Origin of the sequence: Antrihabitans stalagmiti (assembly GCF_016482825.1) — a bacterium.
GTDB classification, from domain to species: domain Bacteria; phylum Actinomycetota; class Actinomycetes; order Mycobacteriales; family Mycobacteriaceae; genus Antrihabitans; species Antrihabitans stalagmiti.
Map to the genome: position 1 here is coordinate 56445 of NZ_JAEMNV010000003.1, position 114001 is coordinate 170445.

Annotated in this window: 110 protein-coding genes (2 of these 110 only partly in view); 60 read left to right on the plus strand and 50 right to left on the minus strand. The window is 62.3% G+C overall.

The features are described from left to right. Positions 1-526, minus strand: partial view of a lipase family alpha/beta hydrolase gene (locus tag JGU71_RS08805; protein ID WP_199703706.1) — the 5' end (the start) only. 701 nt of this gene lie to the left of the window's left edge; 526 of the gene's 1227 nt are visible here — the first part of the coding sequence; its start codon is at positions 524-526; the stop codon falls past the left edge of the window. A 188-nt stretch (positions 527-714) separates the two neighbouring features. Between JGU71_RS08805 and JGU71_RS08810 the strand changes: the two genes are divergently transcribed. Next, on the plus strand, positions 715-1953 hold the full coding sequence (locus JGU71_RS08810; RefSeq protein ID WP_199703707.1) for an ABC transporter substrate-binding protein: 1239 nt from the start codon (positions 715-717) through the stop codon (positions 1951-1953). 62 nt (positions 1954-2015) lie between these two features. On the opposite strand, the gene JGU71_RS08815 is transcribed toward JGU71_RS08810, so the two are convergent. Together JGU71_RS08815 and JGU71_RS08820 are read right to left on the minus strand one after the other, a co-directional pair. Further along, the gene (locus JGU71_RS08815; RefSeq protein ID WP_199703708.1) at positions 2016-3203 is read right to left on the minus strand and encodes a DUF8462 domain-containing protein; all 1188 of its coding nucleotides are present in this window, start codon (positions 3201-3203) and stop codon (positions 2016-2018) included. 160 nt (positions 3204-3363) lie between these two features. After that, positions 3364-4833: a glycoside hydrolase family 183 protein gene (locus tag JGU71_RS08820; RefSeq protein ID WP_199703709.1), complete on the minus strand. Its 1470-nt coding sequence runs from the start codon at positions 4831-4833 to the stop codon at positions 3364-3366. An 87-nt stretch (positions 4834-4920) separates the two neighbouring features. Here JGU71_RS08820 and JGU71_RS08825 point away from each other — a divergent pair, with 87 nt between their 5' ends. Both JGU71_RS08825 and JGU71_RS08830 read left to right on the plus strand, forming a co-directional pair. Then, complete coding sequence (locus JGU71_RS08825) at positions 4921-5397, plus strand: carboxymuconolactone decarboxylase family protein (protein ID WP_199703710.1); 477 nt, start codon at positions 4921-4923, stop codon at positions 5395-5397. Positions 5398-5467: 70 nt separating this feature from the next. Next, positions 5468-5953, plus strand: a complete 486-nt coding sequence (locus JGU71_RS08830) for a MarR family winged helix-turn-helix transcriptional regulator (RefSeq protein ID WP_199703711.1) — start codon at positions 5468-5470, stop codon at positions 5951-5953. Positions 5954-5957: 4 nt separating this feature from the next. On the opposite strand, the gene JGU71_RS08835 is transcribed toward JGU71_RS08830, so the two are convergent. Beyond that, positions 5958-6407 carry a tautomerase family protein gene (locus JGU71_RS08835; protein WP_199703712.1) on the minus strand — a complete coding sequence of 150 codons (450 nt, stop codon included), beginning with the start codon at positions 6405-6407 and terminating at the stop codon, positions 5958-5960. Positions 6408-6593: 186 nt separating this feature from the next. On the opposite strand from JGU71_RS08835, the gene aztD reads away from it, so the two are divergent. Continuing rightward, positions 6594-7838 (plus strand): zinc metallochaperone AztD, encoded by a 1245-nt coding sequence (gene aztD / locus JGU71_RS08840; protein ID WP_199703713.1) that lies wholly within the window; start codon positions 6594-6596, stop codon positions 7836-7838. 69 nt (positions 7839-7907) lie between these two features. Here the strand turns inward: aztD and mftD are convergent, their stop codons facing one another. Genes mftD through mftA form a run of 4 tightly spaced genes read right to left on the minus strand, consistent with a single transcriptional unit; the run spans position 7908 to position 10739 of the window. Further along, on the minus strand, positions 7908-9071 hold the full coding sequence (gene mftD / locus JGU71_RS08845) for a pre-mycofactocin synthase MftD (RefSeq protein ID WP_199703714.1): 1164 nt from the start codon (positions 9069-9071) through the stop codon (positions 7908-7910). Positions 9072-9080: 9 nt separating this feature from the next. After that, complete coding sequence (gene mftC, locus JGU71_RS08850; protein ID WP_199703715.1) at positions 9081-10289, minus strand: mycofactocin radical SAM maturase; 1209 nt, start codon at positions 10287-10289, stop codon at positions 9081-9083. Positions 10290-10300: 11 nt separating this feature from the next. Next, on the minus strand, positions 10301-10621 hold the full coding sequence (gene mftB, locus JGU71_RS08855; RefSeq protein ID WP_199703716.1) for a mycofactocin biosynthesis chaperone MftB: 321 nt from the start codon (positions 10619-10621) through the stop codon (positions 10301-10303). Between the two features lies 1 nt (position 10622). Continuing rightward, positions 10623-10739 (minus strand): mycofactocin precursor MftA, encoded by a 117-nt coding sequence (gene mftA / locus JGU71_RS08860; protein WP_199703717.1) that lies wholly within the window; start codon positions 10737-10739, stop codon positions 10623-10625. Positions 10740-10958: 219 nt separating this feature from the next. On the opposite strand from mftA, the gene mftM reads away from it, so the two are divergent. After that, complete coding sequence (gene mftM / locus JGU71_RS08865) at positions 10959-11867, plus strand: mycofactocin oligosaccharide methyltransferase MftM (protein ID WP_199703718.1); 909 nt, start codon at positions 10959-10961, stop codon at positions 11865-11867. Here mftM and JGU71_RS08870 read toward each other — a convergent pair. The 6 genes from JGU71_RS08870 to mdo all read right to left on the minus strand — a co-directional run bounded on the left by JGU71_RS08870 (position 11864) and on the right by mdo (position 19386). Continuing rightward, on the minus strand, positions 11864-12559 hold the full coding sequence (locus tag JGU71_RS08870) for a MadR family response regulator transcription factor (protein WP_199703719.1): 696 nt from the start codon (positions 12557-12559) through the stop codon (positions 11864-11866). The genes mftM and JGU71_RS08870 overlap by 4 nt on opposite strands. After that, positions 12556-13959, minus strand: coding sequence for a MadS family sensor histidine kinase (locus JGU71_RS08875; protein WP_199703720.1), 1404 nt, complete (start codon positions 13957-13959; stop codon positions 12556-12558). The genes JGU71_RS08870 and JGU71_RS08875 overlap by 4 nt, the downstream gene beginning before the upstream one ends. Continuing rightward, on the minus strand, positions 13956-15194 hold the full coding sequence (locus tag JGU71_RS08880) for an iron-containing alcohol dehydrogenase (RefSeq protein WP_199704521.1): 1239 nt from the start codon (positions 15192-15194) through the stop codon (positions 13956-13958). Before JGU71_RS08880 ends, JGU71_RS08875 begins: the two co-directional genes overlap by 4 nt. Positions 15195-15408: 214 nt before the next feature. Further along, positions 15409-16938: a MadC family VWA domain-containing protein gene (gene madC, locus JGU71_RS08885; protein ID WP_199703721.1), complete on the minus strand. Its 1530-nt coding sequence runs from the start codon at positions 16936-16938 to the stop codon at positions 15409-15411. Next, positions 16935-18020, minus strand: a complete 1086-nt coding sequence (locus tag JGU71_RS08890; protein ID WP_199703722.1) for a MadB family AAA-type ATPase — start codon at positions 18018-18020, stop codon at positions 16935-16937. The genes madC and JGU71_RS08890 overlap by 4 nt, the downstream gene beginning before the upstream one ends. Positions 18021-18114: 94 nt before the next feature. After that, a complete protein-coding gene (gene mdo, locus JGU71_RS08895; protein ID WP_199703723.1) occupies positions 18115-19386 on the minus strand; it encodes an NDMA-dependent methanol dehydrogenase in 1272 nt (423 codons plus the stop codon). Between the two features lie 276 nt (positions 19387-19662). Between mdo and JGU71_RS08900 the strand changes: the two genes are divergently transcribed. Further along, entirely contained in the window at positions 19663-19818 is a 156-nt protein-coding gene (locus tag JGU71_RS08900; RefSeq protein ID WP_199703724.1) for a DUF6131 family protein, read from the plus strand. A 260-nt stretch (positions 19819-20078) separates the two neighbouring features. Here the strand turns inward: JGU71_RS08900 and JGU71_RS08905 are convergent, their stop codons facing one another. Beyond that, complete coding sequence (locus JGU71_RS08905) at positions 20079-21248, minus strand: winged helix DNA-binding domain-containing protein (protein WP_199703725.1); 1170 nt, start codon at positions 21246-21248, stop codon at positions 20079-20081. 203 nt (positions 21249-21451) lie between these two features. Between JGU71_RS08905 and JGU71_RS08910 the strand changes: the two genes are divergently transcribed. Continuing rightward, on the plus strand, positions 21452-23629 hold the full coding sequence (locus tag JGU71_RS08910) for a glutamine synthetase III family protein (protein WP_199703726.1): 2178 nt from the start codon (positions 21452-21454) through the stop codon (positions 23627-23629). A 37-nt stretch (positions 23630-23666) separates the two neighbouring features. Here the strand turns inward: JGU71_RS08910 and JGU71_RS08915 are convergent, their stop codons facing one another. Together JGU71_RS08915 and JGU71_RS08920 are read right to left on the minus strand one after the other, a co-directional pair. Continuing rightward, the gene (locus tag JGU71_RS08915; protein WP_199703727.1) at positions 23667-24470 is read right to left on the minus strand and encodes a hypothetical protein; all 804 of its coding nucleotides are present in this window, start codon (positions 24468-24470) and stop codon (positions 23667-23669) included. Between the two features lie 100 nt (positions 24471-24570). Further along, the gene (locus JGU71_RS08920; RefSeq protein ID WP_199703728.1) at positions 24571-25095 is read right to left on the minus strand and encodes a lipoprotein LpqH; all 525 of its coding nucleotides are present in this window, start codon (positions 25093-25095) and stop codon (positions 24571-24573) included. Between the two features lie 159 nt (positions 25096-25254). On the opposite strand from JGU71_RS08920, the gene JGU71_RS08925 reads away from it, so the two are divergent. The 6 genes from JGU71_RS08925 (at position 25255) to JGU71_RS08950 (ending at position 33123) form a co-directional block, all read left to right on the plus strand. Next, on the plus strand, positions 25255-26613 hold the full coding sequence (locus tag JGU71_RS08925) for a hypothetical protein (RefSeq protein ID WP_199703729.1): 1359 nt from the start codon (positions 25255-25257) through the stop codon (positions 26611-26613). Further along, the gene (locus tag JGU71_RS08930; protein WP_233528994.1) at positions 26613-27638 is read left to right on the plus strand and encodes a hypothetical protein; all 1026 of its coding nucleotides are present in this window, start codon (positions 26613-26615) and stop codon (positions 27636-27638) included. The genes JGU71_RS08925 and JGU71_RS08930 overlap by 1 nt, the downstream gene beginning before the upstream one ends. Position 27639: 1 nt before the next feature. After that, the gene (locus tag JGU71_RS08935; protein ID WP_199703730.1) at positions 27640-29157 is read left to right on the plus strand and encodes a tetratricopeptide repeat protein; all 1518 of its coding nucleotides are present in this window, start codon (positions 27640-27642) and stop codon (positions 29155-29157) included. Beyond that, on the plus strand, positions 29151-30413 hold the full coding sequence (locus tag JGU71_RS08940; RefSeq protein ID WP_199703731.1) for a CHAT domain-containing protein: 1263 nt from the start codon (positions 29151-29153) through the stop codon (positions 30411-30413). The genes JGU71_RS08935 and JGU71_RS08940 overlap by 7 nt, the downstream gene beginning before the upstream one ends. Positions 30414-30457: 44 nt before the next feature. Beyond that, positions 30458-32071, plus strand: a complete 1614-nt coding sequence (locus JGU71_RS08945; protein WP_199703732.1) for an FAD-binding oxidoreductase — start codon at positions 30458-30460, stop codon at positions 32069-32071. Positions 32072-32136: 65 nt separating this feature from the next. Continuing rightward, positions 32137-33123 carry a DUF3558 family protein gene (locus tag JGU71_RS08950; RefSeq protein WP_199703733.1) on the plus strand — a complete coding sequence of 329 codons (987 nt, stop codon included), beginning with the start codon at positions 32137-32139 and terminating at the stop codon, positions 33121-33123. Here the strand turns inward: JGU71_RS08950 and JGU71_RS08955 are convergent, their stop codons facing one another. Beyond that, the gene (locus tag JGU71_RS08955) at positions 33124-34095 is read right to left on the minus strand and encodes a hypothetical protein (RefSeq protein WP_199703734.1); all 972 of its coding nucleotides are present in this window, start codon (positions 34093-34095) and stop codon (positions 33124-33126) included. A gap of 164 nt (positions 34096-34259) precedes the next feature. Between JGU71_RS08955 and JGU71_RS08960 the strand changes: the two genes are divergently transcribed. Continuing rightward, positions 34260-34922 (plus strand): SRPBCC family protein, encoded by a 663-nt coding sequence (locus tag JGU71_RS08960; protein WP_199703735.1) that lies wholly within the window; start codon positions 34260-34262, stop codon positions 34920-34922. Here the strand turns inward: JGU71_RS08960 and JGU71_RS08965 are convergent. From JGU71_RS08965 to JGU71_RS08980, 4 genes are all read right to left on the minus strand, one after another. Then, a complete protein-coding gene (locus JGU71_RS08965; protein WP_199703736.1) occupies positions 34880-36142 on the minus strand; it encodes a hypothetical protein in 1263 nt (420 codons plus the stop codon). The two genes, JGU71_RS08960 and JGU71_RS08965, sit on opposite strands and share 43 nt — an antisense overlap. Next, on the minus strand, positions 36139-36354 hold the full coding sequence (locus JGU71_RS08970; RefSeq protein ID WP_199703737.1) for a hypothetical protein: 216 nt from the start codon (positions 36352-36354) through the stop codon (positions 36139-36141). The genes JGU71_RS08965 and JGU71_RS08970 overlap by 4 nt, the downstream gene beginning before the upstream one ends. A 125-nt stretch (positions 36355-36479) precedes the next feature. Continuing rightward, positions 36480-36662 carry a hypothetical protein gene (locus JGU71_RS08975; protein ID WP_199703738.1) on the minus strand — a complete coding sequence of 61 codons (183 nt, stop codon included), beginning with the start codon at positions 36660-36662 and terminating at the stop codon, positions 36480-36482. An 86-nt stretch (positions 36663-36748) separates the two neighbouring features. Continuing rightward, positions 36749-37324, minus strand: coding sequence for a TetR/AcrR family transcriptional regulator (locus tag JGU71_RS08980; protein ID WP_307829569.1), 576 nt, complete (start codon positions 37322-37324; stop codon positions 36749-36751). Positions 37325-37439: 115 nt separating this feature from the next. Here JGU71_RS08980 and JGU71_RS08985 point away from each other — a divergent pair, with 115 nt between their 5' ends. Further along, entirely contained in the window at positions 37440-39914 is a 2475-nt protein-coding gene (locus JGU71_RS08985; RefSeq protein ID WP_233528995.1) for a molybdopterin-dependent oxidoreductase, read from the plus strand. A 7-nt stretch (positions 39915-39921) separates the two neighbouring features. On the opposite strand, the gene JGU71_RS08990 is transcribed toward JGU71_RS08985, so the two are convergent. From JGU71_RS08990 to JGU71_RS09010, 5 genes are all read right to left on the minus strand, one after another. Continuing rightward, positions 39922-41292 carry an MFS transporter gene (locus JGU71_RS08990; protein WP_199703740.1) on the minus strand — a complete coding sequence of 457 codons (1371 nt, stop codon included), beginning with the start codon at positions 41290-41292 and terminating at the stop codon, positions 39922-39924. A 205-nt stretch (positions 41293-41497) separates the two neighbouring features. Beyond that, positions 41498-42499: an ABC transporter substrate-binding protein gene (locus JGU71_RS08995; protein ID WP_199703741.1), complete on the minus strand. Its 1002-nt coding sequence runs from the start codon at positions 42497-42499 to the stop codon at positions 41498-41500. A gap of 44 nt (positions 42500-42543) precedes the next feature. Further along, the gene (locus JGU71_RS09000) at positions 42544-43209 is read right to left on the minus strand and encodes an ABC transporter ATP-binding protein (protein WP_199704524.1); all 666 of its coding nucleotides are present in this window, start codon (positions 43207-43209) and stop codon (positions 42544-42546) included. Between the two features lie 74 nt (positions 43210-43283). Continuing rightward, the gene (locus tag JGU71_RS09005; RefSeq protein ID WP_199703742.1) at positions 43284-44120 is read right to left on the minus strand and encodes an ABC transporter permease; all 837 of its coding nucleotides are present in this window, start codon (positions 44118-44120) and stop codon (positions 43284-43286) included. Positions 44121-44505: 385 nt separating this feature from the next. After that, the gene (locus JGU71_RS09010; protein ID WP_199703743.1) at positions 44506-45441 is read right to left on the minus strand and encodes a GGDEF domain-containing protein; all 936 of its coding nucleotides are present in this window, start codon (positions 45439-45441) and stop codon (positions 44506-44508) included. A gap of 170 nt (positions 45442-45611) precedes the next feature. Between JGU71_RS09010 and uraD the strand changes: the two genes are divergently transcribed. Beyond that, positions 45612-46124 carry a 2-oxo-4-hydroxy-4-carboxy-5-ureidoimidazoline decarboxylase gene (uraD, locus tag JGU71_RS09015; protein WP_199703744.1) on the plus strand — a complete coding sequence of 171 codons (513 nt, stop codon included), beginning with the start codon at positions 45612-45614 and terminating at the stop codon, positions 46122-46124. Here the strand turns inward: uraD and JGU71_RS09020 are convergent. Both JGU71_RS09020 and JGU71_RS09025 read right to left on the minus strand, forming a co-directional pair. After that, on the minus strand, positions 46106-47590 hold the full coding sequence (locus tag JGU71_RS09020) for a flavin-containing monooxygenase (protein ID WP_199703745.1): 1485 nt from the start codon (positions 47588-47590) through the stop codon (positions 46106-46108). The genes uraD and JGU71_RS09020 overlap by 19 nt on opposite strands. Positions 47591-47670: 80 nt before the next feature. After that, positions 47671-48015: a VOC family protein gene (locus JGU71_RS09025; RefSeq protein WP_199703746.1), complete on the minus strand. Its 345-nt coding sequence runs from the start codon at positions 48013-48015 to the stop codon at positions 47671-47673. Positions 48016-48111: 96 nt separating this feature from the next. Between JGU71_RS09025 and JGU71_RS09030 the strand changes: the two genes are divergently transcribed. Then, positions 48112-49179: a maleylacetate reductase gene (locus tag JGU71_RS09030; protein WP_199703747.1), complete on the plus strand. Its 1068-nt coding sequence runs from the start codon at positions 48112-48114 to the stop codon at positions 49177-49179. 60 nt (positions 49180-49239) lie between these two features. Here JGU71_RS09030 and JGU71_RS09035 read toward each other — a convergent pair whose 3' ends face one another. Together JGU71_RS09035 and JGU71_RS29755 are read right to left on the minus strand one after the other, a co-directional pair. Next, complete coding sequence (locus JGU71_RS09035; RefSeq protein ID WP_199703748.1) at positions 49240-50499, minus strand: reverse transcriptase family protein; 1260 nt, start codon at positions 50497-50499, stop codon at positions 49240-49242. Positions 50500-50770: 271 nt separating this feature from the next. Continuing rightward, positions 50771-51100: a hypothetical protein gene (locus JGU71_RS29755; protein ID WP_233529198.1), complete on the minus strand. Its 330-nt coding sequence runs from the start codon at positions 51098-51100 to the stop codon at positions 50771-50773. Between the two features lie 100 nt (positions 51101-51200). Here JGU71_RS29755 and JGU71_RS29760 point away from each other — a divergent pair, with 100 nt between their 5' ends. Next, positions 51201-51323, plus strand: a complete 123-nt coding sequence (locus JGU71_RS29760) for an excalibur calcium-binding domain-containing protein (RefSeq protein WP_307829623.1) — start codon at positions 51201-51203, stop codon at positions 51321-51323. Positions 51324-51618: 295 nt separating this feature from the next. Continuing rightward, positions 51619-52692, plus strand: coding sequence for an IS110 family RNA-guided transposase (locus tag JGU71_RS09045; protein WP_199703750.1), 1074 nt, complete (start codon positions 51619-51621; stop codon positions 52690-52692). Between the two features lie 5 nt (positions 52693-52697). Here the strand turns inward: JGU71_RS09045 and dapA are convergent, their stop codons facing one another. Then, the gene (gene dapA, locus JGU71_RS09050; protein ID WP_199703751.1) at positions 52698-53564 is read right to left on the minus strand and encodes a 4-hydroxy-tetrahydrodipicolinate synthase; all 867 of its coding nucleotides are present in this window, start codon (positions 53562-53564) and stop codon (positions 52698-52700) included. Between the two features lie 71 nt (positions 53565-53635). Between dapA and JGU71_RS09055 the strand changes: the two genes are divergently transcribed. Further along, complete coding sequence (locus JGU71_RS09055; protein WP_199703752.1) at positions 53636-54520, plus strand: LysR family transcriptional regulator; 885 nt, start codon at positions 53636-53638, stop codon at positions 54518-54520. Here the strand turns inward: JGU71_RS09055 and JGU71_RS09060 are convergent. Then, complete coding sequence (locus JGU71_RS09060; protein WP_199703753.1) at positions 54511-54999, minus strand: FBP domain-containing protein; 489 nt, start codon at positions 54997-54999, stop codon at positions 54511-54513. The two genes, JGU71_RS09055 and JGU71_RS09060, sit on opposite strands and share 10 nt — an antisense overlap. Positions 55000-55095: 96 nt before the next feature. Then, positions 55096-56019, minus strand: coding sequence for a LysR family transcriptional regulator (locus JGU71_RS09065; protein WP_199703754.1), 924 nt, complete (start codon positions 56017-56019; stop codon positions 55096-55098). 81 nt (positions 56020-56100) lie between these two features. On the opposite strand from JGU71_RS09065, the gene JGU71_RS09070 reads away from it, so the two are divergent. Continuing rightward, positions 56101-57030: a DMT family transporter gene (locus JGU71_RS09070; protein WP_199703755.1), complete on the plus strand. Its 930-nt coding sequence runs from the start codon at positions 56101-56103 to the stop codon at positions 57028-57030. Between the two features lie 51 nt (positions 57031-57081). Here JGU71_RS09070 and JGU71_RS09075 read toward each other — a convergent pair whose 3' ends face one another. Genes JGU71_RS09075 through JGU71_RS09090 form a run of 4 tightly spaced genes read right to left on the minus strand, consistent with a single transcriptional unit; the run spans position 57082 to position 62132 of the window. Beyond that, positions 57082-58539, minus strand: a complete 1458-nt coding sequence (locus JGU71_RS09075) for a GntP family permease (protein ID WP_199703756.1) — start codon at positions 58537-58539, stop codon at positions 57082-57084. Between the two features lie 24 nt (positions 58540-58563). Next, complete coding sequence (locus tag JGU71_RS09080) at positions 58564-59196, minus strand: bifunctional 4-hydroxy-2-oxoglutarate aldolase/2-dehydro-3-deoxy-phosphogluconate aldolase (protein WP_372433135.1); 633 nt, start codon at positions 59194-59196, stop codon at positions 58564-58566. Continuing rightward, a complete protein-coding gene (locus JGU71_RS09085) occupies positions 59193-60806 on the minus strand; it encodes an N-acyl-D-amino-acid deacylase family protein (protein ID WP_199703757.1) in 1614 nt (537 codons plus the stop codon). Before JGU71_RS09085 ends, JGU71_RS09080 begins: the two co-directional genes overlap by 4 nt. A 15-nt stretch (positions 60807-60821) precedes the next feature. Then, positions 60822-62132: a type III PLP-dependent enzyme domain-containing protein gene (locus JGU71_RS09090; protein ID WP_307829570.1), complete on the minus strand. Its 1311-nt coding sequence runs from the start codon at positions 62130-62132 to the stop codon at positions 60822-60824. A 125-nt stretch (positions 62133-62257) separates the two neighbouring features. Here JGU71_RS09090 and JGU71_RS09095 point away from each other — a divergent pair, with 125 nt between their 5' ends. The 6 genes from JGU71_RS09095 (at position 62258) to JGU71_RS09120 (ending at position 67472) form a co-directional block, all read left to right on the plus strand. Next, entirely contained in the window at positions 62258-63307 is a 1050-nt protein-coding gene (locus JGU71_RS09095; protein ID WP_307829571.1) for a sugar kinase, read from the plus strand. Next, on the plus strand, positions 63304-64080 hold the full coding sequence (locus tag JGU71_RS09100; protein WP_199703758.1) for an IclR family transcriptional regulator: 777 nt from the start codon (positions 63304-63306) through the stop codon (positions 64078-64080). Before JGU71_RS09095 ends, JGU71_RS09100 begins: the two co-directional genes overlap by 4 nt. Next, positions 64077-64484 (plus strand): RidA family protein, encoded by a 408-nt coding sequence (locus tag JGU71_RS09105; protein ID WP_199703759.1) that lies wholly within the window; start codon positions 64077-64079, stop codon positions 64482-64484. The genes JGU71_RS09100 and JGU71_RS09105 overlap by 4 nt, the downstream gene beginning before the upstream one ends. Positions 64485-64555: 71 nt before the next feature. Beyond that, complete coding sequence (locus JGU71_RS09110) at positions 64556-66175, plus strand: BCCT family transporter (protein ID WP_199703760.1); 1620 nt, start codon at positions 64556-64558, stop codon at positions 66173-66175. Between the two features lie 326 nt (positions 66176-66501). Beyond that, positions 66502-66987: a pyridoxamine 5'-phosphate oxidase family protein gene (locus tag JGU71_RS09115; RefSeq protein WP_199703761.1), complete on the plus strand. Its 486-nt coding sequence runs from the start codon at positions 66502-66504 to the stop codon at positions 66985-66987. Beyond that, positions 66984-67472 (plus strand): MarR family winged helix-turn-helix transcriptional regulator, encoded by a 489-nt coding sequence (locus JGU71_RS09120; protein ID WP_199703762.1) that lies wholly within the window; start codon positions 66984-66986, stop codon positions 67470-67472. Before JGU71_RS09115 ends, JGU71_RS09120 begins: the two co-directional genes overlap by 4 nt. 1 nt (position 67473) lies before the next feature. On the opposite strand, the gene JGU71_RS09125 is transcribed toward JGU71_RS09120, so the two are convergent. The 3 genes from JGU71_RS09125 to JGU71_RS09135 are packed head-to-tail and all read right to left on the minus strand — an operon-like array spanning position 67474 to position 70516. After that, positions 67474-69042: an AMP-binding protein gene (locus JGU71_RS09125; RefSeq protein ID WP_199703763.1), complete on the minus strand. Its 1569-nt coding sequence runs from the start codon at positions 69040-69042 to the stop codon at positions 67474-67476. Further along, positions 69039-69917 carry an SDR family NAD(P)-dependent oxidoreductase gene (locus JGU71_RS09130; RefSeq protein WP_199703764.1) on the minus strand — a complete coding sequence of 293 codons (879 nt, stop codon included), beginning with the start codon at positions 69915-69917 and terminating at the stop codon, positions 69039-69041. The genes JGU71_RS09125 and JGU71_RS09130 overlap by 4 nt, the downstream gene beginning before the upstream one ends. Next, positions 69914-70516 carry a TetR/AcrR family transcriptional regulator gene (locus tag JGU71_RS09135; RefSeq protein WP_199703765.1) on the minus strand — a complete coding sequence of 201 codons (603 nt, stop codon included), beginning with the start codon at positions 70514-70516 and terminating at the stop codon, positions 69914-69916. Before JGU71_RS09135 ends, JGU71_RS09130 begins: the two co-directional genes overlap by 4 nt. Positions 70517-70708: 192 nt before the next feature. Here JGU71_RS09135 and JGU71_RS09140 point away from each other — a divergent pair, with 192 nt between their 5' ends. Both JGU71_RS09140 and JGU71_RS09145 read left to right on the plus strand, forming a co-directional pair. Continuing rightward, complete coding sequence (locus tag JGU71_RS09140) at positions 70709-71806, plus strand: lipase family protein (RefSeq protein ID WP_199703766.1); 1098 nt, start codon at positions 70709-70711, stop codon at positions 71804-71806. Between the two features lie 69 nt (positions 71807-71875). Further along, positions 71876-72880 (plus strand): NAD-dependent epimerase/dehydratase family protein, encoded by a 1005-nt coding sequence (locus JGU71_RS09145; RefSeq protein WP_199703767.1) that lies wholly within the window; start codon positions 71876-71878, stop codon positions 72878-72880. Here JGU71_RS09145 and JGU71_RS09150 read toward each other — a convergent pair. The 5 genes from JGU71_RS09150 to JGU71_RS09170 all read right to left on the minus strand — a co-directional run bounded on the left by JGU71_RS09150 (position 72867) and on the right by JGU71_RS09170 (position 77191). Further along, complete coding sequence (locus JGU71_RS09150) at positions 72867-74408, minus strand: hypothetical protein (RefSeq protein WP_199703768.1); 1542 nt, start codon at positions 74406-74408, stop codon at positions 72867-72869. The genes JGU71_RS09145 and JGU71_RS09150 overlap by 14 nt on opposite strands. Before the next feature lie 111 nt (positions 74409-74519). Then, positions 74520-75203, minus strand: coding sequence for a hypothetical protein (locus JGU71_RS09155; protein ID WP_199703769.1), 684 nt, complete (start codon positions 75201-75203; stop codon positions 74520-74522). A gap of 49 nt (positions 75204-75252) precedes the next feature. Beyond that, positions 75253-75588: a hypothetical protein gene (locus JGU71_RS09160; protein ID WP_199703770.1), complete on the minus strand. Its 336-nt coding sequence runs from the start codon at positions 75586-75588 to the stop codon at positions 75253-75255. Position 75589: 1 nt separating this feature from the next. Beyond that, a complete protein-coding gene (locus tag JGU71_RS09165; protein WP_199703771.1) occupies positions 75590-76834 on the minus strand; it encodes an RNA polymerase sigma factor in 1245 nt (414 codons plus the stop codon). Between the two features lie 6 nt (positions 76835-76840). Continuing rightward, positions 76841-77191, minus strand: coding sequence for a YciI family protein (locus JGU71_RS09170; protein ID WP_199703772.1), 351 nt, complete (start codon positions 77189-77191; stop codon positions 76841-76843). Between the two features lie 230 nt (positions 77192-77421). Between JGU71_RS09170 and JGU71_RS09175 the strand changes: the two genes are divergently transcribed. Then, complete coding sequence (locus tag JGU71_RS09175) at positions 77422-77589, plus strand: hypothetical protein (RefSeq protein WP_199703773.1); 168 nt, start codon at positions 77422-77424, stop codon at positions 77587-77589. Positions 77590-77614: 25 nt separating this feature from the next. On the opposite strand, the gene JGU71_RS09180 is transcribed toward JGU71_RS09175, so the two are convergent. Continuing rightward, positions 77615-78250, minus strand: a complete 636-nt coding sequence (locus JGU71_RS09180; RefSeq protein ID WP_199703774.1) for a TetR/AcrR family transcriptional regulator — start codon at positions 78248-78250, stop codon at positions 77615-77617. A gap of 213 nt (positions 78251-78463) precedes the next feature. On the opposite strand from JGU71_RS09180, the gene JGU71_RS09185 reads away from it, so the two are divergent. Genes JGU71_RS09185 through JGU71_RS09215 form a run of 7 tightly spaced genes read left to right on the plus strand, consistent with a single transcriptional unit; the run spans position 78464 to position 85335 of the window. After that, positions 78464-79429, plus strand: coding sequence for an alpha/beta hydrolase (locus JGU71_RS09185; protein WP_199703775.1), 966 nt, complete (start codon positions 78464-78466; stop codon positions 79427-79429). After that, positions 79426-81033 (plus strand): flavin-containing monooxygenase, encoded by a 1608-nt coding sequence (locus JGU71_RS09190; RefSeq protein WP_199703776.1) that lies wholly within the window; start codon positions 79426-79428, stop codon positions 81031-81033. The genes JGU71_RS09185 and JGU71_RS09190 overlap by 4 nt, the downstream gene beginning before the upstream one ends. Beyond that, a complete protein-coding gene (locus JGU71_RS09195; RefSeq protein WP_199703777.1) occupies positions 81033-82589 on the plus strand; it encodes a flavin-containing monooxygenase in 1557 nt (518 codons plus the stop codon). The genes JGU71_RS09190 and JGU71_RS09195 overlap by 1 nt, the downstream gene beginning before the upstream one ends. 1 nt (position 82590) lies before the next feature. Continuing rightward, positions 82591-82815: a hypothetical protein gene (locus JGU71_RS09200; protein ID WP_199703778.1), complete on the plus strand. Its 225-nt coding sequence runs from the start codon at positions 82591-82593 to the stop codon at positions 82813-82815. An 11-nt stretch (positions 82816-82826) separates the two neighbouring features. Continuing rightward, the gene (locus JGU71_RS09205) at positions 82827-83567 is read left to right on the plus strand and encodes a hypothetical protein (RefSeq protein WP_199703779.1); all 741 of its coding nucleotides are present in this window, start codon (positions 82827-82829) and stop codon (positions 83565-83567) included. After that, the gene (locus tag JGU71_RS09210; RefSeq protein ID WP_199703780.1) at positions 83564-84472 is read left to right on the plus strand and encodes an SDR family NAD(P)-dependent oxidoreductase; all 909 of its coding nucleotides are present in this window, start codon (positions 83564-83566) and stop codon (positions 84470-84472) included. Before JGU71_RS09205 ends, JGU71_RS09210 begins: the two co-directional genes overlap by 4 nt. Next, complete coding sequence (locus JGU71_RS09215; protein ID WP_199703781.1) at positions 84469-85335, plus strand: SDR family NAD(P)-dependent oxidoreductase; 867 nt, start codon at positions 84469-84471, stop codon at positions 85333-85335. Before JGU71_RS09210 ends, JGU71_RS09215 begins: the two co-directional genes overlap by 4 nt. Here the strand turns inward: JGU71_RS09215 and JGU71_RS09220 are convergent, their stop codons facing one another. Continuing rightward, a complete protein-coding gene (locus JGU71_RS09220) occupies positions 85336-86562 on the minus strand; it encodes a PucR family transcriptional regulator (protein ID WP_199703782.1) in 1227 nt (408 codons plus the stop codon). Between the two features lie 298 nt (positions 86563-86860). Between JGU71_RS09220 and JGU71_RS09225 the strand changes: the two genes are divergently transcribed. The 20 genes from JGU71_RS09225 (at position 86861) to JGU71_RS09320 (ending at position 107992) form a co-directional block, all read left to right on the plus strand. Beyond that, positions 86861-87715: an MlaE family ABC transporter permease gene (locus JGU71_RS09225; protein ID WP_199703783.1), complete on the plus strand. Its 855-nt coding sequence runs from the start codon at positions 86861-86863 to the stop codon at positions 87713-87715. Further along, the gene (locus JGU71_RS09230; protein WP_199703784.1) at positions 87715-88581 is read left to right on the plus strand and encodes an MlaE family ABC transporter permease; all 867 of its coding nucleotides are present in this window, start codon (positions 87715-87717) and stop codon (positions 88579-88581) included. Before JGU71_RS09225 ends, JGU71_RS09230 begins: the two co-directional genes overlap by 1 nt. A gap of 4 nt (positions 88582-88585) precedes the next feature. After that, the gene (locus tag JGU71_RS09235; RefSeq protein ID WP_199703785.1) at positions 88586-89641 is read left to right on the plus strand and encodes an MlaD family protein; all 1056 of its coding nucleotides are present in this window, start codon (positions 88586-88588) and stop codon (positions 89639-89641) included. Beyond that, a complete protein-coding gene (locus JGU71_RS09240) occupies positions 89638-90642 on the plus strand; it encodes an MlaD family protein (protein ID WP_199703786.1) in 1005 nt (334 codons plus the stop codon). Before JGU71_RS09235 ends, JGU71_RS09240 begins: the two co-directional genes overlap by 4 nt. Then, positions 90633-91661, plus strand: a complete 1029-nt coding sequence (locus tag JGU71_RS09245) for an MlaD family protein (protein ID WP_233528996.1) — start codon at positions 90633-90635, stop codon at positions 91659-91661. The genes JGU71_RS09240 and JGU71_RS09245 overlap by 10 nt, the downstream gene beginning before the upstream one ends. After that, positions 91661-92761: an MlaD family protein gene (locus JGU71_RS09250; protein ID WP_199703787.1), complete on the plus strand. Its 1101-nt coding sequence runs from the start codon at positions 91661-91663 to the stop codon at positions 92759-92761. Before JGU71_RS09245 ends, JGU71_RS09250 begins: the two co-directional genes overlap by 1 nt. 8 nt (positions 92762-92769) lie before the next feature. Next, positions 92770-93837: an MlaD family protein gene (locus JGU71_RS09255; protein ID WP_233528997.1), complete on the plus strand. Its 1068-nt coding sequence runs from the start codon at positions 92770-92772 to the stop codon at positions 93835-93837. Then, entirely contained in the window at positions 93834-94793 is a 960-nt protein-coding gene (locus tag JGU71_RS09260; RefSeq protein ID WP_199703789.1) for an MlaD family protein, read from the plus strand. Before JGU71_RS09255 ends, JGU71_RS09260 begins: the two co-directional genes overlap by 4 nt. A gap of 20 nt (positions 94794-94813) precedes the next feature. After that, on the plus strand, positions 94814-95416 hold the full coding sequence (locus tag JGU71_RS09265) for a hypothetical protein (protein ID WP_199703790.1): 603 nt from the start codon (positions 94814-94816) through the stop codon (positions 95414-95416). Positions 95417-95463: 47 nt separating this feature from the next. Next, positions 95464-96171: an ABC transporter substrate-binding protein gene (locus tag JGU71_RS09270; RefSeq protein ID WP_199703791.1), complete on the plus strand. Its 708-nt coding sequence runs from the start codon at positions 95464-95466 to the stop codon at positions 96169-96171. Positions 96172-96358: 187 nt separating this feature from the next. Further along, positions 96359-98956, plus strand: coding sequence for a putative bifunctional diguanylate cyclase/phosphodiesterase (locus JGU71_RS09275; protein WP_199703792.1), 2598 nt, complete (start codon positions 96359-96361; stop codon positions 98954-98956). Between the two features lie 37 nt (positions 98957-98993). After that, positions 98994-99647 (plus strand): TetR/AcrR family transcriptional regulator, encoded by a 654-nt coding sequence (locus JGU71_RS09280; protein WP_199703793.1) that lies wholly within the window; start codon positions 98994-98996, stop codon positions 99645-99647. A gap of 118 nt (positions 99648-99765) precedes the next feature. Beyond that, positions 99766-100737, plus strand: coding sequence for an esterase/lipase family protein (locus tag JGU71_RS09285; protein WP_199703794.1), 972 nt, complete (start codon positions 99766-99768; stop codon positions 100735-100737). Between the two features lie 62 nt (positions 100738-100799). After that, positions 100800-101510: a TetR/AcrR family transcriptional regulator gene (locus JGU71_RS09290; protein ID WP_199703795.1), complete on the plus strand. Its 711-nt coding sequence runs from the start codon at positions 100800-100802 to the stop codon at positions 101508-101510. A gap of 180 nt (positions 101511-101690) precedes the next feature. After that, a complete protein-coding gene (locus tag JGU71_RS09295; protein ID WP_199703796.1) occupies positions 101691-102554 on the plus strand; it encodes a metal-dependent hydrolase in 864 nt (287 codons plus the stop codon). A 28-nt stretch (positions 102555-102582) separates the two neighbouring features. After that, the gene (locus tag JGU71_RS09300) at positions 102583-103479 is read left to right on the plus strand and encodes a metal-dependent hydrolase (protein ID WP_199703797.1); all 897 of its coding nucleotides are present in this window, start codon (positions 102583-102585) and stop codon (positions 103477-103479) included. 22 nt (positions 103480-103501) lie between these two features. Next, on the plus strand, positions 103502-105079 hold the full coding sequence (locus JGU71_RS09305) for a flavin-containing monooxygenase (protein WP_199703798.1): 1578 nt from the start codon (positions 103502-103504) through the stop codon (positions 105077-105079). Then, the gene (locus JGU71_RS09310; protein WP_199703799.1) at positions 105076-106020 is read left to right on the plus strand and encodes an SDR family NAD(P)-dependent oxidoreductase; all 945 of its coding nucleotides are present in this window, start codon (positions 105076-105078) and stop codon (positions 106018-106020) included. Before JGU71_RS09305 ends, JGU71_RS09310 begins: the two co-directional genes overlap by 4 nt. Further along, complete coding sequence (locus tag JGU71_RS09315) at positions 106017-106931, plus strand: alpha/beta fold hydrolase (protein WP_199703800.1); 915 nt, start codon at positions 106017-106019, stop codon at positions 106929-106931. Before JGU71_RS09310 ends, JGU71_RS09315 begins: the two co-directional genes overlap by 4 nt. Then, positions 106928-107992: a ferredoxin--NADP reductase gene (locus JGU71_RS09320; RefSeq protein WP_199703801.1), complete on the plus strand. Its 1065-nt coding sequence runs from the start codon at positions 106928-106930 to the stop codon at positions 107990-107992. The genes JGU71_RS09315 and JGU71_RS09320 overlap by 4 nt, the downstream gene beginning before the upstream one ends. Positions 107993-108055: 63 nt before the next feature. Here the strand turns inward: JGU71_RS09320 and JGU71_RS09325 are convergent, their stop codons facing one another. Both JGU71_RS09325 and JGU71_RS09330 read right to left on the minus strand, forming a co-directional pair. After that, positions 108056-109867, minus strand: a complete 1812-nt coding sequence (locus tag JGU71_RS09325; protein WP_199703802.1) for an SDR family oxidoreductase — start codon at positions 109865-109867, stop codon at positions 108056-108058. Positions 109868-109971: 104 nt separating this feature from the next. Continuing rightward, positions 109972-111321 carry a cytochrome P450 gene (locus JGU71_RS09330; RefSeq protein WP_199703803.1) on the minus strand — a complete coding sequence of 450 codons (1350 nt, stop codon included), beginning with the start codon at positions 111319-111321 and terminating at the stop codon, positions 109972-109974. 190 nt (positions 111322-111511) lie between these two features. On the opposite strand from JGU71_RS09330, the gene JGU71_RS09335 reads away from it, so the two are divergent. The 3 genes from JGU71_RS09335 to JGU71_RS09345 all read left to right on the plus strand — a co-directional run. Beyond that, a complete protein-coding gene (locus JGU71_RS09335; protein WP_372433161.1) occupies positions 111512-112153 on the plus strand; it encodes a TetR/AcrR family transcriptional regulator in 642 nt (213 codons plus the stop codon). Positions 112154-112265: 112 nt separating this feature from the next. Then, positions 112266-113618, plus strand: a complete 1353-nt coding sequence (locus JGU71_RS09340; protein ID WP_199703805.1) for a DUF445 domain-containing protein — start codon at positions 112266-112268, stop codon at positions 113616-113618. 1 nt (position 113619) lies between these two features. Then, positions 113620-114001, plus strand: partial view of an Abi-alpha family protein gene (locus tag JGU71_RS09345; RefSeq protein WP_199703806.1) — the start only. Its footprint extends 524 nt past the window's final position; only the first 382 of its 906 coding nucleotides appear in the window; the start codon lies at positions 113620-113622; the stop codon falls past the right edge of the window.

The following is a 114001-nucleotide window of genomic DNA, read 5'->3' on the forward strand; positions in this document are numbered from 1 at the left end:
AGGTCGGGCGGCCACCGAGCTTCCAGGCGTACTCGCTCTCGACGAGGCCGTGGAGGAATACGACGAGGTGGGGCGTCGCGGCCGGGAAAGTTGTTGCGAGCGAATCTTTGTCGAGACTCACCTCGACTCCGGCAACGCGAACCGACATCGCGCTCGTCGCGAGTTCGTGGCCTTCGGCTTCGAGGGTATCGCCGACGAGGCCCTGTACCGCGGCGATGAGTCCGGCACCACGGGAGGTGTGCGAAAGCGGTGCCGAATTGGGGAGGTCGACGGTCTGTTCGGCCACTTTGCCTGCGAGCGAGGCACTTTCGGCTACCGCGGTGTAGACGACGTCGGTGATGGCGTCGTGGATCGCTTTGACAGGAGTGTGCGCAGATCCGACGCCGAGGCCGACTGTGGCGAAAATTCGGTCCGACACCGACCGGTGAATACTGCTGATCCCGCCGACCGCACCCGCGATCTCGTCGAAGGCGGTCCTGGCAAGTGCGCGGACTTCGGTCCGTCGTTGAGTGGCCAACTCGCTCATGGATAACGAGTGTACAACTGTTCACTGAAGCCTGCCACATGCCGTTCGGCGCTGCTGTCGGTAATCTTCGTTCGCCGGTGAACGTGCAGATGGAGACCTGTTTGTTTGCAAATACCCCGCGCGGGGTGACACCGGCGTGCTGCAGTATCCCAGGGCGGGCAGTGAGAACGGGAGGCGTCGTGTTTCGCATGAAGTCCTGGCTCGCTGTGCTCGCGGTCGCCATGACAGTCGTGGGGTGTGGCGGGGCGCCCGACACCGATGTCGAGGTCTTCACCTGGTGGGCCAACGGTTCCGAGAGGGCCGGGCTGGATGCGCTCGTGACGGTATTCGAGGAGCAGCATCCTGGTCTCACCTTCGTCAACGGCGCCGTCGCTGGTGGCGCTGGCTCAACGGCGAGGGATGTCCTGAACTATCGAATGGGTGCAGGCGATCCACCCGACACCTTCCAGGCGCACGCAGGCAAGGAACTGACCGACTACATCCTCGGCAATCGGGTGCAGGACCTCAAGGGGCTCTACGACGAAAACGGTTGGAGTTCGGTCTTTCCCGAGCAGCTGCTGCAACTGCTGACCGTCGACGGCAAGATCTACTCGGTTCCCTCGAACGTGCACAGGGCCAATGTGGTGTGGGGCAACGCGGACGTTCTGACGCGGGCCGGATTGGACATGGAGTCGAGGCCGGAGAACCTCGACGACTGGTTCGTTCAGCTGGACCGGATCAAGGCTGCAGGCATCGTTCCCCTTGCGATCGGCAAGGATTGGACGCAGGTACATCTGCTCGAGGTGGTGTTGCTCGCTCGACTCGGCGCCAACGACTACACGGGCTTGTTCGACGGTAGGACGGACTGGCGCTCCCCCGCCGTCGCGGGCGCGGTCGCAGACTTCGCGCGGTTGATGTCCTACACCAACAGCGACTTCCAATTTTTGGATTGGGAAGCGGCGACCCAGCTTGTGATCGATGGCAAAGCTGCCTACAACGTCATGGGTGACTGGGCCGAAGTTGTCTTCCGCGAACAGGATTGGCGGTACGACGTCGATTACATCGCGTTCCCTGTCCCCGGCACGGCCGACGAGTTCGACTTCCTTGCCGACTCGTTCACGCTGCCGGTCGGCGCGCGAGACGAGGGTGGCGCAAGAGCGTGGCTGGAGACTGTTGGCAGTGTGGAAGGGCAGAAGGCCTTCAATATTGCGAAGGGTTCGATACCAGCCCGAACCGACATCGGTACGGATGGTTTCGGGCCCTATCAAACGACGGCGATCGCGTCCTACATGTCGGACGACATCGTGCCGTCACTCGCGCACGGTGCGGCGACGCCGGTGCGCTGGTTGGCCGACATCACTGCGGCGGTAAGGCAATTCGGTACCAAGCAGGATGTCGCAGCGTTGACGGCGGCGCTGATCGCGGCAGCGGAGCAGAATCGCAGCTGACGTCGACAGGTCAGTATTCAGCTATCTAGCAAATATCGAACATTGCTGTAGAGATGCGATATTCAGTCCGACTGGCTACGCAGATACCGCCCGAAGTGCGGCACGGTGAAGCCGATCGTTCCGCGTTCGGCGGAGTAGATCAGGCCCTTCTTGATGAGTCCGTCGCGAGCGGGCGACAGCGACGCAGGTTTGCGACCGAGTTCTGCGGCGATCTTCGCCGTCGCAACGGGTCCGTCGTCGCCAGAAAGGTCGGCCATCGCCCGCATATATTCGCGTTCGGCAGGCGTCGCGCGCTCGTAGCGAGAGCCGAAGAAGCCGACAGCAAGTTCCTCCTCGGCGGACGGTGCCGCAACGCGAACATCCTCGCCGGTTATCGGCGTTCCGGCGGCCAAGTCCCACGTCGCCTTGCCGTATGCCTGGACGAAGAACGGGTAGCCGTCTGCCTTTGCGTACAGCGCATCGAGTGCGTCGATCGTGTATTCGACACCTTCTCGCTCTGCCGGGGCGATCAGGGCGAGGTCGGCTGCGTCGCGATCGAGCCGGTCGATGCGGTGGTAGCTGAACAGGCGTTCGGAGTAGCTCTTCGAGGCCGACAACACCGCGGGCAGGTGTGGCAGACCAGCGCCGACGACGATCAAAGGCGCTGCGTCCTGGCTCAATTCGTGGCAAGCGCCGCAGATGGCAGAGATGTCCGCCGCGCCGAGGTCCTGCATCTCGTCGATGAAGATCGCGATCCCGACGCCGATGTCGCGAGCGAGAGACGAAGCGTCGAGCAATAGTTCGACGAGGTCGATCTCGATGTCACCGGAGTCGGCTCGGCCGGTCATCGCCGGTACGTCGATACCTGGCTGCCACCGTTCCCGCATGCCCTTGTCGGCGGTCGCTCGGAGCGCGAAGGCTTTGAGCACGCCGAGGAAGTCGTCGACGCGGTCGGGATCGCGATGGGCCGTGCCGATTGCGCGAATAGCCATGTGCAATGCCGACGACAACGGTCTGCGGAGGTCTTGGTCGGGGCGGGCCTCGATCTTGCCGGTCCCCCACCCTCGCGAGATGGCGGCGGAGCGAAGTTGATTGAGCAGCACAGTTTTTCCGACGCCACGCAAACCTGTCAGAACAACGCTGCGTTCGGGCCGACTCCGAGCTATCCGCTCGAGTACGACGTCGAACGCGTCCAATTGCTTGTCACGCCCAGCAAGTTCCGGTGGGCGCTGGCCGGCACCGGGAGCGTACGGGTTGCGCACGGGATCCATGAGGTTGGAAGGTAACAACCTTCGTAGTCGATTCTCGTCACATCTAGCGCGTGTCCTAGATGTGGCTATGGATTGTTATCGACAAAACTCGTCCTGCAATTATTCGGCTATCTAGCGAAATTGCTAGTTTTCGATAGATTGACCTACGTTCGACGCAGCCTCACCCGATCTTCGCGCCCATCATGTAGACGTTGTAGTCGTTCCAGGTGCTGATGTTGAGGTAGAGATCCTCACCCGTCGACCACGGATGGATGAAGCCTCCGTACAGCTGGGGATACTGGGTCACGCTGACCAGCTGCGCCGGTTCGGACCACAGGCCCTGCGGCGAATCGGATTCGCGCAGCACGATTCCCAGACGAGAGGTGTCGAGATAGCTCATCTGCCAGACGTTTCGGGAGCTGTCGTACCGAACCGACAGCTCACCGACGGGCCCGGTGACAACCGGGGATGCAGCCTCGAATCCGCCGACCGGAGTCCACGAGTCGTTGCTCCAATACTGGTAGGCGGACGTATTGAGCACCTGGTCCTTCGGCACCCGCGCCAGGCCGACATCGCCGAGTCGGGTCGGGGGTGTGCCGAACATGTACACGTAGTCGCCCTGCGGAACCATGGCCGAAACCTGGAACTTCGAGAGTCCGAAGATGTTGTCCCACTTTGCGAACGGATCCTTAGTCCACGTCTGGCCATGGTCGTCGGAGTACGCGATGCCGCCGTGGTTGGTGAAGAACGTCCCTGGCAGACTCGACCATGTCCGCATCGACATGTAGCTCATGTACTGCCGGTCGCCGATAGCGAAGCCCGACGTCGGGATCGTCGTGATCTCGACGTTGTCGATCTTGCGGCTGCTCAGCAGTTCTGCTGCGTGACAACGACTGTCGGTGACCATCGAGTCGTAGCTGACGCCGTCGGAAAGTTCCCGATCCGTGCTGAACGCGAGCACGTTGCTCCGCCAGTCGCCGCCCATGCCGCCCGGCGGATGAAAACCGCGTCCAACGGTGTCACCGAACGCCGTCGCGATTTCTCCCGGCTTGGACTCCCACATGATGCCGAGATCGGTGCCGTACACCTGCCAACGCTTGTCGGTCCGGTTGATCGAGTGCGCGCCGGTCTGCTTCGAGATCTCGACGACCTCGCGAACGCGAGGAGTCGCTCGTGCAGGCGATCGGGGCGCAGGGTCGACTGCGGGCGTCACCTGCGCCGGCGGGGACGGCAGCGGGTCCGGCTGCTGACCGGGGACCGGAATGCCGAACACGAACGGCTGCGGCTTGAGAATGAGTTCGGGTAGTCCAAGCAGGCCGGCGAGGCTTTGCGGCGCCGGGCCTTCGTCGGTCAGATCGGGACACGGGTCCGTGCATGGGTCGGCGGGCAGGTCGGTCTGGATGCGGACAGGCGCTGTCGTCGGCGCTGGATATGGGACCGGTGAAATCACGGGGTACTGAATCGGCATTTCGAGGGTCTTCGGTATCGGTCCGACGTGGACCGGTTTCGGATCCGTCGAGCAGGGACCACTTCCGGTGACTCCGGTCGGTGCGCCGGTCGGTTCGGCGTGTGCATCGCCGTCGTTCGAGCTGACGATGACGCCAGTACCGAGCGCGACGGACAGCAGCGCCGCAAGAATTCTCTTCTGCATTCGATTCCTCCCGATTCGACCCGCCGAGTCGACCCGCTCAGCAACATAGCACCGGGAAGATAGGCAGGTCGCCGCTAGACTTCCGGCATGGTGGCGGCGCCGAAACGGGTGTTCATAGACAAGCAGAATCCGGCGGCGTACAAGGCCCTCACCTCGCTCGCGTTCGAGATCCGTGCAGCGGCGGCGGCCGTCGGTTTGCCGAGGACGCTGATGGAGTTGGTGAACGTCAGGGTGTCGCAGATCAACCGTTGCGTCTTCTGTCTGGATCTACACACCCGACTGGCGCTGGAAGCCGGCGAGAGCACGCAGCGTTTGGCGGTTCTGCCTGCGTGGAACGAGACGGATCTCTTCGACGACAGCGAGCGCGCGGCCTTGACGTTGGCGGAGGCGGTCACTCGCGTGGCCGGGCAGCACCTCGACGACGCCGAATACGCCGCGTTGCACGAGCAGTTCGACGACGCTCAGATTGCCGTGGTGATCTGGGCAGCCGTTGCGATCAATGCATTCAATCGGGTGTCGATCATGAGCAGACATCCGATCAGATCGGTAGTAGCCGAGCGGTAGCCGCTATCTGTAATCGGTCGGCTTTTCCGCAACGCCGATACTTGATGTAACAACTCGATACAGTTATCCGGTGGCTATTCCGGACTGGTTGGACGAAACCGAGTCGCGTGCGTGGAAGGGCTATGTGCTCACCCGCGACCGGCTTGCAGCCGCCATCGGACGAGATCTGGCGCGCGAATCCGATCTGACCTTCGTCGAGTATCACGTGTTGGCGTCGTTGCATTCGACGCCGCAGCACCGAATGGGGCTCAGCGAGTTGGCTGACACGCTGCAGTGGTCGCAGAGCAGGCTGTCGCATCAGATCACGCGTATGGAACGGCGGAAGTTGGTCGCTCGCGAATCGGCCGTAAGGGATGCGCGCTGCTCGGACGCTGTGCTGACAGAGACCGGGTTGGAGACCTTGTGCAACGCGGCACCCGGCCATATCGCGAGCGTGCGCAAGCACTTCATCGACAATCTCGATGATGTGCAGTTGGCAACGCTCGCAGACACTTTCGACACTTTGCTGAAGTATCTCACCGGTGGCGAGCCGGGGCCGAGTCCGCAGAACACCTAGCTCATCAGGCGTTTATGGCGTCACGCTCTGTTGCGGCGACGCTCGCCAGGTTCTCGAACTTGACGGCCTGGCCTGCAGCGCCCCAGTTGCCCTCGGGTACCTCACGAATCAGTGTCCAGACATGCAACGCCTGCTCGCTTTGTGGATTCAGTCCCGCCGCGCTGACCACTGCCTCGTGGACCTCGCCGATCAGGATGTCTTTGCGACGCTGCGATAGCGCGCCGGCCGGTACGGTGATGTCGACGCGGAACCGCGGAGCACCGCCGGGTCGGCCGCCGACCGCGAGGTGGTGCTGCGGCAGTTCGTGCAGGTAGGTCCAGGTGATGCCGCGGAAGAACTCGGTATCGGGAGCCTTCTCCGCGCGCAGCAGAATCGTGACCAGGTCGTCGAGCAGTTGTGCCGACTTGTCCGGTGAAATCGCGCCTTCGGGAATTGTCAGATCGATCAACGGCATTGTCAGTCATCGCCCTTCGGTGTCGGAGTCACGGACTTCTCGCCCGTATTATGTAGTATGGCATAGCACTGACTTGCTGTACCAGTGTGATCGAGCGGCTCGTCGACAGGACTCGGATCGCAACCCGGCCACAGATGCGCATATCCGACTTTGACAATCGTTTGCAATAGCGGCTACTTCTTGCGTATGGCAACCACACTTCTTCACCGATCAGGCGGCGCCGCCGTGGCGATATCCCTCGCGGCAGCACTTGCGGTCGGGTGCTCGTCGAACGAGCCCGACGGCACCGCGTCCGCTACCTCGACTACTCCACAAGAGTCCGAACCGATCGAATCCGAAACGGCACAGCCCCGACTGACCGTCACCTACGACGGCGGGATCATGGTGCTGGACGCTGACACGCTGGGGCTGATCCAGACAACCGAACTGGACGGATTCAACCGCGTGAATCCCGCGGGCGACAGCAGGCATGTGCTGGTCTCGCACGGCAATTCGTTCCGCGTCCTCGATGTCGGAACCTGGAGCGACAGTCATGGCGATCATTCCCACCACTACACGGCGCCGCCGCAACTGACCGACGTCGAGTTCGAGTCCTCCGAACCCGGCCACGTCGTTCGCCACGATGGCAAGACGGTGTTGTTCTTCGACGGATCGGGTCTGGTCGAGATTTTCGATCCGAACACACTCGACGGTAAGCCGGAGACCCGTACCTACACCGCCCCGGATCCCCATCACGGTGTTGCTGTCGAGCTCGCCGACGGACGCCTGGTCACGAGTCTGGGTACCGACGAAAAGCGTACGGGCATAGTCGTTCTCGATGCGGCGCGGACCGAAACCGCACGCAGCGAGGACTGCCCCGGCGTGCACGGCGAGGCTGTTGCAGCAAACGAGGCCGTGACCTTCGGCTGCGAGAACGGTGTGATCGTGTTCAAGGACGGAGCCATCCGCAAGATCGCCAGCCCCGACTCCTACGGCCGAATCGGAAACCTGTCGGCCAAGGAAGACTCGCCGATCGTGCTCGGTGACTACAAGGTCGACCCGAATGCCGAGTTGGAACGCCCGACGCGGGTGTCGCTGGTGAACACCGAAACCGGCGAATTGAAGCTCGTCGAACTGGGTACGTCATACACGTTTCGGTCGCTCGGTCGGGGACCAGCTGGTGAGGGACTGGTCCTCGGCACCGACGGAACACTGCAGGTCATCGACCCTGTCAGCGGGGCTGTAACCAGTCGCTTCCCGGTCATCGCGCCGTGGTCCGAGCCGCAGGAGTGGCAGTCACCGAGGCCCGCGCTGTACGTGCAGGGCAACGAGGCCTTCGTGACCGAGCCTGCGACCGACTCGATCCACACGGTCGACCTCGCGTCCGGCAGCGTGACCAAGTCCGAGAAGGTTCCGCACACCCCAAACGAAATCACCGGTGTGACGGGGTAAGGGCCTGCGGCGTCGTGCGCGGTTGACGGGTCCATGGACCCATCAGCCGCGCACGAGCGGCTAAGGAGCCTATCGGGTGAAGCCGGGCGGGATGATCAGATCGTCGGCGGTCAGGTCATGAATCGAGGAATGACCGGTTCCGAGGATGGCGGAGTCGATACCGCCCCTGAGGATGTCGAGAACGTTCTCGACCCCTGCCTGCCCACCGGCCGCAAGGCCCCAGAGATACGCGCGACCGATCATGACGGCCCGGGCGCCGAGGGCGACTGCCTTCACGACATCACTGCCGCGACGGATACCACCGTCGAGAACGATCTCGACCTGATCTCCGACGGCTTCCGCGATGGCAGGCAGGACGCGGATCGGTGCAGGCGTGCCGTCGAGATTGTTGCCGCCGTGATTGGACACCGAGATCGCAGTGACACCGGCCTCGACCGCTCGCTTGGCATCGTCGACGCGCATGATGCCCTTCAACATAAACGGCCCACCCCACTGCTCGCGAAGCCACGCGACGTCCTCCCAGGTCGGCAGCGGTGTACCCATCCATTCGCCATAGGCCCCGAAGAAGGTCGGCGGTGTTTCGCCCGGTCGAGCCAGGTTCGGCGTCGTCAGGTCGGGCACCTTGCCGGTCTTCGCGAAATCGAGTAGCCACCGTGGCCGCAGCAGACCTTCCGGTGCGAATCGAGCCATCGCACGGAGGTCCATTTTCTCGGGGATAGCTGGGCTGCCCCAATCTCGACCGTTCGAGAAGGACCAATCCAGCGTCACGATCAATCCCGATGCCCCTGCGCTTCGTGCGCGTTCCATCCGTTCGACCATGCGCTCGCGGGTGCCGACCCAGTACATCTGGAAGAAGGTCTGCGGATTCGCTGCGCAGACCTCTTCGACCGGTTTGCTTGCAAACGACGACAATCCGACCACGGTGCCTCGGGCGGCCGCGGCTCGCGCGACTGCCACCTCCCCGTCCGGGTGCACGGCCTGCACACCGGTCGGTGAAATGATCACCGGTAGCGAAATCTGCTGTCCCATAATCGTTGTCGACAGGTCGCGTTTGGCCGACAGATTCGCGACGTGCGGTGCGAAGCCGAGTTCACCGAATGCCGCAACATTGTCGTCGATCGACAGACCCTGCTCCGAGCCGGCGACGAGTGCCGAGTAAACCGACTTGGGCAGCCGCTTGCGTGCTCGACGTTGCGCCTCGGCAACGGTCTCGAACCATCCTGTTCTACTCATGGTCGTGTCCTATTCCATTCCTGCTAAGGGGTTTTCGTCACAGATCTTGGCCGGGGGACGCAGCATCAACGTCAAGGGAACAGACGCGCGTGGCGTCTTTCGCTGACCGGTTCGGGAGTGGTCGACGCTGGACTTCGGGATCGAACCTGCTGCGGCAAGGGCGGATTCACCGTTGCCGAGCACACATTCGGGGTCCGGACCGTCCATGGGAAGGCCGGTGAAGAATTTGGCCGCCATACATCCGCCGCGGCACGAGTCGAAGAACGAGCACTTGGTGCACGCCCCACCGGTCTGGGGTGAGCGAAGCTCGGTGAACAGTTCCGAGGTCTGCCAGACGTGCTGAAAACCACCGTCGCGCAGAATGTTTCCCGCAAGAAAGTTCTCGTGGATCGCAAACGGGCAGGCGTAGACGTCGCCGATCGGATCGATCAGGCACACCACGCGCCCCGCGCCGCAAAGATTGAGCCCCGGCAGCGCGTCACCGAATGCGGACAGGTGGAAGAACGAATCGCCAGTGAGGACGCCCTCACCGTTGGCTACCAGCCAGTTGTACAGCTCCCGCTGCTGAATATTGGTCGGATGCAGGTCGTTCCACACATCCGCGCCACGGCCGGCCGGCCGTAGCCGGGTGATTCGCAGAGTCGCGCCGTATTTGTCCGCAAGTGCCTTGAACTCGTCGAGTTGTGGGACGTTGTGCCGGGTGACGACGACCGAGATCTTGGCATCCTTGAAGCCGGCTTCGGCGAGGTTTTCCAGTGCCCTGATTGCCATGTCGAACGATCCTGGACCACGAACCGCGTCGTTGACCTCGGCGGTCGCGCCGTCGAGCGAGATCTGCACGTCGACGTAGTCGGACGCGGCGAGACGTGCTGCGACCTTCTTGTCTATCCGCACCCCGTTCGTCGAAAACTTCACTCCGACCTGGTGTGCCGTCGCGTAGTCGACGAGTTCCCAGAAGTCCGAGCGCACGGTCGGCTCGCCACCTCCGATGTTGACGTAGAACACCTGCATACGCTGCAACTCGTCGATTACCGCCTTGCACTGTTCGGTCGACAGTTCACGCGGATCGCGGCGACCCGACGACGAAAGGCAGTGCACGCAAGACAGATTGCAGGCGTAGGTGAGTTCCCACGTCAGACAGATGGGCGCGTCGAGACCGAGTTCGAATTGATCGACGAGTTTGCCGACGCGGGCGGGTTGTTCCAGCACAGTGGTCATGTGAAAAGTCCTCAGGATTGCGAGTCGGAGTCGGAGTCGGCTGTCGCGCGAACGAGCATGTTGGATCGCACCAGTGCGGACAGAGCGGTCACGTACGGGCGCGCGGCTGATCTGTCGATCCCGGCGGCCTGGAATGCGGCCCACGCGTCGGGGTGGCTTGGTAGCGCACGAACCAAGTCGACAACGGTCTGGTTCTTGAGGAACGACAGTTTGCGTGTTCCGAAGTGATAGAGGAGCGCCCCGAAAGGTTCCGGACGTAGGGCGACCATCGGGTGCAGTCGCCAGCACGCGTCGAACTCGAATTCCGGGGCCTCCCCCATCACCGTGGACATGTCAGTAGACCCCGCACATACCGTCGATCGACACTTCTTCGACCAACTGCTCTTCGACGAGATCGTCGTTGGTCACCGCGGTCGATGTTGCAGCCGTGGGCGAGTTGCTTTCGGACATTGGAGCCTCCTTGGTTGTGACGTGTCACACACGATATTGGCACCGAGTGCGTAATTGAAGGGCCAGCGACCGAAACCGTCCGAAGTGCGCCACAGAACTGACCGATCGGGTAGGTGGGTGCAGCCTTGTCGGAGAGTCGAACTCCGCCTGATGGGCGGAATCGCCAGCGGCGCAGCGCAACTAGCGTTGAATCGACACGCGAACGGCGAGAGGGCGACCATGTCGACAACTACGGTGAGGTTGGATCCGCTCGAGCCGTGCCTGCGCGGCGAGTGGACCCACGACGACGTGACGGTTCGTCGAGTAGCGGACTACCCGCTACCGGAGCATCCGGTGCAGCCAGGACTGTCCGACTCTGTCCGTACTCCTCATTTTCAGGTGTTCCGCGACCTGCGCGGGCTTACGATCGTGCACTCGCTGACGGTTGCAAGCCTGTCCGACGAACTTGCGACCATCGTCGCCGACGAACTCGATGCGCCGGGATACATAGACGGGGAGAGGGAGTTTCAACTCGTTCTCGTCGGGCTCATCAGATCGACGGTGCCAGGCGCCATCGAATCCTGGCGGTACTTCTACAGGCGCTCGATCGAGCGTCTGGAAGACGGTAGCGCGAGCTTCGCTGCCGTTCACGAGCACGCCGAAGCGCTGATCGTCGGACGCGAGCTGCTCGATCTGGGCTCGTGTTTCGGCTTCTTCCCGCTCCGCATCGCAGCGGGTGACATCGATATCGCGGTCACCGCAAGCGATCTCATCGGCGACACGATGCGACTGCTCGACCGCGTCGCGGGCGATCTCGGCCGACCGTTGCGCACGCTGACCTGCGACGCCCGCGAGGTACCGCTATCGTCCCGCAGCGCCGATACCGTGACCGCGATCCATCTGCTCGAGCATCTCGACCGTACGGCGGCGATCGAAGTTCTCGACGAAGCGATTCGGCTGGCACGACGGCGGGTGGTCGTCGCAGTTCCGTTCGAGGGCCAGCCACGCGAATGCTTCGGCCACATACAGGCTTTCGACCTCGACTCGCTGTACCACCTCGGCTGTGCGGTAGCGAGCTTGCACAGTGGTGTCAGCGTCGAGGTGCACGAGCATCACGGTGGTTGGCTGGTCTTCGACCGATCCTGCTAGATCAAGCCGCTCTTGCTTGCTGCGTACACGGCTTCGGCGCGACGTGACACTTCGAGCTTGCGCAGGATGTTGCTGACGTGGAATTTGGCGGTCGTCCCCGAGATGTACAGCTTCTCACCGATTTTCGCGTTCGATAGCCCGGCGGCGAGCAGTCGGAGGACCTCCAGCTCACGGCTTGTGAGGCGTTCTCGATGTGTGGTGCGACCGTTCAGCGACCGCACCACCGCGGCCGCACTTCGGGAATCGAATGCACTCTCACCCTTCGATACCGCCCGGATAGCCCGAACGAGTTCGGTCGTGTCCACGTCCTTGACGACGTACCCTTTCGCGCCGGCATGTACCGCTCGAACGACAATTTCGTCGTCGAGGAAGGTCGTCAGGACCAATAGACCGATGCCCTCGTGGGCGGCAGAAAGCTTCGCGCACAACGAGAGTCCCTCGTACTCAGAGCTGGCCGACAGCTTCAGGTCCATCAGGACGACGTCAGGAGCGACGCGGCTGACGACGGCATCGGCCTCTGCCTCCGACGACGCCTCGCCGACGACCTGCAGATCTGCTTCTCGTTCGAGCACCGACCGCAGACCCTGCCGCAGAATGGCGTGATCGTCGACGAGCACAAGCCGGATCACCCCGGTTTCGCGGGTGGTAGAACGTTGTCCGATCGGCGTGCCGAGCCCGGTTGCACTCGTCATAGTTGTTCTCCTACTTGTAAGGTCTGCGGTCGAACCGCGGCAGCGTCGGTGCGCGGGATGGTCGCCACGATCGACACACCGCCGATCCTGGCGCGACGCACCTCGAAGACGCCACCGTGATCTGCGGCTCGCGTTTTCATGTTGACCAGCCCGCGGTGATGACCGTTGACGTCGCCGATCTCCGCCATCTTCAGCATCAGCCGAAGTTTCTCCGGATCGCCGTCCCCGTCGTCGGAGACCGAAAGCAGCACGTCCTGCGCCCGGTACGCCAGCCGTACGATTGCGCGACTTGCGTTGCCGTGCATAGCTGTATTGAACAGAGCTTCCCCCGCGATCCGAAGTAGCGAGTGTTCCGTCTCGTTCGGCAGTTCGACGTGCTGCCCCTCGACCCGAAACCGGATGTGCAGATCTTCCGGCATGTGGACCGTGCAGAGTTGCCCGAGCAATTCGGGCAGCGTCGAGCGCCCCGAGTCCGCGGGATGATTCAGTGCATAGATGGCTGAACGAAGTTGTTCGACCGCTGTGCGCGTCATGTGTTTGGCGAGTTCCAGCCGCTGCCGTCGTTCCTCCGGCGGAATCTCGCGGCGGCATACTTCGATCTGCATGCCTGCCGACAGCACACACTGCGTCACGCTGTCGTGCAGCTCACGTGCGATGCGATGGCGTTCGGAGTCGAGAGCCTGATGACGTTGTGCGGCACCGAGTTCACGTTGCGTCGCCAGTAGCTCGATGTTGCGAGCAGCCAATTCGGTTGCGTGCCTGCTCGCCTCGGCGAATGCGCGTTCGGCTTGATCGAGCAAAGTCTGCGACTTTTGGAACAACGCCGAATTCTGCAGTGCCACTGCGGTTTGACTCGACAGGATCCGCATCACGGCCTTGTCGGTGCCGTCGAGAGTGCGGTGCTGCGGAGTCCACGCTGCGATCGCGCCGACGACGGCGCCGTTCAATTCGATCGGCACGTGGGCGTGGTGGCGTTCGACGACCGGAGCGGTGAACTGGTCGAGTTCACCGCGCAGTATGCCGTTCAACCGGTTCAGTACGTCGCTCGGCAGATTGGCGCCGGGTGCCTCGGCTGCGGCCCACCCTTCGAACGCGTACGCCGTCCCTTTCGCGTCCAGGATCAGATGCCGTGGTTGGGCTTCGGGCAGCGCGCCGTCCGCGAGAGCGATCAGGACCCAGTCGGCGTTCAGATGCGCCCGCGCGGCGTCGGCTACCGCGCGGACGAGACGCTCGGGTCCGTCGACGGTCTGGACCAGCGCGCGCGATATGGCGTCCAACGCGTGTACGACGCGTTCCAATCGTTGTGCGGCGCCACGAAATTCCGGATAGAACGTGCTCTTGCCCGACCGCACTCCGGTCAGGCTCGCCAAATCCGGAGGTCCTGGAAGTTTGCCTGTCACAGTGCGGTCCGGAACAGCGCCTGCATCTGCAACTCGTCCGCAGGGCGCGGATTGGTGGACATACACGCGTCACGCAGCGCGAGATGTGCCAGGCGTGTGATGTGGTCCTCGGTTACGCCCAACTCTCCGAGGCCGCGTGGGCCGCCTACCTCGATGGCGAGCTGTTCGACCCGATCGGCAAGTGCGAGTGCAGCTTCGAACGGGTCACCGCGGCTCTCGGGCACTCCGAGGCAGCCTGCGATCGTTGCATAGGGATACGGATCGGCCTCGGCGTTGAATCTGATGACATGCGGAAGGAGGATCCCGTTGATGACCCCGTGGGGTAGGTCGAGCATGCCGCCGACCTGATGGCTCATCGCATGTGCGGCACCGAGTATCGCGTTCGTGAACGCAAGGCCGGCTTCCAGACTCGCCTGCGCCATCATGGTGCGGGCAGGCATGAAGTTGGGTCGCTCCATGGTCTGCGCAAGGTGCCGGAACACCATCGCGACGGCGCGTAGCGCGTGATGATCGGTGAGTTGGTTGTGACCGAGTGACACGAATGCCTCGATGCCGTGCGTGAGTGCGTCGAGTCCAGTTGCGGCATTGAGCCATTCGGGCATGGTGGTGAGCAGGCGCGGATCGATCACGGTGATGTCGGGAACCAGTGCGCGGCCCAGAATCGTGATCTTGGTGCCGCGGGCGGTATCGGTGACGATGCAGAACTGCGATACGTCGGCACCGGTGCCCGAGGTGGACGGGACGACGACAAGCGGCGGAATCGGCCACGGCGCTTGATCGACGCCCTCGTAGTCGAGGATGTTGCCACCGTTGGCTGCAAGGATTGCGATCCCCTTCGCCGCGTCGATGACCGAGCCGCCGCCGATAGCGATCAGCACATCGCAGCCCTGATCACGGTAGAACTCGTGGCCCGCAGCGATCTCGTGGTCTTTCGGATTGGGAGTCAAGTCGTTCCAGGTGCGGGCGTCCAACCCGGCGTCGCGCAGATAGCCGAGCAGTTCGTCCGGCCAACCGGCCTCGATCATGCCCGGGTCGGTCACCAGCAACGGGCGGTGGGCGCCGAGCCTGACCGCGGCATGTGCGGCCTCGGCAACCGAGTTCTCGCCGAAGACGATTTCTGGCGCGTGGAACTTCAGCAGGCGACCTGGAGCGCCGGCAAGCGCTTGCCGCTGCGGAACCAGCAGCGGGATATGTGCAGGCGCGTCGTCCGCCAGGGCCTCGAGGTTCAGTGCCATGTCGACGTCGGCGGCTTTTCCGCGCGTCGAAACCGGCGTCGAATGTGATGACCGTGTAGCCACTGCTGTCCGCCTAACACCGAGCACGTTGTGATCCACGTTACAACTTGCTCTCGACGGTACGGCTGCCGCAGTCGAGTGCCAACCTGCGCGCGGACAGGTGCCTACCTGTCCGATCGGGTAGGTAGGGCGCTCGAGTACACGACTTGGGACTTCACGAAAGGGCGTGTGCCAACACCCCGGCCTGCGCGGCCAACTGTTCGGCGTCCGTTGCGATGATCACTCGGTCGCACACTTCGGCGTACTGCGTCATCGCACACGTTGCCTGGTTCCAGTACCGACGGGGTTCCGGCGTGATCCACGCCAGCCGATGGACCTTTCGGCGCAATGCTTTCAGCTGCTCGACGTTGGGCGGCAACCCTCCCGACCGGGCGTCACCGACGATGAGGACGGCGGTCCGCGAGTCGAGCGCGTCGGCGTTGGTTGTCAGCATCTCGTCGAGCATCAGCCCGTAGTCGCTGCTCGCCTGGAGATCGAGACGGTCGGACGCCAGTACGGCGGCCAGCACGTCGTCGCCACCACCGCGGAGCAGAACGTCCGTCACTTCGGTCGGGCGATCGACGAACGCCAGCACTCGACACCGGTCCGCGCGCCGATGCATGGCCTGCGCCAAGCGCAGGGTGAACGCGGTGATCGGTCGGACCGACAGCGAGACGTCGGCAAGGATCAGCAGGCGGACCCGATCCGGGACGGGGGTCCGCATGACCAAGCGGAACGGAACGCCGTCCGTACGCAGGCTTGCTCGTGTGGTGCGCCGCATATCGAGTGCGCCTGCACCGCGTTCGCGAGGGCGAGGTCGCCGAGCGCCGCGCATGCGCCGCAGGATCTCGTGACAGGCGAGATCGACGTCGGCTCGCACGTCCGACTCGCTTGGTGGCGTCGTGGCAACGGCCTGCGGTGCGGGTGAATTTGCCGCAAGCGCCGCAACGAAGGCTTCGACGGCATCGGTGAGTCGTGCCAGTTGCTCTGCGCTCAGCGGGCCGTCGTCTGCGGCGTCCCCGTAGGTAGCGCGCGGGTCGTATGCGTCGAGCCACGCCAGAATCGAATCGGGATCGTCCCAGCTCAACGTCCCCGCGACGATCGGAGCAGCGGAATCGGATAGGTCGCCGACCGTCGTAGAGCCTGCGCGGTCGACCTCGAGCGTGTATCGAACACCGCGGCGGCCCGAATCGTTTTCGGTGGATACCGACAGATCCGAATCGGCGCCCGAGACGCTGATGTCGTCGTCGTCCTTGTGCGGGTTGAAACCCTTCTCCGCTTCCGGCGTATCGAAGTACTCGCCCACCTCTGCGGCGCGCTCGTTGTATTCGGCGTACTTGCCGATCTCCTGGTCTTCGGCGACTTCCAGGTGCTCGGGCAGGCCTTGTGCACCGTGGGCGGTCGATCCGATCGTCGCAGGCTTGGTGATCGCTGCGCTGCGAGCACGGTCACCGAACATCATCTCGAAGGCACGGTCGAAGCCGGCCTGTTCGTGACCGTACTTCGCGCACGTGGCTCGCAGAGCTGGTCGGAGTATCGAATGATCTTGTGCACCAAGCAGAGCCAGCACTCGGCGGACCTCGATCACTTCCGCAGGCGATGCCGCGACGCCGGCAGACCTCAGCAACGCGCCGAAGCCTGCCGCGACGAAATCGAGGATTCCGGAAGGTGAGCCGGGTCCCCTCCGTGCGGTCGTCGTCGTCATCGCCCGCGCTTGCCGATCCCACCGTGATCGCGACCACCGTGTCCTCGGAAGGCCGTGGTTGTCGTGTTCGCGGGTCGCGAGGCGACGGTCACGTGCTCCGGCCGACCTTCTTCGCCCCCGTGCTTGGGTGCGGGCGTTGCGCCGTCGAGGCGGTTGTCTGCCAGGTTGCGGTCGCTCGTGTACTTGAGCAGGGCGGCCAACAGTATGGATCGGGTCTGCTTCGATATGCCGGTCGTGCTGTCCTGCAGCAGCATCGCGGCTCGGGCGGCGTCGATGACCTCGGAGATGGACGGACTCTTCCGCAGTGGCAGTTCGCGCAACTGCCGTGCCAGGTCGACGACATCGGCGGCAACGTCCGCTGCAACCTCGGGTGCTCGCGCAGCGACGATTTCACGCTCACGCTCGGGCGACGGAAAACCGAGATGAAAGTGCAGGCAGCGGCGTTTGAGCGCAGCCGACAGTTCGCGAGTGTCGTTGGACGTCAACACGACCCACGGTATGGACCGTGCCGTGAAAGTGCCGATCTCGGGGATGGTCACCTGCTTCTCCGCAAGCACCTCGAGAAGCAGCGCCTCCATCGATTCCTCCGTCCGGTCCACTTCGTCGATCAGCAGAACGACGGGTTCGTCGGAGAGCACCGATTCCAGTAGTGGCCGTACGGAGAGGAAAGCCTCTGTGTACAAACCGAAGTCACGGTCGGCGAGATAGCGCGACGCGTCGTCGATATCGGAGATGTCGGCCGCGACGGCAGTGATGCGGTCGCGCAGCATCTGGACGTGCAGAAGTTGTTTCGCGTAGTCCCACTCGTAGAGCGCCCGGTTGTCGTCGAGTCCCTCGTAGCACTGCAGGCGGATCAGTCGGCGGCCACTCGCCTGCGCAAGAGCCTTTGCCAACTCCGTCTTCCCAACGCCCGCAGGACCTTCGAGCAGTAGCGGTCGATCGAGCGCCGTAGCGAGATGGACGACGGCCGCGAGATCGTCGTCGGCTATGTAGTCCGCGTCGCGCAAGCCCTGACGGACGAGTGCGGCGGACGTGAATGCCCGTGCGCGGTCGGGCAGGGTCGGTAGAGCGGCGGCCGTCATGGCTCCTCCATCGGGTGTGGCCTCTTCGACACGGCCGGGTGGGTCAGGTTCGTCGACCTGACGCACCCGGCCGCCTCATCGGGTGGTCGACTAGCTAGTACGCCTCGTTGATCGCATGTCCCACAACGGGAATCATCGATTCGACGGTGACCTCACGGGGGTTGCCCGGCGTGCACCAGTCGTCCTGGATGTGCTCGGAGATCGCGCGGACGGTCTTCTCGTCGCCCTTGATCACTTCGCCTCGTCCGGCGTACTTGCCGGTGTTCATACGGTTCTTGTCGTAGGAATCGGTGCGAACCGCACTGAAGTTGTCGGGAATACCAACATCTTTCGCGAGCCTGATGGCTGCCTCGACCGCTGCGTCTGCGGCCTGGACCGTCGTCAGGTTGCGGGTGTCGACGCCGAGAGCCGTGGCGATCTGGGCGTAGCGCTTGTAGCGAGACGGCAGGTTGTATTCCCAGACTCGTGGCAGCGCGATCGCGTTGTTGAGTCCGTGGTGGCTGTCGAAGAATGCGCTGACGGCATGGGAGATGGAGTGCACGATGCCGAGACCGCCGGAGTTGAACGCTTGGCCTGCGATGTACTGCGCGTTCATCATGCCCTCACGCGCCTTCAGGTTGCGCGGCTCGTACACGGCTTCGCGAAGGTGCTTGCCCACCAGTTCGATGGAGTACAACGCGTTGCCGAGGGACGGTGCGAAATCGAGTCGGGAGACGAAAGGCTCACTGCCATGGGCGAGTACGTCGAAGCCGCAGAACGCAGTGAAGTGTTGAGGGCAGGTGTAGTACAGGAGGGGGTCGTCGATCGCGACGGTGACGATCGTCGCCTCGTCGAAGCCGACCCACTTGTGCGGGTGGTCCATGTCGGAGGTGTCGGTGATGACGTATGCCCAGGAGGTCTCGGAACCCGTTCCGGCAGTGGTTGATACCGCGATGTGGGGTGGGTTCTCCTTGTTCGTGGACTTGGCGAAGCCCTCGAACTCGTTGATGTTGCGGCCGTCGTGTGCGATGACAACGCGTGCACCCTTTGCGGCGTCGTGACTGGAACCGCCGCCGACCGAGATGACGCTGTCGCACTTCTCTTTCTGATAGAGCGCTGCCGCCTCCATGACGTTGTAGTCCTTGGGGTTCGACTCGACCTTGTCGTAGAGGACGACTTCGACGCCCTGGTATTCGATCTTGCCGATGAGCTCTTCGATGATCCCGGAGCCGCGTAGACCGGTGGTCACCAGCAGCGAGCGTTTGAAGCCGAGGTTCTTCGCTTCGACACCGATGATGTCGTGTGCGCCGACCCCGAGCAACGCTCGCGGGAACGGGTGGAACTCCTTGATCGGAAAGTCCCAGATCTGGTTGAGTTCGATAGCCATTGGAGTACTCCTTGAACGACGTATCCGTCGATATGGTCTCGGCGGCTGAGGTGCCGCTGCAGACCACTCTGTGCGGGAGTGGCACCCGTCACAAGGCGTTGTGACCGATACCGTCCGGACAGCGTCGGAGAACCGTCCGATCGGATAGGCGCGAGAGCCTTACCCGTTTCTTCGGGTAACAGATTGGAAACGGACAAAGTGGGTATCCCCTTGTCAGGCCACCTGATTCGGTTGGCTGCGGAGGCTCGACCGCACATCCCGAGCAAGGAGGCTGTCATGGTCGTTCTAGGTTTGGTGCTCTTGGTGTTGGGATTCTTGTTCAAGATCTCGATTCTGTGGACCATCGGAATCGTGGTACTCGTGATCGGCTTGGTCCTGATGCTGATGGGCAGCATGGGCCGAGCAGTCGGTGGTAGAAGGCACTATTACTGACCCTCACGTCACCTGATCGCACGGAATGGACGGACGATTTCCGTTCCGTCCGACGCGACCGGGCTTAATGTCTGCAGGATGAATGCTCGACGTAGTGACCGCACGCCCACGATCGGAACGAAATGGTCGTGGGCTGCGGTCTTTACCGTTCTCTGGAAAAGAGCCGGTCGAACGTCCCGCGGATGGCAAGCCCGTGCACTGATTCCGCAGGCCGCCCGCCTACAACACGAATTGTGTTGCAGAGGTCAAGGTTCCGGAGTTCACGACGTCTTGAACAACGGTGACGGAAAGCGCGGCAGTACCCGAGTACCGCCGAGCCATTCGGTGAGGGTCTCGGCCTGTCGGTCCAGAACCGCGCGTGCATCGGAGCCGACCTCGTCGAGAAATTGGAGAACGACCGCGGCGTCGTCGTCCTGAGTCCAACCGCCGACGATCCGTCCGTCCCACCAGATCGTCGGTCCGGCATTGCCATTGGTGTCGAAAAGTTGGCTGCGATGGGGTCCCAGGTACCAGTCGCGATCGAACCAACCCATCGTGGTCGGATCCAGGGACGGCAGCAGCGCTCCCCACGGTTCGACCGCCGGTGTCGCCTCGAGATCGTCTGGAAGTAGATACCCGGTGCCGCCGTCGAGTTCGACTTCGACCGCCCGCAGCGCCCGCAGAGACCGCCGGACCGCTGTCAGTGTCGAGCCAAGCCACCATTTGATGTCGGTCTCGGTACCCGGCCCGAAAGCTCGCAACCACAGTTCGACCAGCTTCTGTTCGGCGGCTTCTCGCTCGTGCACGTCGACGTCGCTGCCGAGCCAGGCCCCCGTCGCCGACCAGCTGTTCCGGGAGAGGCGCCAATGACCCGAATTGCTGGACCGGACGATGTCGCCGGCTGCCGACAGTGTTGTGAGAACCCGCGGCCCAACGGCGACCTTCCCGCCCCAGGTACGTCCTTCGCCGTAGACCATCGATCCGTCGAGCAAAGGAATTGCCGCCCGTAGCTCCTTCAGTGTCGCTTCCTTGCCGTCGGACATAAATTCCCGAACCTGCGCGCTCGCCTCGTCCAACCAGCGTTCGGGGTCGTCGTACAAGCCTGCTTTCTCGACTTCACGAATCAGGCGGGCGCGCTCCGTCTCCGCGACGCGTTGGCTGGATCCCGCGATCGACAGTGCGAAGGTGTCCCGGGGAAAGACGAATATGGTTCTGCGCATCGCGAGATGTTTGACGAGTGTCCGGTCGTCGTAGAGGGCGCGGTCGAGGTCGGCCACCGACATGTTCCGAACACGAGCCCAGGCGGAGAGGTAGATGGTCGCCGGATCGGTTCCGTGCAGGCAGACCATACTGGCGGCGGCCTCGAGCGGGCTGTCGGCGAGGTGCGAAGGAGCGAGCCGGTGCCGCGTTGCCAGCCTGCGCTGACGCTCGGCCGTCGATATCGTCTGCACGTGAAGACGATAGGCCGCAAGCGGCTCGTGAGTCCTTTCGGAGGTCCCGCCCACCAAAAAGACTCACGAGCGGCGTAGCCGCCTTCCCACGAATTGCAGCGGTCACAGCGCTGAAACACTCCCGCCACGCGAGGTTCGTAGAGTTCGGCCGATCGGACTCCGCAGCACAGGCGGAGCGTAGAACGTCGGCAAGGGGTAGGAACATGAGTGGAAACGCAGTTCGCCTTCAGGCGATCAAAGACGTCGAGGCCTATGTGCCCCCTGCCGTCAGCTTCATCGACGCGGAGACGCCCGGTGAGGTGTTCGGTGAGAACGTCTTCAACAAAGTTGTGATGCAGAAGCGGCTGCCGAAGTCGGTCTACAAGTCCGTCATTGCAACGATCGAGCACGGCGAACCGCTCGACCCCATGGTCGCCGACGCTGTTGCATCGGCGATGAAGGACTGGGCGCTGGAGAAGGGTGCGACGCACTACGCGCACGTCTTCTATCCGCTGACCGGTCTGACCGCAGAGAAGCACGACAGCTTCCTCGAACCCGTCTCCGACGGTTCCGCGTTGGCAGAGTTCGCAGGCAAGACTCTCATTCAGGGTGAGCCGGACGCATCGAGTTTCCCCAACGGCGGTTTGCGCAACACCTTCGAGGCGCGCGGCTACACCGGTTGGGATGTCACGAGCCCGGCGTACGTCCTCGAGAATCCGAACGGCAACACACTGTGTATCCCGACGGTCTTCGTGTCGATGACCGGCGAAGCGCTAGACCACAAGACGCCGCTACTGCGCTCGCAGCAGTCGATGGGTCTGCACGCGCAGCGCATTTTGAAGCTGTTCGGGCACGAGAATCCCGACAATGTCGTGTCGTTCTGTGGTCCGGAGCAGGAGTACTTCCTCGTCGACCGCCACTTCTTCCTCGCCCGGCCCGACCTGCTGAACTCCGGTCGGACCCTGTTCGGATCGAAGCCGCCGAAGGGTCAGGAATTCGACGATCACTACTTCGGTGCCATTCCCGAACGTGTCCTCGGATTTATGATGGACACCGAGCGCGAGCTGTTCAAGCTGGGCATTCCGGCGAAGACGCGACACAACGAGGTCGCTCCCGGTCAGTTCGAAATTGCTCCGATGTTCGAGCGTGGCAACATCGCAGCCGATCACCAGCAATTGCTGATGACGACGTTCAAGACCATCGCCAAGAAGCACGGCATGGAAATCCTGTTCCACGAGAAGCCTTTCGAGGGCGTCAACGGTTCGGGCAAGCACGTCAACTTCTCGCTCGGCAACGCGACTCAGGGCAATCTGCTTCTGCCAGGCGATAATCCGCACGACAACGCGCAGTTCCTTGTGTTCTGTGCAGCTGTCATTCGCGCCGTCCACAAGTACGGCGGGCTGCTGCGAGCATCGGTCGCATCGGCGACGAACGACCACCGCCTCGGCGCGAACGAGGCGCCGCCGGCAATCATCTCGATCTTCCTCGGCGACCAGCTTGCCGACGTGTTCGAACAGATCGCGAAGGGCGCTGCCACCTCGTCGAAGGGCAAGGGCACCATGATCATCGGCGCCGATACGCTGCCGCAGCTGCCGACCGATCCGGGCGACCGCAACAGGACGAGCCCGTTTGCGTTCACCGGCAACCGATTCGAGTTCCGTGCGCCCGGTTCGATGCAGACCGTCAGCGGCCCGATGGTCATCATCAACACGATCATGGCCGAGGCGCTGGACTACATCGCGACCGATCTCGAAGCTGCGGTCGAGGCAGGTACCGAATTCGACACCGCTGTACAGAATTTGCTCACCGAGATCATCACCGAGCACGGTGCTGTCGTGTTCAACGGCGACGGCTACTCGGACAACTGGCAGGTCGAAGCGGCGTCGCGTGGACTGCCTAACCTGCGCACGACCCTCGACGCGCTGCCGGAGTTGGTGTCCGATTCCGCTATGGAGTTGTTCGCCAAGTACAAGGTCTTCAATCATCGAGAGATGCACAGCCGCTACGAAATCGGGCTCGAGCAATACGCGCTGACGATCGGTGTCGAAGCGAGATTGACGCTGGAGATGGGTTCGACGCTCATTCTTCCTGCGGCCGTTCGCTATCAGACCGAGGTTGCACACAACATCGGTGCTTTGAAGATCGCCGGCGTCGAGGCAGATCCCGCACCGCTCGAGGAAGTGACGGCTCCGCTCACCGCGCTGCGGACCGCGTTGGCAACTCTCAAGGCTGCCCTCGCGGAGGATGCAGCAGAGGACGCGTACGGCGAGGCGAAGCACGCCAAGGAATCGTTGCTTCCCGCGATGGCTGCAGTGCGTGCGGCAGCAGATGTACTCGAAGACATTGTGGCCGACGATCTTTGGCCGCTCCCCACGTACCAGGAGATGCTCTTCATTCTCTGAGTACATCCGCCGCGGTCGCTGGTCGCGCTGTCCGTCGTCACGCGTTGACGGGCAGTGCGACTACAACCTCGTGTTCGTTCGAGGGTAGGTAGTGCACCGTGACGATCCTGCCGACCTGCACGTGCTGTGCTGCGCCCGGCGGCAGAAACTTCTCGACGCGGGTGGTGAACATCGAGCCGTCTGGACGGGTAACCGCAAGGCCGAGTTCGATTTTGGAGCTACCGTTGCGGATTTCGCCGGGGACGTTCAGGCTCTGAACCACCGCGGATGCGACGACGCCACGTGCTGCGATGTCCAGCTTCTCGGGTGTGGTGACGCCTTTTCGGATCATGGCCTGATCGATGACGTACTGAGCCTGGGACCGGTCGGCCGAGCGATCGACCTCGACGCGGTCGGTACGTTCCGGAAGATAGCGCACCGGAAGTACGACGCCGGGACGTAGAAGTGCCAACTCTGTGAACGGCACGATCATCTTTGCGTACGAGTCGAAGATCTTGCCGTCCGCGCTTTCGACGTGAAAGTCGATTCGAACTTCGGGCTGATCGTTGAGCCTCATGCCGGTCTGCCTGACCGCTCGGATCGTGCCGATGCCGATCAAGCCGCGCTGATATGCGGCGCTGTTGCGGCCGGTCAAGGCAGACATGATGCTGTCGCCGGTGAAGGCAAAGGCAAAAATGAGTGCGGCGACGGCGACGATCGGCAGTGCCATCAGTCCGTTCGCCCAGGCGAGGGTGCCGGTGTCGTACGGCGACGAGGACTGATAGGTCAGCCCGTTCCACAGGTAGTAGCCGAACGCGAGAACCGCGAATCCGACTGCTGAGCCTCGGACGATGTTCTTCATGATGATTCCTTCGTGTGAGTACGTCGGTGGTGGTCGCGCAACGCGCGGGTTCACCTGGTGGACAGGGGAACCCGCGCGCAATCGGGGTGGGCAGCCGGGATCAGCCAACGATGGTCGAGCACGCGAAGGTAATATCGAACTTGATGGTGTTCACCGCTGTCGGATTGGTCAGGTCCGGCGTTCCGACGCCTTCGCCGGTGATGGTGAAGGTGTTGCCGTCCTTCGAAAGCTGTGCCGATCCTCCGGGTGCGCCCTGGCCGTAGCCGACCGCGTAGGGGAGGCCGTTCGATCCGCCCTTGTCGCCGGCGATGCCGACAGCCTGGACCGTGTCGCCGTTGAGAGTCGCACTGACTGCGAGGTTGCCGTAGGTGGCGTTGCTCAGGTCGGTCAAGGCGAGTGCCAACGTGTCACCCTGCTTAGCGCAGTTGGTCTCGAACTTCGCGTCGATGGCCTTGCCGTCGACCGACGCGGCGGACGATCCGCCTGCAGGCTTCGTGTCCGACGCCGAGTTCGGCGTGGAGCTGCCGGAGCTCGAGTCGTCGCTGCAGCCCGTGACCAGCAGTGCGACCGCTGCTGCCGCGGCGGCGAGTGCGGTTGTGTATGTGCGTACCGGCGTCTTCTTCATGATTCGTCCTTCACCTTCGTGAGGGGCGCTCGGCGCCCGTTCTCTCATCTGTTCGGCTCGCGGAGTGGAACCGATGAGAGAAACCTACGAAGCCGATTCGCCCTACCGATCCCAGGTTTGTGTGCCGCGATGGCGGCTGACCTCGGTTAACCTGGTCGAATGCGGACGGGAACGGGGCGTGCTGCGGCCGGTCGTCGACCGCGCGGCGCGGTGTTGGACGAGGTCTGGCGGGAGCTGGACGGTGTCGAAGCACTCAGCGGTCCGCAGGGTGGACCGCTGAGCAGGACTGTGAAGCTCATCCTCGACCCACTTGTGATTCGACCTGTTCAGAACCCGTTGTGTGCCGGGCCGATCGTCACTGCTGACGGGGCTGTGCTGCTCGCGACGCGAGTCCATGCGTCGGCGGACGTGCTGCGGGCGAGCGCCGAGTGGTTCACAGTCCTCAAGCAGGTTCGGCGGTCGTTGCGGATCACCGAGGGCAATCCGCAGGACATGTACTTCCAACGGTGTTTCGAACTGGCGGTCACAACTGGTCGCCCTGATCCTGCAGGCTCGACGGCAACAGCCGAACGCACGTTGCGCGAACTTCACGACGACACCGCTGGACGGACGACGCAGGCGCTCAAGGTTTATGTGAGCGAGCCCGCGCGGGCTCGCGAGATCGCGAAGTTGATCGACATCGCCTGGCGACGGCGACCTTTGGCGGGTGGTAGCGATCATTCGGCGGAGGTTGCCGGTTTGCTCGATGTCGCTCCCTCAGGTCGGCTCGGCGCCGGCGGTGCTGCTGCCGACGAAATTTTCGACACACTGCTCGCTGCACACGCGGGAACGGGTTCGGGTATTCGGCTGTGGACGGCGGCGCTCGAGTACTCGGCCGCCGAGCTGGGGCTGTCGGCCACGGCAGTACCGCAACGACCGCAGGTCGGTACGACAGCGTCGACATCGACACTCGGTCTCCCGCTGGACCGCTCGCTGTACGAGCGGATCTTCACGGTGCTGCAAGGGTCGAGCGAGCGAGCGGACCTGCCGACCATCGCCGAACTGGTCGATGCCGAGATTGCTCGAAGTTGTTCGCCATGGGCATTTCTCGACGAATCACTGCGTGTCGCTGCCACGGTCGGCACCGCACTTGCGATCGGTTTGGTCGCAATAGGGACCGTGAACGATGGCGGTGTGACCACCGCCCATCAACTGGTGAACGGCCGCTGGCAGCGGGAAGCCTATGTGCTGCAGGCTCGTAGACTCGCAGTCCGCCCAGCGGATGCTTTCGACGTAGTCAATCCGCTTACGGCACTGGCAGACGAACTCAGAACACCGTGGCGACCGTACCTGCGGCGACTGTGGGTTCGACTGCACGGACGTGATGTTCGTGATTCGACGATCTACGCTGCCGACGAGTTGTGGGACCTGCTCGACGGTGTCGCGCGCTCGGTCGTTCTCGACCATCGGATGCGAGTGAAACAGGCGCTGGGCGCCACAGTCGGAATCCTCGACAGCAGCGAATCGAGGGCAAGCTGATGGCAGGAACGGTATTCGTGCAGCGGCCGACCGAGTCGATGTGGGTCGTCGGTCCGACCGCGGCATCTGCTGGCAACGCCGGAGCGGAGATCGATACCGCGGTCGTCGAGGTCGCAGGCGGTCACCTCGAGTGGCGGCTTCTCGAAGAAGAAGCAACTCCCACAGCGATATTCGACGATGTCGAACGAGCGCAGCAGTGGCTGTGGGCTGTGTTCGGTGAAGACGTCGCACTTGCGGTCGCCGACTCCTCCGTCGGCCAATTTGCAAGTGAACCTGCTGCGCCGGAACTGGTTTCGCGTGCGCGTCGACTGGCTTATGCGCTGTGGGCGGCACGATGGTGGCCAGCGTCGATCATCGACGACATTCCGCCGCTCGACGCGGAACTGCTCGAAAGCGAGATCGGAACCCTCGTGTTGGAGTGTGAATCGATCGTCGACGACGAATTCGATCCGGTGCTACCTCCGCGCTCCAGCAAAATGGCGTCCAATGCAGACGATTACGCGCTGGCAGCGGGGTCGCTTGCGGTGGCCGAGCGAGGCGGACTGCTTGTGCTCGGGTCGGGTATCGGCGGCGTCGATTGGCGGCAGACTCCGCCGGGTGTCGTCGACGCGTCCGAGCGTGCTCTGACCTGGGACCTGTTCCGAGACAAGGGAACAACAACGATCCGAGTGGCTATCGTTGCGGCGCCCGACATCGATCCTGCTTTGCCCGAGTATCTGCATCCCCACGCTCGGATCGTCACGGAGTCGGCTTTGCTCGACCTGCCACTTCGCCTTCGGGGTGACACGTGGCAGGCTGACGCTGCCGCACCATCCGGTGCGGAAACAGCTGTTACAGTATCGATCTCGGTGCCTGGATTCGGCACCGATCGGGCCGACGGTACAGGTGGTGCGGTGGTCCGCGAACAGGTTCGTACGCTCGTCCGGACCAGGCTGCGCCGAGTCTCGATCGCAGACCCTTCCGGCGTGTCGGAGGAACCTCTGCTCGCCGAGGTGGCGGCGGTCGCCTCGGACCTGGACTTCTGACATGGCAGACCCGGGGCAGGACGAGGTCCGAGCGTTGCTCGAATCAGGTGCCGCTGCTTACGGCAACGGTGATATCGCCGGAGCGCTGCACGCCTTTCAGGAGGCGGCGCGCGTCGCCACCGGCGACTGGAAGATCAGCGCGATGATCAACGCGGCCAGCATGTTCGACGAGCTCGGTGATCACACCGGCTCGATCGACACTCTTCGGTCGGCGCTGGCGAGCATGTCCGATGGACCGAGCAAGGTTCGTCCTGCTGCTCTCATCAACCTTTCCCAAGCGTTGCAGCACGTCGGTGAACTCGACGAAGCGCAGGATGCGCTGGAAGAAGCGCGCACGTTGCTGCTGGACCGAGACGACCTCGGTCAGATGCAGGTTGCCTGCCTGCTTTCGCTGACGGCTGTCGCCATTCATCGCCAGGACTGGAGTCGTGCCGCGGAAATCGCTACCGAGTCGTTGGCTGCGGCAGTTCATTTCGCGCCCGAGTTGGCCGTCCATCCGCTGATGAACCTTGCTGCAGTACATTTCGAGACGGGCAGAACGATTCTGGCCGAGGATTTCGGCGCCCAGGCCCTCGCCGCGTTCGAGACGACCGGCGACCAGAACGCCGTGGCCGAAACGCAGCAGAATCTCGGCATGATGGCCGCACGGTCGGAACGCTTCGACGTTGCGGAACCACTCCTGGTGCAGAGTCAGAGCTATTTCGAACAGTCGGGCAACGGGTATCGAGCTGGAATCGGCCGAAAGACGTTGGCGTTCCTCGCCGAGGGGCGCGGTGACCTTGTCCGCGCAGCCGAACTGTACGACCTGAGCCTTGAATACTTCGAGGCGTCGGGTGCCACGCTGGATGCAGCGGATGTCCGAACCCGCTTGGCCACACTGGCATTCGGACGGGGCGCGGTCGCCGACGGTGAGAGTCTCTTCGCCGACGCTTTCGCTGCCTACTCCGAACGTGGCCTGGGATTGCACTGCGCGCAGATCGACTTCTGGCATGCGAGTCTGATGGAGAAGCAGCTGGCGACACACTCGACCGATCTCGGACTCGCGACCACGGCTGCTCGGTTGGCGGTACCGGCTGCTCTGGCGATCGATGCAGTCCGCTACACCCTGCCGAACGGGTATCAGCGAGAGCAGTGGAACCGCCGGATCGCCGATCCTGCAATGAGTCTCGCTTTTCGGCTCGGCTATCGGTGTGGTGATGTGCGATTGGTGGCCGACCTCGTCGAGACTCAGTGCGCCGGTACAACAGTCAAGGCGGAGTCGAAACTGGCATCCGGATCGGTCGGTCGGTCGCTCAACTTTCTGGAACTGCCGCCGAGCCGTTCGCGAATCGTTGCCGGTTCGCTGCAGCTTGGCTCGGCTCTCGCGGGAGTTGCTGCGGGAGTTGGTCTGTCGGTCGAGCAGCCCGCGCGTCTAGCGCTCGACCGCGATGGACGAGTCGCGCTTGCGAAATACATCGATGCGGCTGAGCAGCGGTACGGCCGCGCGGTGCGCGACGAGAAGGTGTTGCGCGCATGGTGAGCGCTCCTACTGCGATCGTGCGGATGGCTGACGCGGGTGATGTCTACATCTCGTGGCGCTGGACACACGATGTTCTTTCGGGCGGCGTCGGCGTCGTGCCGGAGGCCGATGTCGTCGAGGCGATCCGGGGACTCGCAGCCGCGTTGCCCAATCCATCCGCACCCGACAGCCTCGAACAGACACTCACGCGCGGGGCGCTGAGCAGCTACGACGCCGAAGCCGAACTAGCCCAATTACTGTCGCGAACATTCCTGCCCTACGCGTTGGCTGCGCAGCTGCACGACCTGATGACCCGCGGTGTACGTCCGCATCTCCGCATCCAGCCGTCACCCCGGACGGCCCAGGTGCCGTGGGAGCTCATCGCGCCCGACCCGGACGTGCGTCTCGTCGAGATCGCCGACGTCAGTCTGCTCGCTCCGATCAGCGTGACACAGGCTCCGGGGCGCCTGACCCGGCCGTGGGCGAGCACGAAACACTTGCCGGTCGTCGCTGTTCTCGACCCCAAGGTCCCTGGTTTTCGTGCCGACTCGATGCTGGGTTCGGTTCTCGGACGACCTGATTCGGCAATGCCCGTCGCGGTACGGATGGCCACCCATGCGGAGGCCGGAAGATTACGTCCCGCCGTGTCCGATCCTGTTGCCGCCTTTCGGCGATCCGATATCGACCGCGAGTGGCTTGGCGAGGCGCTGCGGGCAGGAGCAGGCAGGCTGCTCTACGTCGGACATGTCACCGCCGCCGCACCGGAATCGGGTCAATCGGAGCTGGCGGAACTACATCTCGCGTGCACGGACTCGACCACCGGGTTTGCGCAGGCAACTCGGTCGCATCGGCCCCTTTCCGCGCGTGATCTTCTCCTCGGCACCTACACCATCGAATCGGATCCGGTTGTAGGACAGGAGCTATGGCCGATGCCGAGCCGAGTTGCATTGATAGCCTGTGAAAGTGGTGGCGATGGGCGTTTCAGCGAGGCACTCGGCCTCGTGTCGGCGTTGATTCGCAATGGATCCGAGCTTGTTACCGCCAGCCGCTGGTCCCTTCCGACTGATCTTGCGTTCACCAAGCTTGCGGGTGTGGCGTCCGGCGCGCGGCCGTTGCAGGAGGCGATCTGCGCGATCGATGCCGCACACGACGACGAGGACCCTGTGCGTTCGCTCGGAAGCTGGCAGCGTGAGCAGCTCGCTGTCTGGCGAGAACTCAGGACGCCCGAGGTATCGCCGATCCTGTGGGGTGCGTTCGCGACCGTCCTAGCTAATTGACCTATCGGTAATATACCTTCGACTCAGTCGATGAAGGAGTGTGCATGACGTCAGCGAAGACGCGATCGTGGTGGGGTTGGGGCAACGTCGAAGACGCGGTCTCAGGTGAAGAACTCCACGGCCTGACCGCCCGAGCTGCGGCGATGCTTCCCAACGCCGATCTGACGTCACACGAACCACCAGCCATCACCGATCTGAACCTGCCCGCGTCGCGGCTCGGCGTCCCCGCGACGCTCGCGACCCTCTGTTCGGACGACCCCGCGGACCGTGCAGCGCACGCCCACGGGCAAGCGTTTCGCGACGTCGTCCGAAATCTGCAGGGCGACGTGCACCACGTACCCGATCTGATCGTCCGTCCGACCGATGAGAACGATGTTGTCGACGTGCTCGACTGGTGCACCCGGAGCAATATCGCCGTGATCGCCTACGGTGGCGGTACTTCGGTGGTCGGTGGTATCGAACCGCGGATCGACGGTGACTACCAGGGCGTTGTCACACTGGATCTCGGCGGGCTCGACCAGGTGCTCGAGATCGACACGACCAGCCGCGCAGCACGCGTCCAGGCGGGGATCCTTGGACCGGCACTGGAAGATCGGCTACGACCAGAAGGCCTGTCACTGCGGCATTTTCCGCAGTCCTTCGAGTTCTCCACCCTCGGCGGCTGGCTCGCAACACGTGCAGGCGGTCACTTCGCCACGCTGTATACCCACATCGACGACCTGGTCGAATCGATGCGCGTCGTCACGCCGACGGGTGTCAGCGAGTCGCGGCGCCTGCCGGGGTCGGGCGCGGGTCCGTCACCGGACCGACTTTTTCTCGGTTCGGAGGGAACTCTCGGTGTCATCACCGAAGCCTGGATGCGACTGCAGGACCGCCCGCGCTGGCGTGCCAACGCATCCGTCGTATTCGACGACTACGTCTCGGCGGTGACGGCGACCAGAGCGATCGCGCAGTCCGGGTTGTACCCCACCAACTGCCGTCTGCTCGATCCCGTCGAGGCCTTCATCAACGCAGGAACTTCGTCGCAGGGCGGCGTATTGGTACTCGCCTACGAGTCGGCACACCATCCGGTCGAGCATGCGATGGTCCAGACACTCGAGATCTGCCGAGAGCACGGCGGGCGTCTCCCAGATCCGGCTAGGTACTCCGATTCGGCCGACACTCGTCCGGGTTCGGGGGCTTCCGACGCGTGGCGGTCGTCGTTTCTGCGGATGCCGTACCAGCGCGACGCTCTTGCGTCTCGAGCACTGATCGTCGAGACCTTCGAAACCGCTTGCACCTGGGACCGATTCGACGAGTTGCGCACCGCGGTGATCACGGCTGCGAACGAAGCAATTGCCGCCGTCGGCTCAGTCGGCGTGGTGTCGTGCCGCTTTACCCACGTGTACCCGGACGGCGTCGCACCGTACTTCGGTGTGTATGCGGCGGGTCGGTGGGGGTCGACCGTCCAGCAGTGGGGCGACATCAAAGCGGCTGTGTCGGAGGCTCTTTCGAATTCCGGGGGAACGATCACCCATCATCATGCGGTCGGACGTGACCACAGGCCGTGGTACGACAGGCAACGCCCTGATCCGTTCGCCGCTGCGCTGACAGCCGCAAAGTCGGCACTTGATCCGTCCGGAATCCTCAATCCAGGAGTCCTGCTCGATCCACGGTGACGTTCGCACCGGCCCTCGCTTCGCTATGCTCACGCCAAGCGGGGAATCGGTACGGGGGAGATCGAATGAGTACACAACGTCGGATCATTGCCGCATGCGCGAGTGTGCTCGCTCTTGCAGGCTGCACCACATCGGTTGCGGGCACGCCTGCCGCGAAGAGCAGTCCGCAGGTGGCATATGCATCGAAACTCTCTCCGAAGGACCAGGCGACGCTGGCCTACTTCGCCGAGCTTCGAAAACTCGACCCGTGTGCCTTTCTGGACGAGGCGACGCTGAAGGATCTCGGCACCGTCCGCGAGTTCGCCGGCGACGCCTATTCGGCAGCGTGTAACGCGAAGGTCGAGGTCGACAGGAGCTCGAACAAGTCACTGGAGATATCGATCCAACTCGTTTCCAAGGACAACGGTTTCACGACCGGCGCCGAGACGATCACGGTCGACGACACTGCGGTCGAGCAGAAGGTCGAGTACAAACCGGGAGAGTCGTCGGCCTCCATCAATACCTGCCGCAACTTGGTTGCCTTCGACGGCGACTACTCGGTGCTGATCTCAGTGTTCCGCCGCACCAGCGACGCAGCCTGTGCCGAAGCGAATCAGTTGATCGCACAGACGATTCCGCTGCTCGACACCCGACCGCAGCGAGAAGACTCCGGTAAGCGTAAGTCCAACACCGCGACCGCGGTGCTGGATCCGTGCGAAGCGCTCGGTCGGCTGTCCGAAGACGCCGATGTTGCGTTGACCGAATCGACCCAGCCGTGGGGATGCAGATTTACCGTCGACGGTGCGGACGGGTCCATCCAGTACTCCGTCAACTCGAACGACGGGTACGAAAAGCCCTACGACGGTGAGCGTATCGACATCGACGGTCACGATGCTGTCCGCACGCAGTACGGCGACACGTGCTCGGTCGAGGTGTGGGCGGGTTACCCGAAGGGCAACTTCGATCCGGTCGATTCCGACTACATCGCAACAACGGTTCGCGTGTCGTCGGACGACTGCGACAGTGTGGAGAACACCGCGGAGATTGCGGTCGGTGCCTATCTCGATCGGTAGTCAGGAACTCCAACTACGCGCGGCCGCAACGAAACTGGTCACGAGAGTGCGTTCGTCGTCGTCGAAGTCCGTGCTGCGTTCCTTCTTGTAGTCCTCGGATTCGTACTCGATCTCGAAGGTGCAGCAATCAGCCAGGTAGCCATCGAGACGCAGGCCCGAAATACTCGACGGCGAGAAGATGGCCGTGCCGTCGTCGATCGACGGTTTCACCTCGTTTTCGGGCGACACTTTCCGTTCGGAGTCGAGCAGTCGCTGGACGAACTTGCCGTCCTCGCGGCGGGCTTCGGTGTTGAGGATCCCCTCGGGGCCAAGGTAATCGCAGTACAGGTTGTCGTCGTCGACGCTTCCGCGGGCAGAGGTGACGTCTCCGACTATGGCGTCGACTCCTCCGATGCCGTCACATTCGCCTGGCAACACCGACTTCGGCAGGTCGATCGTCTCGGGGAGCTTGTCGGCCACCTTCTGCGCGAGTTCGATCATCTGCTCGGGCGTGACACCCTCGTCGTCGATGTCCAGTAGTGGCTCCCACGCGAGGTAGAACTGCGTATTGCCATGCTGAACAGCGATGATGCTGTCGAACTCGGACTCGACCTGATAGGCCTTGTCGTTGCCGACCTCGGTGTCCCCGCCCTCGGAGGTATACGGAGAATGCGCAAGATCGGCAATATCGGGAGCCGGCTCACCAAGTGGCACACCCAGTGTCAGGCCGGTCGCGATGGCCGTTCCGAATTCGCAGGCAGCGATGCCGCCAGGAACGTAGACGTTCGATGTGATCCGCGTTCGCAGCGAGATCGGCTCGTCCGATCGGACGTAGCTGCCTTCGACGTCGTCGATGGACAGCACCGAGCACAAGTCGAAACCAGCGCTGTCTGCGATCGGCACGGCGGTGCCACGGACAGAGGAACATCCGGCAGCTGACGCTGCGAGCACCCCGATGCTCAGCACAGCGGTGTAGATCCTGGTGTTGCGCACGTAGTTCGTCCCCTCGGTACAGCCTTCGACAGCCCCCGCAGCGAAGGTGAAGCAATTCTAGCGGCCCCGACGGACAGCCCGTTATCCTCGAACGAGTACACGCTACTGGCCGTACCGCCTACTGTCGGACGCGACCGTCCTCTCTCTCTCGTCAAGGTGAACCCGTGCATCGAACGATCCGAACAGCCGCAGCGCTCCTGCAGGCGATCGTGGCGCACCCATCGGTCCTCGTCGAACTTGGACGCGAAGTGTTCGACGGGCTCACCTACGGCCGTTCCCGAGGAGAAGTGCACGTCCCGCCGGCCGAAGCGAACTTCTCGCGCGAGTTCGCGCGTCACTTCGGCTCGTCAACGGTGGTCTCGGCATCGCCGGACGAGATCGTCGCTGTGACACTCGATTTCGACCGGTTCGGCGAATGGTTCGGCCTGCACGTCGGTTGGCCCGACGGTGCGCCGAGCCGCGACGAACTTTGCGTCGGTGCGGTCTTCGGCGAAACACTTCGCGTGAAAGGTACGAAAGCCACGCTCGTGTGGACCGTGACGAGGTACGACCCTCCGCACACCCTTGCTATCGAAGGCGGCGGACCGCTGGATGCTGCTGTTGCACTGTGGATTTCAGCCACCGAGGAAGGGTCGGGTGCACGAATTGTCGTGAGCGGCGGATTCTCCTGCGACGCGCTCAGGGGGCCGATGCTTGCTGTCGTCATGAAGGCTCTGCAGGATGCCGCCGATGATTCGATGACGCATGTTGCGGCACTGCTGAATTCGCGGGACGTGGAGCTGAATCAGCCTGCCGTGGTGCGCAATCCTGCGGCGCAGTCCTCCTGACCGCAGGTCTGTGCTCGGTCGGCGAGCAACGCTCGTAACTTCTCGGGTATCTCCTCGCGCAGTTCGACGATCCCCGCCCATACCTCGGCCGGGGTGTCCTGTGTCAGGGCTGCGACCAACTCGTCGAGGTCGTCCATTCCGTCGATGATGTCGAAAATGCGTTGTCGCCCAGCGACATCCATTGCCATCGCGATGACGATCATCGCGTCCCACTGGTCGTCGTCGTTTGCCTGGCGGAGGAGTTCGCCGAGTCGGTCGTCGGTCTGCTCCGCGACCAGCGCGGCGATGAATGCCCGCTGCGGCGGCGGCAATTGCGCCGCCAGGGGCAGCAGGTCGAGCCACAGATCTTTGTTGAGGGCGACGTCCACGATGGCAGACAAGGTCGATTCTGCATGGACGGCCGGATGCTGGGAAAATGTGACGAGGCTGTCGAAACTCATTGCGCGAGTGACCGGAAGCAACGTATCCCAGGCATCGAGGGATTGCGCTGCCGCGATGATTCCGCCGAGCACTTCGTCACTCTGCTGGGCCGTGATGTCACCGAGCCGAGCCCGGTTGTCCGAGTTGACGGTTGCGAGCAGATCTATCGCTTCGGCCCAGAGGTCGTGCTCGTGCGCCGCGGCGATGATGCCGGACAGACGGTCGGCGACGATCTCTAGGAGTCCGTCCATGCCGGATTTGTCCTCGAGTAGAAAGCCGACCGACAGGAGATCTGCGTCGCCCATGATCGGAGCCGCAGCTCGAAGCGACTTGTCCGGAAGGACGCCGACGAAGCGTCCCATCGTGATGTGGTCGCCGACTTTCAGTAACTCGCGCCCGACCTCGGCGACGACCTGCGCGGGCACGGCCCCGATCGTCGCCGCTGCCCGACGTGGATCGAGCTGGATGGAGGTCGCGGCGAGGAATTCGGCAGGCAGCTTCTGCGCGATCGCAACAGCACGCGCAGGTTCGACAGAACCAGCAAGCGCAGCACACAGCAGCGGGCCGAAGGCGAGTTCCGCGGCTTTCGCGCTGATTGCAGCCGGCACGAGCTTCGCTGCCGATGCGACCCTCTTGAGGCGCACCGCGTCGCCGTCGAAAAGTAGGTCGGTGGTGCGTTCTCTGAACTCGCGCAGTGCGCTCGGTGAAAGGTCGGCGAGGAAGGCGAGATCCGCGTCGGACACGTTGAGCAGGCGGCCGAGTTTGGTGATCTCGGCAGACGCGAGCAGCTTGTCGCTCATAGTCCGAGTGCCTTTTTCACAGCCGGGCGCATCAATCGAGGTGTGTGCTTCAGCGACCCGGTTATCGCGTCGTCGAGTGATGTGGATCGGTGCTCGACTGCCTTCGTGAGGAAACCGTGGAGGCGCGCAAGATCGGCGTCGTCAACGGTATCGAAGCCCGGCGGCAATGGTGCCTGCAACGTGCGAGCGAGTGCTTGTCCGGCGTCGGACATGAAGTCTCCTGACAGGTCGTTGCAAGCGGCGACGAACTCGCCGTTCGCTCGGACGAGACTCTAACCCGCGCAGCCGGCACGCCGGATGCGCGACACAGCACGACGCTGTGTTTCGACCGGGTCGGTCAGGACAGGTCGCGGAAGGTAAATGCGAAACCGAAGACCGCAATAACCGCGGCGATGCCGTAGCCGATGATCGACAACCAGCCAGCGTGCTGATAGGCCGTCAAAGCGACGATGAACATGGCGAGGAAAACCATGAACATGCCGATGATCGGTGTTCTGCTCTTGAGTTCGTTGCGTGCCATTCGGAGTCACCTCATCGATGCAGAGAGAGAAGTGCCTACAGCTAATACCGCGCCTCGCGGAATGGCAACCACCTTGGAGTGGGCGTTCAACCTGTGATGTTGGCCGTGAGCAGAAGTGCAAGCTCGTCGGTGACGTCGTCGAGCGGTGTAGTCGATCGCGAAGCTCTGCACAGGATCACGGCACCTTCTATCGATGCGACCGCCATGGTGGCCAAAGGTGCTGCGCGAGAGGGGTCGACGCCGTCGTCGACCAACGCCTGGGTCAGCGCGCTTCGCCACCGGGTGAAGATGGCGTCGACGGCTGGAAGTAGTTGCTGATCTTCCCGTGTTCCACCGACCGCGACGGCGACGACGGGACAACCTGCCGCGAAATCGCTGCCCTCGAGTATTTGTGTCCAGAAGCCCGCAAAAAGGCGGAGCGCGCCGATCGAACCGTCCTGCAGTGAATGTTCGATTATTTTCGTTATCGCTGTACCCGCAAATTCGAGTGATTCAGCGATGATCTGGTTTCTGCCGCCGGGAAAATGGTGATAAACGGAACCTCTGGGGGCGCCGCTACGCGCGAGTACAGCGTCGACCGTCGTACCGGCCGCACCGTGTTCGCGCAGCAGTTCGGCCGCGCTCACGAGCATGTTGTGTCGCGTTGTGCTCCGCGCCGCCACTTCGCCTCCCTTGTTCGTTCTCCTGGCATAGAGCCTAGTTGGTGCGAGGCCAACTATGTTATGTTGCAGATCATAATTGGGGCGTGTCTCGATGTGGCGCAGTTGGAGGATTTCGATGGTCGGTCCAGGATCCAAGACGACGGCATGCGTGCTGTGCGAATGCAACTGCGGTATCAACATCGAACTGGAGGGTCGGCGGTTCGCGAAGATCCGTGGCGACAAGACACACCCGGCCTCGGAGGGATACACCTGCGAAAAAGCGTTGCGGCTCGACCTCTACCAAAACGGCCCGCATCGGATCACGTCCCCACTCAAACGGACCGACAACGGCGACTACGTCGAAATCGACTGGGACACAGCGTTGGACGAGATCGCGACCAAACTCTCCCGCATCAAGTCGGCATACGGCGGTCGGTCGATCTTCTTCTACGGTGGTGGTGGTCAGGGCAACCATCTCGGTTCGGCGAACGCGCTTGCGTTGCGGGGTGCCCTCGAATCCAAATATCACTCGAACGCGTTGGCGCAGGAGAAGACCGGCGAGATCTGGGTCGACGGCCGTCTCTACGGCGGTCATACCAAGGGCGACTTCGACAATGCCGAAGTGCTCGTCTTCATCGGCAAGAACCCGTGGCAGTCGCATAGTTTTCCCCGGGCGAGGCCACTGCTCAAGCAGGTCGCGGCCGACCCAGCGCGTTCGATGATCGTCGTCGATCCGCGGGTAAGCGAGACGGCCGCCATGGCCGACTTTCACCTGCAGGTCGCCCCTGGCGGTGATGCCTGGCTGATTGCGGCGATGGTCGCGGTGATCGTGCAGGAGGACCTCGTCGACGATGCTTTCGTCGATACCCACACAAGCGGCTACGGACCCGTACGCGACGCGTTCGCAGCCGTCGACATCGCAGCTTTCGCACTCACCTGCGGCGTTGCCGAAGACCAGATCCGGGCCGCTGCTCGGCGCATCGCTACTGCCGAAAGTGTCTGTGTATACGAGGATCTCGGCATACAGCAAGCTCCGAACAGCACACTGGTCTCCTACTTGAACAAGCTCCTGTGGATACTGACCGGAAACTTCGGCAAGCCCGGCACGATGTTTCTCCACTCGTCTTTCGCATCGTTGACTGGTGGCGGAAGCGGAACGAATTCGGTTCGTAGGACCCCGACGCGAGTGGATCGGGCAAAGAAGAAGGCCATCGGAACCGGAGTCACCGCCGCCGGTAGGGCGCTTGCGTTCACGATTCCGCGGCTCTCGAGAATCGGAAGGTTGACTGCCGCAGTCGAATCCGTTTCCAGCAAGGCTCTCGATGTGATGGTTCCGTTCGCGGCAGGTCTGCTGGCCTCGGGGGTTGGTGCGGGCGGCGGTGAGCGCGTCAGTCCCGTCACCGGTGCGAAGATCATCGGCGGGTTGGTCCCGTGCAATTCGATCGCGGACGAGGTACTGACCGACCATCCTGACCGATTCAGAGCGATGTGGATCGACAGCTCGAATCCAGCCCATTCCATCGCGGATTCCAAACGCTTTCGACAGGCGATGCGAGCTCTGGAGCTGTCGGTGGTTATCGACGTCGCCTTCACCGAAACGGCTCGTCAGGCCGACTACGTACTGCCTGCCGCCAGTCAGTTCGAGAAGCCTGAGGCGACCTTCTTCAACTTCGAGTTCCCCAAAAACGTATTCCACCTTCGTAAGCCGATTCTCGACCCACTGCCCGGCACATTGCCGGAGCCGGAGATCTACGCGCGCCTGCTGCGTCGCCTTGATGTCGTCGATGCGGCGGTGCTCGAGCGCCTGCGCAGTGCCGCACAGGGTGGTCGAGACACCTTCGCAACCACCTTCTTCGCAAGCGTCGCCGCTGAGCCGCGCCTTGGCGCGATCGCGCCCTTCCTGCTTTACGAGACCCTCGGTCAGACGTTGCCGCCGAAGCTGCGCGGCGCCGCAGTCCTGTGGGGAGTGAGTCAGATGTGCGCACTGTCGAATCCCGAAGCGGTTGCGCGGTCGGGCTATTCCGGTAGCGGACTCACCCCGGGCAACAAGCTGTTCGACTCGATCATCGCGACGGACACCGGCGTCGTGTTCACCACCGACACGTGGGACGACGTGTGGGACTACGTCAAACGGCCGGACCGGCGGTTCACGATCGACATCGATTCGCTGCTGACCCGAGTACGTGAACTCGGTGCGGCACAGTCGGTATGGACAACGGAGGAGTTTCCGTTCGTGCTTGCGGCAGGAGAGCGGCGATCGTTCACCGCGAATACGATCTTCCGCAATCCCGATTGGCGGCGGCGTGACAAAAACGGCAATTTGCGGATCAGTCGGGAAGACGCGATCGCACTGGCTCTGAGCGACGGGGACAGCGCAAGGGTGGTGACCCAGAGCGGCGCCGCAACGGTCACCATCGAAGTCAGCGACATGATGCAAGCGGGGAACATTGCGCTGCCCAACGGGTTCGGTCTCGACTGCCCTACCGAGGACGGAACGCTGAAGTCCGCTGGCGTGTCACCGAACGAGCTGACGAGCGCGGGCCACAAGGACGACTTCGCCGGCACACCGTGGCACAAGCATGTGCCGGCTCGTCTGGAAGCGATCCGCTGACAGAGAGCTAGGGCGTCTGCGTCGCCAACTTCTTCTGCTCTTCGATGGATTCCGGCGTGCCGGGAACTTCGGTGCCACGCAACGACAATCCCTTGGTCTCGATCAGGAAGTACGCGGAGACTATGCCGATCAGGCACGCGCCGAGCATGTAGAACGCCGGGACGAGGTTGTTGCCGGTGGCGCCGATGATCGCCTCGTTGACTGCGGATGCTGTTCCGCCGAACAACGAGGTCGCGACGTTGTAGCCGATCGCCACGCCGGCGAAGCGCACGATCGTCGGGAACATCGCCGGGAAGGTCGCCGAAATCGTCGCCAGCTGGGGCGCGTACAGCATGCCCAGCACAGCGAACCCGATGATCGCACCGGTCAGGCTTGTCCCGATCAACAAGTACATCGGAATAACGGCGACGACCAGTGCCGCGCACGATCCGAGCCACATGGGCCGTCGCCCTATTCGGTCGGACAGAATTCCGAAGAACGGCAGGGTCACCAGCATCGCGATCTGGCCGAACAATGGAACGAGGAGGGCATCGGATTCCTCCATGTCCAGGGTCGTCTGCAGGTAGGTCGGCATGTAGCTGAGCAGCGTGTAGTTGACGACGTTCAACGCGATCACCAGGCCGAACAGCGTGAGGATCGACCGTGTGTAGCGCGTCAACAGATCCTTGAAGACGCCGCTGACCTGGTCCTTCGTTGCTTCCTTTTGCTCCAGTTCGCGGAAGACGGGGGTGTCTTCCATCCTGCTTCGCAGGTACATGCCGATGAGGCCGAGTGGTGCGGCGACGAAGAACGGCAGGCGCCAGCCCCAGCTTTCCATCGAGTCGGCGTCCAACACGTTGACCAGAAGCAGGGCGATCAGATTGCCCATTGTGAAGCCGACGAGTGTGCCTACTTCGAGGAAGCTGCCGTAGAAGCCACGCTTCTTGTCGGGAGCGTATTCCGCCATGAATGTCGCAGCACCGCCGTATTCACCGCCCGCCGAGAAGCCCTGCAGCATGCGGCACGCGTACAGCATGATCGGCGCCCAGATGCCGATCGTTTCGTAACTCGGAATGAGACCGACAACCAGCGTCGACGACGCCATGAGGAGGATCGTCATCGCGAGGACGCGCTTGCGCCCGATCCTGTCGCCGAGGGGTCCCCAGAACAGGCCACCGATCGGACGTATCAGGAACGAAATCGCGAACCCGACGAGTGTGTAGAAGACGCCGTTGGAGCCTTCGGGAAACAGGGATGCCGCAATGTGCGTGGTGAGATACGCGTAGACGCCGTAGTCGAACCATTCGACAGCGTTTCCGATCGCAGAGGCGCCGATCGCTCTGTGCAGGACTTTCGGTGGAACATCCTTGGTGGTCGGCGGACTTGATTTTTGCGACATGGAAAACTCCTGTCCCGTTGTGGCGCACGCATTCGCACCCGAATTAGCGTCCGCGATCACATCTCGCCCAGATGTGACAGCCGACAACTCGACGGTCGTAGGTACCCACCCTGCGCGATGTGCAAACCCGGCAATACACGCCGTAAACAAATCAACGCCCACCGCAGCGTATTCGGCTGCGACGGGCGTCGATTTGAGGTGCGTGTTAGTTCGTACCACCTTCGAAGCGAGTGTCGACGAAAGCAGCGAAGTCAGCCTTGCCTGGAATTGCGTTCGCCTCCGTGAATGCGTCGGCGATCTCCTGTTCGGACGCAACTACTGTGTCGCTCAGCGCAATCGGTTGCTTGATCGATCGGGTCCACGTGACCTTCGAGGCGTCGAGAGTGATCGACGTGAGTTCGGCGTACGTCGTCGACCACGTGTCCAAGTTCTGCTCGGACCATTTCGTTGCCGCACTGTAGCGAGCCAGGAAGTCCTTGATGGCGGCAGATTTGCTTGCATCGCCGAGGGCTTTGTCCGACGCGGTCCAGAAGTTGTAGCCGTTTGCAGCGGTGTCTGCGCTGGCGATCGACTTCGCGCCGGCTTCCTGCTCGGCGATGGCTGTGTACGGATCCCATACGGCCCAGGCATCGACGTCACCCTTGGTGAAGGAGGTGTAGCCATCGGCGGGAGCGAGATAGATGGGCTCGATGTCGCTGAGTGCCAGACCCGCCTTCTTCAGTTGCAGAAGAAGATTGGCATTTGCCGAGCTGCCTTTCGTGACGGCGACCCGCTTTCCCTTCAGGTCGGCCACAGTAGAAATGGTCGAGTCCTTTCCGACCAAAAGCGCGTCGCCCTTGCCGGTTGCTTCGAGCGCTCCGACGATCTTGATGTTCGCCTTCGCGGCTGCGCCGAATATCACCGGTGTATTGCCGACCTGGGCAAGATCGATGCCTGCTGCGCTCGCTGCCTCTACCAGCGGAGGGCCAGCGGTGAAGGTGGAGAACTCGACCTTGTACGGCAGGTTGTCGAGCTGACCCGATGCCTTCAGCAGCACCTCGATCGAGATCGCCTTCTGATCACCGACTTCGAGCGTCACGCTCGACAGATCGACAGGTCCGCTCGGTGTCGTATCGGCGTCGGTCGAATCGTCGGTGCAGCCGCCGAGGAGCAGTGTCGCGACGGCGGCGAGGGCAATTCCCGCGATGCGGGCGGAACGGAGTTTCACAGTGCTGCTTTCTGTTTCAGATACTTGGCGGTGTGAATCGATACTCAGTGCGTAGGGTCGTCGACCCCGAGAAGTTTCAGCAGACGACCGGCGTGCGTTGCGGCTTCAGGCGATGCGTGCTTGCGAGGACGCGGCAGGTCGATGCGAACCTCGTGTGCGATGCGTCCCCTGTCGAGAACCAGAACGCGGTCCGCGAGCGTGACCGCTTCGTTCACGTCGTGGGTCACGAGCAGGACGCCGAAACGATGCTCGCCGAAGAGGCGAAGCAGCAGATCATGCATGGCAAGGCGCGTCAACGCGTCGAGTGCCCCGAACGGCTCGTCGAGTAGCAGCAGTGTCGGCTCCGCGACCAGCGCGCGGGCGAGTGCGGCTCGTTGAGCTTCGCCACCGGAGAGTGTGAGTGGCCACGAGTCTGCACGCTTGGCAAGGCCGACCTGGCTGAGCACGTGGCGGGCCTTCGACTCGGCTGCCTGCCCTTTTCGTCTGCCTGGATGTCCGAGGACTACATTGCGAACCACGCTGAGCCACGGCACAAGTCGCGGTTCTTGGAACACAACCGTCGGGATCCCTGCAACCTCGACGTGACCGGTGTGATCTTTGGAGAGCCCCGCGAGTGCTCGCAGCAGCGTCGATTTGCCTGAACCGCTGCGACCGACGAGCGCGACGATCTCGCCTCGCTCGATGGTCAGGTCGATGCCGTCCAGGACGATGTTTTCGTCGAAGGTTTTGCCGAGCCCCCTGACAGTGGCCGCTGTTTATGTCACAGGATCAACCGCAGATGTGCTCATCGCGCGACGCCTGGCTGCCAGCGCAGTGCGCGCAATTCGAACCATCGGACGATCGAGTCGGTTATCAGGCCGAGTAGTCCGTAGATCAGCAATCCGAAGATGACGATATCGGTGCGGAGAAACTCACGCGCATTGTTGACGATGAAGCCGAGGCCCGCGCTCGCATTGATCTGCTCCGCAACGATCAGCGACAGCCACGCGATACCGAGGCTTTGACGCATCCCAACCAGAATGTGGGGCAATGCTGCGGGGACGATCAGCGTTCGCAACCGCTCTGCGCGATTCAGGTGCAGTACGTCGCCGAGTTCGATCAACTTCGGATCGAGCTGGCGGATTCCGGCGAAGGTGTTTAGGTACAGAGGAAAAGCCACGCCGAGGGCAATAAGCAGCACCTTGGGCTGCTCATCGATTCCGAACCAGATGATGAACAACGGAATCAGACCGAACAGCGGGACGGTGCGCAACATCTGCAGCGGCGGATCGACGACGTATTCACCGACTCGGCTGACACCGGCAAGAATGCCGAAGCCGATCCCGACGACCGCGCCGAGCACGAAGCCGAACAACGCACGCTGACCCGAGACGTAAAGCGCGTCGCCGAGCACACCGGTTCGATACACCTCGAGTCCGGCTTCGACGATTACCGAGGGTGCGGGCAGGATCCGCTCCGACAGCAGCCCGTTCTGACTTGCGAGCTGCCAAGCAAGCAACAACGCCACGGGCGCGATCGTTCGAAGTATCCCGGGGTGTTGGTACCACTGGCCGGTCCGCCGTCGGCGCGGCCGCGCCGGGTCGGCCGTACGGCCGAGTTGTTGGCGGATGTCGACAAGCATTCTTCTCCTCGGCCGTAGTTGTATTCCAGCGGATTCTGCAGTGCCACAGGCGATCGGAGAAGGGTTGCGATCAGTGCGAGGGGAATCCTGGACGGACGGCCGAGTGGGTTCGATATTCGGTTTCGCATCTGCGGGACCGCTGCTAGCGTGGGGTCTTCGAACTAACGCACACGGCTTTCGAGGAGCGCAGGCAGATGATCGGGCAGACGGCAAAGGGCGAGGCGCACGACGCTTCACGCTCGTTCGGCCGTGCCCGTATGTCGCGTCTTATGACGGGACCTGTCACCGTTCGCCGTTGAGCGAAGCGTCAGGCTCATGCAGATTTGCCGTCTGGCTCTCATAAGGCCGGATCGCGTTGGTTTGACTCCACGATGAGCCACAACTTCTAGTCGAGCAACCGCCACAGCGAGTTTCTGATGTCGCGGTTCACGCGGCGTTGGATGGTCGGCAGTACCTCGGACAACGACGGCCGCAGCTTGCGACGCGACCGTTTGTCGTCGTACATATCGGTGTCCGCTTCGTGAAGTGCATCCTCGAATCGGCCCTGCGGCACCAGAATTGCCGTTCCGACGGAAACGGACGGAATTACTTCGTCGCCGTTCGGCATGACGAGCGCTGCTTGAACACAGCGGCGGATGCAGTCGGTATAGAGACCGTCGATGTCGGTGCCCTGCGACGGGACGAGGATGACGAATTCGTCGCCGGACAGCCTTCCGACAACGCTGCCGCTGGGGGCGAACAGGGTCAGCGATTGGCCGATGGTTTCGAGGAGTAGATCGCCGCCTGCGTGTCCGTGTGCGTCGTTGACCAGCTTCAGATTGTCGACGTCGACCATCATCACCAACGTGTCGACCGGCTCGGCGTCCTGCAGGGCTCGACGAACTCCGGCGCGGTTGAGCAAGCCGGTCAACTCGTCTCGATAGGCGGCATGCTCGAGCGCGCGAATGTGAGCGCGTTCGGTCGTCCAATCGTCGATGACGACCATGACGACGATTTCGTCGCCGTGCCGTACCGACGCCTTACGGACCCGAGCCCAGATCGTCGAGCCGTCCTTGTGGAGCAGGCGTCGTTCGGTAGCCAGTGAGGGTGCAGCGCCGGAGAGCAACTCGGCAGCATCTCTGTCGCGACTGGGTCGGTCGTCGGGATGGACAACCTGCGCGGCATGCAACTGGAGGGCTTCCGGCAGCGTGTAACCGAGCATGTCGGCGAACGCCTGATTCGCTTCTCGTACGTTGCCGTCGGCACCATGAATCACGAGTCCGGACGACACGCTGGCCATCAGCGCCTGGTAGACCTCGGCGTCGTATGCGCCCCCAACCATCCGACCTCCCGGCCCGTATCGTCGATGTCCGATTTCGCCAGATTGCGGCGAGTTAGCTATGAGCATAGGACTGGTGTGTGACACGGGCACGTCCAGTGCGTGCACTACGGCGGCACGTCACACTGACCTGGAATTATGCCGCTGCAACGGAAAAGTGTCGAGGTGAACGGATGTCGTCGGAGTACAGAGCTGGTCTGGTCGAATTCAACGAACTCGCCTACGCCAGCGCGCTCGAACAACTCATCGCGGTGTGTGCAGCTCCGACCTGGGCACACAACGTGGTCACCGGGCGACCGTTCGCTGATTCTGATCAGCTGTTCGAGCACGCCGAAAAGTGTTTGCGGGCTCTGCCTGATTCGGACATCGACCAGGCACTCGATGGCCACCCGCGCATCGGCGGCGACGTGCGCAACGCGAATTCCGCGGCCGAGCAAGCCGCCGTCACTGTGGCCGACACCGAGGTGCGGGCGAAGCTCGCCGATCTCAACGCCGAGTACGAAGCCCGATTCGGCCACATCTATCTGGTCTTCGCAAGCGGGCGTTCAGGCGAGGAGCTTCTGCAGATCCTGGAGGCGCGGTTGGGCAACGACGCCGCGACGGAACGCCTGACCATCCGGAACGAGCTCGTGAAGATCAATCGGCTGCGTCTCGCGCGGTTGCTTGGTCAGCCGACGGCCAGCTGACGCGTCACGTCGTAGTCTTTCGGGTCGAAGTTGGTCCGTTTGCCGTATTCGCTCATCTTGCCTGGCCAGTTGGCGACAACACGTCCGCTCGCCTCTCGGTACCAGCTGCTGCACTTCGTCCACACGGTCTTCTCGAGCCGCTTCTGAATCTCTGCGTCGTAGCTTTGCTCGACCTCCGGTTTGACCGCGACGTAGAACGCCTTCTTCCGCTTCAAGAATTCGACTGCTTGTCGGACGTAGCGCGCCTGCTGTTCGTGCATGTAGATGATCGATCCCGAGCCGAGGTTGGTGTTCGGTCCGTACATGACGAACATGTTCGGAAAATGCGGCACCGCGAGTCCGTAATAGGCGCGGGCACCGTCGGACCAGACTTCACGAAGCGATTTGCCGCCGATGCCGTGAATGTTCATCGGAGCCAGGAACTGCGTCGCCGCAAATCCGGTGCAGTAGACGATGACGTCCACCGGATGACTGACACCGTCGTCGGTCACCACCGCGTTCGGCGTGATCTTTTCGATGTGGCTCGTCTCGATGTGGACGTTCGGCTGCCCGACCGCGGGGTAGTAGTTGCTGGCCATCAAGCCGCGCTTGCACCCTGCCTGGTAGTCGGGCGTCATCTTGGCGAGCAGTTCGGGGTCGTCGATTTGAGATTCGCGATGGCTGGTCGCCCACGCGGTGAGAAGGTCGGCGACCTTGCCGTTCCCTTCCAGGCCCGACGTCACAAATTCGTAGAACGCCCACCAGCCGAGACGCTCGGCGCGGTGGATGCCAGGCAGCTTGTTGACTACCGGCAGCTTGGTCAGCGCCGCAACCTTGGGCGGAATGTAGTAATTCTCGAACTTCGGGATGATCCACGGTGCCGATCGCTGGAAGACGGTCAGGCTGCCGACCTTCGGCTGTATCGCCGGGATGATCTGAATGGCGCTCGCACCTGTTCCGACAATCGCGACGCGCTTTCCGGTCAGGTCGACGTCGTGGTTCCACTGCGCCGAATGAAACGAAGCGCCGCGAAACGATGCCATTCCTTCGATTGTCGGCATTACCGGTCGTGACAACTGGCCCACTGCGGGCACGAATACGTCGGCCTCGATGACCTCTCCGGTGGACGTTTGCACGCGCCACACGCCGGAGTCGGCGTCGAAGTCTGCCGAGGCGACTTCGATGCCGAAACGAATATGGTCCATAAGTCCGTTGCGTTCGGCGACATCGTGCATATAGGCGAGGATGTCGGCTTGGCCCGCAAACCGCTTGGGCCAGTTCGCGTTCTGCTCGAAGGAGAACGAATACAGATCGGACGGCGCATCACATGCTGCACCGGGGTAGGTGTTGTCGCGCCACACGCCGCCGAGTCCGTCGGCCTTGTCGATGATCGTGAACTCGTGGTGGCCATGGCGCTTCAGTTCGAGCGCGGCCGCGAGTCCGCCGAAGCCGGCGCCGACGATGAGCACTGATGGTGTACGAGTCATGACACCAACGGTATGGAGTCTTGCTAGCTGGCCGCAGAGGCTCGCGGCCGAGAAATCGATATTTTCGGCCAGCTTTCGGGTCAGATGTCTTCGATGAGGCTCAACTGGTTGCCGTCCGGGTCGGAGATCGTCGCCAACCGCTGGCGCCCCTTCGCCACCGTGATCGGTTCCGTTGCGTCGATACCTCGATCGGCGAGATCGGCGAGGTGACGATCGAGATCGTCGTCGACGAAGTTCAGCGCGGTCCGTCCAGCTTTGTCGGGGCTGTGAAACACCTGGACGACGGCGTAGTCGCCAAGTTGCCATTCCGAAAGGCCGTCCATCGGGTGGCGATCGGCCGCACGATCGAAGAACGTCGTGTACCAGCGCTCGGCTGCGTCGAAATCGGAAACCGGGACGACCGGTAGAACTGCGGAGATGGTCACGGTGATACCTCTTCTGTTGGTGTAGTACGAGACGTCGGTGCTGGCTGACTGCTATCGACATACCCTGAGCAACATGAGCGAACACACGGCATGTCGATGACGACGCCGTTCAGCTACGAGGCCCTTCCGATGCGGGTGATCTTCGGCGCCGGTCAGCGGGAAGCGATCGCTGCCGAGGTCGAACAGCTGGGATTGCGCCGCGTCATGGTGCTGTCGACCCCGAGAGGTCGGGACTTGGCGCAACGCGTCGCCGATCTGCTGGGTCCGGTTGCGGTCGGAATCTTCGACGGTGCGCGAATGCACGTTCCGGTAGAGACCGCAGCAGCTGCCGGCGACGCGGTGAATGTTGTTGGCGCAGATGGCTGTGTGGCGATCGGCGGCGGCTCGACCATCGGGCTCGGCAAAGCGCTTGCGTTGCGAAACGGCCTGCCGATCATTGCCGTTCCCACGACCTATGCGGGATCGGAGATGACGCCGGTCTGGGGACTGACAGAGAACTCCCGTAAGCAGACCGGGCGCGACATCCGTGTACTCCCGCGGTCGGTGATCTACGACCCTGAGCTCACAGTCGCTCTGCCGCAAAATGTTTCGGGGACAAGTGGATTGAATGCGATCGCGCACGCGGTCGAAGCGCTGTACGCACCGGATCGGTCGCCGATCATGTCGCTGCTGGCCGAGGACGGGGTCCGCAGTCTTGCTCGCAGCCTGCCGCGGGTCGTAGCCGACGGAAGCGATCTCGACGCGCGATCCGATGCGCTACGTGGCGCCTGGTTCTGCGGCGCATGTCTCGGAGCGACGACGATGGGCTTGCATCACAAGATCTGTCACGTTCTTGGCGGGACGTTCGACCTCCCGCATGCCGAGACCCACGCGGTGGTGCTCCCCTATGTTGCGGCAATGCGCCTGGCCGAAGAGCCGGACGCCGCTGCGGCAATGCGGCGCGCTCTGGAAACAGATTCGCCTGCACAAGCTTTGGCGGACTTGGCCGCCTGGGTCGGGGCGCCGACGTCGCTGGCCGAACTGGGTCTGCAAGAAGCGGACCTGGACGTTGTCGTTGAGGCGGTGCTGGCCAGCCAGTATTCGAAGCCCGTCGCGAAGGGCGAGCTCGAAACTCTATTGAGGCGGGCGTTGCATGGTGGGCCCGATGGGCCTACGCCTACATAATTCGAATGATTTGACAGTTTCCCGCCGATTTCCACGAATTTTGTAGGCTCAGGCCCATTCTCACCGATTCCAATCGACCCGCGCGGCCATGTCGAGCAGCCGCTGTCGTCGTCGGGGATCAGTTTCCCCTATCCATGCGATCCGCCCATAGATATGTGCGCGAAAATCGGTGTGGCCGTCGGTGTTCTGTTCATGCGCACCGGTCCGCGCGCAGTTGTGCAGCAGCGCCCGCAGCGCGTCGTACGCCTCGCGGGGCGCGCGTGGTTGCGAGTTGACGACGAGGCCTGCAAGTAGTTGGCGCTGATGGCGTCGCCGGACCGACGTCTTACGTCGATTCACCGTGAACCCTTCGTCGTCGACCATGTGCGAGACCGCCCACAGCAGTGCATCCACGTCGGTGGTCGCCGGACCCGAGAAAGCGAGGTCGTCGGCGTAGCGGGTGTAGGTGAGATCGTGCTTCGTTGCGTACCCGGCGACGCGACGATCCAGATTGCGGGCGATCAGATTTGCGAGGCGAGGTGACGTGGGTGCGCCTTGAGCGAGGTGTGGCATCCGAAGCAGGCTGGCGTGTTGGTTGTCGATGCCGCGCAAAGCGGAAACAGCTGTCGCGGTCGTGCAGATGTGCGCGAGTACGTTCGCAATCGCGTAGTCGTAGCCGATCGCCCGATACACAGCGCGGACCCTGCCGACCCCGATGCTCGAGAAGAAGTTGCGCAGGTCGACGCGTACAACAACGTCCGATCCGGTATGAGGATCGGCGAACGATGCTGCACTGCACTCTTTCTCGAATCCGTGGCACGCAGGGTGCGCAGGAACCGACGCGAGAACCTTCCGTGCGATGGTCCGCTGCATCTCGCGCAGCCTGGGCTTGGGTGCCTCGATCAGCCTGACCCCACTTGCCTTGGGACGCCGCAGGTACCGATAGTGCGTCAGTGGTTCGGTCGAGTTTCGTAGCCAACCGCCGCGGTCTGCGAACCAATCCAGTTCTGCAGGAGTCACATTCAACATGCTTGCGACAGACCGCAGGTCCGTGAGCTCCGGCACCCCGAACCGCAGTTCGTGCTGAGCAGGCTCGACAAGATTGACAACTCGTTGCAGGACAGGCAGTTCCGCAAGAATCGAACGCAGGCTGTTGCGGCGATCGACGGGTTCGGTCGGCACCAATGCGATCACCCGTTGGGCAAGTTCCTCCGCGCGGACAGCGTTCACGAAGGATCCGAATACCTCTGCCAGGTCCGATCTTTGCCAGGTTCGGTCGGCCGCGTCGAACTCGTCGGCAAGGAGGTCGGCCAGCTGTGGCGGAACTGCGCGGCGAGTCATGACATGTGAGGTGGAGTGGGGCGACCTGAATCCTTCGTCCTCGGCGCCGCGATGCGCGCGGAGCGCGCGGGCCGGCTTCGGACGCAGTGCCCAACTGATCTGTCATACCCAGGGGTTGCCCCTGAGACGGGTCCGATCGACCCACTCTCGCCCCACCTCCACCGCACAAACCCACCATGCCACAGGTCGCTGTAACGACCGCGACCTCCCGACGATCTAGGGGCGTCCGTCGCACACTTCGACAGAGGGATCCGTTGACCAATCCGCCGTTCTACACGCCGCCGAACTCGCCCGATCCGTGGGCACGTCCGGAACCACCGAAGAAGCGCAAGGTGTGGCCGTGGATCGCCGGAGGCGGTGTCGCGGTCGTGGGAGTGCTTGCAATCATCGGCAACTCGGTAGAGAGCGAGACCGAGAAGAATCCTGCGCCGTCTGTCGCGTCCGTTGCTGCCACAACGACCACGACCACGACCACTGCGAGAACGACATCTGCGACAGCGACGACCACCGTCACGACGGTTCCGCCCACGACAGTTCCGCCCACGACGACGTTCGAGCAGATTCCACTACCGGTGACGACCACCCGGATCACGACGACCATTGCGCCGCAGCCACTTCCGCCGCCGCCACCAATTCCGGAGATCGCAACAACCGTGCAGCCTGCCCCTGCGCCCTCCGTCGACCCCGAACCGCCCGCAGGTGTGTATTACAGGAATTGTGACGCGGTCCGCGCAGCCGGCGCGGCGCCACTGCATCGAGGTGAACCCGGTTATAGCTCGAAACTCGATCGCGACGGCGACGGGGAGGCTTGTGGCGGAGACTAATTGGCGCGTCAGGGAATATTGGGCGGCTTCGCCGCTCGTGAGTACTTCCGGAGGGCCCGACCGCCAAAAGGACTCAGTGATACTTGATGGGTCGTTGGTGCGGGGCCTGACCCTAAAGGACTCTGACATCCGTGGATTGTCTTGCTCGTGATGTGTCGACCTCGTATCGGCGACGACATCACACGCGACCGGTCGGACGGTAGTGACCTAATAGGAGCCTGACGCAACCAAGTCCCGTCACTGAGTTGTCCGTCCTTCCGGCCGGTGCGTGGCCCACCGATCGAAGGGTTGACCGATGACCAGCATGACCGAAATTCACGCCGATGTCAGCCTCGCACTGTTCCTCGGCGTCGACACCCACCTCGACACCCACCACGCCGCATTGATCGATTCGCACGGCCGCAAGGTAAGCGATCACGAGTTCGGTACCGACGCCGCCGGCTGCACCGAGTTGCTGGCCTGGGCCGCCCGCTACGGCGTCATCACCACAGCCGGTGTCGAAGGCACCGGCGGCTACGGCGCCGGCCTGACCCGGCACCTGCACCAGGCCGGGGTCACCGTTGTGGAGGTCGATCACCCCGACCGCCGGGCGCGTCGCCGCTACGGTAAATCCGACCCCCTCGATGCCTACGCCGCCGCCGCGGTGCAGTCGGGTCGGGCGACGACGATCCCGAAAGACCGTGACGGGGACGTCGAGTCAATTCGGTTGCTGCACAACGCCCGTGCCAGTGCAGTCAAGGCTCGTGCTGAGGCGATGACGCAGCTCAAATCCGTCATCGTCACCTGCCCGGACTCGTTGCGTACCCAGCTGCGCGCGCTGACCAAAGCGAAACTGATCCGCACCTGCGCCGCGTTGCGGCCCGACCCGATCACCACCGGCGGTGTCCTGGCCGCCAACAAGACCACGCTGCGTCGGACCGCGAAACGCATCCTCGATCTCAGCGCCGAGATCAAAGAGCATGACCGCGATCTGAGGATGCTGACTCGTCGTGCGGCGCCGGATCTGCTGGCGTTGGTCGGTGTCGGCTTCGAAACGGCGTCGCAGCTATTGGTCACTGTCGGTGAAAACCGCGACCGGATCCACGCCGAAACCAGCCTCGCGCGGTTGTGTGGTGTTGCCCCGTTGTCGGCATCCTCGGGCAAAACCAAACGGCATCGGCTCAACCGCGGCGGGGACCGGCAAGGCAACCGGGCGCTGCACACCATCGTGCTCTGCCGTCTCAAACACGACCCTCGCACCAAGGCTTATGTCGAACGCAGAGCCGCGGAAAACAAGTCGGACAAGGAGATCATGCGCTGCCTCAAACGCTACGTCGCCCGCGAAATCTACCGAGTCCTCAACCCCAAAAACGGGGTTGACGAATCATAGGAGCATCACAAGGTGCGTAGCGCCCTGTCGCGTGCGGATGCTGTGGCAGGCAGTAGTGGCAGTCGGACGAAGCTGCTCGGAATGATGCCCTGTGCCGCCAGAACCGACTTGATCACAACAGGATTCGGCTCGGCGAACAACGCTGAGGTCAGCGCGACTAGGCTGTGACCACGCTTCTGGGCCCGAGCCGTCTCGCCGGCATGCCAGGCGTCCACGAGGGCGGCAAAGGCGGCAGTAGCAACGTTGGCCGATGCGGTGATCGCTCCCGTCGCGCCGAGGGCCAGGAGCGGCGACGCATACAGATCGTCCCCGGCAAGGACGGCGAATCCATCAGGCACACAGGACATCATCGCCATCGTCGCATCGTCGATACCACCGACGGCATGCTTGAAACCGATGATGTTGGGAATGCGCGCAAGCTGAAACAAGGTGTCCGCGTCGAGGCCAACGCCCGTGCGATACGGAATGTTGTAGACGATCAGTGGCACCGGGCTGGTCCCCGCGAGTCGCGTGAAATGAGCGACGATCCCGGCTTGGGACGGTCGGGTGTAGTACGGGACGACCGACAGCGCGGCCGTCACTCGCAAACCGAGTTGTGCAACGGCAGCCACCGACTCTGCGGTCGAATTCGACCCCGCGCCCGCGATCAGCGGAACGTCACGCTCCTCGCAGACCCGAACGCACACGGCGAGTACCCGACTACGTTCGTCGGCGGTCAACGTCGAGGTCTCTGCGGTTGTGGCAAGTGCAACGAGGCCGGTTGCGCCGCCGTCGAGTACCGAATGGGCGAGTCGCTCCAGCGCGGTGAATGCGATGTCACCGTCGTCCTCGAACGGTGTCACCAGTGGGACGAACAGTCCTGAGAGAGTCATGTCATCCAGACTGAGCCGTTGCGAGCGTCACGTCCATTTCACGTTTGCACCGAGGAGCGTAAGATCAACTGATGCTGGATGTCCGGAAGCTACGCCTTTTGCGTGAACTTGCCCATCGTTCAACGATTGCGGCCGTGGCCGAAGCGCTGTCGTACACACCGTCCGCCGTCTCGCAGCAGTTGACGGCACTCGAACGCGAGACCGGCGTAGCACTCCTCGAAAGAACGGGTCGCCGCGTTGTTCTCACGCCTGCGGCACACGCATTGGTAGCGCACACCGAGACGATTCTCGCGGCACTCGAGCAGGCGTCCGCAGACCTTGCCGCCAGTCGAACCGTCCTCACCGGCGCACTGCGGATCGGCGCCTTCCCCACCGCGGTCCGAACGATTCTGCCGCCGGCGCTCGTCGACTTGAGTCGCAACCATCCCGATCTCGAACTGATGGTGACCGAGCTGGACCCGGCAACGGTCCCGGACGCGATCCGAACCGACGCCTTGGACATCGCGCTACTCCAGGAGTACGACTACGTACCCGCCGAGCCCGATCCGGCATTGGAGACCGAACACCTCCTCACCGAGACGATCTATCTTGCAGCGCTGGATGCGGAACCTCTGGCAGCGCGCCGAGACGATTCCTGGATCCTCGGCACGCCAGGAACGTTGTGTCACACGATGACCGTTCGTGCTTGTCAGGCAGCAGGTTTCACACCACGAGTGCGTCACCACGCCGACGATTTCAGCACGGTCCTCGCGCTGGTTTCAGCAGGGCAGGGCGTGGCACTGGTACCCGAACTCGGCGCAATGACCAGGCCGCCGAACGTTGTCCTCGGCGCGTTGGCTGCCAGACGGACGACCCATATGGCGTTCAGACGTGGCAGAGGATCCCATCCTGGCGTCGTTGCGGCGCGTAATGCACTGCGGGCGTCCGCATCCGCGATCGGAGACGGCTATTCGTAGAGCCTGGCGACAAACGCTCCGATGTTGGTCTGTACGCGCGCGGCCTTTTCCTCCGGCGTCAGATCTTCCTTGTACCGCGTGCCCATCGAAGGCTTCTTCTTGCCACGCGCGTAGAGCGGACATGCGAGATCGGTACACATATAGGTGCCGATCGAGTTGCCGCGACGGCCGGATTCGCCAGCCTTGTGAGCAGACAGGAGAGCAACTCCACCGCCGGAGTGGGTGGTCAGGCAGATCGAGCACATCTGCGTCTTGCCGGATCCACCGGTCTCGTAGCGCAGGAGGACTCCGACAGCTCCGTCGTCCTGAGGTACTACGAAATAGGCCCGCCCGGGCATCGACGGGTCGGTCCAGCCGAAGAAGTCGAGATCGTCCCACGGGCGCTCGTCGAGGTTGCGCGGCACCGGAAGTCGTTTGGCCGCACCTTTGGAGCAATTGACGAACGACGAGCGGATCTCGCGTTCGGTGAGCGGTTGCATTGTGTTGGTCCGTTCCGGGTCTTGGGTCGAGGCGGGACTCAGGTTACGGAGGGTCCAGGATCGGCGTCCACGCCTTTTCGGTCGTACGCAGTCATGTCAGGTCGACTGCGTCCCGGCAAAGCCTGCTTCGAGTCGACCTATTGCGATGTGGTCGCGCAGCAGTTCGAGAACTCGCGCGACAGCAAGATTCGAACGTAAAGTCGCCCTGGTACGCACCGCGATCCGACGTGTCGGTGTCGGGTCGACGAGCGGAACAGCGATGACGGTCGGAGGTAGCTGACCGCAGCCGAGAACCGGCACAACCGTGATGCCAACCCCTTCGGCCACAAATCTGATACCGGTCGCATAGTCGTGCGTTTCGATGTGGAACGTCGGCATGAAACCTGCTGCAGCGCAAGCACGTAGCGTCGCCTCGCGACACGGACCGCGCGCGACGTCGTTGTCGACCCAGCGCTCCGCTTCCAGCTCGGAAACCTTGATCTCTGCGCGATCGGCGAGTCGATGGTCTCGTGGAAGCACGACGACATACGGCTCTTCGAGAAGGGGATGTACGTCGTACTCGGTGCTGGTGGCGAGCGGACTGCCTTCGACGAAGATCTCGATGTCGGGATCGGGGGTTGCATCCACCACCAACTCGACCAGACGCAGATCTATGCGCAACCCGGGGAACTCGGTAGTGATCGTCGCGATGATCGGCGGGATCCACGCGGACCCGGCAGAGGCGAAATAGCAGACCGACAGTCGCCCGGTATGGCCGTCGCGCACATCGGCGACGAACGATTCGAACTCGGCCATGCTCTCCAGGACTCGTCCGGCCTCGTGCGCAATCGCGCGACCCACGGCGGTTGGCACAACGCCGCGGCCGTGTCGTTCGATGAGGCTGAGGCCCGTTTCGCGCTGCAGGACGGTGAGATGCTGGCTGACTGCAGACGGTGTGTACCCGAGCGTTGCGGCTGCCCCGTTGATGGAACCGTCGGCGACAACCGCCCTGAATACACGGAGACGGTGTAAATCGATCATCGCCTGAATGTACAGCAATACTGATGTGAAGTTAAGAAGAAATCATTTGTGCTTACGTGTCTGAGGGTCGAGAGTGGACGTATGACAACAACCGCGTCCGAGCCGACGACGACTGACGAACCCGTGCGTCGCGGCCGCTTGCTCGACCTGCCTGGTGTGCCCAGCCTGCCTGTGCTCGCGGTGGTCGTCACCGTCCTCCTGTGGGCGTCGTCGTTCGTCGTGATCCGATCCGCAGGCGAGCAGTTCTCACCAGGCCCGATGGCCCTGCTTCGGCTGACCGCGGGAACTGTTGTGCTGGTCGTGATCGCGTTGCGGTACCGGCGACCGATACCGCGCGGGCGCGCCCTCGGCTTGGTCGTCGGCTACGGACTGGCGTGGTTCGCCGGCTACACGGTCTTGCTGAACTGGGCCGAGCAGCATCTCGACGCAGGCACTGCCGCACTGCTCGTCAATTTCGCACCGATCCTCGTCGCCGTATTCGCAGGGCTGTTTATGTCGGAAGGCTTTCGTCGCCCACTGGTCGTCGGCATTGCGATCGCATTCGTCGGTGTGGTCACGATCGCAGTCGGCGGATCGGGTGGCGGAGCCAACGACTCGCTCGGCATCGTCCTCGGTCTGATCACTGCCGTCCTCTACGCGGCGGGAGTGCTGATGCAGAAGGTCGCCTTGCGGACCGTAGACGCTGTGACGGCGACCTGGGTCGGTTGCTTTGCGGGTTTCCTTGCACTGCTGCCATTTTCGGGAGCGGCGATCAGCGAGGTGTCGCAGGCGCCGGTCTCGTCGATCCTCGCTGTCGTCTACCTCGGCGTCGGTCCGACTGCCATCGCCTTCACAACCTGGGCGTATGCCCTCACGCGTTCTGATGCAGGCAAGATGGCCGCAACCACACTAGTTGTCCCGGCCATCGCGATCCTGATGTCCTGGGTCTTCCTCGGTGAGGTTCCGACCATCTTCGGCTTCGTCGGTGGTGCGCTGTGCCTCGGCGGCGTGTGGCGGCTACGCCGCTCGTGAGTCCTTTCGGAGGTCAGGCCCTCCGAAAAGACTCACGAGGCGCGGAGCGCCCTAGGCGAAAATTGCGAACAATATTGCCGCGACGGTGAAGCTGACAACCGACAGGATCGTCTCCAGGACGGTCCAGGTCTGCAGCGTCTGCTTGACGGTCAGGTTGAAGAACTTCGAGATGATCCAGAAGCCGCCGTCGTTGACGTGACTCAAAACGATCGAACCCGCGGCGATCGCCATGGCAATGAGGGCGACAGCCATCTGGGAGTAGTTCTGTTCCGCCACGAGCGGGGCGACGATACCGCCGGTGGTGACGATGGCCACCGTCGCCGACCCCTGTGCGATGCGGAGGCCGCAACTGATGATGTAGGCGAGGACGATGATCGGGAGCCCTGCAGCAGACATCGTTTCAGCGAGCGCTGACCCGATCCCTGTGGCGGAGATGACCTTTCCGAAGAAGGCACCCGCACCGACCACGAGCAGCAACATGCCGACCGGACGCAGCGACTCTCCGGTGAGGGTGCTGAGGTCCTGCACACTCGAGCCTCGCCGAACGCCGAGCACGTAGAAGGCAACCAGGACAGCAATGAGCAGAGCAACCGCGGGCGTACCGAAGAACGTGAGCACCTGCAACAAGCTCGAACCCTCTTCGAGCAGTTGTGTTCCGAAGGTAGCGCCGAGGATCAGGACCAAGGGGATCGCGATGATGGCGCCGATCAGACCGACCGACGGTGGTGCGGTAACCGTCTTCGTCGGGTGCGGCTTCACGATCGTTGCGCCACCCGCGCCGCCGCTGTCGTCGCCAGATTCACGGTCGGGTGTGACGAGGAACTCGGGCGGTACCTCGACGTGCATCCGCTTGCCGATGTAGCTACCCCACACGATGCCCGCGGCGATGAATCCTGGTATACCGCAAACGAATCCCATGAAGATCAGCCAGCCGAGGCTCACTTCGAGCAAGCCGCCGAGTGCGACCGGACCCGGGTGCGGCGGCAGGAACGCGTGCGTCATCGACAGACCGGCGAGCATGGGCATTGCGTACAGCACCAGCGATTTGCCGCCACGCTTCGCCGCGACGTAGACGAGGGGCGCGAGCACGAAGATGCCGATATCGAAGAACACCGGGATGCCGAAGATCAGGCCGAGCAACCCCATTGCGACAGGTGCTCCGCGTTCACCGAACACGCCGAGCAGCTTCGTGGTCAATACGTCTGCACCGCCGGACTTTTCGAGGATTGCGCCGAGCACTGTACCCAGACCGATGATGACCGCGATGTGCCCGAGAATGCTGCCGAACCCCACCTCCAGCAGCGATTCGTTGCTCTTGATCGCGGTACCGACGATCTGCGAAACCGGCAGTCCCGCAGCAAGAGCCAGCGCGAGACCGGTGATGAGCAGCGCGATGAACGGCTCGAGTTTGATCTTGATGATCGTGAACAACAACACGGCGATTGCAAGGCCACAGAGCACCAGTAGACCCGGCGTGGACGTGCGTAGCCAATCGATGATGGAACTCATGGGTGGACCTTTCAGTGCATGCTTCTAGGAGATGGATGTGACGAACGAGGCTGCGCGAGCCGCGATGTCGGACCACAGACCGTCGGCGACGGCGGCGGGAGAGACGACATCGGTTCCTGCGGTGACGGCGACGGCACCATTGGCGAGGAAATCGGCCGCATTGCCTGCGTTGACTCCTCCGGAAGGGATCAGTGCCACATCGGGAAAGGGCCCGAGCAGGTCTTTGAAGTAGCCGGGTCCGAGTGACCTGGCCGGAAAGATCTTGACTGCGGCAGCACCGAGATCCAGTGCAGTGAGAACCTCGGACGGAGTGAATGCCCCCATGACCACCGGAATGCCACGCTCGGCTGCGACCTCGGCGACAGCTGGACGAACGCCCGGTGTCACCAGAAACTGTGCGCCACAGTCGATGGCGGCGCGAGCCTGCTCGCCGGTGAGGACTGTGCCGAGGCCGAGGACCGCACGCGACGAGTTGGCCGCAATGCGCAGGTATTCGAGCACTCCGGGCGTGGTCAAGGTGAGTTCGAGTGCACGAATTCCAGAGTCGGCCAGCGCATCTGCAAGTGCGACGGGGTCGGGAATGGTGGGTGCGCGAACGACAGCGAGCACTCGATCCTCGAGTATCACGTCCATGGCTGTCAGGCGTGCGGTTGTCATCGGGTCTCCTTGGTGGACGGGTTCATGCGAAGAGCACGGCCCGCGAGATTGCCTGTCGGCGTAGCATTTTCGATTGCACACACACCGTTGACCAGGACATGGCTGATCCCGCGGGCCTGCTGCTTGGGGTTGTCGAACGTCGCGGTGTCGGTGACCGTCTCGGGATCGAAAGCGACGAGGTCGGCCGCGTAACCGGGTCGAATCAGTCCGCGATCACGCAACCGGAGGCGTTCGGCGGGGCGTCCGGTCAGGTGATTGATGCAGTCCTCCAGACCCAACAACCCGACGTCGCGGACGTAGTGGCCGAGGTAGCGGGGGAACGTTCCCCACGCACGCGGGTGTGGGCGTTCACCGACGAGGATCGCGTCGCTGCCGCCCATGTGCTTGGGGTGCAGCATGATTGCGCGGACGTTCTCTTCGTGCCCGACGTGCTGCAGGATCGTCGTCGCTAGTTTGTCGCGACGAAGCAGGTCGAAGAACACGTCGACCGGTGACAGGTCCCGCTCTGCTGCGATTTCGACGACCGTCTTGCCGACGTAGCTGTCGAGTTCAGGATTCGCGACCCCACTGAGCTGGATCGTCTCCCATTCGACGGTGACGCCATGGCAGCCGTCCGAGCCGTGCACGTTCACATCTTTCGCGATGCGCTCCCGCAGCGCCGGGTTTTCGAAGCGCTCCAATGCGGCGTCCGGCCCACCCGACATCGCCCAACTGGGTAGCAGCGCAGACAACGTCGTCGCCCCGGGCAGGTAGGGGTAGGTGTCGAGGGTGATATCGCACCCCGACTCGATTGCCTCGTCGACGATGGCGAGGAATTCCGGTGCGCGACCTCGGTTTACGCCGAAGTTCATGGTCGCGTGGGTGAGGTGTAATGCGCAGCCGGTCGTGCGTGCCAACTCGATCATTTCGGCGTACGCCTCGAGCGCCCCGGCACCGTAGGAGCGAGTGTGGGGCGCATAGAAGCCACCGAAGTCGGCAACAACTTCGCACAGCGCGGCGAGTTCGCCTGTGTCCGCGTACATTCCAGGGGTATAGGTGAGCCCGCTCGACATTCCGACGGCACCCTCGGTGAGGCCCTGGGCGAGCAACTCCTGCATATGCGCGATCTCGCGTGGTGTCGCCGGTCGCTTGTCTGCGCCGACTGCGAGAAGGCGCAGCGTGCCCTGCGGCACAAGATAGGCCGCGTTCGGCGTGATGCCTTGGTCGAGTCTGTCGAGATAGCCGGCGACGGTTCGCCAGGAGAAGTCGAGATCGGTGGGATTGCCGTTCCAGCCGGCTATTTGGCGACGGATGACGTCGAGAGCTCGGTCGTCGATCGGAGCGTAGGCGATGCCGTCCTGTCCGAGGACCTCTGTCGTGACGCCCTGGCTGATTTTCGCGAAGTGGGCGGGATCGGTCAGTAGCCGCAGATCGGAGTGTGCGTGCATGTCAATGAAGCCGGGGGCAAGGATGGTGCCTGGTCCGGGTTCGATGGTCTTCGTGGCTGTGACGCCTGACCGTGGAGCGACGATCTCGGCGATGCGTCCCGCATCGACAAGCACATCGGCGCGGTATCGCGGGGAACCGGTCCCGTCGACGACGTCGACGTCTCTGATCACTAAGTCGGTCATGGTGTTTCGCTCTGTCTAGAAGAAGGTGTGGATGAAGTCGACGATGCGGGGGTGTTCGGCGTCGGCGTCGTCGAGCACGGGGATCAGTCGCCACTTGTCGAAAGCTGTGCACGGGTGGGAAAGTCCGAGTCGGACGACGTCCCCGATTGCAACGGCATCGGCTCGAACACCGGGCAGCCGGAGAAACGCATGCTGATCGTTGAGTGCGGAGATGGTTGCTCCCGAATCGAGCACTCGAGCATCCGGTCCAGCGAAGCGTTGCGGCACCGGCAAACCCTCGTCGTAGGGAAGGTCGCGCTTGCCCGCATCGAGCAGCGCGAGTTCGGGTTCCGGGTGGGAGACAACTCTCGCCCAGCCGTGCATCGCCGATCGCAAGGCATGTTGGGATGGTGATTCCGCGCGGCCCTCGATCATCGGCGAGATGCCTGCATAGAAACCGTCGTCGTGAATTATGTAGGCGCCGGAACGAAGGACGACCGATGTGGCGATGCCGCCGTCCCTCTCGCCCGCTAGTTTTGCGAGACGATCCACAACGAGGTCTTGGTAGGCGCTACCGCCGGCGGTGATGATCGCCCGCTCGGAATATGTTCCTGCAGATTGTAGTTCGACATGAAGGCGGGCGAGCTCGTCGAGATAGTTGCGGACATTGGTGAGTCCGGCAGGAGTGCGGTCGTGACTCAGCGCCCCCTCGTAGCCGCCGACGCCTGCGAGCGACAGGCGAGACGACTTCGCCACCGCGTGCGCGACATCGAGGGCCGCCTCGACCGATCGCGCGCCGGTACGTCCGTGCGGACCGCCGAGTTCGACGATCACGTTGACGTGGGCCTCGCCGGCGGCCGATCGTAGGGTGTCCTCCATCAGCGCGACGGTGTCGACGCTGTCGGCCCAGCAGTAGAAGTCGAAGGATGGGTCGCGGTCCAGTTCCTGCGCGATCCAGCGCAGCCCGGTGGGATCGACCAATGCGTTTGCGAGCATGATGCGCTCGACGCCGTAGGACCGCGCGAACTGCACTTGCCAGATGGTGGCGAGCGTTATCGCCCACGCGCCGGCGTCCAGCTGCCTCGACCACAGTTGCGGCGCCATCGTCGTCTTGCCGTGCGGTGCGAGCAAGACACCCTCCTGCTCGGCCCACTCGGCCATCGCGGCGACGTTCGAATCGATGGCAGCGTTGTCCAGCGTCAAGGCTGGGGTGATCAACTGCTCGAAAGTAGGTGCGGTGCTGAGGAATTCGTAGACGGTCGAGCCCCAGGCGGCGGGTGGCAGGCCCTTGTGCTCCGGTCCGAGGGTGCGGTTGCGGAGTGCTGCTACTGCCTGAGCGTCGATCACAGTCTGGGTCCTTCCGGCTGTCGTTCTTGCGTTGCGTATTGTGCAACGCGTATTGCGTATTTTGTTCGACCTGGCTATTCTGCAATGAACAGCTCGTGAAGCGCAAGGGTTCGGAGGAGATTGATGTGACGTCGCCAACATCGGTTCGGCCACGGGTGGTCACCGTCGGAGAGGGTCTGGCAGTGCTGGTCGCGCAGCCAGGACCGCTCGAGGACTCGGCTACCTTCGAAAGAACCGCAGGTGGGGCCGAGGCGAATGTTGCAACCGTTCTCGCGCAACTCGGCGTCGATGCTTCCTGGGTGTCGCGTGTCGGCGACGACGGTTTCGGTCGCTACCTTGTTGAGCAACTGGCGCGGCGCGGCATCGATATCTCTGCCGTGGTGACCGATCCCGCTCGTCCGACGGCGGTCTATGTCAAGGAGCGGGGTATCGGCGACGGCCCACTCGGCGCTGGGCAGAGTCGGATGCTGTACTACCGCAATGGATCTGCTGCGAGTGCGTTCAGTCCCGTCGACCTCACCGCGTCCCCGGCCGCCGGGTTGTTGAATCGCGCGAATGTCGTCCACTTCACGGGGGTAACCACGGCGCTGTCGGACTCCGCTACGCAGCTGACCGAGGTGCTGGTCGCCCTGCCTCGTGGGGCCCGCCAGGTGAGTTTCGACCTCAACTACCGACCCGCACTATGGGCGGCGCGAGGCCTCGCGGGGACCGAGGTCGCCGAGATCCTCGCCCGACACGTCCGTGGGTCCGATGTCGTCCTGATGGGTGCGGACGAGGCTGGCGCTGTGTTCGGCACGGAAGACCCCGCCGAACTACGACGACTTTTTCCGGAGCCGACGCACCTGGTCGTCAAGAACGACGCACATACGGTCACCGGGTTCTGGCGGGACGAGCGAGTCGATGTGCCCGCATTGCGTCTGGACGTTGTGGAACGGATCGGTGCCGGGGACGCGTTCGCCGGCGGTTTCCTTGCCGGGTTGCTGCAGGGTCGGGACCATCAGGAGCGCCTGCGATTCGGGCACCTTTGCGCCGCAGCGGCTTTGACGGGACACGGCGATGTCGCGGAACTGCCGCAGGTCGCCGAACTGCACGCACTGGCGACGGTGCCGGCGCAGGAGTGGGCTCGAATGGACTACCGACCCGGCCTGCGTGTGCCAGAGAATGTGGCGTTATGAGCCAAAGCCTCCTGCGTGCCCTGACGATTCTCACCGCTCTCGGCGAGGATTCGAAGTCGCTCGAGCAACTCGCGACCCAGCTCGACGTCCACAAATCGACGGTGTTGCGTCTGCTGCGGACGATGGAGTCCGAGCGCTTCGTTTTTCATGACGACGAGCATCGATATCTGCTGGGCTCCCGATTCTTCGAACTGTCGAATCGTGCACTCGAACAACGCGACATCCGAACGCTTGCCAGACCGCATCTGAGTGCGCTCAATTCGAGCACCGGACAAACGATTCACCTCGCCACCTACGAATCCGGCGAAGCCGTGTACATCGACAAGTTCGACGCGATACAGAGCGTTCGGATGTATTCACGAGTAGGTCGTCCTGCCCCGTTGCATTGCACTGCGGTCGGCAAGGTGTTGGTCTCGGCGCGGCCTCGTTCCGAATGGCGCGCGATCGCCGAGAGCATCGAATATCCGAAGTTCACGGAGCGGACCATTCTGTCGCCCGATGCGTACCTCGACGAGCTCGAACATGTTGTTGCACAGGGGTATGCGGAGGATCACGAAGAGCACGAGAGCTTCGTCAACTGTATCGGCGTTCCGATCCGCGACGGAACCGGCGCAGTGGTCGCAGCCGTCAGCATGTCTGTTCCCGACATGTTGCTCGACCACGATCAAGTGTTGGCCACACTGCCGCAGGTGCGTGCCGCCGCGGCAGCGGTATCAGCCGAACTCGGCTGGAGTCCGGACATTCAACCAGCTACCAAGAAAGGCTTTCGATGACCGGCAAGATTGCAGTAAGCACCACCGACGCACCCGCACCAGCGCACACCTTTTCCCAGGGTGTTCGCAAGGGTCCGTTCGTGCAGGTCTCCGGGCAGGGTCCGGTCGACCCTGCAACGAACGAATATCTATACCCAGGAGATGTTGGCGCCCAGACGATTCGCACGCTGCAGAACGTCAAGGCGATCGTCAACGCGAGCGGCGCAACCTTCGACGATGTTGTGATGCTTCGCGTCTACCTCACCACACGCGATGATTTCGCCGCGATGAACGACGCCTACGGCGAATTCGTCGTTGCAAACACTGTCGGCGACGTGCTCCCGAGCCGAACGACAGTGTTCACCGGTCTCCCCCGTGAGCAGATGCTCGTCGAAATCGACGCAATCGCGGTCATCAGCGACTGATTGCTGTTTGCTCGTCGTTAATGTTGCGGTCAGGGCTTGTATTTGTAAGCCAACCAAAGCACCTTGTAGGTATGGCGACCCACGACGATCCGGCGCTGCTCGACTCAACTACCGGTGACGGACCCGGTCCGAAGCACCATGGCCCTGTGCCCGTCGACCGCATTGTCTTCGCGGTGACTGCCGCGATCGCTGCGGCGATTCTGGTGTGGGGCCTGGTGTGGCCCGACAACCTGAAGAGTATTTCCGATTCGATTCTCACCTGGCTCGTCGTGAACCTCGGCTGGCTCTTCGTCGTCGCTGCGTCCGGTTTCGTGTTGTTCGCAATATGGTTGGCGGTCAGCAGATTCGGGAAGATCCCGCTCGGTAAGGACGGCGAGAAGCCCGAGTTCAACACGGTCAGCTGGATCGCGATGATGTTCAGCGCCGGAATGGGCATCGGCCTGATGTTCTACGGCGTCAGTGAGCCTCTCACCCACTTCGTCACGCCGCCGCCTGGTACCGAGCCCGGTATCGGAACGGCCATGGCAACGACGATGTTTCACTGGAGTCTGCATCCCTGGTCGATCTATGCGGTCGTGGGTCTGTCGATCGCGTACGGCACCTATCGCATGGACCGCAAGCAACTGATCAGCTCGGCGTTCATCCCGTTGCTCGGCAGGAAGCGTGCCGAAGGCCCGATCGGCAAGGTCATCGACATCCTCGCGATCTTCGCGACGATGTTCGGGACGGCGGCGTCCCTTGGTCTCGGCGCGCTCCAGATCGGATCCGGCGTAGAGGTGCTCGGCTGGATGGATACGGCAGGGACGTTGCTCTTGGTCGCTGTCGTCGCTGTTCTCACGCTCGCGTTCGTTGCGTCCGCGGTGTCGGGCGTTGCCAAGGGTATTCAGTGGCTGTCGAACACGAACATGGTGTTGGCGCTGATCCTCGCGATCTTCGTCTTCGTCTGCGGACCAACGGTTTTGATCCTCAACCTGATACCTACAGCTCTGGGTGACTACGCCTCGCAGATCACCGGGATGTCTGCTCGCACCGCTGCCGCCGGCGATGCCGAGACGGCGAAGTGGCTGTCGTCGTGGACGATCTTCTACTGGGCGTGGTGGATCTCGTGGACCCCGTTCGTCGGCATGTTCCTTGCTCGCATCAGCCGCGGCCGCACGATCCGTCAGTTCGTCATCGGCGTCATCTTGGTTCCGAGCGTCGTCAGCCTGCTCTGGTTCTCGATCTTTGGTGGTTCGGCTATCGGGCAACAGCGTGACGGTGCCGATCTGGCGGGCAAGGGCAGTCCCGAGTCGCAGTTGTTCGGAATGCTGTCCGAGCTGCCGATCGCAGGCATTTCGTCGTTCCTGGTCATGGTGCTCGTGGCGATCTTCTTCGTCTCCGGTGCAGACGCTGCATCGATGGTGATGGGCACACTGTCCCAGCGGGGAACGCTCCATCCGTCACGGTGGACCGTCGTCTTCTGGGGTGTCCTCACCGGAGGTATTGCGGCACTGCTGTTGTGGAGCGGTGGTTCGGATGCACTCAGCGGATTGCAGACGATGACGATCATCGCTGCAGCGCCGTTTGCAATAGTCATGATCGGATTGTGTGTATCCCTCTACCGCGATCTGAGTAGCGATCCTCTGATCATCGAAGGTTTGCGACGTCGACGCGAGATCGAGGAGGCCGACGTCGGCGCTACCCGAAAATAGTGTGGGAGGCCGACAAGGATGCAAAGGGTTGCCTCCGGCAGGAGGAGTTGACGTAGGGACGATCCGGCAATCGAGCTTTCGGTCGAACCAATAACAGGTCTTATCGATCAACCGCCGTCGTTTCGGGTCGAAGGTGTGTTGCCCCTGGTAGGGCCGTGACGTTGGAGATCTCGACAACCGATGCGGCCGGACATCGCCCACCACTGGAGTTCATGTCATCGGCCTCGACCTATCCGCTCAAATTGACAACTGTGGTTGTGCACCTAGGTTGTACAACTGGAGTGTTGCAATGTTTCATGTGAAACCGAGCGTTTTCGAGGTGTGCCGTGAGCAATTCGTGCGTCGTATTCGCGCAGGCAAGAGCAATCGTCGAGGAGATTGTGTACAGCATCGCCACCACGGTTGGGCCGGACGGCCGTCCGCGATCACGGGTCGTCCATCCCGTCTGGCTCTGGAACAACACGGAGACAACAGGTTTGGTGACAGCGAGACCCACGCCACTGAAGCGCAGGCACCTCGGGTCCCATCCCGTGATGACGTGTGGGTACTGGAGTCCACAGCATCACACAGCCTTCTTCGACTGCGATTGTCGCTGGCTCGGCGCTGACGAACTCGAAGTTGCGTGGCACACAATTGCGGCCACGCCACCGCCCCTCGGCTTCGACCCTGGGACGATCTGGCCGGACGGATGGCGCAGCGCTGAATTCGCGGTGCTCGAGTTACGCCCCTACCGAGTCCAGGCCACGCGTGCCGAGGACTTCGCCGCGGGTCGCAGCGCCTCCCGGTGGTCGCGCGTCGCGGAGGCTGTGTGAACTCGGCCCGCGAGCCGATCCCGGCAGCCGAGGATGTCTCGCTGCTGTGCACGGCAATTTCCGCTGCCATGAACCGGTCGATCCGGGAAACTCTCACTCGCGCGGGGTTCGACGATGCTCGTGACAGTCACGGCTACGTCTTCCAGCATCTTCTCGACGGCCCGGTGACGATCGGCGAACTGGCCGCGCGACTCGGTCTGACGCAACAGGCGATCTCCAAGTCGACCATCGAACTCGAACGCCTCGGCTACGTGCGCCGAGTTGCCGATCCCGATGATCAGCGTGTACGCAATGTCGAACTCGCAGAACGAGGTTGGGCCGTCATCGACGCGGGCTGCGCAGCCCGTGCAGCACTGAACGACCAACTCCGTCGTCGGCTCGGGGACAGTGAACTCGCGAAACTGATCAACGGTTTGCAGTTTCTCGCTGCTGAAGTCGGTGCGCTCGACGACCTCGAAAGCCGCAACCTCGTGCCGCCGAGTTGACCTACTTCAGTAGCTCACGCTTTAGTACCTTGCCCGCAGGATTTCGCGGTATCTCGGAGACGATGTGTATGTCCCGCGGTTGTTCGAATCGAGAAGCGTTGGTCTTCAAGTACTCCCGAAGAATCTGCGCATCGAGAGTAGACCCAGGACGACGTACGACGTAGGCGGCAAGACGATGACCGAAGGCGTCGTCGGGCACGCCGGTGACGGCGTTGTCCGCGACGTCAGGATGACGATCCAATGCATTGCTGACTGCACGCGGATAGACGTTTTCGCCGCCGGAGACGATCATGTCGTCGTCCCGGCCTTCGATGAACAGCCGGCCATATTCGTCGACGTACCCCATGTCGCCGGTGCTTGTCAGCCTGTCGACGACCGCCTTGGTCGCACCGTCGGTGTAACCGTCGAATGCCAGGTCCCCGCCGACGAAGATTCTGCCGACAACTCCTGGTGTCACAGGCGATCCCGCGTCGTCGAGTATCCGAATTGGTGATCCGACGACGGGACGGCCAACCGTGCCCGGTGCCTGTCGCAAGTCGTCCGGCGTAGCGAAAGTGCCGATGCCCACCTCCGACGATCCGTAGCCGTTGTAGAGGATGTCGCCGAATGTTTCCATAAATCTCTCGGCCAGCGCCGGACTCAGCGGAGCCCCACCCGAGATCGCAACGCGTAAACGTCGCAGGGGGTTTCGGGCGATGACCGCATCCGGCAGATCCACAATGCGTGCGAACATGATCGGCACTCCGGCGATGGCATCCGCCCGGTGCAGCGAAGCCTGTGCCAACGCCGCTTCTGCATCGAAACGACGTCGTGTGATCATCGTGCCGCCGAGCGCGGTTGCAAGGGTGAGGATCCCAAATCCGAACGCGTGAAACATCGGTACTGCGAGCAGTATCCGAGTGCCGACGCGTAGACCGGTCCGGTCGAGGATTGTCGCTCCAACACCGAGTACGGGCCCGATAGCAGGTGTCCTCGGCACGCCCTTCGGGACACCGGTCGTACCGGACGTCAGCAGGACGATTCGTCCGGCGGCCGCAGGGGTCACGCGGATACGACTGTCGACCGTCGACTGCACGGCGGGATCCAGTGCGACAACACTGGTGTCTGCCGAGGTGACGAGCTCCATAAACTCGCTGTCGCACAAAACAACTCGGATCTTGTGTGCAGCGATCGCGCCAGCAAGGGCACGTGAGTCGAAGTCGGTGTTCAGAAGCACAACGTCGGCTCCGGTCGCTGCCGCCGCGAAAGTTGCTCCGACAAAGCCGCGACCGTTGCGGCAGAGGATTCCAACCGCAGCGCCGGTGCCGATGTTGTTTCGCGTCGACAGCGCCGCTGCGAGTTCGGCTGTTCGGATACTCAACTCGCGGTAGGTGATTGCTCCGTCGTCGTCGATGACGGCCGCGCGGTTGGGCCAGCGGGCAGCGGCTACGGAAAGTAGAGTCGCAGGGTTGGCGCCGCCACGGTGAACCGCCCTTGCCATGCCGTAGATACGTTGCGGCGCAATGGGTGCAACGAGACGCGAGCGTGTCAGTGCACCAATTCCGGTCCGGGCGGTATCGACGAGTGTCATCGTGTGCCGCCGAGTGCGCTGGCGGTGTCGGTCGAGAACCGGTGCATGATTCGCATTGCACGGTCGACCGGCCCCGGTGCAATCGCGGACCCGAGCTCTGCAGGCCACGTCCACCACGGTTCGAGAGTTCGCGGACGCTCGATGATGGCCTTCGACACGATGTCTGCCGCTTCGTCAGGATGCAGGCCAGGCAGTTTGCGCATGATCGGTGTCGGAGCACTCATCCGTGTGTGGATGAGCGCCATGTACAACGAGCTGACGTGGACGCCATCGGCGTTTAGTTCGGGACTGACGCTGCGCAGCCACGTATCGAAGGCACCTTTCGATGCCTGGTACGCACCCCATCGAGGTCCCGGCGCGATCCGAACGCCGATCGTCGACACGTTGACCACATGTCCGGTTCGAGCCTCACGCATGGAAGGCAGAAGGCCAAGGAGGAGGCGGACCGGACCCAGGTAGTTGATGTCGATCGTCCGCTGGAAGTCCTGCGGGCGGTCGTATTGCAGATCGAGGGAACGCCGAATCGACTTCCCGGCGTTGTTGACGACGATATCCGTGGCGCCATGTTCCTCGGTGATTCGTTTCGCCAACTCGGCCGTCGATGCTTCGTCGGTGAGATCGATTGGATAGGCGACGGCTGATCCCCCGCCGGCGTTGATGGATGCGGCGACGTCATCGAGCTTCTCGGCGGTCCGCGCGACCATCAACACTGTGGCTCCTGCCGCGCCGAGCTTGCGCGCGGTCGCTTCGCCGAGGCCGTAGGACGCGCCTGTCACGAGAACGACTTTTCCGGATACGGCTGCGCGTAGGCGATCGGGATCGGCGGATCGTGGTGGATTGACCAGACGGTCGAGCATGGTGTCGACGACGTTCATTGTGTCTGCCTTTCGGTGATGAAACCACGGACGAGACCGCGGGCGGCGAATCGGACGGTTTCGTCCCAGGTGTAGGTGTGCAGCTCGTGCCGGATGCTGGTGAAGTGGTTCGCGAGGCCAGTGATCGTCGACCACAAGACGGTCATTGCAAGATCGGGCTGACCCACGGCGACACCGTCGATGACTTTTCGAAGACCCGCGAAGACCTGGATCGTCGAAGCTGCGAGTTGCGCACGGACAGCAGGATCGAGCTCGGGACGACCCTCGAGGACGGAGAGGATGTCCAGGTCTTTGCCATATTCGGCGTAGACGTCGCGATAGCTCGTCGCAACTATGACGAAAAGCTCCTCGGGGTCGGTCTGCGTCTCGAGCGCGGGCTCGAGTTCGGTGAGCATCCGGTCGAGTCGCTCGGCATACATGGCCGCATACAGGGACTCTTTGGTAGGGAAGTAGGTATAAACCGTGCCAAGCGCGATCCCTGCGCTGCGGGCAACCTCCCGCATTTGCAAGGCGGCTAAACCGTTCTCGCGCAACAGTTCTCGACTCACGCGAAGTATGTCCGATCGCCGTGCCTCGCGGTCGCCCCACTTGGTTGCCATGCCGTCCAATCTTGGTTTCAGCAATTATGAACAGTGTTCATAATGCTCCCCGGCATCGTCGATGGCAAGCCCGGTTGCAATCGGGCGCCGACTGTTGACAGCTGTCGGCAAGTGCTGGCACGCTCGGGCGCAACTCATTATGAACAAAGTTCAGAATGGCGGGAAGTCAACGATGACAGACGGACGAGTTCGATGATCGGGCAGGCAGTACGCATCGACGGTGAGTTTCGCCCTGGCGATCTGCTCGACGCAGAGCGGATGAAGGCCTACATCGTTCCCGGTGTGCCTATGCCCGCTCGCGCATGGCGCATCAGGTATCGATCCACCTCGGCAACCGGCCATCCGACTATGGTGTCGGGCGTCGTTCTGGTCCCGACGACTCGGTACCGCGGCAAGGGGGCGCGACCGCTGATCGGGTACGCAATCGGAACTCAAGGTCTGTCGAACGCCTCGGCGCCCTCGCGCCAGCTGGCGGCCGGTACGGAGTACGAGGCCGTCCTCATCGCAGGTGCGCTACGGCGTGGGTGGGCGATTACGCTGACCGACTATCCGGGATTGGCAACGCCAGGTGATCACCCCTATGTCATGGGCCGCGCATTGGGTCCTGCGGTCCTCGACTGCGTGCGGGCTGCCCGCCAACTCGGTGCCGCAGGGCTCGATCCAGAAGGCCCCCTTGCCATTTACGGCTATTCCGAAGGAGGGCACGCAGCAGGGTGGGCATTGGAACTGCAGCCGACGTACGCGCCCGACCTGCCGCTCGTCGGTGGCGTCGTCGGTGCTGCGCCCGCCGACCTCGAGCAGATGATCCCGACGCACGACGGTGGAACCTTCGCGTTTCTGTTGATCTACGGGCTGATAGGCCTCAACGCCGCCTACCCCGAACTCGACGTGTACAGCCACCTCACACCGAAGGGGCATCGCGCTGTCGAGAGGTTCGGCAATACGAATATCTTCTCAGCAATTGCTTTGGGGGCGAGCATGTTTCCGAAGAAGGTATCCGCATACGTGCAGCAATCACCCTACGAATTGCCCGAGGTTATCGCCCGACTCCGCGAGAACGCCCTCGGTTCAGTAGCGCCTGCAGCGCCGGTACTCATCGGTGCCAGCACGCACGATCAGATCATCCCGCACGCTCAAGCGCGAAAATTGGAACGGGACTGGCGAGCCGCCGGCGCGGACGTCCGACGCTACGACATGCGCGCTCGTGAACATGTGACCGGTGGAATATTTCTGGCACCCAAAGGATTCGGATTTCTGGCCGAGCGTTTCGCCGCACACGATCAGCGGTGATTCGCGCGGATCGGATCCGATCGCGATCGCGGAACGTTTGTGTGGACGAGCTGCGGGTACTCGCGCAGTATGGGAATCACAGTTGCAGTGACCGGTCCGACAGGCGAGATCGGAATTTCAGCTGTGACAGCGTTGGAGAACGATCCCGCGGTGGAGCAGATCTGGGGAATGGCAAGGCGCCCATTCGATCCCGCCGATCACGGGTGGAAGAAGGCGACCTATATCGAGGGTGACATTCTCGACCGAGAAGCGGTTGAAAAACTGGTCGAGAAGGCCGATGTCGTTGTCCACCTTGCGTTCATCGTGATGGGGTCACGGGCCGAAAGCGAGCGGATCAATCTGGCCGGTACCCGCAATGTCTTCGAAGCGACGGTCGCGGCCGAACGTCCGTCGCGACTCGTCTACACGTCGTCGGTAGCGGCGTACGGATATCACTCGGACAACCCGGTGCCGCTCACCGAAGATGTGCCGACGCGCGGTTCGAAGGAGCACTACTACTCGGCGCAGAAGGCCGCGTGCGAGGCGGCGCTCGTCGAAGCTACCGAGGGGTCGGACTTGGAGGTCTACGTCCTCCGGCCGTGCATTGTTGCGGGTCCGAAGGCACCCGCGCTCGCGGATGCGATGCCGTGGGCTCAGCTCCCGGGACCTGTCCGTGAAGCAACGAAACTCGTTCCCGCACTCAAGCCGTTGATTCCCGACCCAGGCATACCGCTGCAGCTCGTCCACCACGACGACGTCGCTTTGGCGATCGCCATGTGCGCGACAACGACCGCTCCGGCAGGCGCCTACAACATTGCGGGCACAGGAGAGATCTCGCTGTCGGACGTCGTCACGGCGTTTGGTGCGCGGCCGGTTCGAGTTCCTGCGGTTACGGCGAAGATCGCGTCCGCCGTGCTCGCGTATGCGCCGTTCGTTCCGTCTGCACTCGAATGGCTACACGTCGGGCGGACATCCGTAGTGATGGATACAACGAGAGCCGAGACCGTCCTCGGCTGGCATCCAGCTCATACAGCCGCTGAAACCCTTGCGGAGCTTGCGGATTCGCGGTATTCGACCGCGGTCACTCGCCTCTGACGCGGTCGAGCAGCGCTGCGACGTCCACTTCGGTCGGTGGTTCCATCGATCGATCCGAGATGCGACGAAGACCGTCGGCGACAACCCAGACCGTGCCGTCCGGATCGATGGTGACGCTGGGATCCGGCCTGAAAATGGGTGCGCTGACTATCGGTTCGAAGTTCGCGTCCAGGAGAGTGAACAACCACGCCTGCCGTGTGGCGTCGTTGGGAACGGGGCCGTCCACTGGCCACCAGCCGGAGCGACCTGAGCCGTCCGGTGGGTGGTCGACGATCCAAAAGTACGGACCTACTTGGCCGCCGTAGATAGGCGACCTGGGAAGGGTGCCGACGGCGCGAAGAGTCAGATCGTCGGCCGCAATGAACAGTTCCGCGTCCTGGCACACACGCAGCGGTTCCCCCGCAAGTAGGGCGCGATAGCGGGATCCGAATGTCGTTGCGGGTCCTAGTTTTACATCGCCACCGACGCCGACTCGGACAAGACGGTCCCGCGCTGTCGTGTGGTCCTTCTGGTCGGGCTCGCGCAGGAGGACCACAAACGAGCCGTCGTCGGTGACGATCGACTGAACCAGACCCTTGGGAGCTTCGATAACAATCGGTTCGTCGTCCGGTGTGTGCAGCGTCCATGGTCCGCGTGCGCTGCACGCGAGCAGCGTCTCGCCGATCGCGGCGCCAGCTCTGACGGCAACGCTGTCGATGCGGCGTGGAGGTTGACCGTCACCGCAGCGATATGTCCCGTCGCTACCCGCTACCCAGCAGCCTGTCGGCGTGGCCCAGATGCTTCTACCGAGTTCGCTGGTGATAGCGCCGGGTAAAAGCTGTTCTACAGCAGCGCCATTGGAAATTTGGACGACAAGCGGCAACTCGCGATCGAGCACCCAGAGGGTGTTTGCCGCACTGGACACCGCACCCGGGACGATGCTCTGACGAAGCGGCAGATCAGGTACGTCATCGAGATCGAGCTCGATCAGGGCGCCTACTTCGCGGTCGAATTCGCGCGGCTTGTCTTCGGTCGACTCAACTCGGTACGTATCTCCCCTATCGAAGAATCGAGGTGCTCGATCGACTTCACGAAGCTTCCGATATCCACCGAGGAGTCGCCACGAACGGCTCTCGCCAGGTTTCGGTTGAAATCGCTCGCTGACAATCTGCACACGGCGTACTCGTCCCCGAACCCGCCCGTCGGTGTCGTATCCCATTACGCCGTAGAACTTTCCGGTGAGTTCCACCGCACCGGTCAGCGGTCGGTCGCCACGCCACGATGCGGTCCAGCCGTCGCCACGAAGAAGTCCTGTCCATTGCCAGCGGTGCATGGCGTCGAGGCCCGTTCGTTGCAGGACGGGATTGTGCTCGTTCGGCTCGAGGACCGCTCGTATGGTTACGGCATCCCCGCAGGAGGATGGCAGTTCGACGAAGCGCAACGGAAACTCGATGACGGCGTCCACCTGAGGCGGGGTGATCTGGCCGTCTTCGATCGCAACTTCTTGGATCAGAACGGAGATCGTGCGCTGCGCCCGACCGGCGCTCATGCGCCTTTCTGCTGTGTCATACCTTCGAGGCTAGCAAAGGGGTCAGTCGATTCGTCCTCCCTTCAACGGGGCACTCTGGCTCGCGGTGCAGCTGCTCGACGCTCTCGCGAGTTAGGTATTGCTGCGAACCTTGTCGATGGCTCGCGAGAAGATGTCGTCGAACTCAGGCTGATAGGCCCTGCCTTGATGTGCCAGAACCAGGACCGTGTAGCCATTGACGGCAGCGAAGCCGAGCGTGATCTCGTCGTCGGACCACCTCGGATTCGCGTGATCGGTCACCCTGGACAATATGACGGCATCCTTCGCGGAGGGTAGTACCAGGCGCGCAGTCTTCACCGATCTTTCGGAAGTGTGGTCGGTGCTACTCGATGTGCGCACATAGGACGAGCACATGCCGGTATGTGCTTCGGCGACTCGCTCTAGGTCCAGGTCCGTCTCGCTGACCAGTATCACGTAGGTTCGCTCACCATCGATCCGCGCAGCGCTACCAGAGGCGTCCTTGACCAGCGAGAGGCGCGATTCATCTGCGTAGGTGGAGCTTTCGGCGCATTCCGGGGGTGAATAATCCACAGTTGCCTCCGGTAGTCCGAGGTCGTCACTGCTCATGGCGTCGAGAGCCACGCCCAGAACCAGTTGGTCGTCGCCTTCGAGCGTCACGAGCTCGGAATTCGGTGGCAACTCGTCTATGACAGGTAGTAGATCGTGTCTCGCAAGCGGCGAGTCAGGTTCGACAGCATCACATCCTCCAACAAGAAGTCCAGTCACTCCCAACGCAATTGCCCACCGCTTCGACATTTGTCCCCCCGTTCTCTCAGGTCATTCGACCCGCGACAACGCTACTCGACTACGTTGCGGCGATCTCGGCGACGAACTCCCGAGCCTCCAACAGGTATGCCAAGCATGAACTTTCGTCGAGATCGGCGAGCTGGACCCACTCTTTCATCGGTCGACCGGGCCGTGGTGAGCACGGTGTGCCCACGCCGGTGGAGATGAGCTCCGAAACCCGCGCCCGCGGGAGTTTGACGATGACGTCGGTCGCCGTGACAAAGGCGTAGAACTTCCCCGAAGTCTCGAGGCCAGGCGACTGCAGCATGCGTCCCTCCTCGTCGCCGACGTGTAGGTCGAGTACGCGGTCACGCGCGGCGCCGAATACAACGCCAATCGAATTCTTCTCGTGCACTTCAGTTCTCCTGACTTTGCGTGAGCTGCAGGAAGGTGTCCCGTCGTTGCCGTCGATGACTCCGCTCCTGCGCGGTCGCGTTGCCTGCCAGCGATTCATCCAAGGCCGCAACCGCTTCCGTGTACCTCTGCTCACGAGCGAGCAGTTCCGCGCGTACCGCATGGAGTCGTGGACTCGACGCAAGCCCGTCGAGCGCTGTCAAACCGACTGTGGCTCCGGATGTTTCGGCCACTGCCACCGCCCGACCCAGTCGAGCGGCCTCACTCGGAGCGATCGACAGCAGCAGATCGTAGAGCCGCACGATCTCCGACCAGTCGGTTGCCTCGTAGCTGGAAGCGCGAGTGTGCTCCGCGGCGATAGCGGCCTGAAGCTGGTATGGATCAGCCTGACGCGCGGTGCGAAGGAGTGAGTCGTTCAGCAGCGCGATACCTCGGGCGATGGCAACACCGTCCCATCGAGTCCGGTCGGCGCTGTCGAGCGTCACGACGTCGCCGTAGTCGTCCAGACGCGTCGATCGGCGCGCTTCGGTGAGTAGTAGCAACGCCAAAACGGCTGCAGGCATTGGCTGTTCGGGAAGCAGATCGTAGAGGAGCTCGGCGAGACGTACGGCCTCCGCGCAGGCGTCCACGTCGAATGCGAAATCGCCCTCCAACGGGGCGTGACCCGCGGTGTAGAGGCTGTGCACCACGCCGCACACGGCGGGCAAGCGATCTGCAAGGTCGTGCTCTGCCGGTATCCGATAGGGAATATTCGCCGCCGCGATCTTTTGTCGACCGCGCGTAAGTCGTTTGTCAACAGCAACTTCGGTGGTCAGCAGCACGCCGGCAATCTGCGCGGGCGACAGACCGCACAGCGTTCGCAGTGCAAGTGCGATTCTGGTCGGCGGGGACAGAGCGGGGTGGCAGGAGGTGAAGATCAGCCGTAGCAGGTCGTCGTGCACGACGGACTCCTGTGGCAGGTCTGGTGTCTCGAGTTCGCGTAGGCGAAGTGCGTCGAGTTCCTTGTCCGGTCTGGCCCGCTCGCGTCGGAGAATATCGATCGCCTTTCGTCGCGCGGCGACGGTGAGCCACGCCCTCGGCTCCGGCGGTACTCCATGCGTCGGCCAGGTCGTGAGGGCAACGAGACTCGCTTCCTGGACCGCGTCTTCGGCGATCTGCACGTCGCCGACGGTCCGAATCAAGGTCGCCAGAATGCGAGCACCCTCGACCCGGATCGTCTGTGCGAGCGCGATTTGTTCTGCTGCCACGGCGATTCAGTTGGCTGCTAGGACCGGGCGGACTTCGATGGCTCCGACGCCCCAGGCAGCGGGCAACTTGGCTGCGATCGCGATCGCATCGTCCAGGTCCGCGGCTTCGATCAGGTAGTAGCCGGTCAACGCTTCTTTTGTCTCGGCGTACGGTCCGTCGGTGGTGATGACGTTTCCACCGCGCGCGCCTTCGACGCGGACGACAGTCGCTGTGCTGGTCGGATGCAGGACGGCGGCAGCCTTGATGCTTGCGGCGTTGTCCTTTGCGAACTGCACGTATTCGGCCAGCTCAGCTGCTTGTTCGGGGGCGAACCAATCCACGTCCGCCGTGTAGGTCAATGCGAGGTACTGCGGCAACGGATTCTCCTTCGTCGACTGTCAGGTTCCAGTTTGGTCCCTCGGCAAAGGAACGAACGGGCGGACGCGACGAGGACATTTTCTGTTTGTGCATTTGCGCGTGACCTAGCGCGGAATTCATAGAAAGTGCACACCCAGGGTTGCTTGCAATCCGCTAGCGGGCAGCTAGCATGGAAGAAGATGCGCACATTCGCATGTGATCTGGACCTCGCGTCCGGAGCGGAGAGGCAATGTTCTACCTGCTGATAGCAGCCGCAATCGTGGTCGCCTCGATCGTGGGGGGCCTGGCGCTTCCGGCTGCAATGACGTGGTGGATAAGCCGAGGCATGACAGCGGCCGCTACTCGCGCTCTCGCCGAGGATTCGATGAACGACGAGCTCGTCGACAAGGCGGCCTGACCGCCTGCCGAGCGCGTACCACTTGTCACCTGCTCGCGACGGCGCTGTCCTGAAGCTTGGTCTTCCAGAGCTTGATGGTTTCGGTGAAGCCGAACGACGACTCGTTCACGGTCGCGATTCCCGTCGCGCGACCGACTGCGAGCCCACTGCCGAGCGAAAGCATCGAAATCGTTGCAACATCGGTCATTTCGAGGAACGAACCATCGTCTACCGCTCCGAAATTTTCGATGATAATGCTGCCGACCACCGACTTGATCAGGCCGACGTATTCCAGCATCGATGCTCGCTGTGCAGGATCGCGCCATGCCGCGAGCATGTACTCGGCTACGAGGAACGTGAGATCGTGCTGACTGGTCAGCGTCTCCCACCACTCGGTGAGCAGGTCGAGCTTGGCGTCGAGTGAGCTTGCGGTAGCGAGGGATATTCCGAGGTCGGTGAACGACTTCAGGTAGCGACGTCGGATGACTTCCAGGCACAGGGCGTCTTTGCTTGCGAAGTTCCCGTAGATGGAGCCTTGGGTCCGCACCGCCTTCGACGCGATCTGCGCGACCGTAGTTGCGTGAAAGCCGTTGGCAATGAACAACTCCTCGGCGGTCTGCAGGATCAGTTCGCGAGTCTGCTCTTGCGCTTCGGCTCTGCTGATCGGCTTCGGACTGCTCATTTTGTCACTCTTCCCCTCCGTGCGGTTCGGCGCCGGACGTAGGGACAACCGCAGGTAACCAGGAACGCATCGACTTCTCCGATAGCAATGCTACACAGATTGCATCCAAGATTCCATGGGTATTGGGGTAGCAAAACAATTCAAATTGCATTACTATTCTGACCAGCCGAGGTTGCCCTTCGGCACGACACTTCAACGACGAAGGAGCCGGAGATGGCGGCAATATCGCACCATCCCGTGACCAGCTGGCAAGCTCGGCTCATCGGACGCGGTATGCGAATTGCGGTTCGACCGCTGCTCACGCACGCCCCGCTGACGGATTGGACCATGGCTCGACTGCGCTGGGCGGATCTGGCGGGAAGCGCGCTGGCTCTGCCCGAGGGCGCTACCGCAATCCGGCGTAGCTTCGGTGAGTTCGATGCTGAACTCGTCACGGGCGCAGGTGTATCCGACTCCGCGCCGTCGATAGTCATCTACTTTCACGGCGGCGCATTCGTTATGGGCGGTCTTCGTTCGCACCGGAGACTCGTCTCTCGGATCTCGTCGGCCGCGGGTTCACCTGTACTGCAGGTGAATTACCGCCAGCTTCCTGCAGTGACACTCGAGCACACCGTCGACGATTGTCTCCGCGTCTACCGCGAACTCCTCGACGACGGGTATCCGGCAAGTCGGATCGCCTTCGCAGGCGACTCAGCGGGCGGCTATCTCGTCTTCGCCGTCGCGCACGCTGCGATGGCGCAGGGTTTGCCGGTGCCGGCTGCCATCGCGGCGCTCTCGCCCTGGGTCGACCTGACCTGCAAGTACAGCACCGATCATCCGAATGCTCGAACCGACAGCTACCTTCCCATTCGGCAACTTTCTGCGATCGGGAAACGGCTTGCGCCAGCCGGCGACCCACTGCTCGCCCTGCTGGAAGCCGACCTCGCGCGCATGCCTCCGACCTTGATCCAGGTCGGCTCGACGGAGGTGCTCCGATCCGACGCCGAGCTTATGACCGATCGGCTTTCTTCGGCGGGAGTGCAAGTAGCACTGCAGATCTGGGATCGCCAGATACACGTATTTCAAGCAACCGCAGACGTGGTTCCCGAGGCGAACGCCGCAATCGGCGAGCTCGGTCGCTTCATCCACGAGAAGCTCGCCGGACCCTTGCGCACCGTGAACAAGAAAGTAGCCACATGACGAAACTCCGTACCGACGCAGCTCCGAACGCTCGCAGCTCGGCGACTCCTTCGCCCGATCACCAGACGGTCATCATCGGAGCCGGCCCAGGAGGTATCTGCGCCGGAGTCAGGCTCAAGCAGAACGACCTCGACGACTTCGTCATCCTGGAACGGGCAAACGAGGTCGGCGGAAGTTGGCGTGACAACGACTATCCGGGAATCGGCGTCGATGTCCCCGGTGTCACCTACCAGTACTCGTTCGCGCGAAATGCCAAGTGGTCTAGGCTCTTTCCGAAGGGAGCCGAGGTAAAGGCCTACCATCAGGACGTTGCAGAACGCTTCGGTCTGATGCCGCACCTGCGCTTCGGAGTGACAGTCGTGCGAGAGGTCTGGGACGAGACCAACCAAGTGTGGGCAATCCACACCGCCGACGGCGAGATTGTCACTGCACGATTCCTCATCTCCGCGGTGGGTGCCTACATCGTCGCCAAGGAGGATCCCGGGATCGCCGGATTCGCGGATTTCGCGGGCAAGATATTGCGTCCGACCGACTGGGATCACAACTACGACCTCACCGGTAAGCGCGTTGCCGTGATCGGTACCGGCGCGAGTTCCGTTCAGATCACCCCTGCCATTGCTCCCGAAGTGGCGCACCTCGATGTGTACCAGCGGACCCCGGTCTGGTGTGTGCCCAAGCCGGACCTCGCGATGCGCCCGTGGATGCAGAAATTTCTCGGAATCCCCGGCGTAGGTGCGGGATTGAGCGGTGTATCGCTTGCCGCGGTCGACGTCGTGCTGCGGTCCATCATCTATACACCGCCCGCTGTGTTCGGTCCGGCGGCGCGCGGATTCGACGCTGCCGCGCGGGCCGCATATCGCTCCTATCTCCGACGAACCGTTGTCGACGAAGCGGATCGTGAGGCCCTGGCTCCGAAGTACGGCCTGCTCGGCAAGCGCCCGACGACGTCGAACCTGTTCCTGCAGGCGTTCAATCGCGACAACGTCGATCTCGTCACCACTCCGATCGCCAGGATCACCGCCGACGCGATCGAGACCGACGATGGCGTCACCCATCCGATCGACGCCCTCGTCGTAGCTACCGGATACGAACTGTTCTCCGATCCCGAGAGCTACCGCACCGGAACGATAGTCGGCCGTGACGGGTTCGACCTGGGAGACTTCTACGCAGAGAATCATCTGCAGGCCTACGAAAGCGTCGCTGTTCCGGGGTTGCCGAACCGTTGGATGCTTGTCGGACCCTACTCGTGGACCGGAACCGGGTGGCACGCGCTTGTGGAGATCAGTGCAGGCCACGCCGTTCACGTCATTGCGGAGGCGATTCGACGTGACAAGTTGGACGTCGAGGTCTCGGCGGCGGCGCACAGCAAGTACCACAACATGATTCGCAAACAGGGACGCAACGTCCAGTACTACTTCAACACGATCAACAAGGGTCTTCGAACCTACTACGTCAACTCGCAGGGCGATATGCCGTACATCCGTCCCACGTCGTTGTTGAGTGCGCGGCGCGCGAGCAAGCATGTTCGCTTCGACGACTACGAGTTTGCGGATACCGCTGCGACGTCGACGAGCGAGCGCGACACAGCGAAGGCGAGTGCCTGATGGACCAAGCACCCGACACAGCGTTGCTCGATCATCAAGTGGTGATCGTCGGCGCCGGCTTCGGCGGCATCGGTGCCGCAATAGAGCTGAAGCGAGCCGGCATTGCTGACTTCGTGATAATCGACAAAGCGACCGATATCGGTGGAACCTGGCATGCCAACACCTATCCCGGTGTTGCAGTGGATATTCCGTCGATCTACTACAGCTTTTCCTACGAACCACCCAAGAAGTGGTCACGATTCTTCGCCCCTGGCCAGGAAGTCAAGGCCTACGCAGATCAGTTGGTCGACAACTACGATCTGCGACCGCATCTTCGGCTCAACACGACCTTGAGTGCGATGGAATGGAACGACGCGACGCGCACCTGGACCGCGACGTTGTCCACCGGAGAGACGGTGACGTCGAGATTCGTGATCGGAGCAGTCGGCGGACTGGAACAACCCAAGTTGCCAGATATCGAGGGTGTCGACACCTTCGAAGGCAAGGCCGTCCACACCGCGCGATGGGATCACGATTACGACTACAGCGGCAAACGAATCGCCGTCATCGGAACGGGTGCCACTGCGCTGCAATTGATCCCGGAAATTGCGCAGATCGCGGGCCAGGTGGACGTATTTCAGCGCACGCCGATCTGGGTGGCACCGAAGCCCGACTTCGCGATGGCAGCTGCCTCTCGCACCGCACTTCGGTTTGTGCCCGGCCTACGCCGGTCCGTTCGAGCGGGTGTCGTTCTCGGTATCGACGTCGGGTTGACTGTCGCCAACTCCATGCACGACAAACTGCCTTTCGTCCTCGATGCGGCAGGTGCTGCGTTGAAGCTCTGGTACAAGTCGCAGGTGCCCGACCCCGTCTTGCGTGAGAAGCTCACGCCGACATACGCATTGGGTTGCAAGAGGCCGTCCGTATCCAATCGCTATCTCGCAACTTTCAACCGCAGCAACGTGGAGCTGATCACCGATCCGATCACCCGTATCACCGCGACCGGCGTCGTGACCGCCGACGGTCGCGAACATCCGACGGATGTGATCGTCTACGCAACCGGCTTCAAGGTGATGGAACGTGGTGCGACACCGCCGTTTCCGCTCCTCGGTCGACACGGTGTGGATCTCAACGAATGGTGGGACCGAAACCGGTATCAGGCATACCAGGGCGTCAGCGTTCCCGGATTCCCGAACTCTTTCCTGATCACAGGGCCGTACGGGTTTGCGGCAGGGTCGTACATCGCCATGATCGAATGCACGAGCCGGCATGCCGCGCGAGTGATCGTCGAGACGCTACGTCGCGGTGAGACGACGGCGGAGATCAAGCAGAAGCCGCACGACGACTACTACGCACTGTGCCGCAAGCGTGGAGACGGGTCGTTGTGGCACAGCGGATCCTGCGCTGGTTCGAACACGTACTACCTCAACTATCAGGGTGACCCGGCGCCTATCCGGCTGTCGACCCACGCCGAGATGTGGTGGGGCAATAAACATTTCCCTCTCGACAACTACCAGTACTCGACGACAGCCTCGTCCAACACCGTGTCGAGAACACTTACGAGCGGGACGGTGTGACGTGTTCGATCCCAAGCAGTCCACGACATCGGACCTGGGCGACGTCCTCGGTCACGACCTGCCGGTGCTCGCTCAGTTGACCAGCGAGCAGAGTGCAGACCTCGTCGCTCTCATAAGACAGACCCGCACCAGTCAGCAGAACGCGCTCGATATGGCGATCACCGAGGCGCTCGGCCATTTTCCGTGGGCGGTACGCGGTGCTGCCCGCAAGATTCTGTTCGGTTAGGGCGCGCAGACATGACTACCGACTTGCGAACGCAAACGCAGATCGAACTCCTCGCTGTCCTGCTCGAAACCGAACCGGCTCGGCTCGAGACCTTGGCTCCGCTCGGCGCCGACGCTGTTTACCAGCTGCGACAGCGTATTTCGGACAACTTGTTCGACTCGATGGCGGCGATGTTTCGCCGAATCAGCGCGTTGTCGCCCTTGGCCCCAACCGGCGTTGTTGTCAAAGTGGCGCACGCTGCCATCCCACCCCTCGTCGGCGGCCGCGTAGGTGGTGCCCTGGGACTCGATCACCCGGAGAAGGGCCAGGCTGTCCTCGCAAAACTGCGGCCGGCGTACATGGCGGATGCGGCGCCGTATCTCGACCCCCGTGCGGTCGCAGATCTCGCGCCGACGATCCCCGCAGAACTGTTGCTGGATGTCGCGCGAGAACTGTTGCACCGTAAAGCTTTCGCGCTCGCCGGAATGTTCCTCGAGTTCACCACACCCGAACAGATCGACGTACTCGTCGCGGGTGTGTCCGACAACGCGGGTTTGCTGCATGCTGCGGCGCGCGTCCATCCGTCGGACAAGTTGAGCGCGATCGTTCGGCGGATCCCAGAAGTGCGTATGCGTGAAGTACTCAGCGCGGCCTCTGGATCACGCGACCTGCACGCGGTCGCAGGGTCGGTCCTTTCTCGGATCGACGACGATCTCGCGCAGAAGTACAGGACCGAATTCGAGAACGTCAACGAGAAGGAACGCAGTCGATGAAGACAGTCGTGATCACCGGCGCGGGCAGCGGTATCGGCCGAGCCATTGCCAAGCGGTTTGCCAAAGACGGCGCAAACGTCATAGTCGCCGACATCAACGAACAGACCGGCCCCGAGACGGTCGAGTTGATCACCGCCAAAGGCGGACGCGCGGAGTTCAGGCGTCTCGACGTTGCCGACGTCGCAGATTGGGAAGTGTTCACGGAATCGGTGTGCAACGACCATGGCGTGCCGGACGTCATCGTGAACAACGCAGGAATCCTCATCGCCGGTGGGTTCCTCGAGCAGACCGGTGCGGACTGGCGCCGAATGATCGCGATCAACATGATGAGTCCGCTCGTCGGGTCGCGGCTGTTCGGTCAACGGATGGTCGATGCCGGGGTTCGCGGGAACATCGTCAACATCTGTTCCGTCGGTGCCTTTATGCCAACAGCAGTTGCTCCTTCGTACACCGCTGCGAAAGCCGGCGCATGGTTCGGCACGCAGGCGCTCCGAGCAGAGCTCGCGCCGCACGGCATCGGTGTCAGTGCCGTTTGTCCCGGCCTGATCGCGACGAATCTTGCTGCAAACGGCAGTCGTGGCGGCGTCGACGACGCCGAAAGCAACAGCTGGGCAGCCAAACTCGCTGGTGGTCAGCAGTTCTTAGGTCGATCACCCGACCGGGTTGCCTTTGCTGTCAGCCAAGCGATTCGGTGGAACATCTCGACGGTTCCGGTCGGGTTGGAAGCGTGGGGAGGCTGGTATCTCTCCCGGATTTCACCATCGGCAATGCGGGGCTTGATGAGCCTCGGTCGCATGAGCCTCGCTGACCTCGGCGCAGAACTCAGCGGCAAGATCTTCGGCAAGAATGTCGACAACGCAGCTCAGCGAGTCGTCGCTGACGAAGTGAGCGGAGCAGCGAAATGAAGACCGTCATCGTCACTGGCGCAGGTGCTGGGATCGGGCGCGAGACCGCAAAGTTGTTCGCGCGAGGCGGGGACCGAGTCATCATCGCGGATATCGACCTGACCGCTGCGGAAGATGCCGCGATCGAGATCATCGCCGACGGTGGCCTTGCGGTCGCTCACAAACTCGATGTGTCGAGTGAGGAACAGTGGGAGCGGTTCGGCGCGTGGGTACTCGACGAGTTCGGACCGCCCGATGTGCTGGTCAACAACGCCGGCGTCATGGACCTCGGCGGGTTTCTCGAGATGGGTGCGGAGCAGTGGCAACGGACGATCGACATCGACCTGATGAGCGTCATCTACGGGTCACTGGTATTCGCGAAACAGATGATCGACGCCGGTGTGCGAGGCCATATCGTCAATATCTCCTCTGTCGCAGCCTTCTTCCCGTCCAAGCTCGGACCCGCCTACGGAGTTGCGAAGGCAGCGGTGCTTATGGCCACTCAGTCGCTGCGAGTTGAGTTGGCGCAGTACGGAATCGGCGTCACAGCCATCGCGCCCGGAGCTATCAGGACCGATCTGATCGCCCATGGCAACCGCGCGGGCCTCACGAGCGAGGCGGAACAGGACTGGTCCGCCAAAGCCAGCGCTGTGCAGGGACTTGCGTTTGCCGGTCCGGACAAGGTGGCGCGGGTAATCCATCGTTCCGTACGGCGCAACTGGGCGATCGTTCCCGTCAATCCCGAAGCGTGGGCGATGTTTTACCTGTTCAGGCTTTCGCCGGACTTGGTTCGGATCGGTTTGGGAATTCTCTCGTTCGAGAGGGCCGAGGCGCTACTTGCTCGGTTCGCACCGCTGATCGATCGTCTCGTGACCTCGAAATGATCAGCGATCTGGGAATGCATGGGCGATGGTCAGCGCAGCGGCAAGCAATCGGGAGCCGGACGGCTCGGTCGGATCGATACCGGTCAAATCCGCGACCCGACGAAGTCGATAGCTGAAAGTGTTCGGATGAATGTGCAACTCGTCCGCCGCGCTCTTGCGATCGAGCCCGTGGCGAATATGGGAGCGCAGTGCATCGAGCAGGTGCGATTGCTCGCGAAGCGGTTCGAGTCTCCGGCTGATTTTGTCGCGAGCTGTACCGGGGCGGGTTACCTGGTATTCGAGCAGCATGTCGTCGATGCGGTACAGCCCGGCGGGTCGGCCGAGTTGCCGAGCCAGTGCCGCGACTTCGGCTGCCTCGACGGCTGCTGTGGGCAGCGCAGAAATGACAGCGGGTTCGGATTCGCCCGCAAAGACGTTGTCGTTGAGCAGCTTTGCAATTCCGTCGACGAGCATGTCGGTACCGTTGTCCGGGTGGTCGTCCGGTGCGATCGGAAGCAGGAGGACGCCGGAATGACCGTCGAACGTGGTCAACACAGGTACTCGCGCATAGTTTTCCGCGATTCGTTGTGCATCGCGAACGCGTCGCCGTGTCAACACTGTCTCGACGGCATCCGCGGCGGTGGAAGGCTTCGTGGTCGTCGAGAGCGCAAGAACCCGATAACGCTCGTGCAGCATGATCCCAGCGTTCGACGGCAGATCGCTCACGTCGTCACCGCAGAGCAACGCCACGGCCAGCCGTCGCCGAGCTTCGTTCGCGGGACCGAAGATCGTCTCTTGGACGTCGACGTAGGTCTGGGTCATCGCGGTACTGAGCAATTGGATGTATTCGATCAGTTGATCGCCGAACGCGGCGAGGTCTGCCGTGTCCTCGGGTTGAGCGGAGGCAGCGACGATCCGCCAAATTCTCCGCGTTCCACTGAACAGCGCGGACGCGAGAGTTTCGAAGGGAATCAGTTCCTCGGCACGTCGCGTCGAATACTCGACGACCGCCTCGACGTCAACCGGATCGATCGCCCCTTCGGTGATGAACGACTTGACGAATCCCGCGCAGACCTGCATCACGACCGGCAGTATCTCCTCGGCGAGGATCTCCGGTGGAATGTGCGCGTAGGCAGGCACCGACGCAACCGTGTCCGACATCGCGATCTCGGCAATGTCCGAAAGACGCGGCAGCAAGCGTTGCACGATCGGAGCATCGAGGGACAGACGCGGAAACTGTTCAGTCATTGCAGCATTGTCACAGGAGACAAGGTTCGACACGCAACTTCTCGCTCTCGTGCAGTGACCGCTGCCACGTTTGCGTCAATACTTGTCGAATGCCCAAAAGAGGTCGAGTTCCTCTTTCTCCGGTCGAGAACGCTCTGCTCGGCTACTCGTTCGGCGCAGCCGTTGCGCTCGCCGGTCGATTACGAGCATCGCGGTGAAGTGATCAGCGGTCTGTTCAATATTCGCCCGAACAACGTACCGCCCGCGTAAGAACAAGCATGTCGACTACCTCTTGTGCCAGTTATGGAAGGCCGTTCGTATGACGCCAATTACCCCGACTCCGACTGCTTCGACGAAGCCGTCGCCCGGGCGCGTACTTCGGGACAATTTTTCCGAGACGATCGTGTCGAGTCTGCGTACGTTCGGTCGGGCTGTGGATGTTGCGATCGAGACTGTCACCGGGACGGTCACTGATGTTGCGCGCGGCAAGTTTCAGTGGAAAGAGACGTTGCATCAGAGTTGGTATCTGCTGACGGTGACGGCGATTCCGGCGATTCTGATGGCTGTGCCGTTCGGTGTCATCGTCTCGATTCAGGTCGGCAATCTCATCCATACCCTCGGTGCGGATTCGTTGCTCGGTGCAACGGGTGGCCTCGGGGTGATCAAGCAGGGCGCGCCGATGGCGACGGGGTTCCTGCTGGGCGGTGCAGGTGCTGCTGCGATTGCGGCCGACCTGGGGGCCCGAACCATTCGCGAAGAAATCGACGCACTGAAGACGATGGGTATCAGCCCGATCAGTCGGCTTGTCATTCCTCGGGCGGTGGCGATGCTGATCGTCGCTCCGTTGTTGAACGTGTTGATCATCTTCGTCGGCGTCCTCGCGGGCTATGCGATCGCGATCGGTGGCCAAGGCGTCACGCCGGGTAGCTATTGGGCGACGTTCGGGTCGTTCACCACCGTCATCGATGTCTGGATCTCGATCGTGAAGGCGATGATCTTCGGGTTCCTCGTCGTGGTCATCGCCTGTCAGCGTGGTCTGGAAGCGAAGGGCGGTCCGCGCGGGGTGGCCGACGGGGTGAATGCTGCGGTGGTTCTGTCGGTGGTGTCGATCGTCGTGGTGAATTTGCTGATCACTCAGGTCACGACGATGTTCGTGCCGACGAGGCTTGCCTGATGACCGCGGCACCGCACACACCACGCGGCTTCGGCTGGGCCGGTCGGCTGTATACCCGCAGACGGGGACTGCTGTCGCCGTTCGAATCGTTCGGCTTCCTGCTCGGATTCATGTGGCAGGTGCTCTCGTCGATTCCGTTGACGCTCAGTCGATATCGCGCCGAGACCATGCGAACGATCACCAACATGACGTGGGGTCGCGGGTCGATCATCGTCGGCGGTGGGACTGTGCCGATGCTCGTCGTTCTCGGAATTGCGATGGGCGCCTCGGTCGGGGTGGAGTCGTTCGCCACGCTGGACATGATCGGGATGGGTCCGGTCACCGGGATCGTGTCGGCATTCGCCACGACGCGTGAGCTTGCCCCGATCGCCGCGGCGATCGGCTTCGCGGCCCAGGCCGGGTGTCGGATGACTGCCGAGATCGGGTCGATGCGGATTTCGGAGGAGATCGACGCCATCGAATCGCTCGGGCTGCGGTCGGTGCCGTTCGTTGTGACGACGCGGGTGATTGCCGGTGCGATCGCGATCGTTCCGACGTTCCTGATCGCGTTGATCCTCAGCTACATCTCCTGCCGCACGTTGATCACCGTGGTGCACGGTCAGGCTGCGGGCGTGTACGACCACTACTTCTTTCAGTTCGTGACCGGCGCCGACATCATCGCCGCCGTCATCAAAGTGATGATCTTCGGTGTCGTGGTGATCATGATCCATTGCTACCACGGCTTTTTCGCCTCCGGTGGACCCGAGGGTGTCGGTATCGCGTCGGGTCGCGCAGTTCGCGCGAGCTTCGTCGCGATCATCGCCATCGACATGGTGATCAGCATGGTTGTGTGGGGCTTCAACAACGCGATCAGTTTCACGGGATAGCGCGATGCCGAAATACGGAATGCCTGGAGTCGAATCCGATCGTGGCTCGTCGCTGCGCACTGGCATCGTCGCGGCCGTCGTTGTCGCCGTCGTTGTTGCGGGCTGGTCGATCTACAGCAGCACCCGCACCGACGACCGCCTCGAGATCGCCTTGCAGACCGAGCAACTCGGCGACGGCATCACCGACACCACGGAGGTGCGACTCGACGGAGTTCAGGTCGGAAAAGTTACCGATATCGAACCGGTGGGTGAAGGTCTGCAGCGAATCACGATGAGGTTGAACGAATCCCAGTTGTTCGGGATCGACGACAGCCTCGCGGTGGACTACGCGCCCGCGAACCTGTTCGGTATCAGTGAGATCGAACTGAAACGCGGGAAGGGCGGGTCGCCGTTGGTCGACGACATGGTTATCGACCTGACAGGTTCGCGTGCAGACGACGTGTACGACGCGACCATGGGAAGCCTGCTCCGCAGTCTTGCGTCGGTGAGCAACGATGTGCTGACTCCTCAACTGTCGAGCGTGCTCGAGAAGCTAGCGACAAACGTCAAGGCGTTCACTCCGCTGTTGCAGGCGATAGTCACCGGCGCGCGGACCGTCTCGGAGCAGCAGCGCTACGAATTGTCTTTCCTGTTCGGCGAATACGGATCGGCGCTGAGTGGCGTCGCGCCGTTTGTCTCCTCCACGGTGGACGTGCTCGATCGGGTCGACAACATCGAAGTGTTACGCAACGACCGTGCCCATTTCGACGCGACGATCGCGGCGGTCATAGACCAGATCTTCCCGGCGCTGAGCGGGATGCTGTTCAGCGCGCGGGACGCCCTGGGTGCCTACGCCGAGATGTTCACGCCGTTGCTCGGTGCACTTGCGCAGACGGTCTCCGCGCCACAGCAGTCGAGTGCTCAACTGCGGGAGATCTTGGTGCGACTCGGCTCTGCCATACAGGACACCCCTGATGGTCCGGTCCTCAACCTGGCCATCGATTTGCGCGGTGTGCCTGCGCTCGCTGTGCCGTTGCTGGCGGGGCTGCCCGTGACCTATCCACAGGAAGGACCGCGATGAGTTCTGTCCTGAAGTCTGCGCTGAAGCTTGCCGTCTTCGCGATGGTCATGGTGTTGGCCCTGGTTGTCATCATCTCTGCGATCAAGCGACCGGTGTCCGGTGATACCGAGTCGCACCTGGCGCTGTTCACCGATGCGAACGGGCTCAAATCCGGTGACGACGTCCGGATGTACGGCGTGCAGGTCGGCAAGGTCGAATCGGTGTCGCTGGAAGACAATCTGGCGAACGTTCGGCTCGTGGTTCAACAATCGCATGCGATCTACGAGAACAGTGAACTTGCCATCCGCTACCAAACCCTCACCGGCCAGCGGTATGTGGACATTCAGCAGCCGCCGATGCCGACCGAGCGAATTGCAGACGGTGCGACCATCGGTACCGACCGCACGATCCCGTCGTTCGACGTGACGTCACTGTTCAACGGACTCAAACCCGTTCTCGCGAATCTATCGCCGGGCGACCTCAATCGGTTCGCAGAAAGTTTGGTTGCGGTGATCGAAGGTGACGGCAACGGAATCGGCCCAGCGCTCGATGCCATCGGCAACCTGTCGAGTCACGTGAAGGACCGACAAGCGGTGATCTCCACGCTGGTGCGGAACCTGTCGGAAATTCAGAATCAAATCGGTGGTCGCTCACCGCAACTGGTTGTCCTACTCGCGAAAATCGCCGACGTCTTCGAAGTGCTGCAACAGAAGATCGATGGTCTCGTCGTCTTTGCTCTCACTGCGCCGGCGGTATTGACGCCGCTCGACAGCCTGTTGGACACGTTGGGACTGACCCGGTCGTCGAACCCCGATATCGATAACATCGTAGCCAGACTGTTCCCCGCCCCCGGCGAAGCTGTCGAGGTACTGTCCCGACTGCCCGGCCTGCTCGATTCCCTGAACGCAGCTATTCCACACAACGTTTCGGGAGTCGAATTGACCTGCTCGCGCGGAACCGCCGACCTTCCGCCGGTCGTGTCCGTTCTTCTTTCCGGACAACGGATTTCGATATGCAACTGAACAAACGAAGCTGGATGCCCGGCAACAAGCCCATCCGAACCGCAGCGCAGACCCGCCGACGCGAAATTCGCCTCGGCATCATCGGCGCCATCGGGGTGGCCATTCTTGTCGCAGTGAGTGCGGTGCTCTACGTCGTTCCGATCGGCAAGACCACCTACACCGCGTATCTCGACGAAGCACAATCGGTCAAAGCGGGCGACGACGTGCGCGTCGCAGGAATCCCGGTCGGCTCCGTCGAATCGCTGACGCTGCATCCCGACAAGGTTGTGATGACATTCACCGTCGACGACGACGTATTCGTCGGCGATCAGACATCCCTCGATATCAGAATGCTCACAGTCGCGGGCGGGCACTACGTCGCGGTGTTCCCCGCGGGCACGGAACCGTTGGGCGACAACGCGATTACCGCAGATCGCGTTCGCTTGCCCTACAGCCTCGTGCAGGCCTTCCAAGACGCAAGCGACCCGATCCGGGAAGTGGACGGCACAACGCTTCGCGAGAGTTTTGCGGCGATCGAATCGGCCACCGTCGACAGCCCCGATGGTCTACGCAAGATGTTGGGCGGAGTCGAGAGTCTCATGGACGTGCTCGACAAGCAGAATGCCGATGTGTCGAAGGCACTTGCCTTGGCCGACGAGTACGTGAGCGGGCTCGAGTCGGCGAAATCCGAACTCGGCCGACTTGTCACGAAGGTCAACATCCTCGAAACAGTCTTGACCGACAACCGCGCCGAAGTGAAACAAGCAGTACTGTTGCTGCGCAGCGTGATCGAGCGGCTCGCAGCGCTTGCCCCCGCGTGGAACAGCACCTTGAAACCGATGGCGGTGGAGCTCGCAAACGCGCTGCCCGCGCTCGACGCACTCGGTGCCAAGTTGGACAGCCTCGTCCGTTCGGTCGATGGACTCGGCACCAAGATGACCACGCTGATCACACCGGCAGGCGGAATCGGGCTCGATCAGTCCGACGTCACGATCACTGCACCGCCGCTGTGTGTACCGGTTCCGGGAAAGGCGTGCTGATGTTGAACAAGATGCTCGGCGCACGTGCGTTTATGTCGGTTGCAGGCGTCGTTGTCATTGCTTTGGTTACGACGGTCGCCTACTTCGTGATCATGAAACCGACCAAGGAGATGACGTCGTACTGCGCGGTGATGGCTGACAGCATCGGCCTCTACCCCGGCAATCACGTCACCATGCGCGGCATGCCCGTCGGCACGGTGACCGCCACGACGCCACAGGGACCGACGGTGCGCGTCGAATTCGACGTGGATGCGAAGTTCCCGCTGCCAGCTGATGTTTCGGCAACGACGATGTCCGACACGCTCGTTGCGGACCGGGATCTTGCTGTGCTCGGCATGGGAACGACAACCGAAAACTGGGACAGCGGTATCTGTATCACCAAAACGCTCACTCCGAAGAGCCTGACCGAAACCCTCGACTCGCTCGCCAAGCTGTTCAGCGAGACGCTCGGCTCCGAAGCTGGATCTGCTCGGACCGTGCTCGGCGATGGAATAAGCGCACTCGACAACGCGACGGTCGGTTCCGGGCCACAACTCAACGACATCATCAACAAGCTCGGCAGTGCGTTGAAGTCCCCCGATGCAGCCATAGGTCGTATCGGATCGTTGATCGACGCGCTGAGCTCGCTTGCGTCGAGCATCGCCCTCGGGTGGAGCGACATCAAATCCATGATGATTCGGTTCACTCCGGTCATCGATCAGGTCAACAACGAACTGTTCGTCGAGGTGCCTCCCATCGTGGATGGTTTCCAGCAGCTTCTGCCGATGCTCAACGACATCACCACCATATTCGGAGACCCGATCTTCAAGGTCCTCGACAGCACTGTGCCGTTGCTGCGCTGGATCTCGGCGAATGTCGGTTCCCTGCAGGAGATCATCGCGATGATTCCGCCGATAGCGACGGCCTTCACGCGATCGGTCGATCCAGTGTCCGGTGCGACCGCGATGTCCTACGCGACGCCGACTGTGGCGGTAGCGCAACCGCAGGCCGACCTCGCCTGCGCTGCAATCAATGCTATAACGCCGGGCCAATGTAGAGGCGAGGAGATGATGCGCGTTCCGCTTGCGCAGCTGTTGCTCGGGATTGCAGGTGCACGATGAATCGTCAGATGCGACAAAAGCTTTGGCGACCGCTGGTCGCGATGGCGGTTGCGGCGACACTGGCTGCACTGAGCGGGTGTGCGATCGATCCGTCGACAGTCCCTGTGCCAGGTACGACCGTCTCGGGGGAGACGTACCGTGTGCAGATCGAACTTGCGAACGCTCTGAATCTGCCTGCCCGTGCGAAGGTGCTCGCCAACGGTGCCCAAATCGGCACTGTCGCAGGCGTTCACGTGGTCGACCCGACGGCCGACACTCCGGTCGGGTACGTCGTCGTCGACATCGACGTGTCGGAGTCGGTGCGGTTACCACGGACCACACGTGCCGAATTGCGGCAGAACACCATCTTGGGCGACATCCACATTGCGGTGACGACACCACCCGATGGGTTCGGCGATCCGATCCCGCCGGACGGTGTGATCCCGATCGAGCAGACGAAGCCGCCCGTCCAGATCGAAGACACGATGGCCGGCATGGCTCTGTTCGTGCAGGGTGGCGCTATCACTCAGTTGCAGGACATAGTCAAACGTGTGAATGCGGTGCTGCCGCAGGACCCGAGGGAGACCGCCCGCATCGCGGACACGGTCGGTTCCGACATCCAAGACCTGTCCCGCAACCTCGACCAGGTCGACGCACTCTTGGATTCTCTCGTCGCGACGTCGGCAGCGGTGCAGGAGGATCTACCGGTCTTCGCCGATATCCTGACCGAACCGACGGTCCAACACATCGCGGATGCTGTCGCGTCGATCGCCGAGGTCGTCGGTGTCCTCGGCGCGCTGGGCGAAGTAGGGGTCGCGCTGCAATGGTTGGGACCGCTGATCACCGAAGGCGATGCCGCAGCGAAGGCTTTCGTGCCGTTGGCGTTCACGCGTCGACCGTTCGATCTCGACGCCCCGTCGAACCTGAACCTGCTCGTCTCGCTGTTGCGGGACAAAGTGATTCCGTTCGTCGAACGTGGTCCGAAGGTCAACGTGGTCGGGGTGACCACCACAGACGCCGCAGCTGAGGTGGTGTCCTCCGACGACCAGGTCGATCGAATTCTGCAGACGCTGCGCATGATCGGGGCTGTGCGATGAAGATCAGTTCGATCGCGTCGTTGGGATCCATTGTTGCCGTCCTTGTCTTCGGGTCCGCCTACCTTGCCTTCGGTGTGGTTCGAGTGGATACGTTCCGCGAATTCGATTCGATGTCGATGGTGTTGACCAATTCCGGCAGTGTCGGTCCACGGTCGCCGGTGCTGCTCACCGGTGTCGAAGTCGGTGAGGTGACCTCGGTCGCCAACGTCGAGGATGGTGTGCAGGTCGACTTCCGAGTCGAACGCAAGTTCAGCATCCCGACGGCGAGTGTCGTTCGCATCGAGAACATTTCGGCACTCGGTGAGCCGTACATCGAATTCACCCCGCGTACTGCCGACGGGCCGTATCTCACCGATGGCGCGCAGGTCGACACCAGCACCATCCGGATGCCGATCTCCATTCCAGAGGTATCCAGATTGGTGACCGAGGTACTGAATCAGCTCGATCCGACTGCGATCTCGTCGTTGATCAATACGTTCGACGAAGCGTTGGAGGGGACCGAGTCGATCGTCCCGCAACTGTCGAGATCGACCGACCTGCTGGCCGCTACCCTGCTGAGCAGAACGCCGAAGTTCGCAGGCTTGCTGATCGATCTGCAGGCGATTGCACCTGATATGGATTGGGTCGGTCCGGCATTCGAGACCGGTTCGCCGCTGTGGCGGCAGTTCGCGGAACGTGTCGACTCAATCACGCAGTCGGTCGAGCGTTTCAGTAACACGGGCGACACGCCGGCAATGTATGTAGAGGGCAACGGACTTGTACCGTTTCTGAATCGCCTGGCCGAGTACTTCGATACGACGGGTCCCGATTTCCGGGCACTCGCTCCAGCAGTCCAACCGCTGGCGGAACTGGCGACCGACAACTTTCCGCAGGTGGACCTCAGTGCGCTGATCGCGCAAGCGTTGGAGTCGACAAGTCCCGACGGCGCAGTCCGCCTACAGATCAACGTCAAGTAGCACTGACATAGGAGTCATCGATGACAACCGACGAAACGAACGATGTAACGAGCGCGGACAAGGTCGCGCCCGCAGCACCTTCGACCGAGCCACGCCCGCCCCGGACTCTGTCGCTACGGATGTCGACGATCGCGATCACCGCGGCGATCGTCGCTCTGGTCGTTGCGGTCGCGATCCTGGGCTTCCTCCTGATCTCGGCTCGTGGTGAGATCGACGACACCGCCGCGGCGGCCGCCGACGATCAACGAGCCGAGCAGGTCGCAACCGACTACGCCATCGGCGCGTCGAACATCGACTTCCAGAACGTCGACGACTGGTTGGCAAAGCTGAAAGCGAACACCAGTCCCGAGTTGGCCAACAAATTCGATGCCACGGCACCGAAACTGCAGGAGATCCTGGTCCCGCTCAAATGGACATCCTCGGCGACCCCGATCGCCGCCAAAGTCGCATCCGACAGCGGCGGCATCTTTATCGTCAACGTGTTCGTCAACGTCACCTCGACGAGCGCTCAAACTCCGGACGGAGGACAGACCACCGTGACCTACAACGTGACCGTCGACAAGAACTCCGACTGGAAAATCACCGATGTCGGCGGCATGGAAGGTGCACTTCCGGTCAAATAGGGCGACAATCTTCTCGGACAGTTCGCCTGGGATAGGCAGGAGTAGCCATGGCAGCTTTGCCACCGCTTCGCATCGGAGCCGCGCTGCCCGATCCGCCGTTCGAGTTGTATGTCGATGGTGCAGCAACGGGATTCGACATCGAGTTCACTCAGGCCATTGCACGTGTCCTCGGCCGGAACTGGGAGTTGGTCCCCTACGAGGGAACCGATTTCAACGGAATCTTCACCATGCTCGACGACAACATTGTCGACTGCATCGCGTCGGGCACGACCGTAACGCCGGGACGACGCGAGCGGGCCGACTTCTGTTCTGCCTACTTCCAGTCGGGTCAATCGATTGCCGTCGACACCGAGCGCTTACCGCACGTGCGCGGCATCGACGATCTCGAAGGCCTGACAATCGGGGTCCAGCAGGGCAATACAAGCCAGCCGATCGCCAACGCGCTCGTCGCTCAGGGGCGTGCGGAGGCGGTGCGTACCTACGACTATCACGACATCGGCAAGGCGCTCGACGATCTGTCGTCGGGCGGGTGTGACGTCGTGATGAAGCTAGCTCCCGTGCTCACCTGGTTGGTACGCGACCGCCAGAATGTCGATGTGGTGCAACGCGCTATCTCCCACGAAGAGATCGCAGTCGCTGTTCGGAAAGGCGACGGCGGACTGCGGGGCCTCATCGACGGCGCGCAACGTGACCTGACTGCGGACGGAACCCTTGCCCGATTGGTCGAGCAATGGCTGGACCCGCGACCGACGTAGCTGTCGCAGCCAGGGGGCCAACGAGCGCTCTATGGCGCCCGTCACAAGCGAGATCTCATCCAGGTGTGCGACCATTCGATATTGCTCGAAAGTCGCTGACATCCCGGTCGGCTAAGTGCGAGTGAGAGGAAAGTCGAGAACCTCGTGACGAATGCCCGAAGGCGGACGGCAGGCTGCAGGTGTTGATATGACCTGGCCACGCGCCGCTTTTGGAATCGCGCTCGTGTGCGCTGTGGTTGCGCTCGTGCGACCGCAGAGTCTTGACTTCCTTCTCGTTGCAACTGCCTTCGGTGCTGCAATCGCATGTGTGCTCGGTTCGACGAGGCAGGTTGCGGTTGCGCGATGCGGCTGGCTTCTGATCGGCTTCGGTCAACTCTGCAACGGGGTCGGAAATCTGTGGGTCCTTTCGGATCCGAACTTGTGGTTTGTCGGTTCCGAATGGACCACCAGCATTGTTTTCAACGTTGCAACTCTCGTAACAGTTCTCGGATTGACGGCGTTGGTGTTGCCGCAGAACTCCGTGGAAAAGCTCGCTGAGGTATGTCTGGACCTGCTCGCGATCACGGGTTGCGCGTTTGTCATCGGGGTTCAGTGGGACATCGTTCGGTTCTTCGGTGAAGGCGGGAACGAGACGACATCCGCGTGGGGGTTGATGGGTTTTCTCGCCGTCGTCGTGGACTGGGTGGGGGTTGCGATTGCCGCGATCGTATGGGGGAGAAAGCCGTTCGGTCAGGTAGCGGGTCGGTGTGTAGCCGCGGGACTCTTTCTGTCGATGCTCGGCGACTCACGGGTACTCGGCAGTGCTGTCGACGTGTCCGATTCGCTCGCGGCCTACCTCTGGGTGTCGTCGTCGTTGCTTATCCTCGTCGGTGGGGTATGCATCACCACAAAACCGGAGACTGTGCGACCGCTCGACGACGGACACGTCGTTCGGATCGCGACAGTGCTCGAGATCGTCACCGTGTGCGCGGTGATATTCGGTGGCGCAACGTCGCCGGGGACTCGAATAGTTCTTGCGATCGTTCTGCTCGTCATCACCGCGCGCCAGTGGCGGGTCGTTCGAGCGAACCTGTGGCTGCATCGCCAGATAGAAGCGAGCGAACGGCATTTCCGCGCGCTCGTCGACAGCACGGGCGATGTGATCGTGCGGGTCGGGCCGTCCGGTCTCGTCGAGTACGCGAGCCCCGCCGCACGGCGAGTCCTGCTGCGCGATCCCTCGTCGATGTACGGACGTCGAATCGACGAGTTCGTACGCGACCCACGCGACACGGATGTGCTGGGGTGGCTGACGAGTCCGAGTCGAACGGCGTCGGATCACCTGTCGTTTCTGGCGGCCAGGCCAGATGGGACAACTGTCCATATCGAGGCAAGTTGGGCACGGCTCAGCAAAGGCTACATGCTTGCGTTGCGAGATGTCGACGACCAGATTCTTATGCGCACGCAACTCGAATTCGCCGCCCGCACAGACAGTTTGACCGGTTTGGCGAATCGCGCCTATTTCGAGGCGGAGCTCGGGAAGAGGCTGCTGACGTGCGGAGCGGCGACAGTTATGTTCTGCGACCTGGATCGGTTCAAATCGGTCAACGATATGAACGGACACTCGGTCGGCGACGCACTGTTGGTCGAGGTCGCGCAACGTCTCGGCCGGTCGGTCGATGACGCCCTGATAGCGCGCTTCGGTGGTGACGAGTTCACCATCATGTTGCAGGCAGGCCTGAGTCGATCCAGGGCAATGGCCACCGCCGAACGTATCAAGGCGGCTGTGTCGGGTCTGTACGACCTCGGCAGTATGGCGTTCGCAGTCAGCATGACAGTGGGCATCACTGTGGAGCAGGAAGGTTCGGTCGACGAGGTGCTGCGTTGTGCAGATATTGCGCTCGCAGCCGCAAAGATTGCGGAGCGAGGGTCGATCGCAGAGTTCGAAACAGCCATGTACGAGACCGCGATTCATCGGATTCAGATGGACAAGCGCTTTCGGTCGGCGTTCGCAGCGCGGGAACTGTCGTTGGTCTATCAGCCGATCGTCGACTCCGTCGGCGGTGCGGTTGCGGCAGCCGAGGCGCTGCTGCGCTGGCTGGACGAGGACGGGAATCCCATCCTCTCCGCGCCGGAGATCGTCGATCTCGCCGAATCCTTCGGCACTATGGCCGAACTCGGCGACTGGGTGATGCGCACCGCTTTCGCGCAAGCCGTGACGTGGGCCGAACTCGGCTGGCCGATCCGAATTTCTGTGAACGTGTCCAGTCAACAGATCACAGATGCGGCATTCGCGGTTCGTGTGACGAAAGCGCTACTCGATACGAAACTCGATCCGACCCAGTTGGTCCTCGAGATCACCGAAGATGCATTTCTCGAGGGCAACGATGCAGTGCTGGCGTCGTTGGAGACGCTTCGTGGTTCGGGTGTTCGGTTCGCCATCGACGATTTCGGAACGGGCTATTCGAATCTCGGATACCTCAACCGCTTACCGATCTACGGCATAAAGCTCGACCGGACTTTCGTTGCAGGCCTTGGCGAACGACCCGAGCAGGAGCCGATTGTCCGAGCTGTGGTCGGACTTGCGCACGAACTCGGCCTTGTCATCTGCGCCGAAGGCGTCGAACGCGTCGACGAGCTACAGGTGCTGCAGGACTTGGGTGTGCACTTCCTGCAGGGCCATCTCACAGGATATCCGTTGCATCCGAACGAGTTCCACGATCTACTTCGTCGTGGTCCCTACGATATGAGACCTGGGATCGAGGCCGACAGCCTTCGGCATTCAGGTTCGTCGGATCGGGCTACCTGAGGATGCATTCGTAGCACGCGTCGGTACGATCGTCCTCGTGCCAACTTCTGAGTCCAACGCGTCGGAGCGCCGCGTATACGGTGGACGTTCCGCTGCCGAACGTGGCGACGAGCGGCGCCGCAGGTTGGTCGACGCTGCACTCGAACTCTTTGGCACCAAAGGCTTTTCGGCGACATCGATCGAGCAACTGTGCTCCGCCGCGAACGTCTCCACCCGCAGCTTCTACGAAGACATCGGAAGTCGCGAGAAGTTGCTCATCGCGCTTGTCGAAGATCTGACCTCGAAGGCCACGCAATCGGCTCTGGACGCCCTGGCGGAGACGCAGGGCGAAGCAATGCCTGTCAGGATGAGCCGCGCGTTTCGTGCCTACCTGGCCGTGACGTGCCGCGACAGGCGATCGGCCCGTGTCTGTTACGTCGAGGTTGTCGGTGTCAGTCAAGTTGTCGAGGAATGGCGCAAAGGTTGGCGCGAACGAATCGCTGCAGTGGTCGTCTATGAGGCTGACAGCGCTGTCGAGCGTGGTGAGGCCAAGTCGAGGGAGTACCGCCTGTTCGCCGTTGCAGTGATCGGTGCGGTGAACTCGTTGGCACAAGAACTCGCTCTCGCCGACGAAAGTGCCGAAGCAGCAGTAACTCTCGACGATATCTGCGACGAGATAACCCATTTGGCAGTTGCGGGCCTCACCGTCTGACGAACCGTCCTCCGCTGTGCGACCAGGCGACGAGCGGTGAGCTCGAGAAAAACGACACCTTGTTACAAACAAGGAGCCGTGTTGTAATCGGGGCTCACAAAGTAGTGAAGGAGTTGCTGTGCCGGGGTTCAGCTCTGCAGTTCTCGGTCGGTTCGCGACCGCATTCTCGATCGCGTTGTCGTGCCTTGTCGTTTCGGCGGCAGAAGCGCCGGCGAATCCCCTGCCCGTCTCCGATCCTCTGCCTGTTCACTACGGGAATGGCTACGCGTTCGGAACGGTCGCGATCAACGACTGGAACGGACAAGTCCCGGGCGCGGACAACTACGAGTGCACGCCATCGGCGGCGCATCCGAATCCAGTCGTTCTTGTTGGCTCGACCTTCCTCTCGGCTGCGGTGACCTGGACCGCCTTGGCTCCGTACCTCTACAACCAGGGCTATTGCGTCTACACGATCAACTACGGCCGCAAGATCTACAACGTGCCGCCGGGAATCATCGGGCTCGACCCAGTCGCCAACTCCGCTCGTGAGGTTGCCGACCTCGTCGCTCGGGTGCGACAGGCAACGGGCGCCGCGAGAATCGATATGGTCGGTCACTCGCAGGGCGGATTGGTGTCGCGGTACTTCATCGAACAACTCGGCGGCGCTGAGGTCGTCGACAAGATGGTGCTGCTCTCTTCGCCGTACAAGGCGACCGGACTCCCTGTAGATCTCGCCGCTATAGCGCGAAACACCATCCCGCAGAGTGTGTTCGACGCGATCGAACGCAACGGGGTCGTTCCGCCGATCCCGTTCAACTTCATCAACCCGTACGCGCTCGGTCTCGCGACGGACCATCTGACGCCCTCGGTCACCTACACCCAGATCACCGACATCGCCGATGAGGTCGGTCTCTACGGTGGACTGACTCCGCCTGCGGGTGCGCCGAACGCGAGCATCGAGTACATAAATCAGGCCTGCCCCACCGACTTCTCCCAGCACTTCGCCCAGCCGTACTCGCCGACGGCAGTCGCGTTGATCGGCAACGCCTTGGGGACAGCCGAGCAGCGCCGGCCTGTCCCGTGCACCTTCGTTCCGCTGTACGCACTCTGATTCTCGGTTGCCTGTCGACACACCGTCTTCGGCTGGACCGTGTGTGAACTAGAGTGCGACGAGTGGCGAAGGACAGTACTTCCGCGCGAGGGCGCCTACCCGAATTGAAGGGTGACGCCCGGACGGACCGATGGCGCGAACATCGGGCCGGCGTGAAGGCTGATCTGATCGAATCGACCTTGCGAGCCATCGACGAATTCGGGCCCGATCTGTCCATCGACGACATCATCGGCACCGCAGGGATTCCGCGGCCCAAGCTGTATCGCTTCTTCCGCGACAAGGAAGAATTGTTCGAGGGCGTCAGCGAACGGGTTCAGGAACTGGTGCTGGAACGGCTGACGCCGCACCTGGTTGTCGCCGGAGCCGCCCTCGAAGCAGTTCGATCAGGGCTTCGCGCCTACGTCGATCTGGTCGACGAACGGCCGAATGTGTTTCGCTTCGTTGTCAATTCGCAGTTCTCCGGCTCACACTCGGCGACGAATTTGCTGGAACGTGGGATGGCGCTTGCGGATGCAACCGTCGCCATGCTCGGCTCCATCATCCGGATGCGAGGCGGAAACGGCGACAACATGGAGTACTTGGTCGATGCGATACTCGGCGCCGTGGCGTTGAGCGTGCTCCGCTGGTTGAATACCCCGACGATCGAGAAGGATGCGCTCGTCGACGAGTTGACCGTCATCGTGTGGGGCGCGCTCTCTGCGTCGGCCGCATCCCGCGGTGTCGTTCTCGATCCCGACGAGGAACTCTCCGTCGTACCGAATCTCTTTGACTGACTGAGTGTTACGGCTGGCTTGATCCAGTCGGTCCGCCCGGTCGCAGTCCCGCGCCGGCGAAGGTCGCGCGCTGAAGTACGTATGTCGCGAGCACTTGCCAAACCCCCCGTGTGGACTTAGCCTCGAACATGTACGAACTCGTAGTACTAGATACTTACTGTTCGAGGAAAGGCCAAGTTCATGGTGACAACGTCGACACCGCCTGCTGCCTACCCGAAGACGAGGCGGATTCGCTTTCGTTTCGGGGAGCAAAGCGCGGCCGCGAAGTACTTCGTCAACAACGATCCGGTGTTCAGCCACTTCGTGGCCGGACTTTCGGCATCGTTTCCACCGGGGGAAGAGTCGTTCATCCGCTCTGTCCGACGGTTTGCCGATCAGATCACGGACCCGGTGCTGAAGAAGCGCGTCGCAGGGTTCATCGGGCAGGAAGCGATGCACGGACAAGAGCATCGCCGACTGAACCAGCAACTTGTCGAGTTGGGCTACCCGATCGAATGGTTCGACCGAGACTCGGTGAAGGAGAGGCAGATTCGGTTCGAGGACCGCATCCCGGACCTACTGCATCTGGCGATGACCGCTGCTGCGGAGCACTACACGGCCGTTCTCGCCGAGCGTGTGTTGTCCAATGACGAGGTGCAGGCAATTCCGGGTGAACCGGAGATGTGGAATCTGCTGAATTGGCACGCGCTCGAGGAGCTGGAGCACAAGTCGGTCGCCTTCGACGTGTACCAGGCAGTCGGCGGATCCGAGCGAATGCGAATCGCTGTGATGGCCGCGGTGCTGGCACTCACGATTCCGCTCACGTTCACCACTTTGACGGTGTCGCTAGCGCGGGACCCGTATGCACGTCGAAGGCCGGTGCAACGGGTGCGGGAGGCGTACGCGTTGTTCCGTGGCCCGATGTTCAAGGGCCTGATGCCAGAACTGGCCAAGTACCTGCGCCGCGGCTTCCATCCGGACGACATCGAGTCCAACGAGCTGCTGGAGCGCTGGCAGAAGGAACTCTTCGGCACCGAGGGTGTCCTCGTCGATCACCTCAAATAGATTCCGTCGCAACAACTTAGGAAACATCATGGTGTCACACCACAACGGCGTGGTTTCGACCGATCGTGTCCAGTCCCGCCCGTACCCGAAGGTGCGACGAATGAGGTTCCGGTTCGGTCAACCCGAACCGATGCATCATCATTTCGTCGAAGGTCATATCGTTTGGAGTCACTTGGCCGCGATGCTGTCGGCCAGCTTTCCGCCTGGCGAGGAATCCTTCATCCGCTCGGTGCGGCGGTTCTCCGATCAAGTCGCCGATCCGGTCTTGAAAAAACGGGTGGCTGGGTTCATCGGTCAGGAGGCCGTGCACGGTCGGGAGCACCGGCAACTCAACGAGCAACTCGTCGAGGTCGGGTATCCGATGGTCCGCCTCCTTATGTTCGAACCGGACAGCAGGCGCCAGAAATGGCTGGTCCGAGGGGAGAACATACTGCCGGGCTACGTGCATCTCGCGTTGACCGCGGCGGCGGAGCATTACACCGCGACAGTCGGCGAGCGACTGCTGTCGAGCGAAGAGCTGCAATCGATTCCGGGTGATCCCGAGACATGGCACCTCCTGAACTGGCATGCCATGGAAGAGCTCGAGCACAAGTCCGTCGCGTTCGATGTCTATCGCGCGGTCGGTGGCCCGGAGTCCGTGCGCATCGGAGTTATGGCATTTATGTACTTCTTCACCATTCCGTTCGTGTCGGCAGGTGTGTTGGCGTCGATATTGACCGATCCCAGCGCGTGGCGACCGATCACGGTGGCTCGACAGGCCATCGATGTCTATCGCGGCCCGCTGGTCCGAGGGCTGATGGCCGACCTGCGCAAATATCTGAAGCCGGGGTTCCATCCCGACGACATCGATACCAACGAGGTCCTCGAAAAGTGGCAACGGGAGCTCTTCGGTGCCGACGGCATCCTCCAAGATCGCGTCAAATAGGCCTACGGGCAGGACGGAAGAGATGAGCACAACTACAGACGTCGAGCCTGCACCGACGGCGCAGCGACGTATCCCAGACTACGAAGTTGTTGTCATCGGCGCGGGGTTCGGCGGTATCGGCACCGGTATTGCGTTGCAACGCCGAGGTATTCACGACTTCGTCATACTCGACAAATGGGATCAGGTCGGCGGAACGTGGCATGCCAATACCTATCCCGGTGTTGCCGTTGATATCCCGTCCTTCATCTACAGCTTCTCCTTCGAGCAGCGTGGCAACTGGTCGCGTGTCTTCGCTCCAGGCAACGAACTGAAGGACTATGCGGACGACGTCGTCGACAAGTACGGGTTGCGAGACAAGTTGCGGCTGAACACAACTGTCACGTCGGCGATCTACGACGAATACAACGGACTTTGGCGGCTGGCGACGGACGGCGGCACCGAGATCACCGGTCGCTACGTCGCGATGGCGATCGGCGGCCTGGAGCGGCCGAAAATGCCGGCGATACCCGGACTCGACAGCTTCGGCGGCACCTTGATGCACACCGCTCTGTGGGATCACGACGTGGCGCTGGCCGGAAAACGGGTGGCGGTGATCGGGACCGGCGCAACGTCGTTGCAATTGGTGCCCGCTATCGCCGACGAGGTCGGTCACCTCACCGTCTTCCAGCGGACACCTATCTGGGTGTTCAAGAAGCGCGACGCCGAGGTCGGTCCCATCGGCCGACAAATCATGGAGCGCAAACGAATTCGGTCGGCGGTCCGACTCGTCGGCACGGTGGCTACCGAGCTCGCGATGAGTGGAATGCTCACCGGCCCGACCTGGCTGGTCGATTCGACGCGGAAGCTGCTCGAGGGTCCGGCACGGAAGTGGATGCGCAGTCAGGTCGACGATCCGGTCATCCGCGAAAAGCTCATCCCAACTTACGGGCTCGGCTGCAAGCGGCCGTCCATGTCGAACGAGTACTTGAAGACGTTCAACCGAGACGACGTCACTCTGGTGACCGACTCGATCGACCGCATCACCGAGAACGGGGTGGTGACGGCAGACGGCGTCGAGCACGAGATCGACGTCCTGATCTGCGCAACCGGGTTCAAGCTGTGGGAGAAGGGCGCAGTGCCGCCGTTCCCCGTCGTCGGCCGTGACGGCAAGGATCTCGAAGAATTCTGGGATACGAACAGATACCAGGCGTACCAGGGTGTTTCGATGCCTGGGTTCCCGAACATCTTCACGATCACGGGTCCGTACGGGTTCGTTCTCGGGTCGTACCTGTGGATGATCGAGGCTACTGCGGCGCATCTGAGCCGCGCGATCGCCGAGACGAAACGCCGCGGGGCGACGACGTGCGAAATCCGGCAGGACGTGCACGACGACTACTTCCAGAAATGCTTGAGTAGGCAGGAGCGGAACTTCCTGTTCACACCGACCTGCGCGGGATCGAACACCTACTACATCGACGACAAGGGTGATTCGCCGTTCCGGCCGTCGACCCATGGCGAAATGTACTGGGAAAACCGGCATTACGACCTCGATGTGTATCAGTACGGCGTCGCGGCCGCTGAATCGGTCGACAGCTCGGTCGCAGCCAAGGAGACCGTATGAAAGTGAATGCCTTGAGACCGGCACTGGTGGTAGTGACCGGGGCGGGTAGCGGCATCGGTCGCGCAACCGCTATCAGGTTCGCCAAAAGTGATGCCCACGTGATCGTTTCCGATCTCGACCTGGATGCGGCACTGGCAACAACGGCGATGATTCGGGCGCAGGGCCACACGGCGTCCGCGTCGAGGCTGGATGTCACCAAATCCGACGAGTGGGAAACCTTTGCCAGGGACGTTCTTGCCGACCACGGCGTTGCAGACGTCTTGGTCAACAACGCGGGCATGCTGGTGGGAGGCGCATTCCTCGACCTCACGCCTGCCGACTGGGATCGTCAGCTCAGCGTCAATCTGATGGGCGTCGTCCATGGCTGCAGGGTGTTCGGGTCGCAGATGATCGAGCGCGGCCAAGGCGGCCACATCGTCAATATCGCGTCGGCCGCAGCGTTCACGCCGACACCGGTCATGTCGGCGTATTCGGTGTCCAAAGCGGGCGTGAAAATGCTGACAGAGTGCCTACGGCTGGAGTTCGGGCCCAAAGGCATCGGTGTCAGCGCCATCTGTCCCGGTGTCATCAACACCAACATCGGCCAGAACTCGATTACGGTCGGCGTCGACAGTGATCTCGTCGAGCATGGAAAAGAGATCAGCAAACAGATTCAGGAGTTTGCCGAGCGGCTTCCCTTCGCCCCGATGAGTCCCGATCTCGTTGCGCGGGCCGCTGTTCGAGCCGTTCGGTTCGACCTGGCCGTCGTTCCGGTTCGAACCGAGGCGTGGCTCGGCTACTTTATGCTCAGGATCGCACCTGGAATCAATCGACGTATCGCGCAACCTTTCTCGATCGAGTCGATGGAGAAAATGGGGACGCGGGTTTTGAATCGCCTGGCGTCGCCGACCAGCAAGCCCGAAGCCGAACGAACTGGCCTTCCGATCGGAAGCAGCCGATGAGCAAGGTGGCGCGAATCGCGAAGCGGATGGAGTATCGATTTCCGCGTCCCGACGACGCGTGGTTGCACGTCACCGAATGGGGTTCGCCCCAACCTGATGTGACGATCGTCCTTGCCCATGGCTGGACGTTGTCGAGCCAGGGTTGGGAGGATGTAGCAGAAATACTGGTTGCGGCCGACCCCACACTTCGCGTGCTTGCCTACGACCATCGTGGGCACGGGAAGTCTGCGAAAACGGTTGCGTCGCTAGATATTCTGGCCGACGACCTCGCGGCCCTCATCGAAGCTGTCGTTCCGGTCGGACCGATCGTATTCGGTGGTCATTCGATGGGTGGGATGACGATGATGGCGCTCGCCGAGCGTCATCCGCGGTTGGTCGCCGAGCGGTTGGTCGGCGTCGCATTCGTGTCGACTGCTGCGGGAAATCTGTTGGGGCAGTATCGGTCGCTACCGGGATTTCATCGCTTCGCGGCGGCAGCACTTGCGCTCTCGGCGCGGGTGAAGCTGCCGAGTCGGCCGCTGTTCCTCGCGCGGCAGGGAACGCGCCGCGGATTGTTCGGCGCCCGACCCCGCCGGCACGACATGAACCGAGCGGTTTTGCAAGCCGCGCAAGCACATCCACGCTGTGTCGCAGCACTCGGGGCATCGATTCTGGAGCATGATCGGCACGTCGTGCTTTCGTCGTTCGCAGGGCTGGACGTCGTGGTCATGACAGGCTCGCGAGACCGTCTGACGACAGTCGAGCACGCTCGCATCATCGGTCAGCATGTCGCGGGAAGCCGGGTACTGATCTTCCGCGATTCCGGTCACTATCTGCCCTACGAGCGGCGCGAAGAAGTCACGGCACAGTTGCTCGGAATGGCCACGAAAGCTCGCGTTGCGGTACCGGATTGGGCGGGAGCGGCAGGATGAATTCTCGTGCACATCAGGTCGCCGTGTTCGAGGTGATCAAGGAAACCGTCGATGCCGTCACTCTGGTCCTCGATGTGCCGCAGGCTGTCCGGGAAAAGTTCACCTATTCGCCAGGGCAATTCCTGACGCTGCGGATCCCGAGCGACCAAGACTGTCGTGATGGATCGGTGGCGCGGTGCTATTCGTTGTCCAGCAGTCCACACACCGACGACAGGCCGGCCGTCACGGTGAAGCGGACGGCCGGCGGCTACGCGTCCAACTGGATCTGTGACAACGTCGCTGTCGACACCGTTCTCACCGTATTGGAGCCGTCCGGCTCGTTTGTCCCACGTTCTCTCGATGCCGATGTACTGCTGTGTGCTGCGGGTAGCGGTATCACTCCGGTGGTGTCGATCGCTAAGTCGGTCTTGACCGCCGGTTCCGGTGACGTCGCATTGTTCTACGCGAACCGGGACCGGGATTCGGTCATCTTCGCCGGTGTGTTGGGCGACCTGGCCGCGCGCTTCCCCGGCCGACTGACGGTAGCCGAGTGGCTGGAAGAAGAGCACGGCCTGCCGGGGAGTGCGGACATCGCCGCGCTCGTCCGGCCATTTGCCGACCGTGACGCATATATCTGCGGGCCAACGGGTTTCACGGCTGCCGCGCACGCAGCGCTTGCGCAGCTGGATGTTCCGCTATCGCGAATCCGCAACGAAGAGTATCGATCGTTGGAGATCTCTCCGTTCGACGGACCCGAGGCGTCGGTGACACCACCCGGGGCCGGCCGTAGTGCCGCACCCGGAGCCCACACCGCGACAATCGAATTCGAAGGCGAGACGTACGACATCGATTGGCCGAAGAACGTACCGCTACTCGATGTGCTGCTCGCCAAGGGGCTCGACGTGCCGTATGTGTGCCGTGAGTCGGCCTGCGGGACGTGCGTGTGTTCGGTCCGCAGTGGACGAACTCGTATGTTGCTCAACGAATCTCTGATCGACGACGAACTCGATCGTGGACTCACGTTGGCGTGCCAGACAGTTCCGGAAACTGATGGAGTGCACATCGCCTTCGATCAGGATTGAGCCCAGCGAATAGTGTTGGTTTGCTCCCGGAATCCGGGAGCAAACCAACACTATTTCCGTGTGCTACTTGGTGATGTCGGTTCGCGTGGCCGCAAACCGCCCGATCGCGGGCATCAGCCTGCTTGCGTGGTATTGCAGATGTGCTTCGGGTGTGACCGGGACGATCGATTTGTTCTTTCGGACTGCCTTGACGATCTGCTTCGCGACCTTCTCCGGGCCGTACCGGCGCATCTTGTACAGGCGGTCGAAACGCTCTTGCTTCTTTGCCTCGTCCTCCTTCGATACCCCGGAAAACGTTGTCGTAGCAACGATATTGGTGTGCACTATGCCGGGACAGATCGTGCTGACGCCGATATCGGCGGAGGCAAGTTCGGCACGGAGGCAGTCGGAGAACATAAAGACCGCGGACTTGCTTGTCGAGTAGGCGGAGAAGCCCTGCTGAGGTGAATAGGCGGCCATGCTCGACAGGTTGACGATATGTCCGCCGAGGCCGCGGGCAGCCATCTTGGAGCCGAAAGCTCTGCTGCCGTTGATAACTCCGTAGAGGTTGATATCGAGCACACGCTTGAATTCTGCCGCAGGGGTGTCGAAGAACTGGCCTGCCTGGCCGATGCCTGCGTTGTTGACAAGAATGTCGGGAACACCGTGCTGTTCGATCACCTGGTCGGCGTGGGCGTCCACCGCCGCCTCGTCGGAGACATCTAGTTGGTAGGCGTGCGCCGTGCCGCCTGCCTCGGCAATCAGCGCCGCGGTCTCCTTGGCCGATGCGAGGTTGATGTCGGACAGCACTACCTCGGCACCGTCACGTGCGAATGCGAGCGCAGTCTCCCGGCCGATGCCGGAGCCTCCGCCGGTGATCACCAGCAGCTGATCCTCGAACGGACGCCGCTGCCTACCCATCTCGGCACGTCGCAGGGCGCGTGCAGGCGTCTTGCCGGAGACTGCGTCGATCAGTTCGATTGTCGCTGTTGCCAACAACTCCGGATGGGAGAAGGGGAGCCAATGCCCGCCTTTCACGACGCGGCGCCACACCGAGGGTGCCCACTTGAGCTCGTCGTCGTAGCCGGATTGTCGAACGGCTGGGTCGCGGGTGCCGACGATCACCTGGACCGGCACCGAGGTGAACCGGTCCCGCGGCCGCGCCAGGGCTGGAATGGCGTTGGCGCGGTAGACGCGGAGACCGTTTCTGATGTCGTCCTTGAACGTCGGCCCTAGATGAATATCGCCTAGCGGCGCACCTTCTGCCTGCGAAAGACCCTGTCGCCAGCGCTGTTCGGACATACCGACGGTGAAGACCGCTTTCGGAACGACGGGCAGCATAAAGAAGAACATGTAGCCGATGGACCCAAGCTGAGCCAGCCCGAGACCCACGTTCCTCGGCGTGGGACGGGTGAGCCTGTTGCGTGCCCATTTGCTCAGATGCTCGGCATTCGGACCGGAGACCGACGTGAACGACTTGATCTTCGCCTCAGCGCCGGACTCGCATACCGCCTCCCACATGGCGACGCTGCCCCAGTCGTGAGCCAGCACGTGCACCGGTTTGTCCGGGCTCACCGCATCGATCACCGCGAGGTAGTCCGATGCCATCGCCGACAGGCTGAAGTCGCGAAAGCTCTTCGGGTTCGTGGATTCTCCGTGTCCCCGATTGTCAACGGACACAACGTGAAATCGCTCGACAAGATGCGGTGTCACCCCGTCCCACACGTGGTGCGAATCAGGCCAACCGTGCAGGAGCAGCACCGTCTCGCCATCGAGATTGCCCTGCTCGAACACGGCAATGTCGATGTCGCCGTTGCGAACCGTCCGCTGGATGACAGTGCCGGTCGCTTGCGGGGTCTGTGCCGGTGCGAGCCCAGTTACCTGTTTGGAAGACATACCTCGGAATGTACACGGAACCGTCGGTATTGGATACTACTTGTTTGAGATAGGCGGCTACGCCGCTCGTGAGTCCTTTCGGCGCGCCCGACCTCCGAAAAGACTCACGAGGCGCGGCGCGCCAGAACCTGAATATTGTTGGTAGGCAACAGGTTGGTGGTTGTCTTCTTGTTCGAATGGAAGGTGAGTTCGACGTCGCGCAGGATCGTGCGCAGCATCAACTTGGCTTGAAAGAGGGCCAGCCGGTCACCGACGCAACGGTGCGTCCCGCCGCCGAACGGGATGAGCGTGAAGGTGCCGGGCTTGGTGTCGACGAAACGTTCCGGCCTGAACACGTTCGGGTCCGGATACAGCGTCGCATCGCGGTGAATACCGTGGATGAACGGCAAAACGAGGCTGTTCGGAGCGATGGCGTAGTTGCCCAATTGGTATGTGGTGCGGGTGACTCTGCCGAACACTGGGGCTGGTGCGTGCATTCGCAGGGTCTCGTGGAGTACGGCTTCGATGTAGGAGTAGTCGTCGGAGTCGGTCCGGGCTTCGGCCGTTGCGATGGCCAGCTGCTGCGGGTTTTGTAGGAGGTAGTCCACCGCCCAGGTGACGGTCGATGCGGTGGTTTCGTGGCCTGCGAGCAGGATCGTGAACAGTTGGTCGCGCAGTTCTCGGTCGGAGAGGGGCGGCCCCTCGAGCCGCATCATGAGGTCGAGCAGGTCGGGTTGCTCGACCTCCCGCGCATTCCGGCGCCGAGCTATTTCGGTGTAGATCAGGGACTCGCAGGCAGCGATCTCGGCGTGCAGCTTCGTCCACGTCTTGAGTCCGCCGAGCCGTCGCGTTGCGTAACGCACGATGTACTCGTTCGACATCGCGGTGCGCAACATCGCGTGCATCGGCGGTTTCCAGATCGGCATCTGCTCCTCGGTAATACCGAGCGTGATCTGCAGGATCGATTCCAAAGTTACGTCGAGCATCCGTTCCTGCACGTGCACCGGACCGGCGCCTGCCCAGGTTGCGACGTCTGTGCGGACGCTCGAGTCGAGGCCGTCGCCCCACTTCTGTAGTTCGTTTCCGCGTAGCCGAGGTAGGACAAGCTTGCGGATGCGTTGGTGGTCTGGTCCGTCGACGAGAAATAGCGATCGATCGCCGTAAAGCAGTTCGAGGACGTGATTGGCCAGGGTTGGATCGACAACTTCCGCGGACGCGGTGAAGAGGGGCTTCACCAAGTTGGGATCACGGAACAGGACGACGGAGCGGACTCCGTCGAGAATCTCGAACCCGATCGGCACGTCGACCCGAAAGATGTCTCCGTAGCGGTCGAACAGTTTGTCGACGACGTCGTCGCCGTAGCGGGCGTAGTCGACGAGCAATCGTGGCAGGCTCCACCATTTCACGGTGGGAACAGCGAGTTGTGTTGTTGCCGAATACGACTGCTTCGTTGCGGTGTGTAGTCGGGTGCTCATCGTCGAATCTCCTATGCCCGGCCCGGTACCGACGGTTGTGGTGGCGAATCCGGCCGAGCGGTTCCACAAAACCATATATCAGTGCAATCTGTATTTCAATGAAATCTGTAATTCAGCCTCACGGGGAGCAACCTGAGATACTGTCCGACGTCTGGTTGTCGTACGCGAAAGGTGCTGAGGTGAGAACGTGGTGAAGCGGCGCCGGCCGCTGACTCGCGAAGAGAGTCAAGCCCTTACGCGTGAGATCGTGCTCGAGGCTGCCGAGGAACTGTTCCTGGAACAAGGGTTCCACGCCACATCGGTTGCTCAGATCGGGGCGAACGCGGGCCGAACCCCCGGGTCCATCTACGGCAACTTCCCCAGCAAGGAAGCGCTCTGTTTTGCAGTACTCGAACGCCACTACAAACAGGTGATCGGCGAGCTTGCAGACTCGATGGGTGCTGCGGGTGAGGATGTCGACAGCAAGCTGGATACGTTCGGTCGGTGGTGGAAGACGTTCAGTTCGAACCAGCGCTTCACGATGCTGTCCGCGGAGTACATCGCCGCTGTCCGTCGTGATGCGCAACGGTTCGACGAGCTGACGGCATTCTGGACAGTCGCCAAGATGATGCTCCGATCGATACTCGCCGCCGTCGGCGAAGTCTCCGCCGATGACAAAGGTGCGAACGCGTTGCTCGACTCAGCATTGGTCGGAATCACCTCCAGCGCGCTCGGTCTGATGGTCAGCGAAGCAGGCACCATGGTCGACAGCGAAACATCGGCAACGGTTCTCACCGACACGATGCGACTCTGGATGAACCGCATCCAAGAGTCCGGCAAACCTCGGAAATAGCGGCGAGATGCGGCTGCGCCGCTCGTGAGTCTTTCCGGCGCGCCCGACCTCCGAAAAGACTCACGAGGCGCGGAGCGCCATATTGTTAGACCGCGACACCGAGGGAGCACACGTGGACATAGTTGCGTCCGGTCCGTTCATCGATTGGGAGGCGATGACCGGTCTGTCGAAGTTCTGGATCGACATGATCAGCGTCCCGCTGTTCAGTGCGGTGTCCGGCGTTCTGGTGAACTGGACCGGTGTGTACATGCTGTTCACGCCGATCAACTTTCGCGGCTTCTATGTGCCGGGTCTGAAGACGCTCTTTCCGTTTCTGCCGAGAAAGGTTCAGCAGTTGCCCATTTGGGCGCCCGGCGGAATCATCGGCTACCAAGGCTTCATACCCGCCCGCGCCGAAAAGATGGCGTGTTACATCGTCGACAAAGCCGTCGCTCGCATCGGAAGCGTCAAAGATTTCTACTACGAGTTCGATCCGCAATCGGTAGCCGTTCACATGACCGAGGTGGTGAAGCGTGACTTGCGGCCGCTGGTTGCGTCGGTGATGGAGCGCGAACATCCGGGACTGTGGCGCGACATGACGCCGGCGATGCGCGAGGTCGTCTACGACAGAATCGAAGCGGAGATGCCCGATATCGCCGAGCGTGCGCTCGAGCGGATCGGTGAAAACGTCGAGCAGATGATCGACATCAGGTTGATGGCGATGAGGTTCTTGAAGAACAATCCGCAGACGCTGAAGGACATCGTCTGGAACATCGCGGCGCCCGAGCTGAAGTTCATGGTCAGAGTCGGCCTGCTCGGTTTGCCGTTCGGCATGCTGTTCGCGCTGGTCATCTACTACTACAAAAACGTGCCCCTGCTGTCGGCCGTCCCGGGTTGGGTCGTGGTGCTGGGCGGCGCGGCCCTCATCGGCGTTACGGTGAATCTGCTCGCGATCAAAGTTGTCTTCGAGCCCGCGGATCCGCAGCCCCGCTACAAGTACCTGTGGAAGCAAGCGAAGCTGGCAAAGCGGCAGCCGCAGGCGGCAGAGGACTTCGGCAAGCTACTCGCGACGAACGTGATCAACATTCCGAACGTCGCAGACGAATTGCTCAACGGCCCCCGCGGGGATCGAGTCCGCGGATTTATGGAAAACATCGTCACCCAAGAACTCGACCGAATTCTCGGCCGGATGCAATCAGTGGTTCGTGCTGCGGTCGGCACCAAGGAGTTCGATGCCATCAGGGCGGGTTCGATGGAGGCAGGGCTCGAGTATGCACCGACCATGGTCAACGACGAAGAGTTCAACGCCGTGCAAGCCGAGAAGATCGAACGCTTCGCGCGAGACAAGCTTCGAGAACTGAAGCCGGCGCAGTTCATGGAATTGATCTACTCGGTGATCGAGCAGGATGCCTGGCTCCTCTACGTACACGGCGCGTTGCTCGGACTCGGGGTCGGCGGCTTGCACCTACTACTTTTCGGATCATGACATGAGCGACGACACCACCCCGAAAGCCGACGCGGAGCCGTCCGAGCACGAATCGAAATCCACTCTCGAGGTCGCCACCGAGATCGCCAAATTTGCCACCAATCCCGTCGAGATCGCCGGGGTCGCGAAGTTGTCGGCTGCGGCCCTGCTTCGCGCTGTCGGCGCGATCGGTCAGGGTTCGGTGGATGCGGCGAACGACATCGCCAAACAGATCAGTTCCGGCGAGGGGATAACTCAGATCGTCGACGAACGAATCGTGCAGGTGTTGTCCGCCGCAATGTCAGCATTGGGCGCTGAAGAGACTGCGGATCAACGTGATTCGGACCGATCGTCGCGCCGGTCGAAGCGTCCGCTGAAGGAACGTGGCGACGCTCTGCTCTCCC

Bases quoted from the DNA above. Each gene is read 5' to 3' on its own strand.
- JGU71_RS09155 (WP_199703769.1), bottom strand. From the start codon at position 75,203: ATGTCGAAGCGGTGGGCAATTGCGTTGGGAGTGACTGGACTTCTTGTT.
- JGU71_RS09020 (WP_199703745.1), bottom strand. From the start codon at position 47,590: ATGACTCGTACACCATCAGTGCTCATCGTCGGCGCCGGCTTCGGCGGA.
- mftA (WP_199703717.1), bottom strand. From the start codon at position 10,739: ATGTCCGAAAGCAACTCGCCCACGGCTGCAACATCGACCGCGGTGACC.
- JGU71_RS09315 (WP_199703800.1), top strand. From the start codon at position 106,017: ATGAGCAAGGTGGCGCGAATCGCGAAGCGGATGGAGTATCGATTTCCG.
- JGU71_RS08920 (WP_199703728.1), bottom strand. From the start codon at position 25,095: ATGAAGAAGACGCCGGTACGCACATACACAACCGCACTCGCCGCCGCG.
- JGU71_RS09100 (WP_199703758.1), top strand. From the start codon at position 63,304: ATGAGCCAAAGCCTCCTGCGTGCCCTGACGATTCTCACCGCTCTCGGC.
- JGU71_RS08880 (WP_199704521.1), bottom strand. From the start codon at position 15,194: ATGGCACTGAACCTCGAGGCCCTGGCGGACGACGCGCCTGCACATATC.
- JGU71_RS09130 (WP_199703764.1), bottom strand. From the start codon at position 69,917: ATGAACGTCGTCGACACCATGCTCGACCGTCTGGTCAATCCACCACGA.
- JGU71_RS09060 (WP_199703753.1), bottom strand. From the start codon at position 54,999: ATGCAACCGCTCACCGAACGCGAGATCCGCTCGTCGTTCGTCAATTGC.
- JGU71_RS09300 (WP_199703797.1), top strand. From the start codon at position 102,583: ATGGTGTCACACCACAACGGCGTGGTTTCGACCGATCGTGTCCAGTCC.
- JGU71_RS08890 (WP_199703722.1), bottom strand. From the start codon at position 18,020: ATGACGGCCGCCGCTCTACCGACCCTGCCCGACCGCGCACGGGCATTC.
- JGU71_RS09210 (WP_199703780.1), top strand. From the start codon at position 83,564: ATGAAGACAGTCGTGATCACCGGCGCGGGCAGCGGTATCGGCCGAGCC.
- JGU71_RS08815 (WP_199703708.1), bottom strand. From the start codon at position 3,203: ATGGATCCCGTGCGCAACCCGTACGCTCCCGGTGCCGGCCAGCGCCCA.
- mftM (WP_199703718.1), top strand. From the start codon at position 10,959: ATGTCGACAACTACGGTGAGGTTGGATCCGCTCGAGCCGTGCCTGCGC.
- JGU71_RS09145 (WP_199703767.1), top strand. From the start codon at position 71,876: ATGGGAATCACAGTTGCAGTGACCGGTCCGACAGGCGAGATCGGAATT.
- JGU71_RS09185 (WP_199703775.1), top strand. From the start codon at position 78,464: ATGGCGGCAATATCGCACCATCCCGTGACCAGCTGGCAAGCTCGGCTC.
- JGU71_RS08915 (WP_199703727.1), bottom strand. From the start codon at position 24,470: ATGAAGAACATCGTCCGAGGCTCAGCAGTCGGATTCGCGGTTCTCGCG.
- JGU71_RS09175 (WP_199703773.1), top strand. From the start codon at position 77,422: ATGTTCTACCTGCTGATAGCAGCCGCAATCGTGGTCGCCTCGATCGTG.
- JGU71_RS08820 (WP_199703709.1), bottom strand. From the start codon at position 4,833: ATGCAGAAGAGAATTCTTGCGGCGCTGCTGTCCGTCGCGCTCGGTACT.
- JGU71_RS09070 (WP_199703755.1), top strand. From the start codon at position 56,101: ATGACAACAACCGCGTCCGAGCCGACGACGACTGACGAACCCGTGCGT.
- JGU71_RS08810 (WP_199703707.1), top strand. From the start codon at position 715: ATGAAGTCCTGGCTCGCTGTGCTCGCGGTCGCCATGACAGTCGTGGGG.
- JGU71_RS08870 (WP_199703719.1), bottom strand. From the start codon at position 12,559: ATGACGAGTGCAACCGGGCTCGGCACGCCGATCGGACAACGTTCTACC.
- JGU71_RS09135 (WP_199703765.1), bottom strand. From the start codon at position 70,516: ATGGCAACCAAGTGGGGCGACCGCGAGGCACGGCGATCGGACATACTT.
- JGU71_RS08930 (WP_233528994.1), top strand. From the start codon at position 26,613: ATGGCAGGAACGGTATTCGTGCAGCGGCCGACCGAGTCGATGTGGGTC.
- JGU71_RS08835 (WP_199703712.1), bottom strand. From the start codon at position 6,407: ATGCCGTTGATCGATCTGACAATTCCCGAAGGCGCGATTTCACCGGAC.
- JGU71_RS09125 (WP_199703763.1), bottom strand. From the start codon at position 69,042: ATGACACTCGTCGATACCGCCCGGACCGGAATTGGTGCACTGACACGC.
- JGU71_RS09225 (WP_199703783.1), top strand. From the start codon at position 86,861: ATGACGCCAATTACCCCGACTCCGACTGCTTCGACGAAGCCGTCGCCC.
- JGU71_RS09245 (WP_233528996.1), top strand. From the start codon at position 90,633: ATGCAACTGAACAAACGAAGCTGGATGCCCGGCAACAAGCCCATCCGA.
- mftD (WP_199703714.1), bottom strand. From the start codon at position 9,071: ATGAGTAGAACAGGATGGTTCGAGACCGTTGCCGAGGCGCAACGTCGA.
- JGU71_RS09295 (WP_199703796.1), top strand. From the start codon at position 101,691: ATGGTGACAACGTCGACACCGCCTGCTGCCTACCCGAAGACGAGGCGG.
- JGU71_RS08825 (WP_199703710.1), top strand. From the start codon at position 4,921: ATGGTGGCGGCGCCGAAACGGGTGTTCATAGACAAGCAGAATCCGGCG.
- JGU71_RS09270 (WP_199703791.1), top strand. From the start codon at position 95,464: ATGGCAGCTTTGCCACCGCTTCGCATCGGAGCCGCGCTGCCCGATCCG.
- JGU71_RS09260 (WP_199703789.1), top strand. From the start codon at position 93,834: ATGAAGATCAGTTCGATCGCGTCGTTGGGATCCATTGTTGCCGTCCTT.
- JGU71_RS09065 (WP_199703754.1), bottom strand. From the start codon at position 56,019: ATGATCGATTTACACCGTCTCCGTGTATTCAGGGCGGTTGTCGCCGAC.
- JGU71_RS09325 (WP_199703802.1), bottom strand. From the start codon at position 109,867: ATGTCTTCCAAACAGGTAACTGGGCTCGCACCGGCACAGACCCCGCAA.
- JGU71_RS09320 (WP_199703801.1), top strand. From the start codon at position 106,928: ATGAATTCTCGTGCACATCAGGTCGCCGTGTTCGAGGTGATCAAGGAA.
- JGU71_RS09080 (WP_372433135.1), bottom strand. From the start codon at position 59,196: ATGACAACCGCACGCCTGACAGCCATGGACGTGATACTCGAGGATCGA.
- JGU71_RS09255 (WP_233528997.1), top strand. From the start codon at position 92,770: ATGCGACAAAAGCTTTGGCGACCGCTGGTCGCGATGGCGGTTGCGGCG.
- JGU71_RS08965 (WP_199703736.1), bottom strand. From the start codon at position 36,142: ATGAGCGACAAGCTGCTCGCGTCTGCCGAGATCACCAAACTCGGCCGC.
- JGU71_RS09055 (WP_199703752.1), top strand. From the start codon at position 53,636: ATGCTGGATGTCCGGAAGCTACGCCTTTTGCGTGAACTTGCCCATCGT.
- JGU71_RS09240 (WP_199703786.1), top strand. From the start codon at position 89,638: ATGAGTTCTGTCCTGAAGTCTGCGCTGAAGCTTGCCGTCTTCGCGATG.
- JGU71_RS09180 (WP_199703774.1), bottom strand. From the start codon at position 78,250: ATGAGCAGTCCGAAGCCGATCAGCAGAGCCGAAGCGCAAGAGCAGACT.
- JGU71_RS09140 (WP_199703766.1), top strand. From the start codon at position 70,709: ATGATCGGGCAGGCAGTACGCATCGACGGTGAGTTTCGCCCTGGCGAT.
- JGU71_RS08950 (WP_199703733.1), top strand. From the start codon at position 32,137: ATGAGTACACAACGTCGGATCATTGCCGCATGCGCGAGTGTGCTCGCT.
- JGU71_RS09275 (WP_199703792.1), top strand. From the start codon at position 96,359: ATGACCTGGCCACGCGCCGCTTTTGGAATCGCGCTCGTGTGCGCTGTG.
- JGU71_RS09190 (WP_199703776.1), top strand. From the start codon at position 79,426: ATGACGAAACTCCGTACCGACGCAGCTCCGAACGCTCGCAGCTCGGCG.
- JGU71_RS09230 (WP_199703784.1), top strand. From the start codon at position 87,715: ATGACCGCGGCACCGCACACACCACGCGGCTTCGGCTGGGCCGGTCGG.
- JGU71_RS08935 (WP_199703730.1), top strand. From the start codon at position 27,640: ATGGCAGACCCGGGGCAGGACGAGGTCCGAGCGTTGCTCGAATCAGGT.
- JGU71_RS08925 (WP_199703729.1), top strand. From the start codon at position 25,255: ATGCGGACGGGAACGGGGCGTGCTGCGGCCGGTCGTCGACCGCGCGGC.
- JGU71_RS09250 (WP_199703787.1), top strand. From the start codon at position 91,661: ATGTTGAACAAGATGCTCGGCGCACGTGCGTTTATGTCGGTTGCAGGC.
- JGU71_RS09195 (WP_199703777.1), top strand. From the start codon at position 81,033: ATGGACCAAGCACCCGACACAGCGTTGCTCGATCATCAAGTGGTGATC.
- JGU71_RS09220 (WP_199703782.1), bottom strand. From the start codon at position 86,562: ATGACTGAACAGTTTCCGCGTCTGTCCCTCGATGCTCCGATCGTGCAA.
- JGU71_RS09235 (WP_199703785.1), top strand. From the start codon at position 88,586: ATGCCGAAATACGGAATGCCTGGAGTCGAATCCGATCGTGGCTCGTCG.
- JGU71_RS09305 (WP_199703798.1), top strand. From the start codon at position 103,502: ATGAGCACAACTACAGACGTCGAGCCTGCACCGACGGCGCAGCGACGT.
- JGU71_RS08975 (WP_199703738.1), bottom strand. From the start codon at position 36,662: ATGGCACGCAACGAACTCAAGAGCAGAACACCGATCATCGGCATGTTC.
- JGU71_RS09110 (WP_199703760.1), top strand. From the start codon at position 64,556: ATGGCGACCCACGACGATCCGGCGCTGCTCGACTCAACTACCGGTGAC.
- JGU71_RS09010 (WP_199703743.1), bottom strand. From the start codon at position 45,441: ATGGTTGGGGGCGCATACGACGCCGAGGTCTACCAGGCGCTGATGGCC.
- aztD (WP_199703713.1), top strand. From the start codon at position 6,594: ATGGCAACCACACTTCTTCACCGATCAGGCGGCGCCGCCGTGGCGATA.
- JGU71_RS08945 (WP_199703732.1), top strand. From the start codon at position 30,458: ATGACGTCAGCGAAGACGCGATCGTGGTGGGGTTGGGGCAACGTCGAA.
- JGU71_RS09030 (WP_199703747.1), top strand. From the start codon at position 48,112: ATGACGACGCCGTTCAGCTACGAGGCCCTTCCGATGCGGGTGATCTTC.
- JGU71_RS08990 (WP_199703740.1), bottom strand. From the start codon at position 41,292: ATGTCGCAAAAATCAAGTCCGCCGACCACCAAGGATGTTCCACCGAAA.
- JGU71_RS09105 (WP_199703759.1), top strand. From the start codon at position 64,077: ATGACCGGCAAGATTGCAGTAAGCACCACCGACGCACCCGCACCAGCG.
- JGU71_RS09085 (WP_199703757.1), bottom strand. From the start codon at position 60,806: ATGACCGACTTAGTGATCAGAGACGTCGACGTCGTCGACGGGACCGGT.
- JGU71_RS08910 (WP_199703726.1), top strand. From the start codon at position 21,452: ATGAGTGGAAACGCAGTTCGCCTTCAGGCGATCAAAGACGTCGAGGCC.
- JGU71_RS09330 (WP_199703803.1), bottom strand. From the start codon at position 111,321: ATGAGCACCCGACTACACACCGCAACGAAGCAGTCGTATTCGGCAACA.
- JGU71_RS08970 (WP_199703737.1), bottom strand. From the start codon at position 36,354: ATGTCCGACGCCGGACAAGCACTCGCTCGCACGTTGCAGGCACCATTG.
- mftB (WP_199703716.1), bottom strand. From the start codon at position 10,621: ATGTCCACGGTGATGGGGGAGGCCCCGGAATTCGAGTTCGACGCGTGC.
- JGU71_RS08900 (WP_199703724.1), top strand. From the start codon at position 19,663: ATGGTCGTTCTAGGTTTGGTGCTCTTGGTGTTGGGATTCTTGTTCAAG.
- mdo (WP_199703723.1), bottom strand. From the start codon at position 19,386: ATGGCTATCGAACTCAACCAGATCTGGGACTTTCCGATCAAGGAGTTC.
- mftC (WP_199703715.1), bottom strand. From the start codon at position 10,289: ATGACCACTGTGCTGGAACAACCCGCCCGCGTCGGCAAACTCGTCGAT.
- dapA (WP_199703751.1), bottom strand. From the start codon at position 53,564: ATGACTCTCTCAGGACTGTTCGTCCCACTGGTGACACCGTTCGAGGAC.
- JGU71_RS09075 (WP_199703756.1), bottom strand. From the start codon at position 58,539: ATGAGTTCCATCATCGATTGGCTACGCACGTCCACGCCGGGTCTACTG.
- JGU71_RS08985 (WP_233528995.1), top strand. From the start codon at position 37,440: ATGGTCGGTCCAGGATCCAAGACGACGGCATGCGTGCTGTGCGAATGC.
- JGU71_RS09205 (WP_199703779.1), top strand. From the start codon at position 82,827: ATGACTACCGACTTGCGAACGCAAACGCAGATCGAACTCCTCGCTGTC.
- JGU71_RS09310 (WP_199703799.1), top strand. From the start codon at position 105,076: ATGAAAGTGAATGCCTTGAGACCGGCACTGGTGGTAGTGACCGGGGCG.
- JGU71_RS09005 (WP_199703742.1), bottom strand. From the start codon at position 44,120: ATGCTTGTCGACATCCGCCAACAACTCGGCCGTACGGCCGACCCGGCG.
- JGU71_RS09265 (WP_199703790.1), top strand. From the start codon at position 94,814: ATGACAACCGACGAAACGAACGATGTAACGAGCGCGGACAAGGTCGCG.
- JGU71_RS09215 (WP_199703781.1), top strand. From the start codon at position 84,469: ATGAAGACCGTCATCGTCACTGGCGCAGGTGCTGGGATCGGGCGCGAG.
- JGU71_RS09150 (WP_199703768.1), bottom strand. From the start codon at position 74,408: ATGAGCGCCGGTCGGGCGCAGCGCACGATCTCCGTTCTGATCCAAGAA.
- JGU71_RS09045 (WP_199703750.1), top strand. From the start codon at position 51,619: ATGACCAGCATGACCGAAATTCACGCCGATGTCAGCCTCGCACTGTTC.
- uraD (WP_199703744.1), top strand. From the start codon at position 45,612: ATGTCGTCGGAGTACAGAGCTGGTCTGGTCGAATTCAACGAACTCGCC.
- madC (WP_199703721.1), bottom strand. From the start codon at position 16,938: ATGACGACGACGACCGCACGGAGGGGACCCGGCTCACCTTCCGGAATC.
- JGU71_RS29755 (WP_233529198.1), bottom strand. From the start codon at position 51,100: ATGGTCGTCGTGATCCGGGTGGTCGTCACCGGTAGTGGAATCTGCTCG.
- JGU71_RS08940 (WP_199703731.1), top strand. From the start codon at position 29,151: ATGGTGAGCGCTCCTACTGCGATCGTGCGGATGGCTGACGCGGGTGAT.
- JGU71_RS09035 (WP_199703748.1), bottom strand. From the start codon at position 50,499: ATGACTCGCCGCGCAGTTCCGCCACAGCTGGCCGACCTCCTTGCCGAC.